Here is a 113,787-nt window from a genome sequence, read left to right as displayed (position 1 = left end):
TATCGTGAGCAGTGTCTGAACCTGGAGGTAGGACGACGCTATCGCGTGACCGAGGTCCGGGACAACGCCAACACCCTCGAATGTGCGGTCCACGATGTCGGCGTCACGGCCGTCGAGGTCGAACCAGCCCCGATCCGGGCCAACGTCGCCGCCCAGAGCGCCTACGCCGGCAGCAAGGTCGAACTCGAAGGCTCCTGTCCCCACGAGGAGTGCCCGAGCCATGCCCTCTGTGAACCCGCGGGAGCAGACTTCGAGACGACCTACCGTATCGACAGCGTCGTCGGCGAACCGCCCCACGACTACTGTATGCTCGAACGGGACCTCACCCAGGTCGAACTCGCCCCGCCCGAGGAGTGAGGCTGAACCGTGCGAATCATCGCTCACGGCGGCGCCGGGTCACCACCCGAGGAGCCGCCCGAACGACGCGAACGGATCGAGGCCGCCGTCGAGGCAGGGCTGGATCGAGAGACGCCGCTCGACGCGGTCTGTGCGACGATCAGTTTCCTCGAAGCCGACCCCTGGTTCAACGCCGGGGTCGGCAGCGCGGTCCAGACCGACGGACAGATCCGGACCGATGCCGGGCTGATGACCGATGACCGGGAGTGTGGGGCCGTCGCCGGCCTCGACGGCGTCGCCAACGCGATCGACGTCGCGCGGGCAGTCCTCGAAGAGACACCCCACGTCATGCTCGCGGGCGAGCCGGCGACAGACTTCGCTGCGGCGAACGGCGTCGAAACTGGCGTCGATTGCTGGGCAGATCGGACGCAAGAGCGATGGGACGAAACCACGCCCCCTGGCGAATCCGTGGCCGAGCAACTCGACTGGCTGGCCGACCAGTTTGGCGGCAGCGACACGGTCGGTGCAGTCGCGACTGACGGCGACCGAATCGTCACCGGGACGTCGACCGGGGGACGGTGGGCAGCGCTTGCCGGACGCGTCGGCGACGTCCCCCAGATCGGTGCCGGCTTTTATGCCACCGACGCTGGCGGCGCAAGCGCAACCGGTGCCGGCGAAGACATCGCGAAAGAAGCAGTGGCCCGCCGGGCCGTCGAGCACCTCGAAGACGGCGATTCCCCCGAGCGAGCGGCGTCACGGGCGATCGAGCGGTTCGACGACCGTGTCGAGGGGACGGCCGGGGTTATCGTCCTCGACCGGGACGGGAGGGCCGGCAGTGCGTACAACAGCGCGGCGATGCAGACGGCCCAGGGCGAGCGCTGACGGACGCCCGATCGTTTGGGACGAGTCCCGGTGATTGTCGGGCTATTCGACTGATTACTCTGAAAGATGAGAGAGTATACCCAAACAATTGTTTTGGTGAATCGCGAATACTACCACGTTCACAACTATCATGACCAGGTGACGTGAGCAATCGAATATGGATCGTGTGCCGAGTGATCGGTTTGTCGCGTGTGGATTGCCATGACTGACCAGCAGATTCTGGATCGAGCGCTGACCCTGGCCGAAATGGCTCCTCACGATTCGGTTTCGATGGCCACGCTCGCCGGCCGTGAAGGGCGATTTACCGATTTGCCCCCAGTCAACGAACCGCCGATAACGCACCTCGAAGGGAGCGAAGCGCCAGCATTCCTGTTGACAAATGCGAAACGCGGCATCGGGCGCGGATCAAAGCGCAATACGGTATCGCCCGACGGTGACTTCCGGACGATCGTTGTCGTGACTGGCCGGCGAACACTCTGTCTGATTGGCCAGCAATCGGGTGACGAAACGATCGAGATTCCACACGAATCAGTCGCCGGTGTCGACTACAGTACTGGATTTCGTGGCCACCGACTCGAACTTCGCACGCCAAGGCAGGCCTACCACTGTTGGGTCCACCGGAAGACCGCTGAATCGACGCTGTCAGAGGCAGCGGCGTTCATCGCGGAGCGTGAACCGGACGAACCCGAGGAGATCGAGAGCGAAGACGCGAATCGAATTATGTATCGTGGTCGCCCAGTGCGAATGGAGTCCGAAACCGAAGATGACGCCCAGGAGCAGGACCGGACGATTACGTACCGTGGCAAAACGGTCGACAATTCGTCCTAAGTACTAGTCGGCCAGTTCGAGGACGTCGTCGAAAAAGGACAGCGAGTCGTGGGGGCCAGGATTGGCCTCGGGGTGGTACTGACGCGTGATGATCTCCAGCTCGTCGTTTTCCAGCCCCTCGGGCGTGTCGTCGTTGACGTTGATCTGCGTAACTTCGAGGTTCTCTCCCGGGTTGGCGACGGTGTAGCCGTGGTTCTGGGTCGTCATCACGACCCGGTCCGTCCGGAGGTCGCGAACGGGCTGGTTGACGCCGCGGTGTCCGAACTCCATTTTCTCGGTCGATCCACCCAGCGCGTTGGCGACGACCTGCTGACCGAGACAAATGCCCGCCAGCGGCACCTCGCCGGCGTATTCGTCGACGAGGTCGCCAGCGGCCTCGAAGTTCTCGGGGTCGCCCGGGCCATTGGAGACGAACAGGAGATCCGGATCGAGTTCCGAGATCTCGGCCGGCGTCGTGTCGTACGGGAGCACGTGGACGACGGCGTCACGCTCGACCAGTGACTGCTGGATCGACCCCTTCGCGCCGCAATCGATCAATGCGACGTCGGGGCCATCACCATCTTCGTTATAGACGACCGGCTCGGTCACGCTGACCTGACTCCCAATATCCGTGTGGTCGCTCATATGCTCACACTGGCGGAGTTCGGCCAGCGCGTCCGCTTCGGTCACGTCTTCACCCGCGGCGATCCCACACTTCATTGCCCCTTCGTTGCGAATTTCCGTGACCAACTCACGCGTGTCGATGTGGTCGACGGCCGGCCGCCCCTCTTCCTGGAGCCACTCGGCGACGTCGTCGGTCATCTCGCGAGCGACGACCCCGCGAGGGTGGACGCGATCGGATTCGAATCGCTCCTCGCGGACGCCGTAGTTACCGATCAACGGATACGAGAAGGTCAGGATCTGCTCCTCGTAGGAGGGGTCGGTGAGACTCTCCTCGTAGCCGGTGTATGCTGTCGTGAAGACCAGTTCCCCGCGGGTCGTGCCTGGCGAGCGAGCGCGCGCCTCGACGACGCGCTCACCTTCTAGGGCCACATAGGCGTCTGTCATTACGAGATCCGTATGGAAGGCCCGGTGATAAGCGTTGCTTTCGAAGCAGAGTTACGAAATTCGTAATCCTCAAGTGGGGACCCGCGGTAGCCACATATCTCGATGGACGATCTGGACCGCGAGATACTGAGTATCCTTCGGCGGGACGCCCGCACACCGTACACGGAGATCGCTGATCACGTCGGGACGTCGGAAGGGACTGTCCGCAACCGCGTCGAGCAACTCGTCGAGGATGGCATCATCGAACGCTTTACCGTTGCCACCCAGACGGGAAACGTCAAGGCGATGATCGATATCGGTGTCGACGTAGATGTCGACCATCACGCTCTCGCCGACGCGTTCGCCGAGTGGGCCGAGGTCGACTTCGTCTGGGAGGTCAGTGGCGAGGAGGACGTCGTGTTGATCGTCGACTGTGCCGATACCAGCGAAGTCAACGAGTTGATCACGCGGGCACGCGAACGCGACGAGGTTGTCGGGACGAAGACGAGGCTGATCCTCGAAGAGCGGGTCGGGTGAAGATGGTGCGTCGGTGATATCGAGGATCCGCCGAGGATGGCTGATCCTCGAAGAGCGAGTGGGGTAGTGGCGTGTGGTGTTGGTGATGTCGAGGATCCGCCGAGGATGGCTGATCCTCGAAGAACGGGTCGGGTGAAGATGGTGTGTCGGTGATATCGAGGATCCAGCGAAGAAGGCTGATCCTCGAAGAGCGGGCGTGGTGGGTGCTGGTTTCGAGGCGGTATCTTCCGTGAGTCGAAGACTGTTTGAACCCGCTCTCCGAGAACTCGTGTATGAGTACGAGCGAGGAGTCGGGAAGCGATTCCGACGCCACTGAGGCAGACGTGCGGCACGAAAACGAACTGCAGGACGTCATCGCCGTCGACGCCGAGGACACCGAACAGGAGCTTGTCAACCGGCTTGACGCCCATACGGGCGAGGGGATTCGCCACCGGGCGTTCACCGCGTTGCTGTTCGATACCGAGGGCAACATCCTGCTCGCACAGCGATCGCCGGGGAAGCGCCTCTGGGCAACACACTGGGATGGAACGGTCGCGTCTCATCCGGTCGATGGCCAGTCCCAAGAGGCGGCCACACGCCAGCGACTCGAAGAGGAACTCGGCGTCACACCCGACCAGTACGACGACCTCCGGGTCACGGACAAGTTCGAGTACAAGCGGTACTTCGAGAACGCCGGCGTCGAGCACGAGGTTTGCTCGGTCCTGCAGGCAACGCTGACCGATCGCTCGCTCGATCCCGATCCGGACGAAGTGGGCGGTCTCATGTGGGTCCCCTACGATCGATTATACGAGCACCCGGAATGGTATCGACAGCTTCGCCTGTGCCCCTGGTTCGAGATTGCGATGCGTCGCGACGTCGAGTAAAGCGGGGTCGAATTGCCGATCCGAAGTCTTGTCCTGCTGTGAGTTTCGATTCTGAGGCGAAATCCGGAAAAAAGCGGCCCCCCTATTTCCTCGCATGACACGCACGATCACTGTCACAGGGATGAGTTGTGGACACTGCGAGCAGAGCGTCGTCGAAGCCCTCGAAGCACTGGATGGCATCACGACGGCAACCGCTGACCACGAGGCAGAAGAAGCGACCGTCGAAGGTGAGGCCGACCCTGACGCGCTGGTTGCTGCCGTCGAAGACGCCGGCTACGAAGCGACCGCCTGATCACCGACGAGATTGGCGTACTCGATCGCTCCTTACGCGTCACTCGGGAGTTGAATCACGACAGTCGTTCCACCCTCGGCGTCGGCAAAGGACATTGTCCCGCCGTAGGTCCGGACGATCCAGGCAACCAGCCAGAGGCCGATCCCACTGCCGTGTTCGAGCGCCGTTTCCTGCCCACGCTCGATGACCGCTCGTTCTTGCCGGTCGATACCCGGGCCGTTGTCGCTGATCCGAACTGTTACGTCTGCAGTTGTCTCGGGGTCGGCCGCGACCGTTACTGTCACCTGTGGCTGGTCGCTATCGTTGTGCTCGACTGCGTTTGTCAGGAGTTCCTCGAAGGCGACACCGAGCGACGCCGCACCTTTGACGCGCTGGTTCGGATCGCCCTCGAGATCGATCGTCGCTGCGGGATACTCGGTAGTGACCGACCCGATCGCGTCACGCAGAATGACTCCAAGGTCGATCGAGGTGGGATCGTCGTCGAACGCCCGCGTGAGCGTCCCGACCTTGTCACTTCGTTCGGTCACGGTATCGACCGTTTCGACGATCCGTTCGACCCGCGATTCCAGGGCGTTCGTCTCGACAGCCTCGCCGAGTAATTCTGCCTGCCCGCGGATGACATTCATCTCGTTGCGGATGTTGTGCCGGAGCAACCGGTTGAGGACGTCCAGTTGTTGTTCTCGCCGGGTCTGTTCAGTCACGTCTCGCAAACTCACGATAGTGCCGGACCGTTCGCCAAATGGACTGTCGAGTGGCGTCGTGCGACAGTCGTAGGTCCGTACGGAGCCGTTGTGCTCGATCGTCACTGCGTGGTGATCCGACGTGTTCTCGGTCGGGAACACCGCGTTGAGGTCCGGAAGGAGATCAACGAGTGATTCCCCGACTGTATTGTCGAAGCTCGTTCCGACGAGATCGGTCCCAGCGGGATTGCAATCGTTGACGACACCGTTGTTGTCGACGATAAACACTGGATCGTAGAGTTGATCGACGAGCTCGTCACGGCCGATTTCGCGGGTGCCGGCCGCGACACTCAACAATTGTCGGCGGAAGATTGCAACCGTGACGACAGCCCCAGAGGCGACGAAGGCAACGCTCGTCACGTCGATACCGGCCGGCGTGATCCCGAACAGCAATGCCGTATTTGCGACGAGCGGGATGACGATCGCCAGCAGTAACGCGGTACTTTGTGCGCGGTAGAGGTCGTTCGCACGGAGGATGACACGGACCAAGAGGAGTGCACCGAGTGCGATCAGGGCATAGGAGTAGACAACGTGGCCCCAGTAGGCGAGCCCGCGTGTGGCTGTAATCGTCGTGTACGGCCCAAGTGAGGCGAGTTGTGGATTCGACCAAACGAGGTCGTGACTCCCGGTCGTCCAGATCAGCCCGCTGAACGCGATCGGTTCGACGAGCAATCCGAGCAAGTGCCGCGACGTGATCGATCGATCGTAGCCGGTGTATTCGACGGCTGTCAGGAACCAGGCCAGTGGGACGACGGCAGTGATGGCGAGTCCAAGCTTGGCCCAAAATAGCGTCCCAGAAGCGCCGAGGTTGGCCATACTCAGCCCGTCCGTAGTCGACCACATCGCGGCTCCGAGCAACATCAGCGCCAGCGGACCAGCACCGGGCGTCTCCCGATGTAAGAGTGTGTACAGCGCAAGCGCAGTGCCAAAGACCGCGGCGAAAAACACCAGCGCGAGATAGATGCGCCACATTGGCAGTCATTTTCGGCGACTAAGTGAAAAAGGGTCGGCAACGCTACGGGTCTCCTGAGCGAATCGCCGTCCAGACCGCGAGTGCTCCGAGACCGAGCGCTGGAATGAGTGGCACGACGAGATATGCGTCCCGGAACGTGAGACCGAACAGCCCCACGACCCCCCGGACACTCGGGAGCAGTATCAGCGCCCACGGGACGGCGATCAGCGCGACCAGCAGCGACCCGATTAGCACCCAGTGTGCCCGATTGGATTGCTCGCTGTCGTCCGCATCACTCTCCATACGTCGCTGATCGAGACGGGCTGACTAAACCGTGCCGCTCCGTCACGGTGGTGGGACATACCATCGGGGATCGTCCTGACAGGCGGTCTATCTCAGGGGAGAGAATCACGGGGGCCATGGTTGACGTTCAAACGGGGGACACCCGCCGGGGGCGGTCAGACGACGAGGCTGATGAATCGACCGAGGGCGAACGTAAAGAGCCATCGCCGGAGTCGTCGCCGGACCCAGCGGTTGAACACGCCGAGCAGCTGGACGAGCGGTCGTGCAGTGTGGGGGCCGGGTGTTCGTGCTCTCGATTGACGATGGGTCCGACGAAACGGATTCAGATCCAGCGGCCGTCGTCATCGACGCGCTCGAAAGCGACGAGCGAACCGTCGCCGGGCAGGATACCGTCGAAGCTGGGAGTGACCCCGTCCAGACCGCGGGCGATCGGGCTGTCTCTCGGCGGGATGTCACTGCCATTGTGACTGTGGGCGGGACGGGTGTGGGCCCCACGGATGTGACTGTCGAAGCCGTCGATCCGCTGCTCGAGACGGAGCTACCGGGATTCGGTGAGCTATTCAGAGTGAGCTATCACGAGCGCGTCGGTCCCGAGGTGATCGGCATGCGGCCAACGGCAGGCATTAGCGACGGTGTTCCCGTGTTCTGTCTGCCAGGCGAGAAAGACGCCGCTCGCTTTACCGTCTCTGAGATCGTCCTCCAGACACTCGATGGACTCCTCGAAGACGTAGCCGAACCAGCCTAAGGACGCGGACACTTTTGCCCGCTGCTGTTGTACGTCTCCGCATGGCCACCGAAATAGCCGACGGGATCTGGTGGTTCGACCTTCGGGGCGTCAACGCCTACCTCGTAGTCGACGACGGCTCGTCGACCGACGAGACACACAGAGGCGAGGATGTGACGTTGATCGATGCCGGCGGCCCTTGGTCGCGGCGAGCCCTGCGTCAAAACCTCGTCGACGTCGGGGTCGATCCGCGTGCCGTCGATCGGATCGCGCTCACCCACTACGATCTCGATCACGTCGGCGGACTCGACTCGATCGGACTCGACTGTCCGATCTACGCGGGCCAACCGGACGCCGCCATCCTCCAGGGCGATCGCTCGCCCGGCTGGACCGACCGGAAAGCGGCCTTCCAGTCACTGACTGCGCCGTTCACCACGTCGCCGGCCAACCCAGTCGAGACGGTCTCGGATGGTGACACCGTCGGCGGTCTCACCGTTTATACCACCCCGGGCCACACTCGCGGACACGTCGCGTACGTCGATGAAGACCGATCGGTCGCCTTCGTCGGCGATCTCGTCAGGGAGTCGGGGGGTCGACTGGAGACGTCACCCTGGGCGTTGAGTTATGATACGTCTGCAGTTGCGGACAGTATCCGTCGGCTGGCCGAACTGGATCTCGATATCGAGATTCTGGCAATGGGCCACGGAACGCCGTTCGTCGAACGGGCCAGTGAGCGGTTGGCCGACCTTGCCCCACAGCTGTGAACAGCCACTCGGCGTCAGTCCAGTTCTTCGGCAACAGCATCGGGATCGAGTAGCCGCGGATCGACGACCAGATCAGTCTGCCGAGTGGCAAATTCCGGCAGGGAACCCTCGGCATAGACGACGACCCGGACGTCTGGATTGTGATCGTTCGCGACGGCGATGGAGGTTGCCTGGGCCATGTCGGTCAGGACGTAGACGTCGGCCCCGACGATTCCGGCCGCTTCGAGTGACTCGCCGTCACCGACTGCGACTGTCGTCACGTCGTGGCCTTCCGCTTCGATAGCACTGGCGATCTCACTGTCGTCCGGTCCGGCAACGATTGCCTTCATCTTACTCGTACTCGATTGTCGCGGGCGGCTTGTGCGTTACGTCGTAGACGACGCGCGCAACCGACTCGTTCTCGCCGGTGATGCGACTCTGGATACGCTGGAGCGTTTCCCAGTCGATCTCCTGAGCACGGGCGGTCATCCCGTCTCGGGACTCGACGGATCGGACGGCCACGACCCAGCCGTGGACGCGGTTGTCGCCCTTGACGCCCGTGGCCTTGCCGATGACGGCCGCCAGCGCCTGCCATGGGTCGTACGCTTCCAGTTCCTCCTCGACGACGTGGTTAGCCTCCCGCGCAACTCCGAGTTTCTCTTCGGTCACTTCGCCGATGATCCGGACCGCCAGGCCCGGTCCCGGGAAGGGCATGCGCTCGCTGATGATTTCCTCTAAGTCGAGTGCACGGGCGACGTCCCGGACCTCGTCTTTGTAGAGATCAGCCATCGGTTCGACGATACCATCGAAGTCGATGCGTTCGGGCAGCCCCCCGACGTTGTGGTGGGACTTGATCGTCCCTTCGCTCTCGATCCGGTCGGGGTAGATCGTCCCCTGGACGAGGTGGTCAGCGTCGACGTCGCGAGCGACCTCTTCGAACTCACGGATGAACTGCTCGCCGATCGCGTGGCGCTTTTCTTCCGGGTCGGTGACGCCGTCAAGTTCGTCGAGGAAGCGATCTTTCGCGTCAACGATCCGCAAACTGTCCATGTACTCGAAGGTCTCGCGGATCTGCTCGGTTTCGCCTTTTCGCATCAGGCCGGTGTCGACGTAGACTGGCGTGAGTTGATCGCCGACGGCATCGTAGGCAAGGGCGGCAGCAGTCGAGGAGTCGACGCCCCCCGAGAGGGCGATCACGGCATTGTCGTCGCCGATCGCTTCGACGATTTCGGCTTTCGCGTCGGGAATGAACGATTCAGCGTCGACCATCAGTGTTCGACCTCCGCGGGCGAGTGTTCAGGCTGGTCTAACACTGCTTCGACGAGCCCGACGAACGGCGGCGAGGCCCGCGTCGGCCGCGACCGGAACTCGGGATGGAACTGGGTCCCGATGAAGTACGGGTGAGTGTCCTGGTCCAATTCCAGAATCTCCATCCGTCGACCCGAGACGCCCGAGAAGGTCATCCCGGCCGCTTCGAGGTCGTCGATGTACTCGGGGTTGACTTCGTAGCGGTGGCGGTGACGTTCCCGACAGGTGGTGTCGTCGTACAGGTCGGCAGCGAGCGTGCCCGAGTCGATGTCCGTGTCTTGGGCACCCAATCGCATCGTCCCGCCCATGTCCTCGACGCCCTCCTGCTCGGGCAAAATGTCGATCACGGGGTGGGGCGTCTGTTCGTCCATCTCTGCGGAGTGTGCGCCGTCAAGTCCGAGGACGTTGCGCGCGTACTCGACGACGGCCATCTGGAAGCCAAGACAGAGTCCGAGGAAGGGGACGTCGTTCTCGCGGGCGTAACGAATCGCCTCGATCTTCCCCTCGGTCCCGCGGGCCCCGAACCCGCCCGGGACGACGATCGCATCCACGTCTGCGAGTTGCCCGTTGTGTTCATCCGCTAACTCCTCGGAGTGAATCCACGTCGTCTCGATGTCGACGTTCGTCTCTAGGCCAGCGTGTTTCAGCGATTCGTGAATCGAGATGTAGGCGTCTTCGAGCCCGTATTTGCCGACCAGCGCAACCTCGATCGTGCCGTCTTTCTCCTGGGTGACCAGTTCGCGCCACCCGTTCTTTCGCTCGTCTTCCGGGAGCGCCTCGTCTGTCAGGTTGAGTTGTTCCATGACGTACTCGTCGAGCCCTTCGTCCTCGACGACCAGCGGGACGCGATAGATATCATCGACGTCGGGATTCGAGAAGACGGCCTCCGTCGGGACGTCACAGAACAGGGCGATCTTCTCTTTGACGTGCGAGTTGAGTTTGTCATCACACCGGCCAACGAGAATGTCCGGCTGGAGACCGATCGAGCGGAGCTCCTTGACGCTGTGCTGGGTTGGCTTCGTTTTCTGCTCGCCGTTCTTCGAATAGGGCACCAGCGTGACGTGGGTAAAGAGAATATCGTCGTCGTCTTCCTCGTGAGCGAACTGCCGGAGTGCTTCCAGGTATGGCATCCCCTCGATGTCGCCGACGGTGCCGCCGACTTCGATGAGACAGACATCACTACCCTCGGCGACCTCGCGGATGCGACGCTTGATGTCGTCGGTAATATGCGGGATGATCTGGACGGTCCGGCCGAGATAATCGCCGGCCCGCTCCTTCTCGATGACCTCCCGGTAGACTTTCCCAGTGGTGACGTTGTGATCGGAGGTCATGTCGATATCGAGGAAGCGCTCGTAGTTCCCCAGATCCAGATCGACTTCACCGCCGTCTTTCAGGACGTACACTTCGCCGTGCTGGTAGGGATTCATCGTCCCGGCGTCGACGTTGAGATACGGGTCGATCTTGACGGCAGTCACGTCGAAGCCAGCATTGGCGAGCAGGCGGCCGGTACTCGCGGCGGTAATGCCTTTCCCCAGGCCAGACATCACGCCGCCGGTGACGAAAATGAACTTCCGCCCCAGCTCCTGGTCGTAGTCGGTTTCGGGCTCGTTCGGCATACCGACGGTGGGCGTGCCCGGACCTAAACCGTTTCGGGAACGGCTGGGTTCGGTGGTCACTGGCACGGACATTCGACGGACGAACGAGTACGAGTTTTAAGACGGCTGATCCCTAACAGATGCCCATGGGAATCCTCTCGCGCGCCTCCTACGTCGTCCGGTCGAAGGTCAACAGTCTGTTAAATCGGGCTGAAAACCCCTCCGAAACCCTGGATTACTCCTACGAGCAGTTACGGGACGAACTGCAAGACGTCAAACAGGGGATTGCAGACCTGACGACCCAGAAGAAACGCTTAGAGATCCAGAAACGCCGGCTCGAAGAAAACGTCGAGAAACACAACGATCAGGCTCGCGAAGCGGTCAAGCAGGATCGAGAAGATCTGGCCAGGCGGGCCTTGGAGAAGAAAAAGCAAAAGATGAACGAGATCGAGGAGTTAGAAAGCCAGATCGCTGACTTACAGACCCAACAGGACCAACTCGTCGAGCAGAAAAGCGAGCTCCAGGCCCAGGTCGAACAGTTCCGGACCAAAAAGGAGACGATGAAAGCTCGCTACGAGGCTGCAGAGGCCTCCGCCCGCGTCTCCGAGGCCATGTCGGGTGCTGGCGACGAATTCGAAGACGTCGGCCGGGCCATCGATCGGGCACAAGAACGGACTGAAGAGATGGAAGCCCGGGCGTCGGCGATGGACGAACTCCGCGATACGGGTGCCTTCCAAGACGCAATCACCGATCAGGATCAGCTCGACCGGGAACTGGCGGACTTGCAGTCCGACAGCGAAGTCGAGTCCGAACTCCAGACCCTCCAGGCAGAGATGGGCGAGGCGGCCGAGGAAGACGACACGACGACGGCCGAGGAATCGACACCGCAGGCAGCCGGAGACGTCGATGTCGAGGCGGAGTCGATCGATGAGGAAGCCATCGACGAGGAATTGGAGACGCTGAAGGACGACGAAACGTAGCGCGGCACTGACCGGAACATCGACGGTTCGGTTGCTCCCTTTGATTCAGGAACGATACGTATCGATGCCCAACACCTGATTGAGGACACACTGCTGGAGTGCGCCCGTCACTACCAGGAGTACCCCGAGAATCGCCAGGATAGCCGAGCCGATCATTGTCGTAATCGGACCGATTTCGTAGGTTAGCAGTTCGGCGAATCCTGCCATAGCCACACCAAGCAACACCACCCCGATCACCAGCCGAACGGTTCGATCCCATCCACCGACGTTCTTTTCCATTGGGTACCCTCCGAATACATCTTTCTCACTGATTGTACTTATAGATTGGTTTGCGATGCCATGGCTCACGATATCGACACACACGGGAAAGAGGCCCCTCGCGGTTGGCTGACACCGCAGCCGACGGATCCGTGTGACTGCATCCGGCACGCTTTTTACCGGCCGTCGGGAGTCTATGCCTATGCGACTACTGTTTATCCACTCGGACCATCTGGAGTTCGAGACGACCGACAAGGCAGGCGGCGGTGATCTCGCTGAAACCGAGGGCGTCCCGATGGAAGGGCGCATGGAAGACTGCGTGACGGTGTTCATCAGCGTCGAAAGCGACGACGAGGCAGACGTCGAGGGTGTCGTCGAGAACGCGCTGACGGAACTGGAAGACGTCACCGACCAGTTGAACACGACTGACGTGGTTCTCTATCCCTACGCACACCTTAGTGAGGACCTCGCCGGGCCGGACGCGGCCAAAGAGGTCATGCAACGGCTCGAAACGGAACTGGAAGCGTCGGGCTATACCATCCTGCGGGCGCCGTTTGGCTGGTACAAATCCTTCGAGGTTTCCTGTAAGGGCCACCCGCTCTCTGAACTCTCCCGCCACGTCGCGGCCCACCGCGACGAAGACGACACCAGCGAGGACGAAAGCGAACCCGACCGGGAACCCAGCGACTGGAAGGTTATGACGCCCGACGGCGACGTACAGGACGCCGTCGCCGCGAAGGACTCGGTTGGCGAGGACCTCACGGCATTCATCGAGGACGAGGTCGAAGGCATCCTCAGCAACGAGGGCCAGGAGCCACCCCACGTTGACCTGATGCAGGAGAAGGGGCTTGTCGGCTACGACGAACTGAGTGACGTGGGGAACCTGCGATGGTATCCCCGTGGCAAACTCGTCCGTGACGCCCTCATGGAGTACGTCAACGATCTGGTCGTCGAGTACGGCGGGATGCCCGTTGAAACGCCGATCATGTACGATCTGGGTGCCCGTTCGATCGACGAACACGCCGGGAAGTTCGGCGAACGCCAGTATCGGTTCGAATCGGGCGACCGCCGGATGATGCTGCGCTTTGCGGCCTGTTTCGGCCAGTTCTCGATCATGCGTGACATGCACATCTCGGTCAACGACCTGCCGATGCGGATCTACGAGATGTCGACGTACTCGTTCCGTCGTGAACAGAAAGGCGAGGTGACTGGCCTCAAGCGCCTGCGCGCGTTCACGATGCCCGACATGCACACTGCCACCGAGAACATGGACCAGGCCCGGGAAGAACTCCGCAAGCAAGCCGAACTCGCCCTCCAGACCTCCGAAGACCTCGGCATCAACTACGAACCCGCGATCCGGATGACCCGTGAGTTCTACGAGGAAAACGAAGCGTGGGTCGAGGACGTCGTCGCCGAACTCGGGAAGCCATCTCTCGTCGAAATCATTCCGGAACGCCACCACTACTGGTCGGCGAAGATCGACTTCGCCGCGATCGACGGCCTCGGGCGGCCGATCGAGAACCCGACGGTCCAGATCGACGTCGAGAGCGCCGATCGGTTCGACATCGAGTACACTGACGGCACCAACACCCACAACCCACCGATCCTCCACTACTCGCCCTCGGGCGGAATCGAGCGCGTCCTGGCCGCCCTCCTAGAGGACACCGCGTCGATGGAGACACCCCAGTTGCCGACGTGGCTCTCGCCAACGCAGGTGCGATTTATCCCAGTCAATCCTGATTCGCACCTGGACTATTGTGAGGGGCTCGTCGACGATCTCGAAGCCGCAGACGTGCGGGCCGACGTCGACGATCGCGACGAGTCGGTCGGCAAACGGATCGCCCGGGCCGAGACTGACTGGGTGCCCTACTACGTCGTCGTCGGTGACCGGGAAATGGAAGGCGACGAACTCGGCGTCAACGTTCGACTCGACGACGACGAGATCGACATGACGCCCGAGGAACTACAGGAGCGCGTCCTCGACGATGTCGAGGGGCTCCCACAGCAACACCGATACCTACCCCGACACGTCAGCGACCACCCGAACTTCACTGGTCGATAAGCCGTCGATTCTCGCGTTTTCGGTCTCGTCGACGCTCAAGTCAGGCGCTCGATAGTTCGCCACCCCAATGTGTGTTACTCTGGCACGTACAACTATTTACCCGGGACGCGAAGGTCTAGGTGGCCATGTACGATACGATTCTCGCGCCGACCGACGGGAGCAGCGGGACCGCCGAAACACTCGAACACGCCATCTCGATCGCATCGGACAACGACGCGACGATCCACGGATTGTACGTCCTCGACCGGCGGATGTACCTCGCAGCCGAGAAAGAAGCACAGGACGAAGTCATTGACTCTCTGCAGGAAGACGGCGAAGCCGCAATCGATCGCTTACGGACGCAAGTAACGGAGGCCGACATCCCCATCGAGACCGAACTCCGAGAGGGAATTCCGCATCGGGACATCCTCCGCTACGGCGAGGAGATCGGTGCAGACTTGATCGTCATGGGGACACACGGTCGCACCGGCCGGGACAGGCTGGCGAATCTGGGCAGTGTGACCGAACGAGTCGTCGAGAACGCGGATATCCCGGTCCTCGTTGTCGATATCGCCGAGGATTGAGCTGATTTGGGAATCCGGCCGGACCGCTGCCGCTGGACGCACGTATTTGTGTGACCCCAGCGAACGGACGAGCAATGACTGGACCGACCGACCTCGTTGCCCGCTCGCTTGAGACCCAGGCGAGAGCACTGTTTCGTGACCACCTGCAGAAACAAGCACGGTTCCTGCGGGACCAACTCGATGCCGGAAAACTGGATACGGCAGACTTTGCGATCGGCCTCGAAATGGAGGTCTACGCGGCTGAGACTGGGGATGCTGGCCACACCCTCGCCACGATCCCAGCCGACTTCTTTGGTGTCGATGAGCGCATCAGCAAGGAACTGGGTCTCCACAATGCCGAGATCAATACCGATCCCGTGGCTCTCCGGCCCGGCGGATTCGAACACCAGTCGACGGCCACGGCGACCGGACTCGATCGTGGACGTGCGGCGATTGGAGACGACAAGACGCTCGTGACGGACGCAATGTGGACGATTCCGCCTGCAAGCGGGAGCGACGCGTACCTTTCGGCCCACGAAACACGCGGCGGACTCACGATCGCCCAGCACATGCGGCCGAATCCACGCTACTACGCCATCGACAACGAGGTCCTTCGATTGACAGACGGCGCGGTGCCGTTGGACGTGCCTGGCGCCTCCCGCGCGTTTCCGAGTATCCTCTTTGAATCTCTTGCCACGTCGATCCAGCCCCACCTCCAGATCCCCAATGTGGCGGCGTTTCCGGCATATTTCAACGCCGCGATCCGGACGCTCGGCCCGGTCCTTGCGTTGGCGACAAACTCGCCGTTTCTGCCCCCGGATCTCTACGACGAAGACGTCGACCCCCGGGACCTGCTCGAACAGACACCGCACGAACTTCGAATCGCCGTCTTCGAACAGTCAGTCAACCACAGCGAACACCCGAAGGTTCGGGTCCCGGAAGATATTGAGACGACGGCGGACGTTATCGACCGGGTCGTTGCCGACGACCTCTATGCCCCCTTCCTCGCTGACTGGGCCAGCGGCGAAGCCGACGATGACGGCTTCACCGATCAGTTCCCCGAATTCGAACACAAGCGAGGGACCTACTGGCGGTGGGTTCGGGCAGTTATCGGCGGCGACCCGGTCTCTGAGGCCGGCGACGAGCGCTCGATTCGCATCGAGTACCGTCCCCTGCCGACCCAACCGACGGTTGCTGACAATATCAGCTTGCAGGCGCTGACGGCTGGGCTGCTTGTCGGCCTCGTGGATGCTGATCATCCGCTGACGGCGCTTCCCTGGCCGGACGCCCGGGAGAGTTTCTATGCCGCTGCCGAGGACGGACTCGAGGCCGACCTGCAGTGGGTGGCCGCTGACGGGACCCAAACGGGAGACCGTGAGACGATCTTCGCGGAAGTCTTCGACTACGCCCGACACGGATTGAGCGTCCAGGGCTTTGCGGACAGCCGGATCGACGAACTGCTCGATCCGATCGAGGCCCGCTGGACCCAACAGATGACACCGAGTCAATGGAAGGTAGCGGCCGTTCAAGACCGCCTTGCCGAGGGCGCGACGCTTGAGGCAGCGATTCGGGACATGCAGCGTGCGTACGTACGACGGAGTCGGGAGACGGATTCGTTCCCCGAGTGGCTAGCCTAGATCGCGTACAGCGTCGTCGTCCAAAAGTCCCAGAAGGCATCCTCGAGGGCGTCTTCCGGGTCGCCCGTCGCGTCGACAGCCGCCGTGGCGTCGGCCTCGCTAGCGACCTGGGACAGGATCGAGCGTTCGCCGACGACGTAGAGGCGGTCGGTCGTCCGTTCGTCGAGTGCGGCCCGACAGCGATCGAGGTGATTGTCGATCTGTTCCTCCCGGAGGCGCTCGAAACGGGCCTGAGAGAAGCCACCCTTGGAGTGGTTGCGCCCGAGATCGCTGTCGAAGCCGTGAAACGCGACCCGTTCACGACCGCGATATTCACCCATCGCAAACAGGTCAGACCGCACCAGGGCCAGGGTAAACTCACCAGTCGGCTCGAACAGTGATCGATCAATATCGAAGTCAGCCCCCCACTCGACGAACGGCATCGGCGTGATCGGCGGATCGAGTGCGACGCTGCAGACACCCGCGTCGTCAGTGAGTACAAAACAGGGACTGTTTTCGGCGACGAGCGCGGATCGCTCACCGAACGCCTCGCGGATCTCCGGCGGGACGGCCCCATTGGCGACGAATGCCGTTAGCGCCCCGTCAGGTCCGGCGTCGATGGATTCAAACCGGTCCAAGACATCGCTGAGTCGGTCTCCGTGGAGCCGTTCGCGACGTCGAACGGAGAGGTCTCGGTCCGTGTCCTGTAAGCGCTCGACGCGGTCTTTTAGTTGTTCGACCTTGTCTTCGAGTTCGTTGACGTCACGCTGGGCCGCTTGGCGCTTCGTGACTGCGTCGGCCCGTCGATCTGATTCGGCCGCCAGTTGGTGTTGTAGATCCTCCTTGTCGGCTTCGAGTTCCTCGATTCGCTCTTTGAGAGCGGCTCTCCCGAGTAGCTCGTCTAGCATTAGTTCGATCCGACAGCTCAAGCGGCTTAAATCCCGGCGGGGTCCTCCTCGATGCCGGCCAACGAAAGGAGTTGATCCGCCCGATCTTCACTCGCCAGCAACACCTCCCGAAGCGTCGGTGGGTTCTCGACGGCCGCATCCGCCAGGACAGCCGGCGGCACTGCCAATGTGTCAGCGGGAACTGATTGGGCCCCAGTCACGGGAAAGTGTCGCGACCCGAGTTTCATCACGAGGGGGAGTTCATCAGCCGCCGGTTCGGTATCTCGGTACAGTTGGCGATGCACGCGCCGGTATTGCTTTCCACACATGGCAGCCGTCGGTGTCTCGCTGGGTTGGACGTACATCCGGCCGAGATAATACGACCGTGAGAACTGTTCGAACATGCGGTACAATAACGTATATCATACCACGTCGAAAAAGGGTTGTGGCCGCGGCAGCGGCCACCAACCGTGGGCACGAAACTACCCCGGTCTCACTGCAGACGCTGTCGAAAGATCTGTGCACGTTTCGAAACGGGTTGAGACAGCGCTATAAACGCTACTGGACGATTAGCGCACGCTACACAGATGAGTGAACAGCGCGAACGAAGCTTCGGGTTTTAGTGGATACCGGTGATACAATTGGGTATGTCCGTCCGAGCCAGCGTGTTCGTCGCAATCGTCGTCGGGTCACTTGTTGTCGCTCCGGCGCTGGCTGTTACGGATGGGGCCGCTCTCGCCCAGGCTCCATCGTCGGCCGATGCTGCGGCGGATCCGACCGTACAGACGGCGACAAACGCGACGGCCGCGAACGATAGCTCCCCGTCCCTGGGAAGTCAGATGAGCGCGTTCATGCAATCGAACGCTGTCGAGACAAACGCGTCCGTCGAAACCGGCATGTGGGCCGCCAGTGTGGGGGCCAACACATCAACGGCAAATCGCTCGGTGGCAAATCGCGTCCGGACACTTGAACGCCGTTTGGACCGGCTCCAAACTCGCCTGGACCGCTTCGAGAACGGCAGTACTGACCTCCCTGGTCCGGCCAGGGCCGCCCAAGTATCGCGACTCGGAGCCCAGATTCGCGCGTTACAATCTGCGATCAACGAGACTGATCGGGTTGCACGGCAGGTCGGCGTCAACGCCACGCGCCTCGAAACGTTACGAACGCAGGCGCAGAATATGACTGGACGAGACGTCGCTTCGATGGCCCGAAACCTTTCGGCTGGTCCGCCCGACATCGTTCCTGGAGGCCCCCCCGATGGCGATCAGCGCGGTCCGCCGAACGGAACGACTGGCCCACCAGATGAAGACCAACAAGGTCCGCCGAACGGAACGACTGGCCCACCAGATGAAGACCAACAAGGTCCGCCGAACGGAACGACTGGCCCAGCCGATAGAGATGGCGAGACTGACCGGCCGGGGAATGATTCTGCCGATTCGCCTGCAAATGGCGAGACTGGGCCACCGGGAAACGAAACTGGTCCGCCGACGGATGATACGGGCGGGACAGACAAACAAGATCCGGATTCTTCGAGCGGTGGACAGCAGTCGAACGGCGATTCGTCGGCCCCTGATGAACGCAAGACGAATCGATCGAAATAACCCTGCCCAGGGACCGCGACGCGTTTCCTGTTGCCTTCGTATCAAGAAGTCCTGACCACTGGGGCCCCTTTAATTGGGCCGTGCAGGAAATACTTATATGTGATAAGAGGTAACGTCACGTAAATGGACTCCGCGAAGTTGCTTGATCTATTGGGGAATGCAAATCGGCGACGCATCTTGCGTCTGCTGGCGCGCAAACCCTGTTTCGTGACGGAGATCAGCGACTATCTCGGTGTGAGTCCGAAGGCCGTCATCGATCATCTCCGACAACTCGAAGAAGCGGGGTTAGTCAAGAGTCGGACCGATGACCGGCGGCGCAAGTACTTCTACATCTCTCGGGGGTTCCGGCTCGAAGTCTCAGCATCGCCCTACAGCTTCGGAACCAAAACAGCGTATCCCGCGAGTTCGGGACTGGACATGACGTCGTGCCGACACCTTTCGATCAATGTCGATCCAGATGGGGCGGAGAATCTTTCGGAACTGGCGATCGAACTCCGGCGGCTCCGTCGCCTCCAGAACGAACTCTCGCTGGCACAGCGATGGGTCCAGGGCCGACTGACCGATGTTATGGAAGGGATCGGCGACCATATCGACGACGACAGTCGAATCGTTGTTGAAGTAATGGCGTCACTGGCCGACCAACCGGATGACGTTGAGGAGATCAGTCGCGATGTCGAGGTTCCACCGTCTGTCGTCGAAGACGTGTTAGAAACGCTGGAGTCACGGGATGTGGTCGAGCAGGATGGCGACGAGTGGCAACTTGATGGGTGACAGCTGTTGTCCCCCACGTCAAATGTCCGTCGTCAGGCCAGCCCGGAGATCCCGCCCGAAGTAGTGACCGAGTAGTGCAGCGATCGCACCGCTCCCGGCCCCGAAAATCGCGAGTAATTCGCCTTGTCCGACCATGGCGACGACCATGAACTTCGAGATCATGCCCAGTGCCGCTGTGGCTGCTCCGGCGAGCGTAAATTCGAGGTACTGCCGACGGGAGCTAATTGTGCCCCCGAGGAATGCGGCGGCGAAGATCCCGCCCAACGCCGCGATCGAATCGAAAAACGGGATCGCAATCCCGAACCCGATCGCACCCAGGACGGTCCCAGCGAGGGCGAGCAGAAACGAGCGGATCGAGAAGATGGTCCCGAAACGCGGCCGGAACGAGACCAGCCCGCCGAGCCGTGAGCGAACGCGGGCGAGGCGACCGTTCGGCGCCGAATGCACCTCTTTCGCCTCAGCATCCCCAGTGTCCAGTAACTCCTCAAGTTCGGCGGTGCCCATGGACTCGTCGTCACGCGAGATCTGATCAGACCGCTCGGCCATACTGTGTCTCAGTCCGTTGCTGACTTGGTCCTTGTCCCTGGGCGAGAAAGATGGTTTCAAGTCGCCTGCCCCGGTAGCCGACCGACATGAACGCAGGAGATCGCGTGCGGGTCGATCGCGACGACCAGACCTTCGAGGGGGTCCTGTTGCCATCGTCGAACGAAGCGCAACTCGTCGTGAAACTAGATAGTGGCTACAACGTTGGCCTGGATCGCGAGGCGGCCACAGCGACAGTGCTCGAAGCCGACGTCTACGATATCGAATCCGGCGATGTCAGCGACCAATCGACGGTCGAGTTCGACGACGACCTTCCGACAATCTCGCTCATCTCGACCGGGGGCACGATCGCCTCGACTGTCGACTATCGGACTGGTGCTGTGACGGCTCAGTTCGACGCCGAGGACGTCCTTCGGGCCGTCCCGGAACTGGCTGGCCTCGCGAACTATCGCGGCCGCGTCGTCGCGAACATTCTCTCGGAGAATATGACGCCTTCCGTCTGGCAGGATCTCGCCGAGGCCATTCACGACGAAATCCAAGCGGGGGCCGACGGCGTCGTCGTCATGCACGGAACGGATACGATGCAGTTCACCGCCAGCGCGATCTCGTTCATGCTCGAAACGCCGGTTCCGATCGTCTTTACCGGCAGCCAGCGCTCGGCCGACCGGCCCTCCTCGGACAACGTGATGAACGCCGTCGCAGCCGTCGAGGCCGCAACGAGCGATGCCGCAGAGGTCATGCTCTGCATGCACGCCGCCGAAAGTGACGACGTCTGTGCCCTCCATCGCGGGACGCGTGCACGAAAGAACCACACGTCCCGCCGGGACGCCTTCGAGACGATCGGTCGCAAGCCGCTTGGCGTCGTGGATTACGACGCCCGTGAGGTCACCTTCCGTCGCGAATACGCCGAACGTGACGAGACAGCGCTTGCCCTGCACGCCGACCTCGAAACTGACGTCGACCTCGTCAAGTTCACGCCGGGAGCGGAACCATCGATGCTCGATCCGGTCGACGGAGCGGCCGGGCTCGTGATCGAAGGGACCGGACTGGGTCACGTCAACACCGACTGGATCGACCGGATCGACGCGCTGGTTGAGGCCGGGACGACGGTCGTGATGACCAGCCAGTGTCTGGACGGCCGGATTTGCGATCGCGTCTACGACACCGGCCGCGACCTACTCGATGCGGGCGTCATCGAAGGCGAAGACATGCTTCCGGGGACTGCGATGGTCAAACTCATGTGGGTGCTGGGCAACCGTGACGATCCTGTGGCTGCGATGGGGAAACCACTGGCCGGCGAAATCACCGACCGATCGGTCCCCTGGGAGTGACGGCGTTTTCATTCGTCTGGATTTGAAGTTACGTTTATACGATCCGGTCGAGAGGGGCGACACGTGGACCGAGAGACGACCGCTCAGGGGCTGGCGGGCGGGTGTGTTGTCGTCGGCAGTATAGCGACCGGATTCCAGGCCGTATTTTTCGGCTTCGCGACACTGGGGATCTACGAGCCGTTGCTGATTCTCTCCGGAATCATGCGAGTGATGCCGGGTTTTCTCTTCATCGGTGTGCTGAATTTCGGACCAGCGCTGCTCGGCTTGGGCGTCGCGGGCGGTGGGGTCAACGCGTTCCCACTGATACCGAACACTGAGCCCGTCAAGCGGACTCGACTGATAGCCCTCGCGGGCAGTGCGGTCTGGCTGGGGGGAATCGGGGTTTCGCTCGTGGCATCCGCGATCGGACTCGAAAGCGTTTTGGTGGGTCTGTTCGGGACGGGAACTGTTCCAATCGGGCCGCTACTCGGCCTGGGCCTGCTGATCGGTAGCCTCTGTCTGGCCGTTCCGACGCCGAAACCGCTAGGGGCCGGAACTGAGCCCCTCGTCTCCATCGGCGTGAAAATCGTGGATGCGATACAGTCCGTGACGGAACGGCGATACGGGACGCTGCCACGGGGCCTGCTCGCGGCCGTCGGTGCCATCGTCGGGGGGCTCGGTGTCCTCGGCTATGTGCAGCTCTCCACCCAGACGTATGCCGGCGATGCGATGGGCGGTATCGTCGCCGTCTTCTATCTGGTGACCGGATCGGTCCTGTTCGCGTTCGGGGCGATCGCGTTCGGATTCGCCACAAGGGGTGCGGAGGACACGTCGTTACGGTCGCTCGATTTGACGCCCGCACAGCGGCTGCTCACAGTCAGTGGTGCAATCGTGGTGATGGTCGGAGCTGCGGTCCCGTTGTCAGCTCTGCTCACGGGATCGTTTTCCCTCGTCGCTGTCCTGGGAATCGTCTGGCAGTTCGGTCTCGGATCCGTCCCGCTGCTGGTCGGCGGCCTCGGTTGGTACGGGTTCGATCGATTGGCATCGCTGGCGGTCGAATGGACGAACTGATCGCCTGACTGAGCCGGCGGATCGATCGGACCAGCCGGGAGCGCCAGTGGTTCCAACGGCCCGTTTACTCACCCACCACTGACAGGCGGGAACAGCGCGAGTTCGTCGCCCGCCGCCACCCCGCGGTCGGAATCGAGTGGGTTTTCGACGTCCTCTCCCTCGTGCAGTGTCCTGACGTGCTCGTAGATCGATCCGTTCTCGGCACGGGCTTCTTCGGCGACAGCCGGGTATTTCTCGAAGAGTGAATCCAGGGCCTTAGCGACTGTCGCATCGTCTGAGACTGTCACGGTAACTTCCGTGTCGCCGGCCGCTTCGCCGAGCGTCGCGAAGAGCTTCCAGGTGACGTCCATGTGTGTCCCTGGCGGACTGGGACGGAAAGAACGTTCCGGGGTTCACTCAGGAATCGCCGTCCAGTCCATCCCCGACGCGTGTCGGAGTTGTTCCGGCATCGACACTCGGAGTCCCATCTGTGGAGTCCCCGGGATCCGCTATCGCATCCGCAGCGGTTTCGAGCCGCCGGATCACGTCCGGTCGAGCGATCACGTACACCGATTCGCCAGCGGCAAGGACCCGATCCTGTCCGGGCAAGGCTTCGATCCGGTCGTCCGGACCGCCGGCGTGGACCGCCACCACCGTCACGTCCAGCGCTGCGACCGGTGTGCCGACGAGCGGACTTCCCTCGGGGAGTTCGACGACACCCAGTGTCTCGTCGGCCGCCCGCAGGAGTTCTGTCAGTTCGCGATCGGCTCGCTGTTCGACAGGCAAGGTCACGAGCTTGTACCGCTCGTTGGGGTCGAGTTTCGAGGCGTCGGCGGCGTCGATCGCCAGCGTGACGACCTCGCCGGCCGTCCCCCTGACCTCGGCGTTGAGTACCCGTTCGCTCGGATCCCGCGACCAGACCTGCACCAGATCGCCAGCATTGGCCGCGTGGGCCGGATCGGCGCGGACGGCCATCGCCGCGCTCTCGGGTGGCAACGTCGGCCCGATGCCGGCAGCCCGACTCCCGACACCCAGATGAGTGACGGTCCCGTCGCCGTCGATCTCGAGGTCGACGTGCCCGACGCGGTAATCCTCCCGCAGGCGGCGGGCGAGTCGATCCCGCAATTCCACGACGGTGAGGCCACGCGGGAAGACGAAGGTCTTGCCCTCAAGGGCGGCTTTCGTGTCCGGGTCGATCGGATCGTATCCAGGTACGTCGGCGATCTCGTCAGGAAGATAGACGGTGATGACGCGACCGACGGACCTGACGACTCGGCCGAGCGAACCGTCGACAGCATGTGTTTTGCCCCTGCCAACGACGGTGCCGGCGAGGCGATCCCCCAGGGCCACCCCGATCATCGCCGCGACTGTGCCCGCAAGCAGCGCGGTCACGTTGAACACCGCCGCGCGGACGCTCAGTGCTCCGGCCCCGCCCAAAACCTGTCCGAGTGCCGTCGTAGCGTTGAGGTAGACCGCGACGGCGGCGATCCCGAGCAGGACGGCCGGCGGGAACGAGACTCGCTCGCGGGCGTACCACCGATAGACGACGGCGACCGCGCCGGCGACCACGGCGGCCAGAACGGTCAACCCGCCGATCCGGGCCGCACCGTCCAAAACTGTCTCGACCGTTCCGGACAGTTGCAGCGGGCCGACCGTCTCACCAGCTCGGACGACCGCAGTCGGGACGGTCATGCTACCGCCTCCATCAGCGAATCGAGCGCGTCGCGGGACCCGACCGCGTACAACTCAGTCCCCGGTTCGAGCGGCCGTGTCCCGCGCGGATTGAACTGCCACCCGCTGCCGTCCCGCGCTGCGAGCACGACCACGCCGTAGGCGTCCCCGGCGGCACTACCCAGCGGTTCTCCGTCGAGGTCACTGCCCGCCCGGACGGTCACGCGACGGAATCGCTTGCCGGCCCGTCGCAACAGCGAGATGAGTGCGTACTCCCGTCGCGTCCCCCTGGCTTCGACGATAATCGTCGCCCGCTCGGACCGAAGGAGCGCTTCGGCGTCCGTCCGACCGACCGCGACCGTGACCTGGCCGTCGCCGCCAGATGCGGTCGGAGCGCGAACTGCGCGAGCCGCTGGGTTCGGTTCCGCGTCCGTATCCGACCCTTCGCTCCGTGGTGACGGCTCCGTAGCCGGCTGCGTTTCCCGGGGTGTCGACCGAGCGCTCACCACCGTCCCCCGGACCTGCGTGTCGGCTGTATCCACCGTCACGACATCGCCGCGGGCGAGACCGGTCGGCACGAGCGCGTCGACGGAGACGGCCCGGTGACCGGCCTCGATGCGTTTCGAGAGTCCGGAGAACGGCGGCGCCGCGGCGACGGTCGCTCGGCCGCGCTCGTCGACGGCGACCGAGACATCCCCAAGGTCGTACTCGGTACGGAGTCGTTCGGCCAGCCGTCGTTCGATCGAGTCGAGATCCAGATCGGCGGGCAACGTCCACTCACCGGCCCTGATCTCCGCGCGGAGATCGTCAGGAAGCGGAGGGTAGCCCTCGATGTCGCCGATTTCCCCCGCCACGCGGACCCGAACTTCGTCGCCACCGCCGACGGCCTCGACGAGATCGATGGACAGCGTCCGTTCCCCTAACCGCCGCAACGACAGCCGCCGGGGCGTACTCGCGCCGAGTTGGTCGCCCTTGCTGTGGGCATACAGTACCATCATCATGATCACCAGTAGCGCAGTCATGACTGTCGGGGCGTTTGCCGACTGCGTGACCGATGGATCAGCCAGCGCGAGCAATCCGCCGTTGACCCCGGCCAGGGCGACGCCGAGGACCACGACCCCGAACCCGGGGAGCGTCACGCCAGTGAAGTACTTGAACACGAATCCGAGGACCCAGGCCACCAGTGCTGGAATGATGCCCGTGAGGATGCCCAGGTAGACTCCAAAAAGAAGTGCGACCGGCAAGGATGGCATGTTGTGAGAGGAGACAGGCCAGTCTCAAATCAGTGTCGGCAATCGCAGGCGATGGGTTTTATTCACTCCCATTCGGACCTCTGTGTATGGACGAGCTACGGGACTGGCTCGGTCCCAGGCCGGCGATCTATCTGACGGCTGCAGTCGCCGTGCTCTCGGTCGCAACTGGGCTGGTCAACGTCGGGGCAGAGTCCATCTCCGGGCCGCTTGCCCAGTTCGTTCCACCGACAATTCAACGGACAGCCGGGTTTACCGGTGCGCTGACGGGCTTTCTGATGCTCGGTTCGGCATTCGCGCTCCGTCGCCGACTCCGGGCGGCGTGGTTCTCGACGATCATCCTCTTGCCAGTGACGGCCCTCCAGGGTCTCGTCCAGACGAACGTCGTCTCCCTCCCGTTGATCGCGCTGTCGATACTCTCGATGCCGACGGTCCTGTTGAGCTACCGCCGGTTCGACCGCAAGATCGATCTCTCGACGGCACAGCTCGCAGCGTTAGCCGCCCTCGTCGGCACACTATTCTACGGCACGATCGGAACCTACACCCTCCGAGATTCCTTCCAGAGCGTGCAAACGCTGACGGACGCCCTCTACTATACGATCGTGACGGCCTCGACAGTGGGGTACGGTGACGCGATCCCCTCCAATGGCGACGGAGTTCGACTGTTCGCCCTGTCGGTCGTCATTCTCGGTACGGCGTCGTTCGCCCTCGCCCTGGGATCGCTCATCGGTCCGCTGATCCAGGCACGACTCGCGGCAGCACTCGGCACTATGACCCGTTCACAACTCGACCAGCTCGAGGACCACGTCCTCGTGCTTGGCTACGGCGACCTCACGGAACCGATCCTCGAAGAACTCCAGACGACGGCCGAGTTTATCGTCGTCACGCCCGACGAGGAAGCGGCGACGAGGCTCGGGAATCGCGATATCAACGCCATCGTCGGCGATCCAAGCGACGAGGAACCGCTCCACCGCGCCGGGATCGATCGCGCCCGTGCCGTGCTGGTGGCGACCAACGACGACGCCCAAGATGCACTCGGTATCTTGACCGCCAGCCAACTCAATCCGGACGCGCGAATCGTCGCGGCCGCCACTGATCGGGAAAACATGGAGAAGCTCCGCCGGGCTGGGGCGGATTCGGTCATCAGCCCCGCCGTCATCGGCGGGCACCTCCTCGTCCAGTCGGCCATGGGTGGGGAAGGAATGGAAGCGATCGCCGATCGCTTACTCGAAGTCGAAGACGAAGACGATATCTGACTGCGCTACTCCACAGAGTATGTGCTCAGGAGCCCTCGAGCGTGCGATCGACAATAGCCACGTCAGCTTCGACGTCGTCCAGTCGCTCGAAGGTCGGTGGAGAGACGATCCGTGAAGGGGTGCTTCGGTCCTGACTCGAACCGATAATCACGAGGTCGTAACCACCTGCGTTGTCTGCGAGAAACCGCTGGATGTCAGCGGTTGCGACGCGAGTCTCGACGCGTCCGGAGACTGTCTCGACTAGATCGGCGAGCATGTCTTCGGCCCGCCGTCGCTGTCGGTCGTCGTCGATACAATGACAGACGCTAACGTGCCCTGTCTCACCGGCAAGCCGCTTTGCAAAGTCGATCATGCTGTGGGCGACACCGCCGGCCTTCCGCACGGGAACCATGATCCGCCGCCAGCGCGTTCGGCCATCGTGCGATCGGTGGACGATCACGTCGACGTCGCCACCGAGCAGATGTCGGATTGTCGGTGACAGGCTCCCGTACTGTTCGGCGTACGGGACAGCGATCAGATCGCAGTTGGCTTCCTCGGCCACCTGGAGAATCGTCCGCGCTGGTGTGTCGCCATCGACCGCCACGACCACGTCCGATGGGACACCGACCTTCGTCTCGATGCGATGGGCCGTTGCTTCGAGCCGGTCGGCGACGGCAGCGACCGTCTCGTTTTGTGGGAACTCTTCCAGTGTCGCCTCGTCGAACTGGCCCGCCTCGCTGCGTGTCTCCCGATTGCGATCGACGTGTGCTGTCTCTGTGGAGGAACTGTCTTGCCCGCTATCGAGCAGGTCACGCTCAGCACGGGCGACGGCCTCGTCGTCGACCAGATCCACCAGGACCACTTTCCCGGCATCGTGGGCACCTGCGAGCCGAGCAGCCAACATCGCTGTCGCTGGGGCGTGATCGCCCAGCATCGGAACGAGGACGTGATCGTCACCGCGAATCGATTCGTAGAGAAATTCCGCCCGCTTCTCGTAGATACCTTCACGCCAGGCGAAAAAGACACCCGCAACCAGCAGCGACGAGAGGAACACGCTCAGGACGTACCCGAACTGGGTCGCGCCCGTCACGTGAACGAGCAGTGCTGTGGAGAACGCAGACGCTTCCTGCAGGTCCAGTGCCCACGTCACTGCGCCGGTCAAAAATAGCCCGAATGCGACCGCGCCAGCGTGAACCTGATACTGTCCAGCCGGAATCCCGTACCAGTACCTGGCAGCGAGTTCGACGGCGAGCCAGCCACACAGTGCGCCGGCACTCAGGCCGCCGACGAACCGCCGCGGCGAGGCTGCGTCACCTTCCGGATCGGCAAACAGCGAATACGATCCCGAGGCAAGCGGGGGAAACAGGAGATACGGGAGGGCATCGATCGTGTTCGACAGCGCCGTCACGATTCCCAGCAACAGCGGAATCCCGATCAGGATGGTCACGTGTAGCAAGTTCTGCGTGTGCTCGATCCAGCGACGAACGCGTACGAACCAGTGATCGAGGCGACGACGGACGCGATCGACCGTCGGACCGACTGACCGTGCCATCGATGTAAGCCGATAAGACGGCCGGAAAGCAATAACAGGTCTGGTTTCTACACTGGTGGGCGATATCCAGCCCGCCCTCGCTCACCCGAGCGTGAAAATGACGAAGTTATTCGCTGCGGGGCCGAGGCCGACCGCCGCAACGAATACCAACAGTAGACTCCCCTGTACGGGATGTTCATCGAGCATATCAGCGACCGCGACGACGACGAGGCCAGCCACCAGAAGTTTCACGACGACGAACAGCCAGCCTGAGCCCAGATATGCCGCCGTCGGCAACGACGCCGCAAAGTCCATGATTGCCTCGGGAAGGGGACTGCGCTCGGTCACACTCAAGACATCTGCGCCGATCGCTGTCGTCACCCCGTCGAAGGCATGTGCGAAGACGACACTCCCACCGGCCAGCCCCGCACGCGCGGCCTGAGTCGTCCACCGAAGGCTGATCAGTGCATACGTGATACCGGACAGCGGCACGGCAATGATGAACCCCACAATGGGCCACAGGGGCGAAAAGTCGAGGGCGTCACCAAGCCCTTGCCAGACGATCGCCCCAAGGAAGACGAGCAACACACCAGTTCCAACGGCACCCAAGTACGTGCCGACACGGTCGATACGGCCGCTCAAAGCCCCAATCATGACCAAGACGAGCCAGACCCCGCCAATGAGGACGTAGACCGTCACGTACACTGCTGGCGCCGAGAACAGTGGAGCGACCCACTCCGGGTACAACCCCGGCGGACTGGTTACCGTCGGTGGCACCGAAAGTTGATACAACGCGTGACTGATACCCCCGACTGCGATCCAAGGCACGAACGCGATCACGTGCCCTTTCGTCACGGGTGGTTCGATCCCCACGAGAAACACCGTTGTCAGCAACCCGCCCAACCCGAGCCCGAGGAGATACGGAAGATCCGGCACGACGAGTCCGCTTGGCAATAGCGGCATATGTCATATCTTTTTGCCTATTTAGAAAACGTTCCGATCTCCTCGATACGTGACCGCCACGGAACCACACTGGCCACGCATTGCTCGTTGTTTTGTATCGGATCGTTCCTGAACGACGGTTTGAGCCAATTTTTGGTGATATGGCGAGGCGAACGTAGCTGTCGACAGCGGCCAGCCAGCCCGGATGGACACTCAGCGTCGCCGGACGTAGACGACTGCGCCGACTGTCAGCACTGCGACACCGGCGCCACCGCCCAGCAACGGCATCGAGAGCCCGCCTGACTCCGTGGCTGTGGCATTGGGCACGTAGGAACGTACTGATTCGGTGTCCATCGTCGGGAACGACGCCGACTCTTGGTCCCATTCGTCCGGTGAGTGAACAGTCGTTTCCTGAGAAACCATCTCCAACTGGCGAACCGTGGACTCGTTTGACGCACTATCGACGGCGTCGGCTATCCGGAGATAGGCTGTCGTCCCGTTGTCTGTCTGTTCGAGGTATGCCTGCTCGATGGTCCCGTTGACTGTTTCCTTCTCGACCTGACTCGTGATCGCCGAGAGGTTCTCGAACGCCATACCGCCTTCGAGAACGGCAGTCGATTGGTTCACCGACGCGTCGAGGCGTGCCCCCTGAAACCCGGCTTCCTCAAGGTCGCTGAGCCACTCGACGGGGGCCATCGGCGACTGTGCCATCGACTGCTGATAGTTGTCGATCGTCCGGTTATAGAGGCCCGCCTGCTGGACCCAGAACGAGCCATTCCCGTCGATCCGGTCGTCAGTCGCCACAATATCGAGCGAAAAGCGCTGGGTACCGATCGGCGGTAGATTACGGTCTGCGCGCTCGGTGACAAACGCCTCCCAGTTGGTCGTTCTCGTCTTGGCGTCGAGGTCGAGATCGAGCGCCCCCTCGTCTGTCGACTGGACAGTACTGTTCCACGAAATGGTCTGCGAGAAGTCCGCGGCTTCCATGGCGTTGAGTTGCGAGCGGAAGTTGTCGATACGGTCAGTTACGTTCCCCTCGGCGGACGCCTCCATGGCCGTGAAATACGCCCGTGCGAGACCGTCGTAGTTGTCGACCGTCAGGTTCCAGCTCGCATTGCCACCGCCCGAGCCTAGTTGGGCGGTGACGACGGCTCGATCGATCGAAACGTTCGCCAGGCTATCGCTAATTTCGTCAGTGGTCGGCCCGAAGGCCTCATCGGCGCTCCCAGTCTGGGAAGCCAATCCTTGTGTGACGGCCCGTTGTAGCATCTCGTTGAGGCCTTCGATCTCGACCGTGTATTCCAGATCCAGGGTTGCCCCATCGTTTGTTCGCTCGAAGGAATAGGTATCGAGGGAGACCGCACTCGATGTCTCGCCCGTCGGCGAAACGCCCTCGAACTGTTGACGAAGTCGGTCGGCAGCCCGCTCGCGGGTCGCCCACCGATCGGCGTTCCGTCCAGAGACGTGACTCTCTCGGGCGACCGCAAGTTCGTGGCCGTCTCCGGTGGCACGTAACCGATATTCGACACTCGTTGACGATATACCGGGGAGCATCATCGACAGGTTTGCTGTCCCCGCAGTCGAGAGTCGCGTCCCACTCGTGTGGATTTCACCACTCGTCTGTGCCTGACTGAAGATGGCGACGAGCATCTTGCTATCGTCCGGGAGGACCACCGTTGCATTCACTGTGGCGTCGCTCTTGGCGACGGTTTCGGTCTGGCGGCTCTGGACGTCGACTTCTAGATGCTCGATGGCATCCGGTCGCGGAGCGGAGACCGTTCCCGACCCGTTTATCCGCGAGCGATTGGCAGCCATCGTCAACGATCCTGTAACGTTTGATTCTACGCCCGCCCTCTCGTAGATTCCATAGGCGAGGCCCTCCGCGACGTTCATACCGACGTGGCCGCTCCCCGGCGCCGAATCACCCTCTTCGAAGACGAGCATCACGTCTCCGTCGTCGGTGACGTACGCTTCTTGGGCACCACTCGTCTCGTTTGCTGTCGGTTCGACATCTCCTGCGTATGCGATCGCCCCAACTGTCGAACTCCCCACCAACCCAAGGAGGACTACAACCAGGACGGCTCGCTGCAATCGTGACATGCAGGTGGATAATTTGGCGACCGATAGTTAACTCTTATGAGAAATGATTGCGGACGCTATTGCCGCAATTCCGGCTATAGACGGGCTGCATTGGCAACTGAGACATCTCCGATGCGTCGCCCTTTTGTTCACGTGCCCGAAGACATGGATAGCGGATGGCCCGATATCACATCGAAACGTACGGCTGTACGTCAAACCGCGGCGAGAGCCAGGCGATCGAACGGTCGCTCCGCGACGGGGGCCATCATCCGGTCGACGATCCAGCTCGCGCGGATGTCGCGATCCTCAACACCTGTACCGTCGTCGAAAAAACGGAACGTAACATGCTCCGGCGGGCCGAAGAACTCGACGGCCAGACGCCCGCGGATCTCGTCATTACGGGCTGTATGGCCCTTGCCCAGGAGACCGTCTTTCGGGATGCCGGCATCGATGCGGAGGTCCTCCACTGGGACGACGTCCCCGAGTACGTCCGCAACGGCGAATGTCCGACAACGACACCCGACACTGACGTGCTCGTAGACGGCGTGACGGGCATTCTCCCGATCGCTCGTGGCTGTCTCTCGGATTGTTCCTATTGCATCACGAAACACGCGACCGGGACGATCGATTCGCCGCCCGTTTCCCACAACGTCGAGAAGGCCAGACACCTCCTCGAGTCGGGTGCGCGGGAACTCCGGATCACAGGTCAGGACACCGGTGTCTACGGATTGGAGGACGGTGAACGGAAACTCCCAGAACTCCTTGCGCGGATCTGTGAATTGCCCGGCGACTTCCGTGTCCGGGTCGGCATGGCGAACCCGAAAGGTGTCTACGGCATGGCCCAAGAACTCGCTTCCGTCTTCGCCGAGTACGACGAGCTGTACAACTTCCTGCACGCGCCCGTTCAATCGGGCAGCGACGAGGTCCTCGAAGATATGCGACGCCGACATCGCCGTCCGCAGTTCGAGGAGATCGTCGCGGCGTTCGACGAACAACTAGACTACTGGACGCTTGCGACTGACTTCATCGTCGGCTTCCCGACCGAGAGCGACGAGGACTTCCAGGCGAGTCTGGATCTCCTCCAGTCGGTCGAGCCTGAGAAACTCAACATCACGCGCTTCTCAAAGCGGCCAGGGACTGATGCCGCCGACCTCGATGGACTTGGTGGCACAATAAAGAAAGAGCGATCGAAGGCCATGACCGAGGTGAAAATGGACGTCGTGGGCGCGGCCCACGAGGCGATGGTCGGCGAGCAACGGGAGGTCCTCCTTGTCGAAGACGGAACTGAGGACTCACTGGTTGGTTACGACGAAGCCCACCGGCAGGTCGCGGTCCCAAAGGCGGAATCAATGGGGCTTTCGCTCGGTGATTTTGTCAACGTCGAAATCACCGGCCACAATACGGTATACGCGCTCGGCGAGGCAGTGTAGACCGCGAGGGCCGCTCAGGACTCGACTGCGACGGCTCCGTATCCGACGACCTCTGCTTTCGAGCCGGCGGTCTCTCCGCTACTCGCGTGAGCGAGGACATCGACACATCCCTCGACGGCATAAAGCATCGCCGCGATCGCACCATACCCACACACAGAGAGGGCTTCGCGTTCAACTGTCTCGATCAGTCCTTCTGGATCGTGATCGCGGATAGGATTCAACGCTAGCTCGTCACGTGCCATCGCGACGTCATGTGGTTCGTAGTGCGTGAAATCGGATGATGCGAGTACGACCGTTCGTTTGGTGATCGACTCGGCCAGTGCACTCCCCAGTTCTCGGGCCGTGGCTCCGTCCTGTTGCCGGAGGCTAATCGGGAGGACTGAGATAGAGTCGTACAACTCCTGAAGGAATGGGAGTTGCACTTCCGCAGCGTGCTCCCGGGCGTGTGCTCGGTCATCGACCGTCGCGTCAGTCGTCTCGACGAGCCGCTCGCGAAGTGCCCCGTCGATCGGGACTGTGCCCAGTGGCGTTTGCCAGGCGTCGTGCCCTGGGATCGCGACGTTTGCGCCGATCCCGGTGTGATTCGGGCCGATGACGACGGCCGTGTCCGGCGTGCCTCCGTTACCAAGGGTGGCGTAGGTATGGGCAGCGACAGGGCCCGAAAAGGGCAGCCCGGCGTGGGGCGTAACAAATCCGTTGACATTCGGTGTCCCCGCTGATACTGATAGACCCGACGCTGGGCCGATTTCGTGGTCGTAGCAGGCGAGTATTTGTTCCTGTACTGCCCCGGCCTGACTGGCATAGAACCGGCCAGCGACTGTCGGCTCTCGTATGTTAGTCATTATACACCCCACCGAACCCGATCTACAGCCGCCTGCAATCCTGACTGTGTGTCCATATCTGGGTGTTAGGATGCCTCCTGTTCAATGGTTGTGGCCGTTCTCATCCCGCCTGGGCGTGGAGGCGGTCACCCCTGTTATCTCGTTGTCCGGGAGTTCGGTGGGACTTGATTGGACCTACATACCATATTTCATGAGACGCTACACGTTGGGGAGGATTAACGTGGCCTGACGAGGAACGTGGGGGCACTGTGGAGTTCGCGTATCACTATTTGAACGAAGACCCCATCGTCTTAGTCGTCGGCACAACTGCTGGGGCGATGTCAGCTGCTCAGGTGCTCTCACCGGATGACAATTTCTATCGAGTTAAACACGTTGAGACCGGCCGCGAGGCACGTCAGGCCGTCGACGAATCCGTCTGCTGTGTCGTAGCGAGCCAAGAGTTACCGGCGTCATGTGGCGTTACTGTTGCTCGTGAACTCGCGGAGAGTGCAGTGGAGCCACCAGTCGTTATCAACGCGGAGACCGTCGAGCCTGAACTGGTAGCAGCGACGGGCGGCCCCGTCACCGCAGTCGTTCCGCCGTCCCACCGGGAGACTCTTCCTGAGGTGGTCCGCAAGCAGGTTGAAGCACAATTACAGTCCCTCGAAGAGACTCTACAGACAGACGCTATCGAGACACTGTTCGAGAACCTCGAATACACGGTCATGGTCAAAGACGAGCAAGCTCGCTTTCTGCAGTTGTTCTCCGGGCTGGCTGGGCCAAGCGACCAGGAGGCACGTGGGAAGACGGACCGTGAACTGCACGACGGGCGATTCAATCTCGGCGAGCAGTGGTATGCCGACGATATGCGGGTCCTTTCGGGTGACCCGATCCATCAAGAGATCAAACAGTACGGCGACGAAACGCCGTTCTGGATCGAATTCACGAAGCTTCCCTGGCGGGACGAAACGGGTGATCTACGCGGACTCGTGGGCTTCTCCCAGCAAGTCACTGACAGGGTTGGGTTAGAACAACAGCTAGCCGCACAATCCAGCCGGCTCGAAGCGTTCTCGGACTATATCGCACACGATCTCAAAGGCCCGTTACAGGTCGCTAGTGGTCACCTCGACCTGGCGCGAGACGGCCACGAAGAGAGTTTCGATGAGATTCGAGGGGCCCTCGACCGCATGGATCGCATGATCGACGACATCAAAATTCTCGCTCGCCGGGAGCGTGAAGACCAGCTGAGGCTCCACGAAGTTCCGATCGTCGAAACCATCCGGACGATCTGGGAGAAACTCGAGACACGTGAGGCCACGATCGAAATCGAACTGGGCGAAAACATGTATATCAATGCGGCCAAAGGAGAGTTTCGTCCACTGCTAGAAAATCTACTCCGAAACGCAATCGCCCACGGTGGCTCTGACGTGACTGTGACAATCGGTCCGCTCAATGCCGGATTTTTTGTCGAAGATGACGGGCCTGGGATACCGCCGGACGATCGGGATACCATCTTCGAACACGGACACACGACGGCCGATGACGGGAGCGGCATCGGTCTCGCGATGGTCCAAGACGTCGTTGATTCCCACGATTGGACCATCGAAGCCTGTGAGGGTCGCGACGGCGGCGCACGATTCGAAATTACGAATGTCCTCTCGGTGAACGAGCCTGGTCGGAGCGTCCAGACTGGTGAACATCTTTCACTTATCGATGCGACTGATGTTGGTAACCCAGTCACCGCGGGTGACGCGATATTCGATCCAAATGCCCAAACATGGTCGATCACGGGCGCAGGGGCGGATATCTGGGGCCCGCAAAACGAGTTTCAGTTCGTCTTTCGGCGGGTTGGTGATGACGTTCGAATCCAAGCCCACGTCGCCGATATCGAGTCTGTCAGCCCGTACAGCAAGTGCGGCGTCATGATCCGTGACTCTCTCGATGAAAACTCGCTGCACGGATTTATCGGCCGGACAGCCGAACACGGAACTGAACTGCTCTGGTGTGATCGACCGGGAACCGCAACGACATCCCAGCACCTCGAAGAGGCCAACGACGACTACGGGTGGTACCGAATCGATCGGGACGGGGACTTGCTCACCTGCTCGGTATCACGGGACGGGACCACTTGGGATCAAATCGATCAGCGGCAAGTCCCACTGCCAGAGGAGGTATTGGTCGGATTGGTAACCTGCAGTACCGTCGCCCGGCGAGCCACCACAGCCACGTTTGAAGATGTTACTGTCCGACGAATCGATAGTGACTCTCCCTTGTAGTTCAGTTTTCCAGTACTTCCAGAGAGCCCCCTCGTTGAGTTGCAAACGACACGAAACGCTCACGATCCCGTCACCCACATGACGTGTGAATCGAATTATTGCGGACTGGTTCCGAGAATAGAATTCGCAGCGTGGGGGCAGTTGTCTCTATGGACCGAGTCGCGAGTCGACGTTCTGTTTCACCCACGCTTTGCTTTGGCAAGATAGGCAGTAGCTCACTCCGTCGCTGCGGGTGCTTCTCGCGGCAAAAATAGGGATGCAAGAGCCGGACTCGCTTCGCTCGTCCGATGAATCGTGCGACCGCCCATACGCAACCATCGTGATCTGCAATCTCACGGAACAATATCCCGAAATAACGTCACTCGGGGGCACCTTACTGAAGAACTCCTCAGCAAACGTCTCGATCAGGTCTTCACCGGAGAAGTCCATCACAGCTTCACCGAACGGATCAACGTACGGTTCGCTGTCACTGCGTCTCGCTACCTCCTCTTTGTCTTCTCTCCCCAACCTACTCCACCAGTTCTTGGCTCCCACCCACAACTTGTGCCATCCTAGTCGATATATCGGTATATGATTTACGTGATCACAATGGAACAACAGTCCTGGTTGCATCCCTCGCTTGTGGAAGCACGGATCGACTCGTGATACCGCGCAGATAACGCGCATGGGAAAGTCAAGCCCACGTCTCGGTAGCTATCTCCAGATGAGACAACATGACGCGGTGCGTGGCAACGCAGTCAGCACTTTTGGGAAGGTCGAGCGTCAATCTTCCCATTTGGCGAAAGTTGGGCGACGGTGAGTTGAGCGGGCCGTGGTCGCGAATGGACTCGCGGCGAGCGGTGGACTCACTGGTCAGCGAAGCCAATGCCATGATCGGTGGCCCATCTAGAATAGAGACGACAGGGCTCGAAGGCTCAAAGCACGCAAAATGTATATCCAGGAGACGGTACGTGGTGTCCCCACAGCGAGGCTGTGAAGGCGCTGGAAGTGTGAAAACAAAGCGACCGCCCCTCGAAAACACGTACGACGAGCCTTTCCGTAGGCAAGACCACGGATGGCTACAGAGTTCGGACCCGACAACGATTGCGTATGTGAACGCTGCCATGAGCTGAAATAGGTTCTCAGTTCGTGTACCGCTGTCAAGCATCGAGTGCACAGGGTCACGAACGGGATGATTTAACTCCCAGGTATGGTGCTGAGACCGTGATCTAGCCTAATCCGGAACAGGTAGCCAGATTCGTTCCACCGAGATACGAACACGTCGACCATGCTGGTAGTGATCCATCAGCGGGTATTCCGCCAAGGGGATGGAACCTATCTCAACGCCAACAGCATCCCAGCACGGCGAGCCATGACAATCAGTCCGGTACGAGTGGCCACGTTCGGCCACTGCAGATAAAGCCGCCGCGAGTCGTCCCACACATTCGTCGTCGCAGTCATCCGTACTGGCAGATTCCAGAACAGCAAATCCTCTTAGGAAATTGACTATAAGCAGCAGCCTTCTCAGCTAAAATAGATTGAATTCACTAAAACAATTCAGTTTGACAGTCCGTCCACGGAGGTTTGTTCTGCATGAATAAGATGGCTGGATCTTGGGCAATCGCGATATTGGAATATCGCCGGGAATTGGCAATCCCGGGGCGCGATCCCAGGGGTTGAGGACCCGAGACTCCACCGTCTCGATCGGGGTGTCTTATTGTCTATGAACGTGAATAGAAGTTGTACTCTACAACCAGCCTATTCTTTATCTGGGAATATAGGTACCAGAGGCAAATATTGGGTCCATATATCCACCTAATGTACACCCACTGGCTGCTATTTTAGAAACAGATTCACGGATAACTCCTCTTATCTGGGATTGTATGGATAGTTTGAAGGGCTCCGCAATTGAACGCCCGACGATGGCCGACAACACGTCTACGTCTCGAAAATCTGTAAAGACGTACGTCCCGGCGTATCAAAAAGAGGTCTGGCAGGACCACGCGGCCGAACTCGACATGAGCCAGAGTGAATTCGTCCGGACCATGGTCCAGGCCGGTCGTCGATACTTTTCGGACGAAGACCCCTCTGAACAATCACTGTCTGAGTCACGTTCGGAACCGTCCAGTAGCAACCAGATTGGGCTAACCGAGCAGATTCGACAATTGCTGGAGGCCCATCAGGTACTGACGTGGGAACAGTTAGTTGCGGAAGTAGTCGGAGACCTCGAAGAAGATATCGAAGAAAGTCTGGACGAACTACAAGAAGCAAACGTCGTTAAGTACAGTGGTCGTGACGGCGGCTATCGCCTCGTCGATGTATGAGTAGTTCAAACATCGATCCAGGGACAGTCGAAGACCCCATCAAGTACTTCCTGACAGATATTTCTTACCAGGGTAAAAGCGACCGGACTCAGGACGCCTATGAGCGTGTCCTTCGGGACTTCGAGCAGTTTCTGACGGAAGATGGGGATTCAAAGACTGGCAGTATCAAAACGGTCTCGCATCGGGACTGCATGGCGTGGATTCACGAGCAACGTGACGACAGCGCCGAGAGTACCGTCGCAACGTACGCATCGTACCTCCACCGATTCTATTCCTACATGACTCAGGTTGGCGTCTTCGATTCGAATCCGATGGCAATCGTCATGGAGGAACTCGATGAGAGCATCGACACTGACCCGGCACGACGTGATCTCTCTATTGCCGATATGAGGGGACTTGTCGATAGCGTGAGCCATCCACTCGAACACGCACTCATCCTCACGCTATTAAAAACAGGAATGCGTGTCGGCGAGCTCTGTAATCTCGATCAGCGGGATTTGCATCTCGCGGACGACCCCCGTACTGACATAGTGATTCGACCGAACCTCGATCAACGGCCGGACTCGCTGTACGTTTCGAGCGAACCCCAGCGCGGTGCCGTCGTCAACAGCGATCGTCGGTCTGCATCCAACAAACGCCGCCGGGATACAGTGATTCCGGTCGATACGGAACTAGCCAGGGCGCTCGAAGACTGGCTCGACATTCGTCCGGACCCGCTCTCAGACGCACAGCCGCTGTTTACCAGTACGGCCGACAACTGGGGAAAGCGCGTGACAACTGACGCGGTCCATCACATCGTGACCAGTCGCGCGAAGGACAGAGGCTGGTACGACAGCGGTAGAAACGCCGAACAAAACGTCACGCCCCACTACTTCCGGCACTTTTTCACCACTCATCTCCGGGATCGAACCGGCGATCGTGGTATCGTGAAGTACCTTCGGGGCGACGTCGCCGAAGATATTATTGACACGTACACCCACGACTGGGGCGATCGGGTCCGAACAGTCTACGAGGCGAATATCTACCAGCTGCGTTGAATTTCTATCAGCAAAATGGATAGTAATTTGATAGTATCTCGGAGGCCCTGTTTGACCACTAACTGGTAAATTATATGCCGCTATATGAATGGTGTGGCAAGCTCGTCTCGACGAGTTCCTATCGATTCTCGTCTAGGGTAGTTGATGTGGTCAAGACCTACGCAAGCAGCTGTTCGACGGCCTCGCGTGTCGGAAGTGGCGCCATCGCGCCGGTTTCCGTCGTCGTGAGTGCTCCAACGGCGTTAGCAAACCGGACAGTTGCTCCGAGTGATTTCCCATCGAGCAGCCCCGTGATCGCTCCAGCGGTGAACGCGTCCCCAGCACCAGTCGTGTCAACGGCTTCGACCTCGACGGCCGGCTCGTCAGCCTCAGCCGGTCCCCACGGGGCGTCCGCAGTCGCCAGCGCGTAGGTACCCGCTTTGCCCTGGGTAAGCAAGACCGTGTGCGGGCCAACCGTTGTCAATTCCTTGGCGACGTCATTGATGGCAGCTTCGGGATCGGATAGCACTGACGCCAGATCCTCACGATCGGTCTTGAGTACGTCCGCGAGTTCGAGTGCTTCTCGCATCGTCGGCCCTATTTTTTCGGGATCCGGCCAGAGATCTGATCGGGTGTTCGGATCGAACGAGACGGTACAACCGGCATCAGTCGCGCGGTCGGCCAGATCAAGCATCGCCGTCCGGGCCGGCTCTTCGCACAGCATGACGCCGCCAAAGTGAACCCACGCCAGATCGGTAAGCACGTCATCCGGTACGGTCTCGGGCTCCATCGCCATCGTCGCCGAATCTTCCTTGTAGAAGACGAACGACTGATCGGCGTCGGGATCGTCCCCGACCAGGGTGTGTGCCGTCTTGCGGGCCGGATCGACGTTCAGGAACCGATCCGGCACTCCCTGCTCAGTCAGGACATCTTCAAGATGGGTGCCAAACGGGTCGTCGCCGAGTTTGGTCCAAAGATACGGTGTGGAATCAAGACGAGTCATCGCGACGGCGAGGTTCGCTGGCGCACCGCCGGCCCGGCGCTTGAACTGTTCGACGTCAGCCAGTCGCTCACTGGTCGTCGGGAACATGTCGATCAACGCTTCGCCGGCCACGAGCGCGTCTGGATCTGCCATAGTTGCGGCCTTGCAGGCCGTCGCTTATCTTTCTATCCACCCGGGTTCGAAGAATGGTTCACAACGAACGAAGCCCCTCGAAGCACGCGCCGATCGGGTGGTACCCGGGTTCGACCGTTGGCCCGTCCTCTGTCGGGTATGGGTCGTTCTCGCGAGTGAGTTTGATGTAGAAGTTCCCATCCGGCGCAGTCAGGTTCGTCTGGGCGTACTCCCACAGCCGGTCGTACCAGTTCAGATACCGTGCTTTCCCGGTCCGTTCGGACAGTGCGGCGGCCGCCCCAATGCCTTCGGCGACCGGCCAGCCGTACTTGTCTTCGACGATGGGCTCGCCGTCAGGATCGAAATTGTAGTAGAAGCCACCGTATTCGTCATCCCAGCCGTCCTCGATCGCAATATCGAACAGTGCTTGGGCCCGATCGATCGCCCAATCGACATCGGCATACCGATCAAGTATTGCCAGCAGTTTCGCCCACTCGATGTGATGGCCGGGCTGGTAGCCCCACGGCCGGAAGAGATCGTCCGGTTTCTCGCGGTTGTAGTCCATGTCGTGGTCCCACTCGTCGGTGTAGTGTTCCCAGAGGTAGCCGTCGTGGTCGGCCGCAAGTTCGACTGTCAACGCGTGGCCGATCTCCCGGGCACGGTCGAGATACCGTTGCTCACCGGTCGCCTCGTGGGCGGCAAGCATCGCTTCGCAGGTGTGCATGTTGGCGTTCTGTCCACGATAGTCTGACGCCGTCTCAAAGTCGCCATCGTACTCGCTCTTACAGAGGGTATGTTCCGGCTCCCAAAAGCGATCGAGCAGGAGGTCATAGGTGGCTTCCAGATCGGATTCGGCACCGTCGACCCCGGCCTCGACGGCACGGGCATAGGCCAGCAAGACAAACGCGTGGCCGTAGCAGACGCGCCTGCGATCCAGCGTCTCCGTTCCTTCGAGGAGCCAGTCGTACCCGCCAGTGTCAGGATCGTAGTGGTCCTTCCTGAGAAACCTCACGCCGTGGTCGGCGGCGTCAAGCCAGTGGTCGGCACCGTCGTAGCGGGCGCCAAGACAGAAGTTCACGACGTATCGGGCAGTTGCGACAAGGTGTTTCGAGTTATCGTCGTAGATCGCGCCAGTCTCCTCGTCGAGTTGGGCGATGTAGCCGCCTCGGTCGTCGATGCCGTCGGGATGGTAAAACTCGAGGATCTCGCGGAGTCGGTCCGCCAGCCAGTCGGGATCTCGGTAATCCGGGGCCATCGTCTACGATTCCATCGGCGCGGGCAAGAACGCTTGGGTGAACGGCCGCTGCGTGCGTTCCGTCGGTGAGTGTCTCCACCCAAACAGGAGCCGGATGCGGGCGTTTATCAGCGCTGGGATCCCATTCACAGACATGAACGTCGTACCGGACACGAGCGTTATTATCGACGGTCGGGTGTCCGATCGCGTGGCCGAGGGGGAGTTCGCCGACGCCACCATATCGGTCCCCGAAGCCGTCGTTGGCGAACTTGAATCCCAGGCCAACGAAGGTCGACAGACCGGCTGGGACGGACTCGAAGAGTTACAGCGACTGGCAGACCTGGCCGACGAAGGATCAGTCAGCGTCGAGTACATCGGTCGCCGGCCCAAGCGCACCGAGAAACACGCGGCTGAGGAAGGTGACGTCGATGCACTCATTCGCGATCTCGCCGATGAACGTGGTTCGACCTTAGTTACTAGCGACGTCGTCCAGAGCGAGGTCGCTCGCGCGAAGGGGCTCGACGTCGTCTTCATCGAACCAGTCGGCCGGGATGTCGAAAACCTGGAAATCGAGTCGTTCTTCGACGAGACGACGATGAGCGTCCACCTCAAAGTCGGCGCGAAACCGATGGCCAAGCGCGGGGAGATCGGCGACATGCACTACGAGGCGATCCGCGAGGAGATTTCGTCCGAAGCCCAACTCAAGGAGTACGCCCACGACATCGAAGAGAGCGCCCGCGCAAGCCCTGACGGGTTTATCGAGATCGACGAGCCAGGCATGACGATCGTCCAGTTCCGGGAGTACCGCATTGCGATCGCTCGACCGCCCTTTGCGGATGGCCTGGAGATCACGGCCGTCCGCCCGATCGTCCAGACCGATCTGGACGATTACGAGTACGCCGACGAGTTGCGCGATCGACTTCTCGAACGCCAGCGCGGCGTCCTGATCTCAGGTGCGCCCGGGGCCGGGAAGTCCACGTTCGCCCAGGCCGTCGGGGGCTTTCTCGCTGACTCGGACTTCTCGGTGAAGACGATGGAGAAGCCCCGAGACCTCCAGGTCGGCCCGGAGATCACCCAGTACACGGAACTGGCAGGATCGATGGAACGCACCGCAGACTCCCTGTTGATGGTCCGGCCCGATTACACCATCTACGACGAGGTGCGCAAGACCGACGACTTCGAGGTGTTCGCGGATATGCGCCTGGCCGGCGTGGGCATGATCGGCGTCGTCCACGCGACGCGAGCGATCGACGCCCTCCAGCGCCTCGTCGGACGGGTCGAACTGGGCATGATCCCCCAGGTCGTCGACACCGTCGTCTACATCGAGGCCGGCCAGATCGAGACCGTCTACGACGTCAACACGGAGGTCAAGGTCCCCGAAGGGCTCATGGAGGAAGACCTCGCCCGGCCGGTGATCGTCATCGAGGACTTCGAGACGGGGGTCCCGGAGTACGAAATCTACACCTTCAACCGACAGGTCGTCACCGTGCCACTCGGCGACGACGAGGGCAGCGAGAGCGGCGTCGACCGGATCGCGCGCCAGGAGGTCGAACGCGAGATCCGAAAGATCGCCGAAGGCCACGTCGAAGTCGAGGTCCGCGGGCGCGACCGAGCGGTCGTCTGGGTCGAACAGCGCGACATCTCCCAGGTCATCGGCAAAGGCGGCGGGCGGATCACAGACGTCGAGAACCGCCTGGGCATCGACATCGACGTCCGGACGCTTGACGAACGGGAAGGGGGCCAATCGGATTCGTCTGGTGGCTCTCCGGACAGTACAGGCGGGCAAGCCGGCCGGACAGTCACGCCCGAAATCACGTCTCGACACGTGGTCGTTCCCGCCGAAGGGCTGGCCGGCGAGACGGTCGAAGTACGGGCTGACAGCGAGTACCTCTTTACGGCGACGGTCAGTCGCGGCGGCGAAGTGCAGGTTTCCCGCGGGAGCGCTATCGCCGAAGAACTGGAACGCGCAATCGATCACGGTCGACAGATTACGGTCGTCCCGTCCTGAAGACGGCGACGGCCGCCAGACGACGAACGCACTCAGTCCGTGGTGATCACTTCTTCATCGTGTTCGTCCCCAATGGCCTCCTGGACGCGATCGTGAAATTCCTTGAGGACGGCGGACTCGTCTTCGGCGAGCACCACGTCGCTTGCCATTAGCGTCGCCAGGCCGAACGCTCTCGGGGTCGGCGAGTCGACGCGATGATGAACGACATCGATCCCGTCGTCACTGACCGCACCGAGAACGGCTTCGATTGCATCGACGTTGAGTTTGTCTTCGAGAATCTCCCGATAGGTCTCTTCGATCACCGCGAACCCATCGAGATCCTGGGCGAACCCGAGCAACATCTCGCTGTTGACCTGCTGTTCGCTGGCCGATTTCTCGTAGCCCTTGTAGCGTTTGAGGATCATCAACGAGCGCGTCGCATTGATCCGGAAATATCGATCGAGCAAGTCTGTCCCATCGAGGCTTTCACGCAAGTCCGCACGCACGTCCGCTGGGTCGATCGATTCGAGAATTCCAGTGACGTCGACCTTTCTGTTGAGCGGCATCGAGAGCGTGAATCCGTGGTCGGCGACGGCAACTTTCACGTTCGCCGTCGCCTCTTGAGCCACGTGATAGGCCAGCAATCGAGAGAGTCCATCGTTGAACCGCCGCCCGTAGTTCGAGTGGACGTAGTAGCGACGTTCGTACGCCTCACGGTCACGTTCCTCCTCGATAACGAGGCGCTCGTCCGTACTGACGCTCTCTGGGCCGGCGTAGCGGACCTGCTGGTCGAACATCTGGACGATCGCCCGGACGCTGTGCTCGTCAACCGGAAACTCCCGGAGCCAGACGCGGGCCCCAGACTGGCCACCACGGTCGAGGCGATCGAGTAACTCGCGCTGGAAGGACAGGATCTCCCGGCCCAGATCGTAACTCAGCGGCAGGCGTTCGGAGTACCACGAGGGAACGGTCGGCCGAGCGCTCGTCGGATCGACGTAGACCTTCGAGCCCCGCCGGTAGCGATACTCGAACCGTTCGCCACCCAGGACGAACACGTCGCCGGCCTCCAGCGTGTCCAGGTACGACTCGTCGAGTTGGCCGACCCAGTCACTGTCAGCGCGGGTAAGCACGTCACAGGTGAACGAATCCGGGATCGTGCCGATGTTCGTCATGTAGATGACCCGCGCCAGGCGGCCCCGCTTGCCGATCAGCGGCTCACCGACCGGGAACTCGTCGTAGTGGTACTCACCATCGGGCGGGTCGTTCTTGTCTCGCCAAATTTTTGCGTAGACGTTTTCGTCTTCCATTCCCGGGTAATCTGCGGTGAGATATCGGACCAACTGTTCCCACTCGTCGTCGCCGTAGTTCCGGTACGGGTAGGCCCGCCGAAGGATGCCCGTCACGTCGGTCTCGGGTCGAACCTCGTTGATCGCCATGCCATAGACCTGCTGGGCGACGACGTCATGGGCATTCTCCGGGACGAACACGCGATCGACGAATCCCTCTTGGGCCTTCTTGAGCATGACGGCACACTCGAGGAGTTCGTCCCGATCGAGGGCAATGACCCGGCCTTCGACGGTCTGGCCGAGTTGATGCCCGGCCCGACCGACGCGCTGGAGGAGTGCGGCAACGGACTTGGGTGAGCCGACCTGGACCACCAGGTCGATGTGGGGCATGTCGATCCCGAGTTCGAGACTGGTTGAAGTCGTCACGACGTCGAGGTCGCCGGATTTCAGATCGGACTCGATGGCCTCACGCTTGTCTTTCGAGAGACTACCGTGGTGACAGCCCGCGTTGTCCTCGCCGTAGGCGTCGAATCGCTCTCTGAGGTTGTGTAAGACGCGCTCGGCTCCCGAACGCGTGTTGGTGAACACCAGGGTATTGGTATGCTCCTGGATCAACTCGTGCAACTGGTCGTAAAATCGGTCGTTGACAGTCGATTGGGGGGTGTGGATCAGGTCGTCCGTCGGCGTCGTGAGTTCGATGTCGAACTCGCGGGCGAAACGGGCGTCGACGAGTTCGTACTCCCGTGGCTCGCCGCCGGGTGCTTCCCGTCCCACGAGGAACTCCGCCATGGTGTCAAGGGGCTCGACCGTCGCCGAACAGCCGATCCGCGTCGGCGAGGATTCGGCCATGGCTTCGAGCCGTTCGAGCGAGACTGATAAGTGCGTGCCGCGTTTGTTCGCCGCGAGGCTGTGAATCTCGTCGACGATGACGTACTCGACGGTCTGTAGTTTCTGCTTGAATTTCGGCGAGTTAAGGAGAATAGCGAGCGTTTCCGGGGTCGTGTTGAGGATGTGTGGCGTCACGTCGAGCATCGCCTGCCGATCGCTATCGGAGGTGTCCCCGTGTCGGATCGCGTGGCGAATCTCGACATCCTCGCCGCGCTCGTCGAGTTTCGCGGTGATTTCGTTGAGTGGAACCGAAAGATTGCGGTGGATGTCGTTGGCGAGGCTCTTCAGCGGGGAGAGATACAGGCAGTACACTGCATTGTCGAGCCCTTCAGTGCGGTCGCGCTGAAACAGTTCGTTGACGATGGCTGCGAAGCTGGCCTGGGTCTTGCCCGAGCCCGTCGGCGCGGCGATCAGCGCGTTCTCACCCTCGTGAATGAGTGGAATCGCTTCTTTCTGTGGTGGGGTAAAATAGCCGCCGTTGTCCGGGACGAATTCGCCGAACGTCTCGACCCACCACTCCTGGACGGCGGGCTCGAACAGTTCCAGCACGGCACTGTCGTCGATTGAGACCGTCTCGGGATCAAATCCGAGCGGCTCCTCGACGGCTGCCAGCAGGTCTCGGCCACCCATGGAGTCGATCGAGACAAGGGACCGGATCGCCTTGTGTACTCGGGTTGGCTGGGATTAAATCACGAGGGTCACATATGCGAGCCCGAATCCGAGCCAGGCGATCGTAATCGTCGACAACGCAGTGAGGACAATCGAGACGGCAGCGTCGCTGATCAGCGGGCGTCGCCAGCCGATGGCTCCGACCACGCCGATGGGGAGGATCGTTGCGACGAACGGCACGGCGTTGTCGACACTGGGCTGGTGTAAGATGAGTGCCATCGGGGCGTAGGCAATGCCGAGTGCAGCGGCGGGATGAACGTGTCGACGCCAATCGACGTCAGCGAGCCACAGCCCAGCAAGGAGCCCGAACCAGATGACGGCCAGTTCCGTGACGAACGCGAGGAGGAGGTTGAGGGTTGGGTCGGCAAATGGTTCGACGCGACTCTCGAGCAGGCCAACGTCCCATGGAGCGAAAAATCCTGGCGGTTCTCCCGTCAACAGATCCGTGAATGGGTGGATTATGAGACCAACCGCCGCCGCGCCGAAGATGGACTGCCCCGCAAGTCCAGTTCGGACGGCGAGGGTTACGACGAGTAGCCCTGCGAGTGCAAAAATCGTCATCACCGCACCACTTACCATTCCACCTGTCAGTACACCGAGTGCGACGACACCGGCAAGGACACACAGTCCAAGCCAGCGGCGAACGGTCCAAAGCGCGAAGCCGGCACTCGCTCCCACTGCGACGACCAGCGAGTGGGTCGTCGTTCGGTGGCGTTCGCTGGTCGCCGCCCAGAAGTGATCGAACGCGGTGGCTCCATCCGGCAGAGTCACGACCTGAAAGGCAGCGTGGATGACATCGACGTCCGGCAGCGAGGCGAACAGGCCAGCAGCGAGGCCGACCGCGATAGTAGACGAAACGGTCACGCCACCAGGGAGCCGAAGTGGCCGCTCGCCGGACCCAAAACGACCAGCGAGCAGCGCGACGACCCCAAAGGCGAGGAACGCGTGACCGACGAACACGGCTGTTCTTGGCGATCAGCGCTTAAAACCGTCACTCCTCGTTGCTGACAACCTCGCTTTCGCCGCCCAGCCCCTCGACGATCTGCGTGACGAAGTCGTTGAGGTACACCGTCCCCCATGCTGCCACGATGATGGCACCGATGGTATTGAAGATCAGATCCTTCATCGTGTCCTCGAGCCCGTACTGCGTCAGGACCGGGGAGCCCCCAATCGCAGTCGCCGCGGCACTGGTCGTGAATTCGATGATCTCCCAGACGACACCGAATGCCAGCACGAACATGAGAATGAACACGAACACGAATCGGTCGGGCAGGTGGACGTCCCGCCAGTGTTCGTCGAGTGCTCGAATCGTAGCGTAGCCGACGCCGGCGACGATCGACGCCGACAGTGCGTGTGTCACGTGGTCGAATCCGGGAATCGTGCTATAAAACCCTTCACCGCCCGGAATACCGACGGTTCCCAGTGAATGGAGGAACACAGCGCTCGTGATCCACAGCGTCAACCGTGGATCCATCGAGACGCTGTAGTCCCGTTCGAGCACCGGAGGGAGTTGCAACACGACCAGTCCGATCGCGGCGTTGATCGAGATGCCGACCGAGCGGCGTTCCAGCCCGATAAACAGCAATCCGACCAGCACAACCTCCATGACCCAGGTGAGTTGTCGCTGGCGACGCTCGTCGAGGTGGAGCCGGGCCAGGACGCTCACGCGAGATCACCACCCGTCCGATCACTCGCATAGCGACGAACGTACAGTTCGAAGACGAGGCCGGCGAGGAGGCCGGCGACCGCCGAGGCGATGAACTCCCACATGAGGTGTTCTTCGACGACGTCTTCACTGAGGGTTGGATCCAGTAGTAGCGTCGTCCCGAGATAGATGTCCGACACCCACCGTGAGACGGCCCACAGCCCGGCGAAGGCAAGCGTGGAAACGACGATGAACAGGAGCGCGAACTGGTAGTTCATCTCGACGGTCGTAAACAGCTGCAACTCGACGGCGACGAGCAGCGCGAGTGCCGCCACCGAGAGATACGTCGTCACCTCTCTGAAGGCGACGTTGACCCCAAACGTGTAGCCAAGTAACGGCAACGCTGCGAGGACAAACACCTCCCAGGGAATCATCGCTTTCGGATCGCGGTGGGCCAGCGGCGGGAGAATTGCCAGTCCGCCCACGATCCCTGCGAACCCGGCCCACAACACATTTCCCAGAACCAGATTTGCGACGGTTGTCAGTCCGATAATGGCTGTCAAGCCCCATCCGAGTGCTGCATTGAGCCGCGACGTGCGCAAAAGCGACGCCAGGTCCGAGGCAGCCGTGTCCATGGGGTGTCTTCGAACTCCTGGTGGGAAAACTATTCGCGTCTGCTGTTCAGGAACGCTGCCCGCTCCCGACTGATACTGTCTGTCCCCGATGGGTCAGTTGGTTCGACCTACTCACGGAGATCGTTCAATCGTCTCGCCAGATCGAGGTCGGCGTCAGTGATCCCGCCGGCGTCGTGGGTCGTCAGCCGGACCTCGACCTCACGCCAGCTGATCGTCATTTCGGGATGGTGAAAGGCCTCCTGGGCGAGGCCACCCGCGGCCGCTGCAAATCCGATACCGTCGAGGTACGCGTCGAACTCGTAGCTGCGAACGATTTCGTCCCCATCCCGCTCCCAGCCACTGGGCAGTCGGTTCTCGATCTCTTGCTCGCTCAACAAGTCTGGCATGTGGGAACACACAGCAGCTCGCCAAAAGAACGTTCGGACGGCGGCAATCGAGCGTCTCCAAACTTCTTCGGTGGTCGTCGCTCAATCGTCGGCGTCGACTAGCGCTGAGAGACGGTCCGGCATGTCATCGTCGGCCATTCCAACAGCGGGTGGATGGTCTCCATCGCCGAAGTTCGGATCGAACAGCCGCAGGGCCGTATCGATCGTCGTCCAGTCGTCGTCTTCGGCGGCGTCCCTGAGCGATTCGGTGGGGGCGGCGAGCAATTGATTGACCAGCGAGTCGGCCATCGACTCGACAACCTCCTGCTGGTCGTCGTCCAGATCCAGTTTCCCGAACGCTTCCGTTAGTTCGCGGGCCTTGACGCGCTCGGCACTCTCGTACATGCTCGAGATCACGTCGTCGGCTCGGTTGCGTTTGAACTGGGTGAGCAAGTTCCGGAACTCAGTGTCGACAATTTCCTCGACGGCGTCGGCGGCCGCGTCCCGACTGGCTCGCGTCGCTGCGGTGACCGTCTCCAGATCGTCGAGATCGAAGACCGAAACGTCCGGGTAATCGGCAGCGCCGAGTGGCACGTCTCGCGGCTGGCCGATGTCGACGACGACAGTGTCACCGGCCGACCCAAAAGTCGTCTCCTCGAAGATAGGGTGCGGACTGGCCGTCGCCGAGACGACGAGATCCGCCGTCTCCGTCGCCGAGGGAAGTGCCTCCAGCCCGACGGCCGAAGCCGACACGTCGACTGTCGAAGCGACGTGTTCGGCGTGGGGAACCGTGCGGTTTGCGACACGCAACTGGTTTACTCCTGCCCGATCCGCGAGTGCCTCGGCTGCAAGCGTCGCGATCTCGCCAGCACCCACGACCAGCGCGGTCGCCGACGAGAGATCGCACTCACGATCGGCAAGTTCGACGGCGGCACTGCCCAACGAGACCACGCCGTCGTTGATCGCGGTCTCGGTCCTGGCGCGTTCGCCCACGTGAATCGCCTTCGTCACGGCGTCGTCCAGGACCGGGCCGAGCCCGCCGACGTGGCGTGCATCCTCGTAGGCGTCTCGAACCTGCCCGAGAATCTGATCTTCACCCGGGACGAGCGATTCGAGTCCCGCCGCAACGGCCAACAGGTGTCGGAGACTCTCCTCGTGGTCCATCGCCACGACGGTGTCCGCCGGGAGAGCGTCGGTCGAGGACGCGAGTACGTCCCGGCCCCGCTGTGGATCCTCGGTCACGACGTATCGCTCTGCGCGATTGCAGGTTTGCAAGACGAGTGCCTCAGCGACGCCGTCACGTGCCAGAAGCTCTTCGACGGCCTCGCGCTGGCTGTCTGCCGAGGCCGCATCGATAGCTTCGACACTGGCGTGCTGATGGGCGACGCTCACGCCCGAAACGATGCCTGGCTCCCGCGTCACGATGTATCACCGATCACGTCCGAGATCACGTCTGCTGCTACTTCTTGACCGTTAGAACCGCTGCTATCTAAAGCCTTCCAAACCCGGTCCCCCTTGACGACATCGCGGATGGCTTGCCGGCGAGTTTCCGGATCCACGCCTGCCTCACGCAACTGCTCACGCAACGCTCCGGTGATTCGGGCCAACTCTTCGGCCTGCTGCACGTAGACCTCATTTTCGAGGCGTTCCCGGAGTATCCGACTCACCGCTGGACTCTGCCCACCTGTCGCGATCGCCAGGACGACCGAATCCTGCCGGACCGTCGCCGGCACGACGACGCTGCCGGCGTCTCGCGGCCCGCTCTGGTCGGCTCGATTGACCAGCACACCGCGATCACGGGCCACCGTCTCGATCGCCTCGTTGAGCGGTTCGTCGTCGGTCGCGGCGACAACCAGCGCCGGAGCGACGCGATCGAACCACATCTCCACGGCGGACTGATCGGGGGCGGCACGGATTCGATCGGCCGCGCCGAACTCGGCGTCCGTGTAGGTTGGACTGACGACGAAAGTCTCGGCCTCCCGGGCGAACCGACGGGCCTTTCGGGCCCCGACACGCCCGCCGCCGAAGATCAACACGCGTTCGCCATCGAAGTCATGGAAGAGTGGGATCATATGTTCGTTGTCTGCGCCTGTGAGGACACTCCGTCCAACCGGTGTCTCCGTCGAAGGTACCTCGTATCGTGTCGACTTGTTCCGATCTCACACCTATCGGGACTGGTTTCACTCTGTTCAGGGGGAATCCACGTCGACGATTTCATGACCCGCTTCACGCAGGGATTCGAGAATCGCGTCCGTCTCGGCGCTGTCCTTGTAGTAGAAGACCACATCGAAGGTCCCCTCTCGGAGGAGTTGCTGGCACTCCCAGACGAACTCGTCACCCTCGATCGTCAATCCCTGATGCTGATTGAGGCCAAATTCGGGGTCGTCAGTCCCGGAGTACACGTACGTATCTGCGTCCGTGGCAGCGTGTTCGGCGATCACGTCACCGACTTCGATTGAAAGCCGGTTCAGCTCAGATTCCTGATCGTTCGTCAGTTCGGTGTGGACGATCAACCCACGAAGGTCGATCTCGCCGGGTTGCAGTAGCTTTTGGGTCTGTTCGTAGAGATCATCGCCGGTCGCGTCCATACAGGGATATCCGGATCAGGCGTAATACGACTCACGGTCCGAGCGCGTACGAGTGCAGCCGCTACGGACCGTGAGAGCGGTAGAAGACGGGTTGAACCCGCCGTACCGTGTTTATAGCCGCGTCAGGTTCGTCGCGCGCGGGCCTTTCTCAGCTTCTTCGATCTCGAACTCGACGTCTTGCCCCTCTTCGAGGTCAGGGCCGCCGATGTCTTCCATGTGGAAGAACACGTCATCGTCGGCTGCGTCGGTCTCGATGAAGCCGTAACCACCCGTATCGTTGAAGAAGTCCACGGTGCCTTCCGCCATGCTTAGAGCCTCGTGAGATTCTTCGCGCGGGGGCCTTTCTCGGCCTGCTCGATGTCGAACTCAACCTCTTGGCCTTCTTCGAGGTCAGGACCGCCGACGTCCTCCATGTGGAAGAACACGTCTTCGTCTGCGTCCTCAGTCTCGATGAAACCGTAACCGCCAGTGTCGTTGAAGAAATCAACCGTACCGTTCGCCATTGCAACTACCACGATGTGGTCGACATATTAAAACCCTGCGGGTCACTCCCCGACGAAGCGAACAGAAGACTCATTCATCCCGCGCGTGACGGGCCTATTAAATGGTGTCCGTGGTGCGTCGGTGGGTGTCGAGGCTCTACGAGCAGTTGCTCGAACGGGAAGTGTCGGGCGCACCGAATCACGTCGCCGTGATTCAGGACGGGAATCGTCGGTACGCACGCGAGCGAGGCGAAGAAACCAGTAACGGCCATCACGCAGGCGCACAGACGACTGAAGCCCTGCTGGAATGGTGTGACGACCTCGGCGTCGAAGAACTCACGCTGTACGCGTTTTCGACTGAGAATTTCAATCGACCGGCCGACCAGCGAGCCGTCCTCTTCGATCTCATCGAAGACAAACTCTACGAGTTTGCCGACCACGACCGCGTCCACGATGCGGAGGTCAGGATCAAGGCGATCGGGGAACTGGATCGACTGCCTGAACGGGTTCGCGAGGCAGTCGCCTACGCCGATCAGCAAACGCGTGGCTACGATCAGTTTCATCTCAATATCGCGTTGGCGTATGGCGGCCGGGCTGAATTGCTCGGGGCAGCGCAATCGATCGCCGCAAACGTCGAAACCGGCCGTCTCGATCCGGACGATATCGACGCTGATACGATCGAAAATCGACTGTACGACGGACCGACCAGAGATGTCGACCTCATCGTGCGAACTGGCGGTGACGAGCGCACGTCGAACTTCCTCCCATGGCACGCGAACGGCAACGAGGCAGCAGTGTACTTCTGTGCGCCGTACTGGCCGGAGTTCCGAAAGATAGACTTCCTACGGGCGATCCGAACCTACGAGCACCGCGCGGAGTCCTGGCGACGAACACGCGCACGACGGGCCCTCGCGCTGCTCCAGGCTGTCGGCAGTGCGGAATTAAGCGACGCAAAGGGTATTGTTCGTCGCTTCCGGGACACGCTTCCCACCCGTGAATTGGAAGACGTCGACCTGTCCAGTGACACCGATCCGGACCCGCGAGCGGATTGAGCGCGGAGTGATTTTCGCCGGGTCGATCGTTCAGGCGCGGGCGGCGTCCAGTTGGGTGTGGGTTTCTTCGAGCAACGAGATGATCTCGAGGTTCTGTGGACAGGCCGGCTCACATTCCCCACAGGCGACGCACGCATCCGCGCGCGCTTGCTCGTCCATGTCGTCATACTCACCCAGGACGGCTTCCGGATCGTCGCCCATTTCCAGGCGATTGTACAGGTCGAAGTTACGCGGGATCTCGACACCGGTCGGACACGGCGTGCAGTAATCACAGCCTGTGCAGTCGACACCCATTAGCTCCTCGAAACGCTCACGAGCACGCTCGACAGTCCGTTGGTCGTCATCAGAGAACTGCTCGACGCCGGACTGTGCTGCGAGGGCGGCGTTCTCACGCACCTGATCGAGAGCGGACATTCCGCTGAGTACGGTCGACACTTCGGGCTGGTCCCAGAGCCACTGGAGCGCCCATTCGACGGGTGACCGATCAGACGACGCTTGCTCGAACGCCTCGCGAACAGGCTCGGGAAGATCAGTCGCAAGTGTCCCGCCGCGGAGGGGTTCCATGACGATGACACCCAATCCACGCTCGGCAGCATACTCGAGGCCTGCCCGTCCAGCCTGGAATTCCTGATCGAGGTAGTTATACTGGATCTGACAGAAGTCCCAGTCGTAGGCGTCGACGATCTCCTCGAAAAGATCGGGATCGTCGTGAAACGAAAACCCAACGTGGCCAATTTTCCCCTCGGCTTGCTTCTGTTGCAGCCACTCGAACGTATCGAGGCCCTGGTACGTATCCCAGAAATCGCGATTGAGTGCGTGCAGGAGGTAACAATCGACGTGATCGGTGTCCAGGCGGTCAAGTTGCCGCTGGAAGTACTCTTCGAGGTCGTCGTTCGTCTCGAGTTTCCAGGACGGCATCTTCGTCGCAAGGGATACCTCTTCACGATACCCGTCGGTAAGTGCCTCGCCGACGACACGTTCGCTTTCGCCACCATGGTATGGCCACGCGGTGTCGACGTAATTCACGCCTTCGTCGATCGCCGTCCGGATCATTTCGATCGCGCGCTGACGATCGATCGTATCGTCGTCACCCTCGGTTGGCAATCGCATTGCGCCAAAGCCCAACGCGGACGGTTCGAAGTCGATGACCGTCCCGAAGTCTCTGTATTCCATCCCACTTTGCACTGACGGGAGTTCCGTATTTATTGTTCGGTTGCGTATTTCTTCATAGACGAGTCAACCAGACTATATTGCCTATTTTTGGGACGGAATCCCGCCGCTGTGCATCAATCTGTGCAGCCAGGAAGAGGGACACTTGATGCCGCTACAGTCAGATGTCGCGGCCGGTGTTTTGTCGGACCCTATCGTACATGTCGTCAGGGGGGTCGACGTCAGTGGTGACGTCGGTACCGTCGAAATCGGAAACCCGGAGCAGTACTGGCCCGTCGGCACCGATTTGCCAGTAAAACGTGTACCGTTTGGTCTGGGTTTTCATCGCGACGTCTGCAGTTTCCTCAGTCGTGATTTCCTGGGCAGTAAACGACGTGCGTGTATCGGGAGACGCGTCACATTGGCAACTCATAATCCTATGATACACTATACAACTCCAACCTTATAAGTACCGAGATTCGAACAGTATTTTCATATTGTACCATGGTACCACGGTAACACGTGTGACGGAGGTTTCAGGTGAGTATTCCCCACATTTCAAAAGTTGGCTGGGAAATTGAAGGACCACTGTCTGAATAACATAATATTTCAATCATAATGGGAAGACAGTTATAGACAATATTCAAACTATTTTTCTAATGAAAAGTATCCGTGTTTGGGCAAGTCCAGCGTTGTCTGTGACGTGTCTCTACAGACACGAAACCTACGCTGGGCTCGACAACTGGACGGGTCGAATCGACAGTCATTTTAATCCCCCTCCGGAACAATGAAACGCGGGATAATCGCAGGAAGCGCGTGGGTAGCCAAGCCAGGCCAACGGCGCAGCGTTGAGGGCGCTGTCCTGTAGAGGTCCGCCGGTTCAAATCCGGTCCCACGCATTTTTGTCACGAGGAAACCGCGATTGACAAAATCGAATGCGGATTTGAACTAGAGGGGACGCGCGCAGCGTCGCGAGCACGTCTCCGCGTGGTTCAAATCCGATCCCACGCACTTTTCTAATCGAGCAACGCGAGATTTGATAGTTGTATGGCCGGTTTGAACGTCGTCACGAGCGTAGCGAAGTGACGGAAGTTCAAATCCGGTCCCACGCATCTTCTGAGTGAACGGACGTGAACGAAGAGATGTGTCACGACCGATTTGAACCCTAGAAGTCGCAGTGCGCGCAGCCGAGCGAAGCGAAGCGAGCACAAGCGTCTTCATCCGGTTCAAATCCGGTCCCCGAATTGTATCACGAGCTAATCCACGAGTGACACACTAATCCAGAAGGGTTCAGTGGCCTCCGGCAGAGCCCAGAGCTTCAAGGCATTCGCGGGTGAAGCGGGTCGTATGCGATTTGGTATTATTAGTACGGCTGGGATCGCACAGAAAGCGCTCATCCCCGCGGTCAAGCGGAGTGAACACGAGGTCACGGCGATCGCGTCTCGGGGCGGCGATCAAGCCACGGCGGTTGCTGAAGAGTTAGCGATTCCCAATGCGTACGGGAGTTACGAGGCACTGTTGGACAAAGCCCCGATCGATGCGGTGTACAACCCGCTCCCGAACAGCCTCCACGCGGAGTGGACAAAACGGGCTGCCGACGCTGGACTGGATATCCTGTGTGAGAAGCCGGTCGGGGTCGACGCCGACGAAGCCGCGGAGATGTTCGAATACTGTGATCAACAGGACGTGACGCTGATGGAGGCGTTCATGTATCGATTCCATCCGCGAACTGAGCGTGCTGCCGAGGTCGTCCGCGACGAGCTCGGTGAACTCAGAGCCGGAACAGCGTCGTTCACGTTCTCGCTTCGCGGTCGACCTGACGATATTCGACTAGACCCTGATCTCGCGGGTGGCTCACTCATGGACGTCGGTTGTTATGCCGTCAGTGCAATGCGATTATTCTTCGGTGAACCGGAGCGTGTCTACGCGAACCAGGCCGATACGCGAGCCAGCGGTGTGGACACACAGTTGACCGGCATCCTGGAATTTGAATCCGGTGTCACGGCACGTATCCATTCCGGGTTCGACACACAACTCACCGAGTCCTATCGCGTTGACGCCGTCGACGGGTGGCTCCGTGCAACTGACGTCTTCGGGGCCGAACCGGATCAACGCGTCTCGATCGAGTACGAGAGTGACGGCCGGCGAGTCACTGAAGCGTTCGAGCCAGTTGATCCCTACCAGCGCGAGGTCGAACACTTTGCTGAGGCGATCGAACGCGGCGAAACACCACGTATCGACGCTGAGGAATCGGTCCGGAACATGCGGGTTATCGACGCACTGGCTGAAAGTGCCGACAGTGGCAAGCCCGTGTCAATACAAAAATAAATAACGGTGGTGAATCGACACAATCGAAGCGCCGTGGTGTGGTCGCCCACACGTTGCAGAATGTGATGATTTATACTAACCTTTTTACGCGATAGGCACGTAATTACAAAATCGATGTCGCCTTCGCAACCGTCAGCGGGCAACTGTGGGCCGCCGCGACGGAAGTCAGTGTTGTTCTGTGCGAATTGTGGCCACGATAGCCACGTCGACGGAGACTGGATTCTCCACGAACGGAGTGGGTCTCAATCGGTCTGGTACCAGTGTCCGGAGTGCGGTCGCGCCGTGTCGGTCCGGCCTTCACAGTCACTTGAAGAGTCGCGTCTCCCCTCGCCTATCTCGGCGCGCGTGACGCGAGGAACCTATGGTACGCCACCCGAAGGCACGCCCGAGGATAGACTCTGGCAAGACTTCTGGGAGACGTACCGCGACGTGACCACTGCCTGGCTGCGGCCCTGGAGCCCCTCGTCTGTCCGTGCCGAGTAGCCTCACGAGAGTCCACGGGCCGATTCGACCAGCGTGAGCGGTTGAACGCCACCCACACCGGGACGCTGTCCCAATTGGCCAATCACTGTCTGCTGTCGGTTTGGAAGTCATTCGAACCGGCTAGCGGCTGCGAGAAACGGTTTCGTCCACGAGATTGCTCGCGCAAACGGAATCCCGGGCGTCTTCGTGAATGGAGTGACCAAGGGCTGGGAAAAGCTTGCTCTTCCGGCGGATTCGAACGCGGTCACTCCACTTACATTACTCGCGGCTACATCGCTCGAGTAGCTCGTTTCGTTTTCTGGGTCAAATTTCGCCGGACAGTGAGTAAATGCGGTCTGCATACGGCGGCCCCAAGCCACCGTTTACTTCGACCGAGAGGAGCGATATCGACGACTTTGTGGTCCTGATTTCCAACTTCTGTGGATCGTACAAAGCGCGACCCTGACGAAGAAGGTGGCAGCATAGTCCCGGGCGGATTCGAACCGCCGTCAAGGGCTCTCTTCCGAAACCTGGCGTATCAGATCTCGTCCAAAGGCCCTTATGATTGGCCACTACACCACGGGACTGCACTAGGGACGTATCGATCAGTGTTTAATAGCGTTATCCTTGCGCATCATCATCGGCTAGCTTCGGAACGTGAAGTAACTCGTCCTCCCTTCTTTTGATGCCACTGACAACAGCGCGCAACCAAATCGTCGGTTGAATCTCTTCGGACGTGAGTACCACGATCCGGATCAACAATCCTTTCCTGACTTGTCTCGAACGTGGTATCGATGGAAGAGCGAACCCGTGCCTATTTGCGGGGTCGGTTCGGCGATCACTACCGGCGCGTCGATCTCTCCCTGCCCCCCGACGCCCACGAACGTGAGTGGGGCTACATCCCTTGGACAGAGGGGCCGAGCGAGACGATGGTTCGTCACAAGTCGTTGCTCGGTCTGGGCGATCTCGAGTCGTTTCTTGCACGGGAGCGACCACGCCACATCTACTTCTCTGCGGGCCGCTACGCCGACCCGAGTGCATCCTCGATGGGCAAAAAAGACTGGCGCGGGTCGGACGTCGTCTTCGACTTGGACGCAGATCACCTCCCCGCCGTCGATCCTGACGAGGACACCTATGCGGAGATGCTCGCCACGTGTAAAGACGCCCTCCTGCGGTTGCTCGACTTCCTCGAAACCGACTTTGGGTTTTCTGAGCTGACGATCGTGTTCTCGGGCGGACGGGGCTATCACGTCCACGTCCGGGACGAAGGAATCCAGCACCTGGATCGGGAAGGGCGACGCGAGATTGTCGATTACGTCCGGGGAATCGGGCTCGACCTCGACGGTCTTGTAACGACGGAGATGCGGGGCAACGTTACGGCTCGACGGCTCCGAACGGACGGTGGCTGGGGCAAGCGCGTCCACGAAGCGCTCCTTGCGTTCGTCTCCGAGATCGAATCACTCCCGGAAGCGGACGGAAAAGAGCGCTTACAGGCACTCGATGGGATCGGCGAGGGTCGGGCAAAGACGGTCTATGGCGCGATCGATGCAAACCGTGACGCGATCGAGAACGGTAATCTCGAAGCTGGGGGCCCGGGCATCCGCAAACTCGTCGATGCACTCACCCACAAGGTCATCGAAGACCAGAACGCGCCGATCGACGAGCCGGTCACGACGGACACGAACCGACTGATCCGCCTCCCCGGAAGCCTTCACGGCGGAAGTGGGCTGGCGGTCCGTACCCTCGAACGAGGCGAGATTAGTGGATTCAACCCGCTTGTCGACGCTGTCCCGGAGACATTCCGAGGCCACGAGATTACTGTCGAAGTGACAGATCCAGAGAGGGTAGAACTCGACGGCGATACCTTTACACTCTCGGAGGGAGTCAGTACCGTCCCGGAGTATCTGGGAGTGTTCCTCATGTCGAGAGGGCGCGCACAGAAGGGACCTGAGTAACGTGGGAAAGACATGGACTTAGACGAGATCCAATCAGTACAGAGCCGTGAGCGCCAAACCGACAGCCTCCAACAGCTACGCGATTCGTTCTACGAGGAGGCTGGCGAGTTCGTGCGCGCGCTTCGCGAAGAGCGCGAGCGAGTGGCCGCCAACGCGGACGACCCCTTCGATGCGCCAGAAGTCAACCGGTTGAGCGACGACATCGCCACCGCCGAGCAGACGCTGGAAGCCATCTACGAACGGCGAGTCGGAAAGCTCGTCAAGATGGCCTCGATGGCGGCCGCGGACATGCCCACTGAAGATGGCGGGCTGACAGCCGAAGAGCAAGACCTCTTTGAGACGCTTGTCGAAGCGATCAAGAACAATCGAATGCGTGTATTCGATGTGCTCGAGGGAGAAACGGCTGACATCGGGCTCGACGCGACGGCCGGGATCGAAGCCTCGTCAGCCCCTGCCGGTGGCGAGCACCCGAATCAGGAATCCGACCCCTCACAGGCAACGACTGCAGACGCCACCAGTCAGCAGGAAACACAGGCCGATGTCTCTGCCGCTGCTCTCATGGGGAGCTCCGAATCCGTTGAGCAGGACGAGCCTGACGAAATCAGTGACGCCCCTTCCGACACGCCGCCGGCCGCGAAAGCCACGCCCGGTGGGTCCACAGTTGACGAGGCGACACGAGGCGACGGCGGCACAACTGGGCACGACGAGACGAGTGTCGGTGCTGACCCAGGAGCTGTACCTGCAGACAGGATGGCCGACAGTATCGACCGAGCCACGGTCAAAATTACTGACGATGTCGGCGAAATTCTGGGAGTCGACGATCGGTCTTACGATCTCGCAACCGACGACATCGTGGCACTCCCCGAAACCAACGCGATGCCACTGCTCGAACAGGGTGTCGCCAAACGGCTGGAATAGCCGAATTGTTGTATATTCGAGCTTAAAACCGCCGTTCAGGGCGGGAAATGTCAATTCGGACGAACGCCGACATCTATCTCGACAGTCTGTTCCACTCCGTCTCGCCAGATGCGTAACTCGGTTTGCTCGTCAGGCTGAGTGCTAAGTGCCAAGACGCTCGCGAGCGCGTTAGATGTCGGCACTGGCTCGCCCGCAACGTGAAGAATGACGTCGCCACCGACAGGCACGGATTGGCCGTAGACGTATTCGCGGTCCGTTGAGCCACGGAGAACGCCGTCGGCTGGGCCGTCTTCGACGACACGATCGACGTAGATGCCGGTTGCCTCGGGCATATCGTTCGCTGCAGCGAGTTCCGGGGTGACGCTTTGCAACCCGATGCCAAGGTACGGGTGATCGTAGGAGCCAGTGGCTACCAAATCAGGAACGACCCGTCGGGTCAGTGGTGCAGAGATTGCGAGTCCGATATTGTCTCCGCCACCGGCACTGATGACGCCGACAACTCGCCCCCGCAAATCGACCAGCGGACCGCCACTGTTGCCCGGATTGACCGGGGCATCAGTTTGTATCGTGTCGGGAATATTGAAGTTATTCGGAGCCGAAAGCGTTCGATCGACACCGCTGACGATTCCGCTCGAAACTGTCCCAGAGAGGCCAAACGGATTGCCGATCGCGACGACTTCGGTACCGACTGCTGGGTCTGTCTCGACCAGTGGAAGGGGCTGGGCCGCATCCGGGTGATCGTCGACGCGGAGGACGGCAAGGTCGCTGTAGACGTCAGTACCCACCACTTCGGCGTCACGCCAGCCAGTCGTCCGGTAGCGAACGAAGATGTCCTGCGCATCGGCGACGACGTGTTCGTTCGTGACGAGATGGGAATCGTCGTACACGAGCCCCGATCCAGCACTCTGTCCGCTCGCTGTCAGCACTCTGACCTGCACGACAGAGTTCCGGACTGCCTGGTAGACGTCGCTGAATCGGGATCCATCGTCGTTTTCGAGTTGGTCGATCGACTCCCCGTCGATGAGATCGCCATCCTGAAGGTCGATCGGTGTCTGCGTGGATCGATCTGGGTTGTCCGTCTGCGTCGGTGTCCCACGCGACGGGGAGTCGGCACAGCCAGCCACGCTGATGGCTGTCGCCACGCCGAGCGTCCGCAGGAACCCGCGCCGCGAGACCCCTTCGTCAGTCATACCCAAACCAAGGTAGCTGTTTGGATAAACGCTTGGTCCGCCAGTGCCCTGCAGTGTTAAGTGAGAGACACTCATACGATCGATTGACGTATGCAACTCACCTGGCACGGCCATTCGACCTGGAGTGTCGTTGTCGGCGAGACGCGACTGCTCGTCGATCCATTCTTCGACAATCCAAAGACCTCACTCGCGCCTGCCGAGGTCGAACAACCGGACAACGTGTTGCTCACACACGGCCACGCCGATCACATCGGAGACGTGGGGGCGTTCGACGCGGCTGTCGTGGCGACGCCGGAACTAGCTGCCTACGTCGAGGACACCCACGGCAACGAGACAATCGGCATGAACCTCGGGGGCACCGTCGAGATCGGTGACGCCTACGTGACAATGCACCGGGCCGACCACACGAATGGGATCAACACCACCTACGAGGTAGGCTCTGGGGGGATGCCCGCTGGGTTCGTCATTTCCGACGCGGAACCGACGCGGAAACACGACGTGGAGACGACGGCGTTCTATCACGCCGGCGACACCAGTTTGATGTCCGAGATGCGAGACGTGATCGGTCCGTTCCTCGAACCCGATGCCGCCGCCGTCCCGATCGGCGATCACTTCACGATGGGGCCCGAACAGGCCGCGGTCGCGGTCGACTGGCTCGACGTGGATCACGCTTTCCCGATGCACTACGACACGTTCCCGCCGATCGAACAGGATACTGATCAGTTTGCTCGCGAGGTGAAAGCGGTCGGCAGCGAGGCCGACGTACACGTCCTCGACGGTGACGAGACGTTCGAACTGTGACCGCGGCCCGGCGTTAGGTCGACGACAGTGTCGCTTCTGTATCGATTCCGTAAACGGAAGCCGGCGTCTCGATGTGTGCGGCCCGGACAGCGGTCTCGTACCCGTTTTCGAGTAGCCACTCGGTTCGACGTGGGACTGTTTTCGGGCCGAGGACCGCACCCGGTCGGTCCGGATCGTCGATGAAGTCCGTCTCCATGAAGAACGGCTCGTCGGTTCCGGCGGCGATTTCGAGTTCGTCTTTGTCCGCCAGGACACTCTTGGTCGGACCGTCGAGACGACCTTCCGAATAGTGTTTGACGACCCGCTTTGCGGGCAATCCGCGTTCTTCGGCCCATTGGGCTACCGTTGTGAAATCCTCGCCGCCTTCCGTGTGCAGCTGAACCGCACAGCCAGTTTCAGCCCCGAGTTCGAAGGCGCATTTCATCACGTCGTTCGAGGCGTCCCAGACCGGATCACCGACGTCGTAGTGTGGCCGCCCGGATTTTATGCCGAGTGCCGGCCCGTCGGCGACGTACTCGGCGGCGATCTCGAGTCCAGCTTGCATGATATCTCGCGCTTGTTCGGGCGTATAGCCACGCCCAGTCAACTTCGAGATCAGCGCCGGGTGGACGCCAAGAATCGGCCAGGCGCGGCCTGGAAGAACGTCGCTTGCTGCCTGGACAGCCTCGATCGTCGTCTCGAAAACCGACTGAAAGACGGCCTCGTCTTCGGGAATCTCGGCGATCATCCAGGAGGGTTTGTTGACGACGAGCATGTGCGTGCCACCGGCCCGGGCGAAGTCCTCGACGGCACTGATCCCTTGTCCGTGCTCGGGATCGAGGTGCAGATGGTTGTCGAGGATTGGCCCGTCATACGTGTCGGTCATGTGCTGAAAGCCAGGCGCGCGCGTCAAAAAGACGTTCGTCTCTCAGTGACAGCCTGTCCAGGGATGGGGGGTAGGATATTCCCGATCAGTCCCCGAGCGTGTGACTCTCGTGGGCGGTCGCGACCAGCGCGTCCGAGCGGCCGTACTCGCCAGGGGCAACGGCGACGGTCTGACAGCCAGCTTCCGCCGCGGCTTCGAGTACCGGTTTGAAATCGATATCTCGTGAAGCAATTACTACCGTTTCGATGTGGCTCTCGTTGACCGCCCGCGTCGCGTCGACAGCGAGCTTGACATCGACATCGCCACTCGTAGTCACGACTTCGAACCCGTGTGCCTCCCCAGCCTGGATGAGCCCCGGCGTCGCGTGTTCGTCGAGGTACAGTCTGGCAGTCCGAACGTTGCCGTATTCGGTAGCGATCGAACGCAGATCGTCGAGGTCGACGTCGAACTCCGAGCGAAAGACGTTCGGCCCGTCGACGAACAGGCCAATGCCGGCACGTTCGTGGCCCAAGAGCTGTCCAACCAGTCCCATGCCACTAGCGTGGGCCAGCCTCACCTTGGAGGTTCCGTCTCGGGCATCGACACTGGGGCACCATAACACGCCCCAGAGCAGCGACGATTGACGGCATTTATTAGGTAGCAGTCCCTCGATTCGATTGCAGTTGATCGCTCGGTTGGTGTAGTCCGGCCAATCATTTCGGCCTTTCGAGCCGATGACCTGGGTTCAAATCCCGGACCGAGCACTTTTTGGCGTGCAAATCCGCGAGCCGTGACTGCGAACAGAGGAATTTGAACCACGCGAGTCGCAGCGCCCGCAGCGACCGTCTCGCCATCGGGTTCAAATCCCGATCGGTTCTGTCGATCGACGTTCGCAGATTTCTGAATTCGCTCACACCTGGCCTGGGCAGCCATTTTCGTGCTATGGGCTCGGGGGCGTAGGCAGGGGCCACTGCGTTGAGTGTCGAGTGATTTTGGAGAAATATCGCTGTCGAGCGGTAAGTCTATCAGTCCCACATTGATAGACCACGTTCATGCAGGCAGTCATCCTCGCCGCCGGTGAGGGGACGCGGATGCGTCCGCTGACGGCCACAATGCCAAAGCCAATGTTGCCGGTCGTCGACCGGCCGGTCCTGGCACACGTTGCCGACGTTGCCGTCGACGCAGGCGCATCTGAGCTGATTGTCGTCGTCGGCTACCAAGCCGAGACCATCAAGTCACACTTTGGCGACGTGTACCGTACAGTCCCCGTCACGTACGTCGACCAACCCGACCCGGATGGCACAGCCGACGCCGTCCGTGCAGCCGAGCCCAAGCTCGAGGGGCCATTTGTCGTCCTCAACGGTGACAATCTCTACGACACTTCGAGCGTGCAGGCCCTCTTCGAGAACGGGGCGGCCCTGGGAACGTACGAGGTTTCGGCCCCCGCAAAGTACGGTGTCGTGTCAGTGGCAAACGGAACGGTCACGGATATCGTCGAGAAGCCGGCCGATCCGCCGACGGATCTCGCTAATGCCGGGGCGTACGCTTTCCCGGCGGAGGCTATGGAATGGCTCGATGTCCCCCGGAGCGAACGGGGAGAACACGAGATTACGGATGTCGTCACGAAAGTTATCGACGCCTACGACGTTAGTGCCGTCGAACTCGACCGGTGGCTCGACGTGGGTCGGCCCTGGGAGTTACTCGAAGCGAACGAGACTGTCCTCGAGGACATCGAACGTGACGTTCGGGGCAGCATTAGCGATGACGCGGATCTCCGCGGCCAGGTCGTCATCGAAGAGGGGGCGACGGTTGACCCGGGTGTCGTCATCGAAGGGCCGGTCTACATCCGGTCCGGTGCGGAGGTTGGACCGAACGCCTACGTTCGGGGCGCAAGCATGATCGGCGCTGGTGTCCACATCGGCAATGCCGTCGAGATCAAGAATAGTGTCATCCGCGCGGATACGAACGTGGCTCACCTCTCGTACGTTGGCGATAGCGTACTCGGCCAGTCTGTCAATTTCGGGGCGGGGACGAAGGTCGCGAACCTTCGTCACGACGGAGAGCCAATCTACGCGACAGTCAACGGGGACCGTGTTTCGACCGATCGGCGGAAGTTCGGTGTCGTCGTCGGCGACGACGTCAAAACCGGAATCAACACTAGTCTCGATCCAGGTGTGATACTTTCGAGTGGGACGTCGACGAAGCCAGCCGAACACATTTCACGCGATCGATAACGGCCGCAGAGAGTAATCGGCAGTGGGCGAGTTTATCACTCGTCTTCGATCCAAAGTCGGCAAAGCCGTTCGAATTCGGCCTCCGAGAGGCGTCCGTCGGCGAAATGTGCGGTCGCCAGACGGAGCTCGCTGGCGGAAATCTGTCCTTCCGAACGGACCAGATCGAACAGATCGTCGACGACAGTGACTGCGTCGTCTCCCTCGAGGGCAATATCTGGCCCGCCCGTCAGGACGACGCCATCGAATTGGAGCGTCGATCCGTCGGTCGCGTCACCGACAATCGTGGCGTCGTACTCGACATCGATCGGCGTCGCCGGATCGTCCCAGACGAGGAACGCTGTCGAGTCGCTGATAGCGAATTCCTCGGGCGGGGGACTGGCGGTACGGAGGTCGAGCCCGGCACCGTCGAACTGTTCCCGCAACGCGACGCGCCCGGATACACCGCCGATCCGTACCTGCACGGCGACTGCATCGCCTGGGGTGGCGCGAGTCGGCTGGACCGAGCGCTCGGCGGTAATCGGGACGGTTTCTTCCTGGTGATCGACGGCACGGGATTCGGGCGTTCTCATGTCCGTCTCAGTGGACTCGGCATCCGTGTTCTCGTCCGCGTCGCTCTCGCTGAACGTCCAGTCCGGGCCGAACAACCGCGTCCAGACCACCAAGAGACTGGGCAAGACGAGGACCGCTGCCAGGAACGCATAGATAATTGTCAGCCCGGTTATCAGGCCGAATTGCTGGAGCGGGGGCAGGATAGCGAACACGAGCACGCCGAACCCGCCGACGGTGGTCGCAGCACTGCCGAGCAGTGCGCCCCCTGTACCCGTCACCGACCGATCGAGGGCTTCCCAGACGGTGTCGGACCGTTCGAGTTCCTGATTGTAGCGCTCACTGAGGTGGATGCTGTAGGCAACCCCGAGCCCGACGGTCAGGCTCGTGATCATCCCTGTCATCACGTTGAACGAGATGTCCATCAGGTACATCGTGCCCAGGATCCAGGCGACGCTGAACACGACGGGCAACAGCGTCACGAACCCGAGTGTCGCGCTCCCGTCACTGATTCGGTAAACGACCATCAGGAACGCGAAGACGGCCACGAGCGTGATCAGCAGGCTCTGGATGACCGTCTCCAGCAACTGATTTTGCACAATCTCGAAGAGGATCGTCTGGCCTGTCGCTGTCGCTTCAATACCATCCCCTGACACTGAATCGGCAACGGAACGCATCTGTTCGGTCACGTCGGAGCTCGACGTGCTACCCTGGATCGAGACGACGATCCTGGCGGCCTCGTACTGATCGCCGTTCTGATAGAGGACAGCCCCGGCTTGGTCCGGTGCGACCTCGAACAGTGTGTCGTAGACGGCAGTGACATTCGTTTCCGGCACTCCATCACCATCTGGGTCTTCGGCTCGAAGTGTCGCATTGAACGTCTCGTTTTGAGCAGCGACTGTCTGCATCACCGAGAGTGGTGACTGGACGTCTGGTTCGCCGCTTGAGAGTTTCTGCGTGACCTCTTTCTCGGCCATCGTCTCGCTGGCCTGATCGAGTCGCTCTATCGCGTCAGCTGTGGCGAGATCCCCCTCCAAGAGTAGTTGGGCCTGAGAGTCTTCCCGGATGAACCGCTCGTTGACGTAGTTGAGGTTCTTCTTTGCGGTATATTCGCCGGGCTTGAAGGGCTCGGGGAGTTCCTCCATCCACCCGGGCGGGTCCTCGGCGAGGAAGTCTTCCTGTGCGAAGGTCGTATCGACCTGCGAGCCGCCGTATGCGCCCGCAGCCGACACCAACAGTGCCAGCACGATCACGGCATAGGGGGCCTTCCGGGCTGCGATCGAGCCGATCTTGAGTACCTGACTCAGGCGGCCACCACCGGTCCCGATCGCCCGTTTGTGCCGATCGAAGCCGTAGCCTTCGAAGAACTCGTCGAGTTCGACCTTGAGTGCTGGGATGAGCACGCCGAAGATCAGCAGTGCGGCCACAATCCCGACTGAACTGACGATGCCGAATTCCCGGATCGGGGGTACCGGACTGGTGACGTTCGAAAGGAATCCGATCACGGTCGTCGCCGTGACCAGCGTCAGCGCGACACCGACACCGGCGAGGGCGGTCCGCATCGATCCCCGCGGCCCGAGTTCGTCGCCGGCGGTCCGTTCCTCCCGGTGACGCATGAAGATGTGAATCGCGTAGTCGATAGAGAGCCCGATCAACAGGACCGGGACGGCGATGAAGATCTGGTTGAAATCGATGCCTGTCCACCCCATGAAGCCGAACGTCCAGACGAGGACAGCACCGATTCCGAACAGTCCCAGAATAATATCGAGGATGTCACGGTAGCCGACCGCCAGTGCCAGTAGGACAAAAATCAGCGCGAGCGGGCCGACGATGAGCATGCTGTCGGTCATCGATCGGTTGATCTCGTCGGTGATGATGCCGCTCCCGAACACCAGATACTCCTGCTGGAAGTCCGGGCCGAGATCCTGCATCGCCAATTGAGCGTCTGTAATCGTCTCGGGAGCCGTCCCGCCCGGTGCCAGCGCCGTGTCCGTTTGCTGGGTGACCAGCAACATCGTCGCATTGGCAGTTGTCGAGCCCGGGTCGTAATCCGTCGACATGAACGTCAACGCACTCATGCCCCCGTTGTTGCCGTTTCCGAGAACCAGCCCGAGCGTCTCATCGATCGCCGAGCTATTCATCGAGTCGAGCTGGTCGATCTGCTGGGTCAGGTTCGCCGAGGTGGCGTTCTCGAAGGTCGCCTGCTGTTGCTGTAGCTCCGTCCCGAGGTCACGAAGCTGTTCGCCCTGCTGTTTGAGTTGTGCAGCCTGTTCTTGCAACTCAGTTCCACGCTGTTGTAGCTGCTGGCCCCAGGTTTCGAGACGATTCTTTTCCTCGGCCAGTGTGGCGTACTCCTCGGCGAGGACGCCCTGCGTGCCAAGTTGGTAGGCCTCCTCGATCGCCGTCGGGTCAGTGGTACTTCGGAGCTGCTGGGCGGCCGTCTCGAAAGTCGCGTAGTCCGTTTCGTTCAGGTCGACTGGTCCGCTCGCCGCCACGGCATCGAACTGGGCACGAATACTGGCGGTCGGATCTTGCTGGATCGTCTGGAGTGCCCCTTTGAGTGCACCTGCAGTCGCATTCACTTCAGCCGCTCGGGCGGCGACAGCTTCTCGCGTTTCGTTGAATTCAGTCCGGTTTTGTGCGAGTCGAGTCCGCGCTGCTTCGAGGCTAGCTCGTTGCTCTTGGACCGTTTCGTTGAGTTGCTGAAACTCCTGGGCGGTCGCCTGCAGTGCTTGGCCACGCTCCTGCTTGATCGCTGCCGTGGCAATGGCGTTGGCGACGCCGATAGTCGGTCGCTCCTCGGCCAGAGTCTTCCCGATCGCTGGATCGCTACGCACCCGTTGCTGGTAGCGGAGCGTTTCAAGCAGCGCGGACTTATTCAAGACATTGTCGCCACGGACGATGACCTGTGCTGTCGTGGTATTGTCCGACCCAGTCGAGAAGTGCGTCTCGATGTAATCGAGATCTTCGGCCTCCGGCGTCTCCGACTGGAACTGGTCGAGCGACGAGGTCTGTGAAACCTGTGCGGCTCCAGCCCCGATAAGTATCGTCAACACTACCATTACGGCGATTGCGATCCTACTGTAGTCTGTAATGGCGTCGACGACGGTGTCAGACAGGCTCATTTGACCACTCCCCGTTTCGAGGCGAAGAGAGACATCTGTAGTCGTGGCGTTGGCCCGAGCGGGTAATAGGCTTGTTGGAATTTACTGAATGTTCGGTCAATATTGCCGCTGGACGGGCAAGCGTCTGAGATCCCAAACTTTGATGCTGACTTACCGTTCAGTTACTACCATGCACCGAGAGACAGACACGGCTGAATCGACGGCGCCGGCTCGGAGGACCGAGATCCGTCTGGCGGTCACGAGAGGGAGGAACGATGACAGCCTCGATTGAGTCCGCCGAGGAGGATATTGTACGTGCGATCGACCGGCAGATCCAGACGTGGGTGAGAGAAGCGCCAGCACAGTTGGCGACGGACGCCATTGGACCGGTCGAAGACGCGACTGATTGGCTTAGTGGCCGATATCTGGTTCTTGCCGCACGGGCGCTTCCGGGCGAGACCGATCGCGAGCAGGTGCTCTCCGCAGCCGCGAGCGTAGTGTGTCTCTCGGCAGAGATGCGACTCAAGGTGAGCGTGGCTCTCGACGCTGACAGCGACGACACGACACGAACGTTACTCGCCAGTGATTTTCTGCACTCGCTTGCATACGCCGGCGTCCCAAAGGATGGATCGCCGGCCCGGACGGACCACGCTGACGATTCGATCGGCCAGGCCTGCTATCGCTCACTCGCAACGGCGAGTCAGCGACTCACGAGTTGCTGGCTTCGACCGGCGGGAAGTGACTCACCCAAGGACGCACCGATCGAGCCGATCGTTACCGCGGCGGCAGGCGAACTGGCGGGCCTTCTCGAAGAAACGAACGACAAACGCCTCGACGCACTGCGATCACTCGGACTGACCCTCGGAGTGAAACAATGGCGAGAGCGAACGGACCATCCACAGTCACTTCGAACGGACGCTGACGACGGCCCACAGGCAGTACAAGCACTGCCGGATACACTCACCCGCACAGAAGTACAGGAGGTACTATCGATGCTGCCAGAATCGTCGGATCGGTCCGTTCTCGAACGATTCGTCGACAGCGTTTGTACCACCTCCCACAGAGAAGTCTCAAACGCATGAGTGGTACACATCAGTGGCCGAGACGTGACCGCGTCAACCAGAGGTCGCTAGAGCCTTCGGTCAGACAGCACTGGATTGGTGGTGACAGTGCCTGAACTACCGGATTCCGACCATGAACGGACCACTGAGGAAGCGATCATGGCCGCAACCTACCGGGCACTCTGTGCCCACGGGTACGCTGGGACCAGCATCTCCCGCATCGCCGAGGAGTTTCCAAAGAGCAAGTCACTCCTGTACTATCACTACGAAGACAAGGACGAACTGCTAGCTGACTTCCTCGGATTTCTGCTCGACCAACTCGAAGCCGAACTGGAGGCAGACGCGCCAGACAGTCCGGCAGAGCGCTTCGACGACTTCCTCGACAAGCTCGTCCCGGCGGGGATGGACGACGATCATCTCCAGTTTTTCCAGGCGTTGATCGAAATGCGGGCCCAGGCCCCCCACAACGAGACATTCCGCCAGCAGTTCGACCGAACTGACGATGTGATTGTCACAACGCTCACCGAAACGATCGAAGCGGGGGTCGAACAAGGGGTCTTCCGGAACGTCGATGCGGCCCAAACGGCCGAGTTTATCCACGCGACGGTCTATGGCATGCTAGTCAGGAGTGTGCCCCTGGACAACGAAGCGGTCCTCGTGGCGACCAGGGACGAACTCGACAGCTACGTCGACCGGCACCTCCGGATCGAGACATAAGCGGATTCGAATCGCCCACTCAATCGATGTGAATTGCAGGCTTCCCAGGCTCAGCTCTGCTGGCCAAATCTTCGTCATCGGCCCCATCTGCGGTGGTGATCCGAACCATCGCGTCGAATTCCGATTCGAACAGCCAGCGAGCGCGATCGAGGAGCACTCGTTCCGTCTCGGGCGTGAGGACCGGTTCGAGCGAGCGGCGACGCGTTTCGAGGTCGGCAAGGTATGGACCCGTTTTGTCCCGATGGTCAGCGACGAGATCGGCTTCCAGCGCCTGGCTGACGACTGCAGCCTCCGGATCTGCGGTCCTGATGGACTCGTAGGCCTGGTACTTCCACGCCGGCGCGACGACGAACGTGATCTGATCGGGATCGTCGATCCCCGCTACGTCACAGATGTCACGGACGTCCTCGCGAGTGCTCTCGATCAACGCTCGCTCGATTTGGTACTGCTCGACGTCACTCCCTGGTTCGGGCCACTCCGCCTCGACGACCAGGCCCTCACACCGAAGTGTATTCCAGAGTTCCTCGGCCAGATACGGTGCGATCGGGCCGATCAACAGCGCGAGCGTCTCCAGCCCGCGCCGATAGACGCTTTCCTGGGGGACCCCCGCATCGAGGTACTGGCCGAGGAGTCCAGCCAGTCCCCGGATCTCGGCGATCGCCTGGTGGAACCGGAAGGCGTCGAACTCCTCGGTCGCGGCGGCGATCGTGCGGTCGATCGCCCGGTCGAGGTACTCGTCTCTGGGCGCACGATCGCTCCGGAACTGCTCGCGCTCGTCGAAGGCCCGCCCCATCTCGTGGAGGCGCTGCTGGAACTCGTAGGCCGAACTGACGTCTTTGGCAGTCCACTCGAAGTCCTGTCGCGGGTGGGCGGCACTCAGGACGAACAGTCGCGTCGTCTCCGGGCCGTACTCGTGGGGCGTAATGACGTTGCCTTTCGTCGTGGACATTTTCTCCCCGCCGTGCAGGACCGTTCCCTGGTTGACCAGTCGCTCGACGGGTTCCTTGACGGAAAGCAATCCGAGATCGGATAGCACCCGGGCGAAAAAGCGGATGTACAGCAGGTGCAACACGGCGTGTTCCTCGCCGCCGACGTACACGTCGACGGGGAGCCACTCTTCGGCGAGGTCGGTATCGAAGGGCGCGTCGTCGTTCGCTGGCGAAAGAAAGCGCAGGAAGTACCACGAGGAGTCGACGAAGGTATCCATCGTGTCCGTCTCCCGGCGAGCGGGTGCCCCACACTCCGGACACGTTGTTTCGATAAACGCCTCGTTCTCCGCAAGGGGATTAGCACGCGAATGCTCGTAATCGGGCAGTTCGACCGGTAATTCATCCTCGGGAACGAGCACCGGTCCGCAATCGTCACAGTGAACGATCGGGATCGGCGTCCCCCAGTAGCGCTGTCGCGAGATGAGCCAGTCCCGGAGGCGGTACGTGACGGCCGAGTCCGCACAGTCCAGTTGCGAGCGCAGTTGCTCGCGGGCCCGTTCCGTTTCCAGTCCGTCGAATTCGCCGCTGTGCTGGAGGGTCCCCTCGCCGGTATAGGCGCTCGATTCCAGGTCGACGGTGCTGTCCGACGGGTCGATCACTTGGTCAATTTCGAGGTCCTGTGCCGTCGCGAAGGCGTGATCGCGTTCGTTGTGGGCTGGCACGCCCATCACTGCGCCGGTCCCGACATCGTCGAGGACGTACTCGGCCACGTAGACGGGCACGTCCTCGCCAGTCAGTGGATGGACGGCGTGAACACCGGTGAAAACGCCGGCGTCGACACTAGCGGGTCGACCGCTGTCACTTGCCCGGACCGAATCGAGATACGCGGCGACGTGCTCGTTGTCTGCAGCCAGCGTCCGGGAAAGCTCGTGGCCGGGCGCGATCGCGAGGAAGGTTGTCCCGTAGATCGTATCGAGTCGCGTCGTAAACGCTGAAATATCGTCGTACTCGGGGACATCGAAGGTGACGCGAGCGCCGTCCTGTTTGCCGATCCAGTTACGCTGGATCTCTCTGACGCTCTCGGGCCAGCCCTCGAGGTCGTCGAGTCCGTCGAGCAGTTCCTCGGCGTAGTCGGTGATCGTGAAGAACCACTGATCGAGTTCGCGTGTCACGACTGGTGTTTCACATCGCCAGCAGACGCCATGTGTCCGGGCCGGACCGGAAGCATCCGGGCCATTTCCGTCGTCTCCAGGCGGCCGCTCGACTTGCGCGTCCGCCAGAACCGTCTCACAGTCCGGACACCAGTTGACAGCGGCCGCGTCGTACTCCACCAGATCCGCCTCGTAGAACTGTCTGAACAGCCACTGATTCCAGCGATAATACGATGGATCGCTGGTCGTGAACTCCCGGGACCAGTCGTAACCAAACCCCATCGCATCCATCTCTTCGCGCATGCTCTCGATGCACGATTCCGTCCAGGAGCGCGGGTCGGTGAAATGCTGTTCGGCGGCGTTCTCGGCGGGGAGGCCGAATGCGTCCCACCCCATCGGCTGGAGGACGTCGTCGCCACACATCCGCCGGTAGCGCGCGTACGCGTCGGTGATAGCGTAGTTCCGGACGTGGCCCATGTGGAGATTGCCCGACGTATAGGGAAACATTCCGAGGACGTACGTCGGATCAGTCGCGTCGTCCGGACACGCATAGACGTCGCGGCGATCCCACTCATACTGCCAATACTCCTGCACTCGAGCGTGATTGTAGTGGCTTCGATCCATGGCGACTCCGTGACTGAATGTGGCCCACTCCGGCGGCGGGCGGCTTAAACCTGACCGACGGACCGCTCGACTGTTCAACAACGCAGTCCGCGAATCGACGTCAGAGCTTTGTCGTCGGCCACCCAGATTCGGCTATGCGCCTGACGTTTCTGGGGACTGGCAGCGCGATGCCGACGGGCGAGCGGAATCAGACCGGACTTCTGTTCGAAACAGCCGAGAACCGCGTTCTCGTTGATTGTGGGAGCGGGGTTCTCGACACGCTTGCAGCGACCGACGGTGGATACACCGACCTCGACGCCGTCCTGCTGACTCACCATCATCTCGATCACGTCGCCGACTTACTGCCGCTATTGAAGGCCCGGTGGCTCGCGGACGCACCACCGCTCACGATCGCCGGTCCACGAGGCACAGCCACCTTGCTCGATGAACTGCTTGCAGTCCATACCTATCTCGACGAGCACGTCGATCCAACAGTCACCGATCTCGACCCGGGGGCACACACCGTCGGCGGATTCGATGTCCGTGCCCGGGGCGGTCGTCACTCGATGCCGGGGTTCGGCTATCGAGTGACGCCCGCAAATAGCGACGGCCCCACGGCCGTCTTCAGCGGCGATACCGTGGCGTTTCCCGCGTTTCTCTCCGTGGCCGATGGGGCCGACGTGCTCGTCCACGACTGCTCGTTTCCCGACGACGTCGAGACCGACAATCATCCCACGCCGGCGTCATTCGGCGAGGCACTGGCCGCGGCCGACATCCACGTGGAAACGGTCTATCTCACGCATCTCTACCCACATACCGACGGTCGCCACGGGGAGATGCTCGACTCAATCGCCGACCACTACGAGGGAGACGTCCGGATTGCCGAAGACGCCCTCGAAGTAACGCTCTGACAGCGCGCCCGCTGTCTCTTACCGACACCGTCGGATTCGGGGCGACGTTGCTCTCCTTGCGCCGGCCGCGTTCGGTGTTGATCAGCAGTCGGTTGTCTGCGTCATGATCAACCCAGACCGATGTCGTGTGGGGCATGCCTTCTGAGGTCATAGTCGTGACGTGGCGAACGTGGCCTTCTCGAAGAAGTCCTGGAACGCGGCTGGAATCGTCGCCATGCGTAGTCAGCCATCAGCCGCCAGATCACCAGTACGGACTGCCGAACACAGACTGACTGTGTGGCATCGAGGTGGCCGACCCCATCGAACTGTCAGGCCCGGTCGAGTCTAACGCGGAAGTCCGCCCCGCCGGCCGCACTATCCCGGACATCGACAGTCCCACCGTAGGACTCGGTGAGTGCCCTGACGAACCCGAGTCCGAGCCCGGTCCCGGTACTCTCTGGCCCTTTCCGCCCCATCTCGAAGATTTCGTCGCGAATTGCTTCGGGGACACCCGCCCCGTCGTCGGCAAATCCGATGACGACCGTCTCGGGAGGCAACTCCTCGGCGTAGATCGAGACGGTCACGGGGTCATCGTTGTGGATGGCCGCGTTCGAGAGGATGTTCGTAAAGACGGAATCGAGTAAATCGCCAGCATAGACCTGGTATTCAAACGCTTCGGGATCGAACTCGACAGTCAGTTCGTCGTACTGGGAGTCGATGTCTCGGACAGTCTCTTCGAGTTCGGCCCTGAGAGATTTGGGTTCGGGCTCCTGGGCTTTTTCAAGTGTCGAGACCAGGTTGCCGACCCGATCAACTAGGTCAGAGGCACTCTCGGCAGAGCGCTCGATTCGCTCGACGTATTCCCGCGTTTCACCGTCTACCTGTTCGGCAACCGCGTCCGCGAACCCGGTGATGACCTGCAAGTCGTTCCCCAGGTCGTGTCTGAGCAGTCGATCGTACATTTCGACCATTTCTTTGCGCGTCTCGAGATCGTTGCGCGCCCGTTCGAGTTCCTCTCTGGAGCGAATATTGCTGATGGCCGTCGCCGCGTGGGACGCCAAAATTTCGAGCGGATCGGCGTGTTCGTCTCCAATGTTCTCGACCGACGTCGCTCGCATCACGAGAACGACGATCACTTCGTCAACGATGCTCGCCGGGACGGCGAGTGTTGCTGTAACTGGTGAGTTATCCGTCAGTCCGGCTTCTTTGCCCGATCGCCGGACAGTCTGGCCGGTCTCGATGGCTTCGGCCACGACCGCAGAAGCATCGTCACCTGCCTCGAAATGCGGGTTCATGCTCTCGCTGACTTCCGGGTGCCCGTTGCGGACCTCGACGAACGTCGAGTAGGGAGATTCGAACAACAGCGCCATTGCTTCAAGCGTCAGCGAAACCACTTCGTCGACGGACTCACAGCTGTTCAGCGCTTGTCCGTACCGGTTCAGGTCGGCGACTTGCTCGGCAAAGTCACTCTGATCCTCGAAACCCATCTCCAATCTGGTCTCCGTCGATGTATCGTTGTGCCCCCATCAAAAAACCATTTCGACAAGTGGTTGAGGTTTCATTGGAGTCGATACCGCAACAACGCCGCGATCCCACCGAGATTGGCGAGTTGCTGGCCGGGATCGAACTCACCCGAGAAAACCGTCACGTCCCCGCCTTGCTGTTCGGTCTGTTCGACAATGTGATCGATGTCGACGTCCCAATCGCCCTCGCCAGCACGGGCGGTTCGCAGTCGGTCGTCCAGCACGAGCAGTTGCTCGATCGCGCCGTATGCTGCGGCCTCTGCTACTTCCTCGGGACCGTATGCGACTTCGACTCCCTCGGCGATCCGTTCCATCAGCTCGTCGATCAACCCAGCTTCCTCGGCGATCCGGGTCTCTTCCTGGACATCTTCGACGGCCCCGCGCTTGAGCACCTCGTGAACACCGCGATCACCGACGGCGCTGGTGTCGACTGTCGTGATCGCCTCGGCGACGTCGGGGGCTTCATCATCGATGTACTCCAGTGCGTCCTGTTTGGTGAATCCGGGACCGGCGAGGATGATCGCGTCGGCGTCGGTTCGTGTGAGTACTTCGGTCAACTCCGCGAACAACGCCGCACGCGGGCGGGCATACTCCCCTTTCCCGGTCGGCCCGCTGATGCTCGCTCGCTCTTCGGTTCCATACTGGGCGACCGTATGCACGTAGGCCTGGCCCTCCTCGACGGTGGCGACTGCCACGTCCGGCGCGTCCGTGGCCTCGACCGCGTCTTCGACGCGTTCGATCTGGTCAGGTTTCCACTCTTTCTCGACGTCGATCTCGTCGTGCTGTTCGACGTTGAGCGTGTGATGGGCACCGAGTTGGTCCTCTCGGGAACAGTCCGTGATGACGCCGCTGACTCGCAGTCTATTGGCGAAGCGGGCAAATTCGACGTCCTCGACGTCGATTGCGACCCAGATGTGCTCGCGTTCCCCGCCGGTATCCCGGAGCTGGTCGTCGTTGCGCTGGATGCGTCGGGTCGTGTCACCGGACACCCGGTCGTCCGGCTCGATTACGTAATTGAGATGCCAGAGATCGTCGAGACTCTCGGGGACGAGCGTGAGACGCTCGCAGCCACCCTCGACGCGTTCTCGCTCGTCGATTCGCATACGGGGATTCAGTCCGGGGTCGACAAGTGCCTGCTGTTTCGATCGAGTCGGCTCCCATTACCGTTGATTGCACTCGGTGCTGTCTTCGACACGGCCCGCAGGATTACGTTCCCGGGAGTCAAAGGGAACGTATGGCAATCCTCGTTCCTATCGCGGCCAACAGTGGACTCGGCGACGAAGTTCTCGACGTCGCGGTTACACTTGCGAACGGGCTCGACGAAGAATTGTACGTCGTTCACATCGTGACAGACGAGGCACGCATGGAAGACAAGCGCATCCGGGATGCCCTTCGAGAGACCGTAGTTGATGCAGAGGTTCCGGCCACTGTTTCGCTCGAACAGGTTGGTCACTGGGCACCCCGGCCGCGTGCCCGAATCGGCCAAGACATTCTCGAACTTGCCGAAGACGTCGACGTCAGCCACATCGTCATGGGCCACACCGCCAAAGGGGTACTCGAAGAACTGACGCAGGGGAGTGCTGTCGAAGCCGTCGTCGACAATGCCCCGGTCCCGGTGACTGTCGTCTCCGAACGCGTCCTCGAAGACTGAATAGACCCGAACGGCTCAAGTCTCGCCGTACGGATTTCGCAACCCGATCGAAAATCCGACGACACGGACTGATCCCCGCACTCGACATCACTCCTCGACCATGCGGCTGCCGCCCGGCGGCAGGAACTCCTGGATGAGATCCGGGCTAGCGACTTTCCGAACGAACGTTTCGTCGGCGAACCGGCCTTTGAATTCCCGGTAGAGCTTCTTGCCGATGTCATTCTGGGCGAACCGGCCGGGTTCGACGGTGATGACCGTCTCCGCCTGCCCGCGGATTGCACTCGGTGGCCCACCAACCACGCGTGTCTCTGGTTCGCAGGTGATCCCGACCGCGACGCCGACTGGCGTGTCGTCGTAGTACGTCCGATCACCGCGGATGGCGAAGCTCCCTTTCTCCAAGTATTCGCCGCTCTCTGGGGTTTTAGTCACCTGGTCGCTGTCGACACAATAGACGTCACCAGCGTACTTCCCCTCTTTCCAGAGGGTCGAATAGGAGACGGCAAACTGGGCGGCTTCCTCGCGGCTCGATTCGGGAATCGTCAGATCGTCTGGCGCCGCCTCACTCGGGCCAGTGGCTTTCAGGATCGTCGCCGGCGCACCGTGGGCCTGCGTGTGGAAGAACAGGTCGCCGCGATCGAGGTACTTCTTGACGAGTTCCTCGTTCTGGTCGGCGTTTCGTCCCCCGATGACCAGGAAGTCGTCGCTTGTGTGAAATGAGCGGAAGCGATCGTACCAGGTCTCTGACTGCCGGACTGGGATCGAGTCCCGGGATAGCCAGTCGACGTCCTCGTCGGCTTGTGTGTCGTCTTCGTCCTCACTATCCTCGGCTTTCCAGGCGTCGCGGCGCTGCTTGACGGCTTCCAGTTGGTCCCGGGTTTCCGCGATCGCATCTTCCGCCCCGGCTTTCTTTGCCTCGATGCGCTTTGCTTCCTGATAGAGGCGATCGGCGTTCTTCTCGACGCCCGTGTCGGCTTCGAGTTCGATTCGGTGGTCGTCGAGTTCGATGGTGACCGTCCCGTTACTCCCGTCGACGTCCCGGACAGCCTCTGCGGCTGGAATCCCCTGTTCTTTGCCGGCCGCAAGCGTCGACTCGATCTCGTCCCAGGGCGTTTCGGCCGCTCGGGCGTCCTGGATCGTCGACAGTACCTCGTCGACGAGGTCGTAGTTGGCATACAGGAGTTCTGCCTTTTCGCGTTCGCGCTCGGCGTCGGCCTCGAAGTCCTCGATGGCCTGTTCTTGCTGTTGGATGATCCGCTGTTGTTTTTCGATCTCAGCCTGGAAATCAGGTCGATCACTGCCCCCAGTTTGTTCGTCTTCGGCACGCTCGAGTTCACGGAAATACGCCTCCAGTGCCGCAGTGAACGAGTCGTACCGTTCACTGTCGAGGTGATCGTACTCGCGGAGCGGGACCGGCGTGGCATCGACCGGTTCGTCGTCCTCGGTGTAGAGTCGCGGATCGAGGTCGCCGGCCTGGAGCCGCCGGGAGAGGTCCGTGATCGTCTCGTAGAGGGCTTCGAACTCGTCGTCGGTCGTCTCTTCGATCGGCTGGTTGTACTCGACGCCGGCCCGCGAACAGAGTTCCTCCCCGTAGAGGCCACCGAAGTTGAGCTGGGTAGCGAGCGTTCGCACCACGTCGGCGTCGGACTGACGCATTCGGGCCAGAAAGTCCTCGTACTCGACCGTGAGGGGGTTGAAACGAGCTTCGGGGAACTCGTATTGTCCGCCCGGCGCGACCGTCCGGGACTGCAACCGGACCGTCTCGAAACTGTCGATGACAGTGTCGGTTTCGTCGAGAATCACGACGTTCCCGTCGCCAAACAGTTCGGCGACGATGGTGGTGTGATCGTCGGTCCGCTCGAACCGGAACTGGAGGATGCGGTCGAACTCGAACTGTTCGACAGCAGCGAGTTTCGACCCGTCCAGCCGGTTGCGCAACATCATCGCGAAGTTGGGCGGCCGCTCGGGGGCATCGGGGACCCGTTCGGGAGCCATCGTGTGTACCCGCTTCGGGTCGTCGACTTGGAGCAACAACTCGATCCGACCGAAGTTGGGGCCGCTCAGCTTCAATCGCAGGAGATCGTCGTCGTAAAGATAGGATTTGTCGTGGTGTGCGCCGGTGTACTGGCTCAATTCGCCAGCGAGTGCGGCACAGTCCACGCTCGTTAGTTCCCGCTTGCGATCCATGCCTGGACTGGTCGGGCGCGCGTGGTAAGCGTGTCGCTCGGTCGTCGTGAATGGTCTGTGGCACCGCCACTGCTACGCACGGCCGGTCTGTCTGACGAAGGTTTTTGCCTTGCTAACTGGTATCACGAGCCGTGACCGATTCATCACGCCTCCCAGGGATGTACGCGAATGTCGAGGCGTATCTGCAGCGCCATCTCCTCGTCCAGTGGCTTGTACTCTTTCTCGTCACCGGAATCCCGTGGACGCTAATCCAGCTCGCCGTTAGTGATTCGTCAGCGGTGGCGATGCTGAGCGGTGGGGTATTCGGCGCTGTGTTCGCGACTGTCTTCGTCCTCGTCCGACGAGAAAGTGAGTGACCGTTGTCACCTGCCCCTTAGAACCGCTTGCTCACGTACGGGCCGTCCTGGTGGTAGCCCAGGTGATCACGGTAGTACTCCCGGGCACCGATCCCACTCAAGACGGCGAGTTTTTCGTACCCCGCCTCGGTGGCCAGTGTCTCGGCGCGTTCGATCAGCCGTCGCCCGTACCCCTGGTGTTGCCAGTCGTCGCTTCCGGACTCCCCAATAGCGACTTCGCTGCCATAGACGTGTAGCTCCCGCACGACCGCGGCGTCTTCGAGTTCCGAGCGGACGACCTCGCTGGGGAAGCGCAGCCGACAGAAGCCCACGAGCAGGTCGCGCTCTCGGTCCTCGAAACTAATGAAGTGTTCAGTGCCGCCAGCGACCTCGTAGCTTTCGACGGAAAGCGTCACGTCTTCGGGTTCGTCGTCGCTGTGGCCGACTTCACGACACCGGATGCACGAACACGACTCGCCCCGGGATTCCATCCGCTGTCGGGCGAGTTGGCGGAGATTGGACTTCTTCACCCCGGACTCGATCAACGGTGCGGGGATGTCCCGCTGGACGCGCTGCAGACGTGTATAGTCGGGGATCAGAGGCTTCACGTCGGCGACGAGTTCCGCGGCTTCCTCGCTGGTCAGCGGGTCGAACTCGCCCCGACGGTGCATGTCGTAGGTGACGGTCCCACCGACAACCAGCGTCGGGTAGATCTTGAGGTAGTCCGGCCGCCACTCGGGCTGGTCGAAGAGCCGGCGGAAGTCCTCTCGAACCATTTCCTCGGACATCCCGGGCTGGCCGGGCATCATGTGAAAGCCGACCTTGAATCCGGCATCGCGGAGGCGTCGGTTGGCCTCGATCGAGGCGTCGACGCCGTGGCCGCGGTGCATCTCACGGTTGATCGCCTCGAAGGTAGTCTGGACACCCACCTCGACTTTCGTGCCCCCGAGGCGGAGCATCCGATCGACCTGTTCGGGCCCACACCAGTCGGGCTTGGTCTCGAAGGTGGTCGCAATGTTGCGTATGTCACCGGTCTCGTTCTCGGCGATGACATCCTCGAGGTACCGGAAGTCGTACTCTGTTGGGTCCTGGGCGAAACTTTCGGTCTCGGACGGTTGGGGATCGCAGTCGACGTCGTAGTCGTTCATCGCCTCCAGGGCACGCTTGAGGAACCACTCCTGGTAGTCGTGGCTGCGGGCGGTCATCGTCCCACCCATCAGGATGAGTTCGACCTTTTCGATCGGATGCCCGATCTTTCGCAGTTGGTGCAGGCGCAGTGTCACCTGGCCATACGGGTCGTAATTGTTCTGGACGCCCCTGGCTGCGGCCGGTTCCTGGCCGGTATAGCTCTGGGAGCTCTCGAATTCCGAATCCGGGCCGCCCGGACAGTAGAGGCATTGCCCGTGTGGGCAGTTCTCTGGCGAGGTCATCACTGCCACGGGCGAGACGCCCGAGGCAGTCCGCATCGGTTTGCGACGCACCACGGCGGCCAGTTCCTCGCGCCGCCCGTCTGGTGCGCGATCGAGTAACGCGGAGTTCTTTGGGACTTTCTGTGCACTGTACGTCGAACAGACCTCCCGTTTTGCAGCTTCGAGGTCGTCACGGTCGAGGTCTCCGTCCAGAATCCGCTCGATCAACTCGGCACAGGCAGCCTCGAACGGGTCGCGTTCGCTCGTAGCCTCGGAACTCATTCAGTTGTCTATGATCGCCGTTTCGTGCGAATAAGCGTGTCGTTCGGGGTGACGCCGGCCGGCTCACTGAACGGCCATCCTGCCAACCGCGCCAAAAACAAGCGCCTCCGTCCCGGTCTAGAAGAACTCGGCCAGTGCCTCGACGACGCTCTCCTCGACGGCCGACCGCTGGCCGGCGAGGAACTCGATGCGGTGGCTGCGCGTACTCAGCGGCTGGAGATCCGCCCCGTCGACAGTCGCTTCGGCAGCGGACGCCAGTTCGCCCACGTCGACAGCACGATCGCTCCGGACGTGGAGTTCGTCCTCGTCGATGCCGACGATCGCCGCGAGGTCGTCACCGAGACGACGATACAGCGCGTCGAGCAGCAACATTGTCGTCGGGAAGTCATAGCCGTGCGTGAACTGCTCGATGTCGAGGACACCGACGGTCTCGCCGTCGACGTCACGGCGCTGCAAGTTGGCTTCGGCTGTCTCGACAGCCACATCGAGTTTCTCGCGGAACTGCTCGCTGACGTGACTCGCCAGGCCGCGAACAGCTTCCCCACTCTCGCCTTCGTCGTCGAACAGCAAGTCCGTGACGAGTTCGCGCTTGTCCTCGTAGGACTGATAGAACGCCTCGAGTGCGACCGCTTCGCGAATTTCTTGGACGGCCGTTTCGTCGTAGCCGGCCGTTGCTGCCGCCTCGGCGTAGGCTTCGGGTACCTCGCCCCAGTAGCTCACTGCCGGGAGGTGCGTGAGGTCCTCACGGACATCCGCCGTGACGTGGGCTGCCACCGTCGCGGCCAGCGTCGTCGCCGTCGGCCCGCGAGTCCGTCCGTCCGCGGTAGCGACAGTGGCCTCGTCGGTTCGGGGTGTAAGCGTGGTCTCGACGGCGTCGGCAATCGCCGGTTCGACCACCGTGTCGACGACGACTCGCTGTGCATCGTAAATATCGAGCAGTTCGAAGCCGTCGAGTGAGGCCTCCGTCCCGCCAGCACCGACGAACACCAGCAACGGGAGATTCTCGTCGTGGCGATCCCGGTTCGAGAGCATCCGCGTCACGTCGGTAGTGGCGTCTGAGAGGTCATAGACGTCACCTTCCAGCGGACGGCGATCAATGTAATGATACGCCGCGTCTTGCCGGCTGTGTCGATCACGAACACGGGGTAACACGGCGCGTTCGATCGCCGCCGCACCGACGTAACCGTCGGCCGTCGCGCTGTGACGGACGATCACTGGGCGATCCGACATGATCGCCCGGCGAATCTCTTCGACGATGTCCGCGATCGTATCGCTTGCTGTGGCGATCGCATCGTCGTCGACGAGTGGGTCGATCTCATCGGGTCGTGCCCGCTCGCGCAACGCGGTCTCGATTTCGTCGAGGACATCGTCGCGTTCCTCGCCGTCCAGCACGGTGAGATCCTCGGTCTCGACTTGAAGAGCACCACGTCGCTCGCGGACTTCACCGTCGATCCGGACGACGGCACCTTCCTCGACGCTCGGATAGGCCCGAACGCCTGCCTCGACGAAGGCCGCACAGTCGACTGTTCCGGTCCCATCTCGCAGCTCGAACACCGTCGGCCCGCTGGTCTGTCGGGCGACGACGATCTCGCCAGTCACGCGGACTGTTTCGCCAACCCAATCGTCGAGTTCGCCGACAGTAACTGCCGGCGCCTCCGGCGGTTCCCGCTCGACCGGTTCTGCGGGGCCGTCGTCGCGATCAGCGGTTTCCTCCTCGCCGGCCGTCGAGTCACTCGCTTGCTCGGCGTCGCCAACCGATCCGACAGTCGCGCTATCTTCGTCGCTCGTCCGGACGGCACCGGCCGTCGGCCGATCTGCCTCCGCTTCGCCGTCGTCTGCCGCCGGCTCGTCACTGTCGTTGCCGTGATCGTCTGGCTGCTCCGTCGCTTGGTTGTCTGCCGGCTCTGTCTCCGCCGAGTCAATCTCCTCTGGCAGCAACTCGTGGTCAGCGTCCGGGTCATCGATCAAGACGCCGCGGAACTCATTGTCCGCTTGCCGGATCGACCAGCTGAGATCGACGTTGTCGTTGTCTCGAACGTTCGTAACGCGAACGTAGACTCGCTCTCCTGGTTGCCAGTCGAGTGTCTCTAAGCGTTGATCCAGCTCACTCTCGTGGAGCAAGCCAGTTACCGATTCACCAATGTCGACGAACACACCGAACTCCGCGAAGCCATCGACCGAGCCGCGGTAATATCGCCCTGCCGTGAGTTGGTCGGGCGTACTCCCACGAAACTCGAAGACAGCATCTTCTTCGTGGACGTCACAAATGTGGCCGTCGACAGACGTACCGCAAATGATACACGAACCCATTGCATCAAGCAAGCATGTCGCGCCTAAAACGGTTGTCGAATCGTTGCTGGCAACGGTGGGTCGGTCTGGCCCATCACACGAGCAGGGAAATCGCGTCAAATCCACCGAATACAACGCCGTAGACGAGTGCTATTGGGATCGCCCCCGCAACCAGTGCTTGATGATATTCGACATCGTGTACTGTGGCAAGACCGATACCGAGTACGATGGCCCCGTAGCCAGCAGCGGCGATCGTGACCGCCGGGATCGGAACGCCCGCGAACACACACGGCGCGGTCGCGTACGCGAGGACTTGCACTGTCTCGCTGATGCCAGCCCGATCCGCGGTGATCGGCCACAGCAAGATGGTCTGGAGTGCCGCCAGTAGATGCAGTCCGAGTGGAGCGACGAGCAACACGGTCACGAGGAGGACAACCACCGTTGTCGCCATCGGCTGACTGTCGACGACTGGACGAGCTGCCGGGACCAGCAGGTATCGGCTCCCTTCTTCGATCGCGACGACGACGAGCAGAAAGACGAGGCCGGGGGCTTGATCCCCGGGTGCAACGGCTCGACTAAAAAAGCGCCTGGGGGCGACCATCACGGCGATCCAGGACTGTACGAGCCCGATCGGCCCCTTCTCTCGCCCGCGCGTTCCTGGGTCGACCCACTGTGTCACAGCGGGCGGTAGGCCCGCTACCCGTTTGTCGATTGGGGTTCCGGACAACAGCCGGTCAGGGGAATGCGAGCCACTGATTCAGTCGTCCGCACCGACGTTCTCGCCACTCTCGAAGGATTCCGGATCGGGATCGATATGTGCGTACTGGACGGCCTCGCGACCGAGGATGTCGATGAGCTCCTGAAGTTCGTCATCGACGAGTCGGTCCTCATCGAACGCCGAGGACGCTCGTGGAATCGCGACCTGGTGGGGAATGACCCACGCGTCCAGTGAGCGACTCACTGTCCGTAACTGTTCGAGGGCGGTGATCGGGAACCGTCCGCCGGCAACCGCAAGCAGGCCGATCGTCGTGTGTTCGAACTCGTCGAACCCACAGTAATCGAGGGCGTTCTTCAATGGCGCGCTGAACGAGCCATGATAGACCGGTGTGCCCAGAAGCACCGCATCAGCCCTGCGAACGCGCTGTCGGAACGCGTCGGCATCGCCCGCGCCACCATTGTCGGCGTCGAAGATTGGCAGGTCCCACTCCCGAAGATCGAGCAACTCTGTGTTTGCGCCGGCATCCACGGCGGCCTGCAGGGCGATCCGGAGGGCTTTCCGCGTATGGCTGTCGTCTCGAAGACTCCCGCAAATGGCGACGACGTGGGGTTCGGTCATATTGTAGTGCATAGGAGGCGGCGTCAAAATCACACCGATCGGCTCGCGATTCGATTGCTCGTGCCCCCAGTACTGCTTGGCGTGTCGGTCGAGGACCTCAACAGTCGTTTGGAGAACAATCTCAACGGCATCGAAGTTATCAAATCGACTAACACCGAAGAATACGAGCACGAGCGCGTTCGCGAACACTCCTATACGTACTTCCGGCTCGACTGGCTGGCCCTGCGGCTGAACTGCATCTATCGGCCCGGGATCCCGGCGCTGACGCCCCTGGCGTTCATTGCGACGTTCATCGTCGCGGGGTCTGAATTCTCGATGGCCCACCGGGGCCACTGACCGGCGACCTCAGCGAGGGGACGCTCGTGATCTTTCTCCTCCTGACCCAGCGTCTTATCGACCCGCTAGCCCAGATGAGTAACATCATCGACAGCTACGAGGATGCCCGCGCTTCGACCAAGCGGATTCTCGGGATCATGAACCTGCCCGTCCGCATTCAGAACGCCGACGACGCGACACCCCTCGAAGCTGCCGAGGGCCACGTCGCCTTCGACGATGTGACCTTCGGCTACGGGGACGAAATCGGTCTCGAAGACCTCGACGTCGACGTCGATCCGGGCGAGACCGTCGGGCTCGTCGGGCCGACCGGGGCGGGCAAGACGACGTTCGTCAAGCTCCTCTTGCGGCTCTCGACGGTCCGGGACGCCGATACGATCCTCGGCGTCGAGGACGGACGGATCGTCGAGGCCGGCACGCACGACGAACTACTCTCAGCGGACGGCTTGTATGCCAACCTCTGGCGGGTGCAAGCTGGTGAGATTGGATCGTTACCGGCGGAATATATCGAGGAAGCCAGCCAGCGGGTCACCCAGCAGGGCTTAGATTCCCAGTAACGTATCAGCGTTGCAGGCTGACGATAACGTCGCCGTCCCGCCTCTCGGTCGCGACGAGCCCATCCTCGACGAGGTCGCCAACTAACTCCTGAAGCCACTCGCGTGACCCTTCGCCGTCACCCTCCGGCGAGTAATCGACCCGCACTTTCGGGCCGAGGTCGTCGAGTTCGAACCCGTCGCCGTCCTTCAGCGCGCCGATCACACGCCCGCGCATCTGCCGACGACTTCCCTCAAAGCTCGGCTGGGTGGGAACGTCGGGCGCAGTGAAGTCACCGGTCTGGTACGCGTCACACCACTCTCGCCAGGGACAACCTTCCTCGTCACACTGTGGAGTCTTCTCACAGGCCACGCCGCCGAGTTCCATGATGGCGTTGTTCCAGACTCGCGATTTGCCCGCGGGCATGAGTTCCGCTGCGCTGTCCTCGAAGGCTGCGTCCTCGTCGGGAATCGAAAACGCCCGGTACAGCACGCGCTTGACGTTGGTGTCCACGACCGCGTCGCCGTTGTTGAATGCAAAGCTGGCGACCGCGTTAGCAGTGTATGGCCCGACGCCCATGAGTTCAGCCAGTCCGTCTGGCGACTGCGGGAACTCGCCGTCGTACTCTTCGACGATCTGGGTCGCCGCCTCGTGGAGGTACTTCGCGCGATTGTTGTACCCGAGACTGTGTCCCGACCAGAAGGCGACCACGTCCCCACGGTCGGCTGCCGCCAGGTCCGCGACGGTCGGCCACCGATTCAGGAAGTCTTCCCAGGCGTCGACGACGCGATCGAGCTGGGTTTGCTGGCTCATGATTTCCGAGACTAAAATCGGATAGGGCTCGTCCGTCTCGCGCCAGGGGTATTCGCGGTGGTCCGTCTCGTACCAGTCTATCAGAGCCGTCCGAACGGCCCCAACGTCTGCAGGCAGGTCGCCCCGATTCATCGGAACGCTGTAGATGACTGGGTCGTTTACGTCTGGCGCTGTCGGCAGCGACAGGGAGCCACTCAATTGCGCCCTCACAGGAGTCGTAAGGCGTTTCCTGGCGGGTCACCAGGAGTTCAGTATGGGACTCGATTCGCTTTCAGACGACATCAGCGAAGAATACAGTGCACTCGGCGAGGAACAGTCAGTCTCCCTCGATCGTGAGACTCGCAACGAACTTGCGATGCTTGAAACAGCGATGGAACCCGACTCGACCGACGAACTCGTCCGGCGCGCGGTCCACATGCTGTTCCAGACGACCGTCGAAACCGGGACGCTCGATTTCCACCTGCGCAGCGGCTACGACGTAACGTACGACGAGTATCTCTCTGGAATGACGTTCGACGAAATGACGGGTACCACACAGTTTCCCCAGACAGGTGACCCAGACGACCGACGCTACCAGTTCTGACGGAGAAAATTCCCACACCTGCGGCCACAAAAGTAGTTCGTTGTAGCGACTCGATCGCGGTCACTGGTTCACTGAGAGCAAAAAGAAAATCGAATGGCGAGACGCACCGACGGCACGGCAAGCCCGAGCACTTACAGATCGACGTACTGCTGTTCCCAATCGTAGCGCGCTTCGATTTCCCGACGGCCACGTCGCGTGAGGCTGTAATAATTCGTCCGTCGGTCGCGTTGTCCCTTTTCGACGAGACCCTTATCGACGAGCGTATCGAGGTTAGGATACAACCGGCCGTGGTGGATCTCCTTCTCGTAGTAGTCTTCGAGTTCTTCTTTGATCGCCAAACCATGCGGTTCCTCCTTCCCAGCGATGACATATAGGAGGTCCCGCTGAAATCCTGTCAGGTCGTACATTGGTAATGTCCAAGTCAAGGTTATTATCGAATTACCTTAAATATGTTGCCTCTTGGTGGAGAAACAACCGACCAAGTGGGGCATGAGGGAGTCTCGCACAAGATGAAACAGATAACAGGAATGAGGTGACTGGGATCCTTGTCTACCAAGTGGTACGTCAAAATCGTGTTCCTCAATCGCGGTTGGTAGTTATCTTTCGAGAGAATCCCCGGGAAACCTTGAGTGTACTCAAGCGGTACCGTGGCTGCGTGAAGCAGACACAGAAATAGCGACGTATCTGACGAGTATTGTTCGAAAGAGTGGAAAGCGTTCGCGCGGAAAAACCGCACGAACGCTTGCCGCCCTGAATTGGTCCCCGCTGACGCTTCGGCCCTCCAGACGAAGCGTCATCAGATTGTGGACGACGGATTTACTTAAACTTACCGACCTCCATTCTACCCCCTGTCGAGTTGACGGTTCGGGTGGGGGAACGGACGAACACAACTGATGCTTGGCGATCACGAACGCACCGATTAAGCCAGTTCGGCCCCACAGTACACACATGAAGATCCGCGGAAAGCGAGAGTGCCAGCACTGTGGGGTGCAGTGGTCGTATTACGAGACAGGGAGCGTTGCCTGTCCGGATTGTGGCAGTCAGCGAAGTGTTGGCCTCGATGACCGCCGTGAACACACCGCTGGCGCCGAGTCACTAGATCTACAGCCAGCCCGAGAAGCCCTCGAATCGGAACCACTGACAGCGATAGCCAGCCTGGGGGCCGAGGCTGCGGCCGAATTCGTCCACCAGTATGGGTTCATCCATGCCGGGGAACTCCAGCCGTTGGATTCGGTATTTCTCGCCGCCACAGAACTGCGCCACGTCGGCGCGGAACTTGCACGATCGATCCGTATCGACGAGCAAGCAGAGGCATACGTCCTCGCGCTGCTTGCGGGGGCCGAGGACGGTGGTCGCCCATCGCCAGACGAGGTTCCGGACTCGCTTCGTCCTGCACGGGGTCTGGCCGCCGCATCGGCCGTCGAGGACTACCGTCGAGACGCGATCCGATACCTGGAGGGTCACCCAGACGAGCAGGCTCGGCGTGTCCTCGGGGTGATCGATGACCATCGGACACGGATCGACGCCCTGGACGGGAACGTTCCACCGGGTGACGCTGAGGCGCTCATCGAAGCAACACAGGCAGTCGGGGCGTACTTGCGGGACGAAGTACCATCGATCGACGACGCGAACGACTGGCTCGACAAACTCGATCCGGACGACGCCCGCTCAGGGGAGTGAAACCGACACGTCGTTGTGGCGGCCTGCGGCTTTGACCGTGTTGTACAACAACATCGCTCGGGTCATCGGTCCAACCCCGCCGGGGACCGGTGTGATGGCGGCTGCTTTCTGTTTTGCACTCTCGAAGTCGACGTCACCGACGAGTTCGTAGCCCTTCTCGGTCTCAGCATCGACCCGGTTGATACCGACGTCGATTACGACAACTCCCTCGCTCAGCATCGAGCCATCGATCATCTCCGGCACGCCCGCCGCGGCGACAACGATGTCTGCCGCCCGGGTTTTGGTCGCCAGATCGTCAGTCCGGGAATGACAGACCGTTACCGTGGCGTTGCCACCCACCGCTTTCTGCATGAGAAGATTCGCCATCGGCTTGCCGACGATGTCCGACCGGCCGACGATAACGGCGTCTTCCCCTTCGGGATCGACATCGACGGCTTCGAGGAGTTTCTGGATGCCGTGGGGCGTACAGGGTTTGTACCTGGCGTCGCCGGCGACCAACCGGCCCACGTTCTCGGGGTGGAACCCGTCGACATCCTTCTCGGGGTCGATCCGTCGAAGCACCGGCTGCTTGTCGACGTGGTCGGGGACGGGCATCTGGACGAGAATCCCGTCGACGTTGTCGTCTGCGTTGAGGCGATCGATTTCGTCGTACAGCTCTTGGGCCGGTGCGTCGGGGTCGATCTCGACGTCGATGGCCTCGATGCCGACCTCCGCACAGTCGTCCTGCTTCATCGAGACGTAGGTCTCGCTTGCCGGGTCATCGCTCATCAGCACCGTCGCAAGCGTCGGTGTGACGGCTTCGGCCTCGAGCGTAGTGATGGCATCGCCGAGGTCGTCCCGGATTCGCTGGGCGACCGCGTTCCCGTCGATGATTTCGGTCATCAGGTAGATGGGTGGGCGGACACCTCTTGAACGTCCCGGAACGTCACGCAGCGAAAGGCTCTCGTCGAGAACAGGGGGATGAAATCACCCGAACAGCTACTCGCCAGTCAGCTACTCGTAGACAGGATACGCGTCGGTCAGTTCGGCGACGCGTGCGGCCACCTCGTCGATCACGTCCTCGTCGTCGGGCGCGTCAACGACCTCGTAGATCAGATCCGCGACGTCCCGGCAGTCGTCCTCGTCGAATCCACGGGTCGTCAGACCGGGCGTGCCCGCACGGATACCCGAGGGGTTGAACGCCGAGCGCGTCTCGCCGGGGACGGTGTTGGCGTTGAGCACGATCCCGGCGTCTTCGAGCGCTTCTTCGACGTCTTTCCCGGGCGTGTCGGGATGTGACGGGCGCAAGTCGATCAACACGAGATGGTTGTCGGTCCCGCCCGAGACAAGTTCGAGGCCGTGTTCCTGGAGGCGTTCGGCCAGGGCATCCGCGTTCGCGACTGTCTGTTCGGCGTATGTCTCGAAGTCGGGGTCGAGGGCCTCCTTGAAGCCGACGGCCTTGCCGGCGATGTTGTGCATCAGCGGGCCGCCCTGCATGCCGGGGAAGACCGCCGAATCGATGTCGTCGGCGAACGCCTCGTCGCTCATGATGATTCCGCCTCGGCCGGCCCGGATCGTCTTGTGGGTCGAACCGGTCACGAAGTCGGCGATGCCGACCGGCGATGAATGAACGCCCGCGGCGACAAGTCCGGTGATGTGAGCGATGTCCGCCAGGTGGTAGGCATCGACGTCGTCGGCGACGTCCTGAATCGTCTCCCACTCGACTTCGCGGGGATAGGCCGAGTACCCGGAGACAATGATGTCCGGGTCGAACTCCGCGGCCGTCTCGGCGAGACCCTCGTAGTCGATGTAGCCAGTTTCGGCGTCGACCTCGTACTGCTCGACGTTGTAGACCTGGCCGGCGAAGTTGGCCGGGTGGCCGTGGCTGAGGTGGCCGCCGTGAGTCAGGTCCAACGAGAGGATCTTGTCACCGGGATCGAGGACGGCCAGGTAGACGCCCATGTTTGCCTGGCTACCCGAGTGGGGCTGGACGTTGACATGATCGGCGCCCCACAGTTCTTTGGCCCGGTCGATCGCCAGTTGTTCGACTTCGTCGGCGTACTCACAGCCCGCATAGTAGCGCTTGCCGGGATAGCCTTCGGCGTAGATGTTCGTCAGTGCCGATCCCTGCGCTTCGAGGACGGCCTCACTGACGTGATTCTCACTGGCGATCATCGCCAGGGTGTCTTCCTGTCGGTCGCGCTCGCCCCCGAGCGCGGCTGCCAGTTCCGGATCGACCTCGCGAACGGTCTCGTGGGTCATATCTATCCCTGACGGTCCCCTCCTAAAAGGTCTACCTGTCCGCGTTTGTGACCGGCCAGTCCACTGCTCGAGATTACAACCGGCCGGATGTCTCTTCCGACAGATGAATGTGGGCTAAATCGGCCGACATCTCTGTTGAAATAATTCAAATTATCTTATATAGGATTGCCTGAAAAAGAAGATTAAACTATCTCGACTGCTCTATATAAGTATATCATGGACACTCAAAATATGGTAAGCCGACCACTACACGCGATTATCGCGGATACGGTAGAGGCGGCCCAGGACGTCATCGTCGTCAACCCGGCACGAGAGATGATTCGAGAACTCGTCACAACACTCGACGAGCTTGACGCTCCGCCTGCGGTCAAGGTCCTCGCTAACGAGCGCGCACTCAAAGACGAGATGGACGACTTTCTGATCGGGAGTCTCGCCGCCGATTTGATCGATGCGGATATCCTCGCTATCCGGTTGCTCGACGAGCTGGCAGTGAACTCGTTGCTCGTGACCAGCGAGGACGTGGTCTCGGTCGTCGACGCCGGCCCGACAGCGGCAGGCCTCGGGACCGACGACGTATCCTTCGTCGAGGCAACACGTGACTTCTACGACGACCAATGGGACGAGGCCGAACCATTCACGCTTCGGACACCGCCGCTCACGGCCGTCAGGTCGACCTTAGAGAGCGAACTGGGCACGGAGACACTCGCGGACTTCGACGCCGTCCTCGATTCGCTCTCTGTGGCCCGTGGTGACGGCGAGGGCATCGACGAGGTGACGATCAGTCTGCTCGTGGCCGCCCGCAACGAGCAACTTCTCTACGACATCAGCAAGTGGGGCGAAGATGTCGGGCTGGCGAGCAAAGCTACGTTCTCCCGGACGAAGACCCAACTGGAAGACCAGGGACTGCTCGATACCGAGAAGGTACCGATCGATGTCGGTCGGCCGCGCTTGCGGTTGTTACTCGGCACGGACGCCCTTCGGGCAGCCGACGCCAGCGAACTGGCCGACAAAGCGATGGCCCACCGCCGGTAACGCGGCCTTTTTGCCGTTCGCGCGAGCATCCAAAGGCATGGCTGTAGGTATCGTCGGATCTGGGCCGGCCATCGAGGCGATCGAGGCCGCACTCGAAGACGTCGACGTAGAGACAGAACGGCGGCAAGCCCTCGATGCTGGGGCCGACGAGATGGGAATCGTGGTCGACGTCGCCGGAGCGGCGGCCTTCGAACGCGCCAACGAGATAGCCCTGGACTCAGAGACGCCCTGGATTGCGGTCGAACTCGGTGGGGTCGGCGGCGTCCCGGTCGTCGACGCGGCGGTCACTGGCTTTGCAACCGATAGCGCCTGTTATGACTGTCTCGCGACACGGGTCCGCGCCAACGTCGATCCGAGTGAGGAACCTACCAAAGCCCAACCCCCGGCGACCGCCCGGTTCGCGGGCGCACTAGCCGGTCGTGCCGTCGCCAGCGTTCTCGATCCCGGAACTGACGGCCCGGATCCCTTTGGGGCCGTCATCGAGGTCCCACACGCGCGACGACGGGTTCTGTCTGTGCCACACTGTGCGTGTGGCACTGACCCAAATCGAGCGATCGACCGGGAACGCATCGATCGCGAGGTCGACCAGTCTCTTGCCCGGGCCGAGCGTGGTCTGGACGAGCGGGTGGGAATCGTCCGCGAAGTGGGGGAAGTATCGTCCTATCCACTGCCGTACTACCTGGCCCAGACCGCTGACACCAGTGGGTTTAGCGACGCCAGCGCAGCCAATCAGGCGGCGGGCGTGGCCCTGGACTGGAACGAATCGCTGATGAAAGGATTCGGTGAAGCATACGAGCGATACGCAGCCGGAGTATACCGGCACGCGAACTTCCGGGAGGGCACATCAGCGGCGGTCGAGACGCCGGTCCCGCCGTCGGCGTTCGTCGGCCCTTCGGAACCGGACGACGAGGCCACTTGGGCGTGGCTCGACGGGGAAAACCTCTCAACGGGCCACACGGTCCAATTACCGGCTTCTCTCGGGGTCTATCCGCCACCTAACGAGCAGATTCGACCGGCAACGACCACCGGACTAGGGTTTGGAAACGACGCGATCGAAGCCATGCTCGCGGGCCTGTACGAGGTTGTCGAACGCGATGCAGCAATGCTGTCGTGGTACTCGACGTTCGAACCCCTTGCACTGTCCGTCGACGACGATAGTTTCCAGACAGTGGTTGCGCGATTGGAGGCTGCGGAGTTGTCGGTGACGACGCTACTACTTACCCAGGATGTCGACATCCCGGTCGTCGCCTGTGCCGTCCACCGAGCAGAGCAGTGGCCCCGGTTTGCACTTGGATCGAGTGCACAACTTGACCCAGCCAGTGCCGCCCAGTCGGCGCTGGCGGAAGCAACCCAAAACTGGCTCGAACTGTCCCGGATGGGGCCAGAGCAAGCTGCAAGCGCTGGCGGGGCGATCGGCGAGTACGCGTCGTTCCCCGAGCGCGTCAAGCAGTTCATCGACGCGCCCAGTACGGTTCCGGCGACGGATGTCGGGCAGTCCGACCCGCCAGCAGGGCAAGCTGAACTGGAAACAGTGGTCGAGCGCATCGCAAACGCAGGGATGACCCCGTATGCGACACGACTAACGCCGCGTGATATCGACGAACTGGGGTTCGAGGTAACCCGTGTCCTCGTCCCGAAGGCCCAACCGTTGTTCCTCGGGGAGCCGTACTTCGGCGATCGACTCGAATCGGTGCCGGAGGAACTCGGCTTCGAACCGCGTCCGGACAACGCCTTCCACCCGTTCCCGTGAGTGGGATCAGATTCCGAGCGCCGCACGCACCATATCACGGGTGCCAGGACCGAGTCCGACGGCCGTGACTGCCACGAGCAAGAGATACGAAAACCGCGGACTCTCTTCTAAGAACTCTTCGGTGAACAGCCAGACGAACCCAAGTGGGACGGCGAGTTTCACCAGCAGGAACGGCCACGACGTGCCCATGAAGTCGATGACGCCTGGCGGTAACACGGTCGTGGTCACGTCGATGATTATCGCGTTGGCGGGGTGTTTCGCCGAGTAAGTGAGTGTCTCGGGTAGTCCAATAGCGTGGATCCAGTCAGCCATCAGCACGTTCGCAACCCCGTCGATGGCCTGGCCCCACAGGACAACCAACCCGGCGTAGCCAGTTCCACGATTGATCTCGGGTGCGAACCGCTCAGCGAGGACATAGAGTCCGTAGGCAAACAACGATGCCAGCCCGACCGTTAGGACGACGACTTGCGGATAGAAGCCAACATATTCGACAGTCAGGCCAAGCATCCCGAGATAGCCGATCGTGACCGCGAGGAGACCGAGCCCCATCGCTGCGAGGGGTTTGTGTGTCGTCTCGACGATGTCGCGGTCGGCGAGTTCGACGCTCACGATGAGCGCTGTCAAGGCAATCACAAAGACAGTGAAGTAGATAACTGGACTGATGAAAAGCGAGTTCATCGGATACGACAGGAACGAATCGACGCCTGCTGGCACTTCGTCGGTTGCGTCCTCGACGACACGCAGGGCCCCACCGAACAGCATGAACGGCACCAGCGCGTACAGCAGGGTTCGGTCGAGCGAGAGGTCGAGTCGTCGCAAGAGCAGAAAGACGCCGATCACGAAGAAAAAGGCAATGACCATGTAGCCGACCTCGGAAACGATTGTGTAGCCCGGTTCGGCGACGACTGCATCCCCCTGGATAGCACACTGGGCCTGATTCGACCAACTGACGAGTATGGTCTCGCCCTGGGCCTTGATGGCACAGGCGGCGTTGTGTGCATCAGCGTAGACTGGACCCCAGAAATACTGCCAGATGAAGCGATCCCAGACTGCTTTCGTGAACGCGATCGAAGCCCCGACAAGGGCGAGTACAGCGACCGCGAATGTCGCTAGCCACGCCCGGCCGGGATTGTCGTCGACGAAATCGTTCATGAGCGGGTACGCGAGAGCCGGGGAGTTGAGGGTTCCGGTCCCGAACGGACACCGCCTCGACGAACGGCCACGAACCCACTCCTTTTGCCCGGTGGCACCGATCGGGTGGGTATGGATCCAGAGGTACTCGGCGATCTCGTCGCCCCCGAACGCCGTGGCGAGACAATAGCCTATCGACGGGCCGACGATCCAGCGCGTTCACACACCTACGAGAGTTTCTGTGCGACGGCCTGGAAGACGGCAAATCTCCTGCGTCTGTACGGCGTTCATGCAGACACAACAGTCGGTGTTGTCGACGCCCCGAAACGGCCGGAGAGACAGCCGCCGACGGGACCGACACGCCAGGCGACAACCCCCATTCCGGAAGTGCTTTTGGCGTTCATCGGGGCTGGGACCCTCGGAGCGAGCGTCCAATTCGATCCAGCGTCGTCGTTCGACGGGGGGGCACTGCTCTGTCCGGCGGCCTGGACCGAATCCTACGAGACGAGTGCGGGCTGTACGACGCTCGCGTACGGTGGGCCACCGGCCGAACCCGAAGTCGTCCACTTCGAGAGTGAAGTCTGGAGCGAGACGCCGATTGCCCCACCCGAATCGGTGTCGTCGGACGCGACTGCCCTCGTCACGACAGCAGGAAACCATACACACGACGAATTGCTCGAGTCCGCGCAAGCCTTTATCGAGGACAGCGGACTCGAAGCCGGGGATGCGATCAGTATCGACGCCGAGTTAAGCCACCCAGGTACGCTCGCTGGCGGAGTCGTCGCGCCCCTGTTGGTCGGTGGGACAATGCACGTTGGCGGCGATAACGTCGACGTCCGGATCGGGGACAACGGCGTCGATCCCAACCGGATTATTCAGGACCACTCGGACGAACGAAATTCGCCAACGTAACGACAAAGCCAACGAGCCAGCCGATCGGCACCGAAATACCGACCCACATCCCGACGTGGGCGACCCCGCGGAGGTCGTATTTTTGGCGCAACCGTTCGTTGATGTCAAAGACGTCGAGGAGGTGGGTGTTGACCCACCGCGCGACGGCCTCACTCCGGGCGAAGACGACATCGGCGATCGTTGGCGAGTACAGCGCCGCGACAATCGATGGCAAGAACAATGCTGTCACGCCGAGTGGATAGGCCACAAACACCGTCGTGAAACGCCCGCCGACGCGGCTAAACAGGTGCGCGAGCAAGCCAGCGACGACGGCAACGAGACTCGCGGCGAGCACAGCGATGAATCCGGCCCTGGTAAACTGATCCCAGGCGACGATCGACAGCCCACCCCAGAGCAGTGTGAGGGCACCGACGACACCGATCGCTCCGATGCGAGCCGCGACACCGTCCAGGCGGTCGGCCTGGGCACGGAGCGCGTACCCCAGCAGGACGAATGGGTACAGCAAGCCAATGACCGGCACTCCAGCGACACCCCAGAGGCGATAGGTGATCCACCCGCGCTGGGAGCTTGGCGTCCACTTCCCGAGGACGGTCTCGTCGGCGTCAACCTGGCGCGGATAGACAATCGCCATCCACGTCTCGTGGAGCCGTTTGAGGTCGATGCTGATACCGGCAACGAGTCCCGACGCGTTCCCGCCCGACATTTCCTGGAAGTTTGGTACGGGCGCGTATAATTGCTACGAGGGCGACATCGATCGTGTCTCAATACTTCGGTTCAGCGTCGAACTCGGCGAAAAAGCGCTCCATGAACGCGTCGCGGCGCTCCTGCCATGCGTCGAAGTTCTCGGGCAGTTTCGGGTAATCGTCGTAGATGGCTTTGAGCTCACTCGCCCGTTTGTTGACCTTGTAAGCGTCGTACAGCGTTTGCCAGTGGCCGAAGGTATCTTTCAACGTCTTGAGCTTCATGCCGAGGCTCATCGAGGCCGTTCCCGACCGACCCAAAATGTCGATGAGTTGCTGGGCGGGCAACGCAGAGAGAACCTCCGTGAGTTCCTCGATCGTGTGCGTGCCGCCGAAGATATTGTACAGATCCATGGCGGCAAAGCGCTTCCCGAAGTCCGTCTGGACACGACGGTTGTACTCCCACAGCGCGTCTTCGCTAACGTCGCCCTCGGCGATGGCATCCCCAGCAACGTCGGCCGCCCAGTGGCCGGCTTTGGCCGCGCCGGGAATACCGCCTCCGGTCGTCGGATTTACATGTGCCGCAGCGTCGCCGACGGCGATCAGTCCCGGCGCCGTCGCGGAGTCGTACGGTCGTCGGGTCGGCAATGCGGCTCCACGCTTGTCCTTGACGGTGGCGTTCTCGAACTCGGGGCGGTTTCGGAGGTCCTCCCGGAGTACTTCGACAAGCTTCATCGGGTCCCGATCCATCTGGAAACCAAGACCGACATTGATCTCCGTGGGCGTTCGCGGGAAATACCAGAGATAGCCCAGTTCCTCGGTCGGCTTGAAGACGATCGCGTCCTCGAAGTCGACGGGTTCCTCGACCTCGATCACCTCCCGATAGGCGGAGCAGAACTGCTGGTAATTGACGTTCGTGTCGAAAGTGGCCGCATCGAGATCAGCTTTGTCCTGGAGAATCGATAGCGCACCGGCGGCGTCGATCACCACGTCGGCCTCGTAGCGGCAGTGATCACCTTCACGGGTCGCTTCGACGCCCTCGACGCGGCCGTGTTGGATGACGTCGCGGACGACGGTATTGTAGTGAACCTCCGCCCCGACGCGATCGGCCTCTTCGAGCAACACGTCGCCATACCGTTTGCGGTCGACGATGGCACCGGAGCCAGTATCGAACGGATAGTCGATCGTGTCGCCGTCCGGAATCTCAAACAATGCGTGATTGATATTCTCGTTGGTGAATGATTCGTCACGGAGATAGTCGAGGTCGATAACGTCGGGGAACGTGCTCTTGCCTTTGATCGCGTCGCCACAGGCGATATGGCCGGCCTCATCTTCGGGTTTGCGCTCGAGCAGAACAACCTCAAGCCCCTGCTGGGCCGCGGTCGCCGCGGCGAAAGTCCCTGCAGTCCCGCCCCCGACGACGACCACGTCATAGGCCTCTGTAGACATTGGCTGTGGGTTGTTTTGGGGGTCACAAAAACCTGCCGTGAAGCGATAACGAGGGGCGGGTCGTGACGAAAGTGTCATGGTCGGGCCGAACGCAGGCTGGAGCAAGCGATGGCTATTATCGGCCGTCGCGGTGATCCAATGGCTATGCGCAGACGACTCGCTGGCTGGCTGGCAAATCGAGATATCGTTCCAACCGCCGGACAAGCTGTCTTCGGGTATTACGCCGATACGGGCGTGTTCGACCGGGAAAGTATCCAGCTCAAGCGACTGGTCGATGCTCGGACTGAAGCGATGATTCGTGACGCTTTCGATCCCGTCGAGGACGAACTAGCGGCGGCCTTCGACGTTGAGGACGTCACCTTCGAGTACGATACCAAGCTCACGCTCCCGGCCGAGTTGACCCTGGGGCAGCTATACCGGGCCGCTCGCGAGCGGGCCGGCGACGGTACCGATCCGGTCGCGTTGAGCGTCTGGGCGGACAACTCGACAACGGGCACAGCCGACGAATCCGATGCTGTTGGGCCGATCCGCTATCGACGGCCGATCACCGAGACGGCATGGGAGGTCGGCCCGACCGGTGCCCAGGAAATCGTCGATCGTGGAGAGTATCTGACGCGGTTGGTGATCGCCGCGTTGATCGACGGCGACATGCGTGACGCGATTAACGACGAAGAATTCGAGGACTTTGACGTCTCGTTTAGGCTCGAACCCGGCGAACGCAAACGCGTCGCAGAGATCGTCCAGTCGACGCTACAGTCTGAATTAGACGCAGCGTTCGACCGACTGCCCGACGAAATTCAGGAGATCTACGGCTGGGCGGTCGACGTCTCCGAGCGACACCAGGACCGAGACCCGATGTTCCGGGAGTTGCTGGCAGACGCCCAGAACGGAGACCAGCAGGCCCGCGACCGCATTCGCGAAACGTATCGTGACGCCCCAGTCACAGAACTCGACGTCGATGTCGACCGCTTTGCCGGAATAGAGGATCTGCCCTATTTGAAGACCCAATATGCGCGGGTCGGCGTCATCTACGACGGGATGATCGAGATGTACCGTCGAGCGGGCCTCCCGGTCGACGACGCCTTCAAGCGCTCGATCGTCCTGGCGATCATCGGGGCACAGATCTGGCTGGACGACGTCGATGATTTCGTCGCGGACCGTGTCGACGGCCAGTTGACGCCCGCCACTGCCGAGTACGTCCTCGCTGCGGACGATCGGGAAGCCTACGAGGCAATCGTCCAGATAAGCGAACGATATATCGATCTCGCTGCCGAGTACGCAACCGAAACCGACTCGCCCCTGACCGGAATCGCCGCCGAATACATCTATCGTTCGGGCGATCCGAGTGTGTTGCCCGGTCACGAATAACCGTGCCCGAGCGGGCCGATCCGACTCGATGTTCGGTCTGGACTGTCGGCGTCACCGTTGTGACACGCTTTTATAGCGGTGGCTTACACAGTTAGGGTAATGACGACGCTCGTCGAGATCGCGAAACGGCTCGAATCGGCCGCCGCCGCGGCGACGATCGCGAGTCGGGACCTCCTGTCGCTAGATACCAACCCGGTCCCGGCAGACTGGACGCACATCACGAAGATCGATCCCGAGGACGAGAAACAACTCCCCCTGCTCTATCCGTTGTATCTTCAACACACGAGCGCCCTGGAAGTCGGTGGCTCGAAGGACGTCACCGGGAACAACACCCAGCAGACGCTCGAACTGGTGGCCGATCGGCCCGCCCCAGCCTTCCAGGAACCGTCTGGACCGGCCCAGGTAACCGACGAAACCCGGAAACAGGCCGAATTTCTGGCCATTCCGGAAGTGCTCAACGGTGATTCGGAGTCGCTGGTCGGGCAACTCGGCCGTGGCGTCGAGCATATCGAAGAGGAAATCGCTCCGACGATGCTCGCGGAGAAACTGCCGATTCCACTCGGCGACAGCATCGAAAATCGCCTGAGTCGGGCCGCCACGACCTGGATGCTCGAGGAGTCGATCTTCGAGGCGTACATCATCCAGAATCCGGACAGTGCGGCCGCGCGGGAGGCCAACGTGGAGCCCGAGGACCTCCTCGATCCGACGGCAGCCAAACAGCGGGCGATGGCGGCCGAACGGTATCACGAGGCCGAGATCATCTATCTGGAGTACTCGGGGACGTTCGGTGGCGATGAAGCTGCGGAGATCCTCGACGCTGTTGCTGACGGGATCGAGTGGTCGCGCGTCTGGTATGGCGGCGGCCTCGACGATCGGGAGAACGCACAGGCGATGCGGGACGCCGGTGCGGACGCCGTGGTCGTTGGGAATATCTTCCACGAGATTGCCACCGAGGAAGCCGACATCTGTGCCGACGCCGCGGAGGCACTCGATCCCAGCGCGGGTCGTCCAGCCATCGAGTCCTGGGTCGATGACGAAATCGACCTGGCTGAAACCAGTGCCGCAGACTATCTTTCGACGATTACCTCGCTGTCGAATCCGGTCTCTCGTGCCCGAGAGTACCTAGTCGCGACGATCGAGGCGTCCCTCGGACTGGCGTCGCTCGCTGAGGAACTCGCTGACGAGGTTTCGGATGAAGCGTCACTCTCGTCGGCACTTGCCGAGCGTGAGGAACTACCCGGCGAGATCGAACTTTCCAAAGTTCTGCCCGACGACGAGCAATCGTTCTCGCGGGAACTCGTCACTGGATTGCTTGCCGACCACTTCGATATCGAGGCGGACGTACCGCCGGTTTCGCACATCCGCATCGCGGTATAACGAACACGTCGAATAGGAGGTTGACTGGCTCGTAGAAACGGCACAGCTATCGCCGACAATTCAGGCTTGGGATCGATGAGATTCTGGAGTCCCCAATCGACCGTCATTGAGACGAGTTGACCGGGCAGTCCATCAAACAGCACGCCTGCCGTGCGAATATTTAACCCTATCTCCATTATAAACGCACCTGTGAGCATGTGAGTGCAGTAGGGTAATATTCTCACAACTGCCAACGGTAGCCTGCACGTCGGATGCACCCGTGAAAATATGAGCGATACAATCATATAAATAAGTATCAAGCAATAATGGTATATTTTATAGGCACAGCCATGTAGAATTATTTGGCGCGTATATCGATCCCCCGCCGGCCAACTACACGCCAAGTCTAGACTCCTACACAAAAAATTATATGTGGGTTGGGGCCCCGTCCTTATATTGTAATGGACTTAAAAAGAAGTAGTCCAGAGTCGGACGGAAGACGCACAGCTACAGTAGCGCTCGGTGGGGCGGCAGTCCTGGCGGCGCTGGTTGTTCTGACAACATTGTCGGGAGCGGTCGTCGGCGCAGATCTGTCGGCAGACGCTACTCCGGCTGAGCTTAACGAATCTGTCGAGCCCAGTGACGGAACGAATCTAACTATCCTCCAGTATAACGACGTCCAGACAGCGATGGCCAACCCCGAGGCGATTGGAACGCTCCAGGGCGCGATCACTGACCGACAGGCTGCCCTCGATAATCCAACACTCGTTGTGGGTGGCGGTGACGAGGTTAGCCCGAGTTCCCTGTCGGCCGTCTCCCAATGGCGTGTCCCAACTGACGCTTTGAATGTCATTGATCCGGCTGCCGAGGTCATCGGGAATCACGACCTCGACTACGGGTTCAAACCAGTCGCAGATTTCAGCGAGGAATCCGAATTCCCGTGGCTTGTTGCCAACATTCGTAACGAGGACGGCGAAAACATCCCCGGGACCAAAAACTACACAACTGTCACGCGCGATGGCGTCAAGATCGGCCTCCTCGGTCTAGTTGATGACGCCGTCAAGTCGAAAACGGCAATCGACTTCGAAGAAAATGGCTACACAGTCACGGACTTCTCGAAAGCCGGCAATCAGGTCGCCGAAACACTGCGAGAAGAGGAAAATGTCGACGTGGTCGTTGCCCTCACTCACACCGGCATCCCCGAATCCAAAGAGCTCGCCAACAATACGGACAACATCGATGTGATTGTGTCCGGTGACGACGAGATTACCTACGGACCGAAAGTCACATCCGGGTCAGTCGTCGTTGAAGCGGGGGGCAACGCCGAATACCTGGGCGAGGTCAACGTCACTGTCAGTGACAACGGTGTCGGATTCAATGATGGAAAGCTCTACAATCTCGGTGAGGGCAACTGGTCGATGAACGAATCGGCCAAAAACGTCGTCGAATCGGGACTGAGCGAGGACCTTTCGCAGATCGCCGGCGAAACCACGGAAGCACTTGATTCGACGGGGCAGAACTATGCCGATGACACTAACTGGGGGCGCATCGTCGGTGATGCGTTCGTCGAACAAACCGGTGCTGACGTGGCCGTCACCAACGCGGGCGGTATTCGTGGAAACTTTATGATCGATGAGGGGGATGTCACGTACGACGACGTCTATACGTCGCTGCCGTTCGGCAATACCCTCGTTACCAAGAAGATGACTGGCGAACAGCTCGAGAGTCTGCTCGCGAGTCAAGTCACCGCACCGACTGACAACTACGGAGCACAAGCACAGCTACAGGTGGGTGGCGTAACGTACGAGTTCGTCGATCAGCCAAACGCCTCGACGATGATCAGCGACATCTACGTCAATGGCGAAGCGCTCGATCCGGACGCAACCTACAATGTGACGGTCAACTCCTACATGGCTGGATGGGATGACCTCAGCACCTTGCCGACAGTCAGCGAGGATTACACGCTGTATGGCACTGCTGTCGTGAACTACATCGAAGAACGCGAAACGATCACCCCACCGGCGGAAGATCGCATCCGACGAGCGACGCGCATGCTCGAAGCCCCGTCAGTGTCGACTGACGGAGACATGACGACGTTGACCTACGATGTTCCGGCTGCCGTCAGCGACATCAAGGCTTCGACGTTCACCGTGATGAACGAAACGTCACAGACCGTCCCCGTCCAAGACGTATCACTCGACGATGGAAGCCTCACGGTCACGGTCGAGACGGAAGCACTTGAAGAGCTCTCGACAACGAGTGAAGCTGTCGACATCTACGGCCACTACGCGGACAGCGAGATCGACGAACTCCGCAATGGCCGGGAAGATTCGGTTCTCAACGCAGATGCGATGATCGAAGTCGATGAGGAAGAGCCCGAATCGACGGCGACAGAAACGGAAACCGAAACGGAGACGGCGACCGCGACATCAACGGAAACGACCGAGCAGTCGGACACCACTGGAAAAACGACGACAACCAGCGGCCCAGGATTTACGGCGGTGTTGACAGTAACGGCCCTGTTCGCACTGTCGCTGGGTGTCATCGGTCGACAGCGTCGCGACTAGTCGCCTGTCGAATCGATTTTCAATCAAGTAGCGGTCCGGTCGATATGAGATGAGCCACCAGTCTCAGTTGTCACTCTCGGTTTCCGTTGACAGCTCGCTCGACCCTGCTTGTTCCGAGTGTGGGTAATCGATCGGAGGAGTCGTCTCTTCTTCGGTGGAATCGATACTGCTGTTGCCATCGAACGAGTCAATCTTCTCCTGTCGGCTGTCGGCCATCTCCTCTAACGGGTCAAACAGGACGATTCCCCGGCCGCTGGTGTACTCGTAGGCGCTCCACTCGGGATACGTGAGGACGCCACTCATTTTTCTGACGCGGATCTGCTTGATAAGTGCGCCATCGACGATCTCCTCGTTGAGGCGCATCTCGACGATTCCGTCGGCCATGTAGCCCATATCGTGGGGGAATCCCTGTCCGTCACCGGACATGGTCGCGCCGGCGAAAATGGGGACAAAGCGACCCTTACAGACGTCCGCCCGGACGTCTTTGACGAAGTTGTACGCACGAATCGGCTGGATGAGTGAGCCGAGTTCGGTCAGTGAGTCGATCACGACGATACCCGACTCGTGCATCCCCAGGCGTTCGAGGGCGTTGTCGAGGCGACTTTCGAGTTCGTGCACCTCGGTCGCATCTCTGACTGTCGTCGTCGCGTCTGTAACGATCGATCGAAGGTGTCGGTTCCAGTCGCTCATGCGATCGTGCATCCGATCAGGATCGTCCAGACGATAGGTGAAGCAATCGACAACGTGCAACTGATCGCGTTCGAGATACGGGAGGACGTTCCACTCTAAGGAGACGAACGACTGAATGACCGAGATCGGGGGTTCGAGGAAGGCGACGATCACGGCCGGTTCGCCACGCTGGAGCGCGCGCCAGATCAGTTCTGCCTGGACTGACTCGGTTCGCGTCCCGGCGAGGTCGCTGAGCATAACGAAGGAATTGCGGGGCATTCCCTCGGGCAGGGCGGCTTGCAACGCAGTCACGCCGGGGTCGAACCGTCGAGCCCCGTGAAACTGGGTGAACACGCGGTCGCTGTCTTTGATCGCGTCACGACAGGCTGCCGAGCAGAACTTGTACGTCTCTCCGTCGTGATCGAGACACGTCGGATCGTGCGGGATCGGGAGCCGGCAGTAATCACACCGCTGGACCCCATCTGGTGGTTCAGTTTCGGCTGTCGTTGAGTCCGCTTCGTCGGACGAGTCATCGTCCGAATTCGTCATGCGTTCACATATCGGCTAGATCGGTTTAATGGTCAGGGTGGACCTGCGACGGACACCGCAGAGGCTTAGTTATATAATTCGTGTCAGGAATCGCGTGGAAGATGTAGGGCGCGCACTCATCGCTCACGAAGCCCTTCCAGAAAGAGCGAGAGTATCCAGTAACCTGCCCCGAGTGCAAGAACCACACCCACAGTACCAAGAAGGTAGTGACCCTTCAGGAGTTCTTCCCTCGCCAGCTCGACACCGAGCAAGCCGACCATTCCGAGGAACAACCCCAAAATACCACGATGAAGCGATGACGCCAATTTTTCTGTATTGGATTCAGAGGATGGCATATCGAGTTAAGGTGCAGCGAGCTGGAAAGTTTTTCGATGGGACACTTACACTCGCAGTGAGCGACTGATTCAGTATCACCAATCAAAACAAACAGAGACCAATGCTGACTGCATCCGCTATATCTTGCAGTGCCTTCTGAAATCAGATCCATTTCAACAGTTCATCACCCGAATCACAGCACGGAAAAGTATTGTACCTGATCCAATTGCACGCCAGATCTGGATCCCCACACCCCCGAAGTCAAAAGACCACGATCGGACCTACGTCGTCGGATCGAGTATCGACACGAACCGGTCGGCGAACGGTCGAAACCCAACCACCGCGAGCATGGTTGCGTGCCGTGGTTCCCACCCGTAGACGTGATTGAGCAAGACGTAGGTGACGACGCCAAGCGCCAGACTCAACGACCAGGCGGCGACGGCGATCCGTCCCACTCGGGCGTGGTGGGTGTCTCGGAGTTCGGCCGGCGTGTGAGAGAGTCCAAGCACGACTGCATAGAGGACGACTGGCACGGCGACGACGGACAGGAAAATGTGGATCGCGAGCATTACGAGATAGGCGATTTTGGGCACCCCACTCGCGGTGATGGACTTCTCGAATCCACCGCCGACTTTCCAGAGGTACAGAACGAGAAAGACCAGGATGAGGGCAAAGGCCACGAGCATCGCAGCGCGGTGTTTGGCGACCTCGTCGCGTTTGATGAACCTGACCCCGAGCAGGATCGTCCCGAGGGCCGCCGTGTTGACGGCCGCGATGAGATGGCCAAACAGCAACACGGTGTCACGGCTGAGATCGGGGAACAGGGGGATCGCGCCGGTGAACGCGCCGGCGACGAGCGCATACCCGATCGCCGAAACGACGGCTGTAATGGCGACGGGGCGCTCGCGACCCAACCTTCTGAGACGGGAAGTGAGGTGCATATCTGTCCCATCGAGTGCCGGAAATATGTGCGTTGGCCCTTCGGCCCCAGCAGACGCCCGTCCACGTCGGTGTATCCCCCGACGATGGTCTCGATTTTCGGGTCGTCGTTCAACTGTACACGAACAGTGCCAGAAGAATCTGGGCGACGCCTGCCACCACGAGCACGACGCCAGCCAGCTGCGCCGCCCGTTCGGCAGCACCCGGAAGGCGAGCGCGGCCAGCGTCGACACCGACCGCGATCGCGACTGTCGCCGCGACCATCATCACAGCCATCCCGGTCGCATACGCGGCGAGCACGGCGACCATCCCGGGCACGGAGAAAGTAAGGGCCTGGGAGACGATTCCCAGAAAAATCGGTGCGACACAGCCCGTAGCGGCAATCGCGTACAATCCACCGAAGGCGGCAAAGCCAGCAATCGTCGCCTGACGTTTCGGGAGCCTGACTCGCCACCCAGGCGACCATCCAGTTAGCGTCATGATGCCGAGGACAACTAACGCCAGCCCGACACCAACCTCTAGCGTCGAGACGTGCTTGGTCAGCGCCTCGCCGATTGTTACTGTCAATGCGCCCACCACAGCGAACGTCGCTACGATCCCACCGCTTGCGGCTACTCCACCCAGGAGTGCGCCGGTGACCGGTGATTGCCCTTTAGCCGGGCGCTCCCGCAGGTAATAGCCGACGTATCCCGGCAAAAGAGGATACGCACACGGCGCAAAGAACGTGGTAACCCCGGCCCCGAACGCGAACGAAACTGTGGCGCCAAACGCGATCGCACCCATCAGCGAACCTGCTCGATGGCCTCGTGGATTCGGTTAGCATCCGGGACACCGGTATGGGACCACGCGACGTTGCCCCGGGAATCGATCACTGCCGTGTGAGGGAGCGACCCAACGTCGAGTTGTCGCATAAGTCGGCCTTCTTTGTCGTACCCGACCGGCCAGTGCCCGCCGTGTTCGGCCCACCAATCAGTAACGTTTGTGCGTGTCCGGCCGCCCCCGAGATATTCACTAGTTACCGAGAGGAATTGGACGTCACCGGCGTCGGCCCGTGCGTTGCTCAACGCGTCGAGCGCTGGCACACAGGGTGGGCAGGTCGTCGCAAAGAGGTCGAGTACAGTCAGCTCACCGGGAGTCGGAGCTTGCATCGTCTTCCCGGAGCTCTCGGCGGTGTCGAACAGATCGACAGTAACCGGATCGACGTCACCACTGGCCCCGGATAGAGCGACGTAGCTACCGGTAGCGACGACAGCCGCCCCGCCGAGTCCGGCAAGCAGATCCCGGCGCCGCATGGTCAGCCCTCCCGATTGCGTAGCGTCTGGAGATCCTTATAGATCGGTTGCCACTGCGGGGTTTGCCCGGTATAGGCTCGCTCGACGTAATCGTCGGCGTTAACCAGCAGGACCAGCGCGAAGTGTGTGAACATGTACCGATCCATGTCTTCGGGATGAGTCCGCTCGAAGCCGACGCCGAATGTATCTTCGACGACTGAGTTGGCATCGGCAGGCGAGTCCGGTCGAAGGAACCGCCAATTTTCCGAGAGCGATACGTCCATACGCTCGGCGTATTGTCGGAGCCGTTCGGCGTCGTCGCGGTCCGGATCGAACGTGACTGCCCGGAAACGCATATTGTCGGTCCAACCCATTTCGATGGCTTTCGCCTGGACGCCCCGGACTGCCGAAATCAGCCGCGGACAGACCGTCTGACAGTGGCTGTAAAAGAACGTTAGCAACTGATCGCCGTCACCACCAGTCGTCTGGATCGCCTCGCCAGCGATCGGATCCTCGATCGTAACCTCGGGTAGTTGCTGTCCGTACGCAGGATATTGGACAGCAGACGAGTCGTACTCACGATCCGGCGCAGCGAGATACGTGTCCGCAGTTCCACTGGTGCCAAGACACCCTGCTGTCAGCGCGGCGACCCCGCCACTCAGCGAGCCCAGATACGCGCGTCGATGCACGATTTCACCTCAAAGCCGAGCGTATTAAACCGTTCGCTATTGGGCGGGTCTTGCATGATAATCCACTGCCTGAAGCCTCCATTCGGCCAATGTGACCATGATCGACGACGTATCTCGTGTGGGCCATGTTCGATGATCGAATCACTGCCTCTTTAGTGCTGGCGGGGAAGCTATCGACAATGACTGACCCCAAATCTGCGATCGACTGGGGGCGGGATCTAGTCTCGGACCTTCGCCACACGAATCTGTACGCGCCCGCCGAGTGCAATATCACCACCCAGGCAGGGAAGCGTCGCTCGTCGCTAACGCGGCGGCGCGTGATTACACTCACAGGAGCGGGGACAGCAATGGGGCTTGCCGGCTGTTTGAGCGCGGATACGCCAGCTGCAGTCGCGTTGACTGACGAGGATGCCTGTGACGTCTGTGGAATGGTCATCCCGCATCATCCGGGTCCGAGCGCCGAAGTGTTCTACCGGAACAAGGAGCCATCTGGACACGCGAACCCGGCCCGCTTCGATAGCACCTGGGAGGCCTTCGAGTACGACTTCGAGCGCCTCGATCGTGGCTGGACACGGGCGGCGTTCTACGTCACGGACTACTCCGCAGTCGAGTACGATTTGGTCACCGAAGGCGGCCGGACGCTTATCTCGACGCACACGGAATCAGATACGTTCGCGTTTGCTGCAGACGTCACGTTTGTCGTCGACTCGAGTGTCGAGGGCGCAATGGGGCGAGACCTGATTGGATTCAGCAAGCAGAGCGATGCGACGGCGTTCCAGGACGAACACGGAGGGTCAATAGCGACCTTCGACGACGTCACTCGGTCGATGATCGCCGGACTGGCCCAGCGTTGACATGCGCGTGGTCGTCGTCCTCGCCGGGCTGGCGCTGATTCTTGCGGGCGCGAGTCTGGCTTTTGCCGTCCAACCCACCACGGATGTCACGGTCGAACCAGTCGCATTCTCCGAAACCCTCACTACTGGCCTGACGGGGGTCGATGTCCGGCAAGCCGAGGAAACCGGCTACGAGATCCCCCGCGTCGAAGTCTTCTTCTCTGAGTATCAGTACGTCCTTGGGTACTACGGCGTCGAATCGGCGCTCAGCGAGTTGGCATCCGACCACACGACTCGACAGTTCGGCCGCCCCGTTGGCGTGTTCGTCACGGATTTCGCCGGCGCTGGCCCAGCCGTGACCGACGAGGGGTATCTGACAGTGGCTTCTGATCCAGCCGTGGGGTGGACGAGTGCTTCGGCAGCGTCTTTTGTCGTCGATAGCGAAGCACGAACGCCGGCTGGGCCGGCCATTGTCCCGTTCGGCGACCGTGAGGCGGCCCGTTCGTTCGTCGCTGCATACGGCGGGGAGATCCTCCAGTGGTCCGAGCTATCGGATCGAGACGTCACCGAACCAGCAGTCGAGGTCGAGGACCAGGTAGCAGATCGAGGCCAGTGGGCCAATTGGACCGTCAATCGTCGTGGGGCCTTGCTCGATCGGGAGACGTCGATCGTCGTCGGCGAGGACACACCGACGCTTTCGGCCGCGATCGAGGCGGCACCACCGAATACAACTGTCCGACTTCCGTCCGGTGCGTTTCGAGTGAACGTGACCGTTACCAAGCCCCTCACCATCCGCGGCGCGGGGCCGGAGACGCGAATCCGTGGTAACGGATCGGGCACTATCCTGCGCTTGCAGTCCCCGCGAACGGCCCTGGCGAACCTCTCAATCGCCGGGATTGGGAGCGAAAACACTGGCTCACCGCCCGGCTCAGAGCCAAACGGCTCCTGGGACGAGACGATCCGGAACACGTACGGGTACGGCGATGCTGGTGTCGTTTTCGACGAAGCCAACCGCTCGCTGGTCGCTGGTGTCGACATCGAGACGTCCGCCAACGGCATCATCGCCCGGGATAGCGACGGGGTCGTCGTGCGGAATGTCTCAGTCGACGGGACCGAGACGTGGCGCGAGGGCTTCATGAGCGTGCTGGCGATCGAGTCCCGAATGGTCGTCCAGGACAGCACCTTCCAGGGCGGGCGTGACGCCGTGTACACCCACCATGCCGACGGGATCGTCGTGCGAGACAACCGAATGACTGGACTGCGTTTTGGCGTCCACGAGATGTTTACATCCCGATCGCTGGTTGCCAACAATACCGTCGACGAGACGAATATCGGCATCGTCGTGATGACTCGTCCCCGATCAAATGCCGTCCTCGACAACCACGTCACCGACAGCGGCATCGGCGTCTCGATGTCGGGAAGTGCGTCGCTCACCACCGGGAACGTCCTTATCGACAATCAGTACGGACTGGATATGGGTACCCAGCGATCGCTGTACGCCCGGAACGTTCTCGTCGGTAACGAGGCCGGTTTGCGAACCGGGACGATTGTGCCGACCAATCGCGTCACTGAAAACGATATCGTCGACAACGACCACTACGTCTCGACGGGGCGCGGCCCCGTTCGTGTCTGGTCGGGGAACTACTGGGGCCCGATTCCGGGTCAGGACCGAGATGGTGACGGGACGATAGCACGCCCCTTCCGCCCGAGTGGAGTGGTCGATCGAACCGTCGGATCGAGCGACGGCGGCGGGACACTCGCTCGTTCGCCGGCCGTGGCCGTCCTCCGGCAATTCCAGGCGTCGGTCCGCGGGTTGCGAAGTGCCAACGTCGTCGACGACGCGCCTCGCGGCCAGCCAGTCCAGCCCGAGCGGCTGACAGCCGCCAGCAATGCGACGACCGGACAAGAGGGACACCCATGAGCCAAGACACCAACCCGGCACTCGAATTGCGCGAAATCACACACGCCTACGGCGACGTCTCCGTCCTGGAGGGCGTTTCGGTGACGGTCGAGCGCGGGTCAGTGGTCGCCTTGCTCGGGCCGAACGGATCGGGGAAGACGACACTGTTGTCGATCGCTGCCGGGCTGCTCGATCCCGATAGCGGGGCCGTTTCCCGCCAGCAACCTGGTGGACGGACGGTCGGGTACGTCCCTCAGCGACCGGCGTTCCGGCCACAGTTCACTGTCGCCGAGACGATCGAATTCTACAGTACGCTCGTCCCAGGGGCCGTCGATGTCGAGGAGACACTGGATCGCGTCGGACTGACAGCCGTCGCGGACCGCCGCGTCGCAGCCCTCTCGGGCGGGATGACCCGCTTGCTCGGCCTCGCCCAGGCGACGATCGGTTCCCCGCCGATCCTGACACTCGACGAACCCGCGAGCGGGCTCGACCCACAACTCCGCCATCACATCGCGGATGCGATCGTCGATATCGCTGCTGATGGCACGGCAGTGCTGCTAGCGACACACGACCTGGCTGCGGCCGAGCGCATCGCCGACGAGATCCTCGTCCTCGACGGCGGTTCGATCGTCGCGCGCGCCAGTCCGGCACAATTGTGCGAGCAAGCCGACGCGGACTCCCTGGATGGGGCCTTCGACGAAATCCTCGGTCGAGACGGACTGGTTGGCGTTCACGCGAGTGCAGGAGGTGACGTAGATGACTGATCAGCGTCGGCGGATCCTCTCGGTCGCCCAGCGCGCCTTCGAGTCAGTCTGTCGGAATCGAACCGTATTGGCCGTCGCCGCGGGGTACGCCATCGCGATACTCGGGTTCGCCTGGGTAAGTAGCGGCGGGGGGTACCTCGCGCTCTCGCTGAATCTGCTGACACCCCTGGAGGTACTGGTCCCGCTGGTTGCCTTCGCCGTCGGCTACCACGCGATTCTGGGCGATCGAACCCGCGGGGAACTCGCCGTCTTGCGGACGTATCCACTCTCGGGCCGGTCGTACGTCCTCGGCGTGTATCTCGGTCGCCTGGCCGCGCTGCTGGTCGCTGTGTTGGTTCCACTCGTGCTTGCCTCGGGGATCGTCGTGTTCTTTCGAGAGGAGTCAGTGTCGGTCATTGCCGCCCACGACACCGTCGACACGCCGATCGTCTACGTCCGCTTGTTTGTGCTGACGGCCGTCTTCGCCTCGACGGCCCTGGCGATCACCATCGGCGTCTCTGCGCTGGCTGGGACGCGCGCCAGTGGCATCGCACTGTCAATCGTGAGCTTGCTTGCAATCCTGATCGGCCTCGACCTCGCCATCGTCGCTGGACTCGCCACTGATCTGATCGGCGGCGGGTCTCTCGACGCACTCCTCGCAGTCAGTCCCCTCTCGGCCTTCCGGGGACTCGTTTTGGAACTCGTCGCTGCGCCGATCGCTGCGGCGCCCATCGCCGGCGGTATCCACCCGGGATGGGCGACGCTCGGATTGGCTCTCTGGACGGTCAGTATGCTGGCGATCGGTAGTCGATTCGTCTTCCGATAGCGGATCGGCATCACCTATAAGCCGGTCACGCACGTCAACTCGGATATGAACCTTCGAAGGGCCCTGGGGGCCGCCGTCGGGACCGTTGGTATAGCAACGGGGATCAACCGATTGCTCAGCCACGAAGCAGGCGAACTCGAACCGCCGTTCCCAGGCGTCTCCGGGACGTACCACTGGCGCGGCTTCGAGGTTGGCTACACGGAAGCCGGCGACCCCGATGATCCGGATCTTCTCGCTGTGCACGGCGTTTCGGCCGCCTCCTCGAGTCGTGAGTTTGCCGAGGTAATCGAAGCCCTCTCGAAAGACCATCACGTCGTTGCACCCGATCTTCCCGGGTTCGGTCGCTCGGATCGACCGCCACTGTTGTACTCGGCGTCGCTATACGAGACGTTTATCGCTGACGTGATCGAAGATCTCGTCGACGAGCCGACGGTCGTCGCCTCCTCGCTCTCGGGTGCCTACGCGGCCGCCGGAGCGAGCGACGCGGCGGTCGAGTCGGTGGTGTTGATCAGTCCGACCGACGAAACGATGGGCGAGGGACGGCGGCCCTGGGTTCGGGCCCTGTTGCGATCGCCGGTCGTTGGCACTGGGCTGTTCAACCTGCTGGTCAGCAAACCCAGTTTGCGTCACTTCCACGAAGATCACGGGTACGCAGACGTGGACAATCTCACGGATGAAACGCTCGCCTACGAGTGGCGAAGTGCCCATCAGTCGGGCAGTCGCTACGCACCAGCCTCCTTCCTCGGCGGGTATCTCGATCCCGAGGACGATCTCGGCGAGCATCTCGCCGCGCTCGACGTGCCGATCACGCTCGTCTGGGGCCGGGAGACCGACACGACGCCGGTCGAGACCGGACAGGAACTGGCCGAGCGGGCGGACGCGCGCCTGATCGTCTTCGACGACGCAAAACTGCTCCCCCACGTCGAACACCCCGACAAGTTCGTCGACGTGGTGACGGGCGAATTCGACGCGTGAGTTGCGTCACGAACGCCACGATGGCCGCTGATTACATTCCCATGTCTTGGGCGGGGTCCGGGATCGGGAGCGCCGACGGCTCGACCCCAAGCAGTTCCGCGGCGTGATCCAGTGCCATGTCGAACCCATAGTACCGTTCGAGTTCGTCGCCGTCAGGAGACGGACGCACTTTCACCATTGCGTACCCGTCGAGGTTTTGGGCGATTGCTGCGCTTCCGTCATTGCCCTGGAAGGAGAGAATTCGTTCAGCGTCAGTCTCGAAATACCGTGCGGTGATCGCACCGTCGGTGAGCGTCTCCTCAGCCATGGGTGACACATTGGGCCCAATCGTGTCGTAGTTGTCGGTTGCTGGGGGTGGCCCGCGGACACTCCTTCCCGAAAACCTTCCTGAAAAACTGGTCTCAGCGACCAGCAATCCAGCCACCGAGGCCGCCAAAGACGACCGGGAAGACGATGCCCGTCGTCGCGACAATGACGACAGTCACGAGTGGATCGGCGAGGAGCGAGCCC

General features: G+C 61.2%; 106 protein-coding genes, 3 tRNA genes and 1 pseudogene (2 of these 110 cut by a window edge). 50 read left to right on the top strand and 60 right to left on the bottom strand.

All coding sequences use genetic code 11. From position 1 onward, the window contains the following. The 3 genes from HZR20_RS09145 to HZR20_RS09135 all read left to right on the top strand — a co-directional run. A protein-coding gene (locus HZR20_RS09145; RefSeq protein WP_181686279.1) for a UPF0179 family protein crosses the window boundary here: on the top strand, positions 1-357 show its 3' portion. The gene continues 93 nt to the left of window position 1, outside the view; only the last 357 of its 450 coding nucleotides appear in the window; the start codon falls outside the window, past its left edge; its stop codon occupies positions 355-357. A gap of 9 nt (positions 358-366) precedes the next feature. Continuing rightward, the gene (locus HZR20_RS09140) at positions 367-1,218 is read left to right on the top strand and encodes an isoaspartyl peptidase/L-asparaginase (protein WP_181686278.1); all 852 of its coding nucleotides are present in this window, start codon (positions 367-369) and stop codon (positions 1,216-1,218) included. 201 nt (positions 1,219-1,419) lie between these two features. Next, positions 1,420-2,046 (top strand): hypothetical protein, encoded by a 627-nt coding sequence (locus HZR20_RS09135; protein WP_181686277.1) that lies wholly within the window; start codon positions 1,420-1,422, stop codon positions 2,044-2,046. Between the two features lie 3 nt (positions 2,047-2,049). Here HZR20_RS09135 and carA read toward each other — a convergent pair whose 3' ends face one another. Then, positions 2,050-3,093, bottom strand: a complete 1,044-nt coding sequence (gene carA / locus HZR20_RS09130) for a glutamine-hydrolyzing carbamoyl-phosphate synthase small subunit (RefSeq protein ID WP_181686276.1) — start codon at positions 3,091-3,093, stop codon at positions 2,050-2,052. A 102-nt stretch (positions 3,094-3,195) separates the two neighbouring features. Here carA and HZR20_RS09125 point away from each other — a divergent pair, with 102 nt between their 5' ends. The 3 genes from HZR20_RS09125 (at position 3,196) to HZR20_RS09115 (ending at position 4,764) form a co-directional block, all read left to right on the top strand. Next, entirely contained in the window at positions 3,196-3,609 is a 414-nt protein-coding gene (locus HZR20_RS09125; RefSeq protein ID WP_181686275.1) for an Lrp/AsnC family transcriptional regulator, read from the top strand. A 272-nt stretch (positions 3,610-3,881) separates the two neighbouring features. Further along, on the top strand, positions 3,882-4,472 hold the full coding sequence (locus HZR20_RS09120) for an NUDIX hydrolase (RefSeq protein ID WP_181686274.1): 591 nt from the start codon (positions 3,882-3,884) through the stop codon (positions 4,470-4,472). A gap of 94 nt (positions 4,473-4,566) precedes the next feature. After that, positions 4,567-4,764, top strand: a complete 198-nt coding sequence (locus tag HZR20_RS09115; RefSeq protein WP_181686273.1) for a heavy-metal-associated domain-containing protein — start codon at positions 4,567-4,569, stop codon at positions 4,762-4,764. A gap of 32 nt (positions 4,765-4,796) precedes the next feature. Here the strand turns inward: HZR20_RS09115 and HZR20_RS09110 are convergent, their stop codons facing one another. Together HZR20_RS09110 and HZR20_RS09105 are read right to left on the bottom strand one after the other, a co-directional pair. Continuing rightward, positions 4,797-6,476, bottom strand: a complete 1,680-nt coding sequence (locus tag HZR20_RS09110) for a histidine kinase N-terminal 7TM domain-containing protein (protein ID WP_181686272.1) — start codon at positions 6,474-6,476, stop codon at positions 4,797-4,799. A gap of 43 nt (positions 6,477-6,519) precedes the next feature. Beyond that, on the bottom strand, positions 6,520-6,759 hold the full coding sequence (locus HZR20_RS09105) for a hypothetical protein (protein ID WP_181686271.1): 240 nt from the start codon (positions 6,757-6,759) through the stop codon (positions 6,520-6,522). A 262-nt stretch (positions 6,760-7,021) separates the two neighbouring features. Between HZR20_RS09105 and HZR20_RS14355 the strand changes: the two genes are divergently transcribed. Together HZR20_RS14355 and HZR20_RS09095 are read left to right on the top strand one after the other, a co-directional pair. Beyond that, the gene (locus tag HZR20_RS14355) at positions 7,022-7,504 is read left to right on the top strand and encodes a MogA/MoaB family molybdenum cofactor biosynthesis protein (RefSeq protein WP_181686270.1); all 483 of its coding nucleotides are present in this window, start codon (positions 7,022-7,024) and stop codon (positions 7,502-7,504) included. 41 nt (positions 7,505-7,545) lie between these two features. Continuing rightward, complete coding sequence (locus tag HZR20_RS09095) at positions 7,546-8,247, top strand: MBL fold metallo-hydrolase (protein ID WP_181686269.1); 702 nt, start codon at positions 7,546-7,548, stop codon at positions 8,245-8,247. Between the two features lie 14 nt (positions 8,248-8,261). Here the strand turns inward: HZR20_RS09095 and HZR20_RS09090 are convergent, their stop codons facing one another. From HZR20_RS09090 to HZR20_RS09080, 3 genes are read right to left on the bottom strand one after another with little or no spacing between them, the layout of a single operon-like run. Then, positions 8,262-8,576: a DUF7126 family protein gene (locus tag HZR20_RS09090; protein WP_181686268.1), complete on the bottom strand. Its 315-nt coding sequence runs from the start codon at positions 8,574-8,576 to the stop codon at positions 8,262-8,264. Position 8,577: 1 nt separating this feature from the next. After that, a complete protein-coding gene (guaA, locus tag HZR20_RS09085; protein WP_181686267.1) occupies positions 8,578-9,495 on the bottom strand; it encodes a glutamine-hydrolyzing GMP synthase in 918 nt (305 codons plus the stop codon). Further along, positions 9,495-11,150 (bottom strand): CTP synthase, encoded by a 1,656-nt coding sequence (locus HZR20_RS09080; RefSeq protein WP_181686266.1) that lies wholly within the window; start codon positions 11,148-11,150, stop codon positions 9,495-9,497. Before HZR20_RS09080 ends, guaA begins: the two co-directional genes overlap by 1 nt. 125 nt (positions 11,151-11,275) lie before the next feature. On the opposite strand from HZR20_RS09080, the gene HZR20_RS09075 reads away from it, so the two are divergent. Then, positions 11,276-12,109: a PspA/IM30 family protein gene (locus HZR20_RS09075; RefSeq protein ID WP_181686265.1), complete on the top strand. Its 834-nt coding sequence runs from the start codon at positions 11,276-11,278 to the stop codon at positions 12,107-12,109. Positions 12,110-12,154: 45 nt separating this feature from the next. Here HZR20_RS09075 and HZR20_RS09070 read toward each other — a convergent pair whose 3' ends face one another. Continuing rightward, positions 12,155-12,388, bottom strand: a complete 234-nt coding sequence (locus HZR20_RS09070; protein WP_181686264.1) for a YgaP family membrane protein — start codon at positions 12,386-12,388, stop codon at positions 12,155-12,157. Between the two features lie 181 nt (positions 12,389-12,569). Here HZR20_RS09070 and HZR20_RS09065 point away from each other — a divergent pair, with 181 nt between their 5' ends. From HZR20_RS09065 to HZR20_RS09055, 3 genes are all read left to right on the top strand, one after another. Next, the gene (locus HZR20_RS09065; protein WP_181686263.1) at positions 12,570-14,429 is read left to right on the top strand and encodes a threonine--tRNA ligase; all 1,860 of its coding nucleotides are present in this window, start codon (positions 12,570-12,572) and stop codon (positions 14,427-14,429) included. Positions 14,430-14,554: 125 nt separating this feature from the next. After that, positions 14,555-14,992, top strand: a complete 438-nt coding sequence (locus HZR20_RS09060) for a universal stress protein (RefSeq protein WP_181686262.1) — start codon at positions 14,555-14,557, stop codon at positions 14,990-14,992. 74 nt (positions 14,993-15,066) lie between these two features. Next, positions 15,067-16,608: a hypothetical protein gene (locus HZR20_RS09055; RefSeq protein ID WP_181686261.1), complete on the top strand. Its 1,542-nt coding sequence runs from the start codon at positions 15,067-15,069 to the stop codon at positions 16,606-16,608. Here HZR20_RS09055 and HZR20_RS09050 read toward each other — a convergent pair. Next, entirely contained in the window at positions 16,605-17,495 is an 891-nt protein-coding gene (locus HZR20_RS09050; protein WP_181686260.1) for a Vms1/Ankzf1 family peptidyl-tRNA hydrolase, read from the bottom strand. The genes HZR20_RS09055 and HZR20_RS09050 overlap by 4 nt on opposite strands. A 26-nt stretch (positions 17,496-17,521) precedes the next feature. Next, the gene (locus tag HZR20_RS09045) at positions 17,522-17,878 is read right to left on the bottom strand and encodes a DUF5802 family protein (protein WP_181686259.1); all 357 of its coding nucleotides are present in this window, start codon (positions 17,876-17,878) and stop codon (positions 17,522-17,524) included. Between the two features lie 243 nt (positions 17,879-18,121). On the opposite strand from HZR20_RS09045, the gene HZR20_RS09040 reads away from it, so the two are divergent. Further along, positions 18,122-19,075, top strand: a complete 954-nt coding sequence (locus HZR20_RS09040) for a hypothetical protein (protein WP_181686258.1) — start codon at positions 18,122-18,124, stop codon at positions 19,073-19,075. Positions 19,076-19,198: 123 nt separating this feature from the next. Next, positions 19,199-19,846 carry an ArsR/SmtB family transcription factor gene (locus tag HZR20_RS09035; protein WP_181686257.1) on the top strand — a complete coding sequence of 216 codons (648 nt, stop codon included), beginning with the start codon at positions 19,199-19,201 and terminating at the stop codon, positions 19,844-19,846. A gap of 18 nt (positions 19,847-19,864) precedes the next feature. On the opposite strand, the gene HZR20_RS09030 is transcribed toward HZR20_RS09035, so the two are convergent. Further along, complete coding sequence (locus tag HZR20_RS09030; RefSeq protein ID WP_181686256.1) at positions 19,865-20,392, bottom strand: hypothetical protein; 528 nt, start codon at positions 20,390-20,392, stop codon at positions 19,865-19,867. An 86-nt stretch (positions 20,393-20,478) separates the two neighbouring features. On the opposite strand from HZR20_RS09030, the gene gatD reads away from it, so the two are divergent. Further along, complete coding sequence (gene gatD / locus HZR20_RS09025) at positions 20,479-21,720, top strand: Glu-tRNA(Gln) amidotransferase subunit GatD (protein WP_181686255.1); 1,242 nt, start codon at positions 20,479-20,481, stop codon at positions 21,718-21,720. 63 nt (positions 21,721-21,783) lie between these two features. Beyond that, positions 21,784-22,770, top strand: a complete 987-nt coding sequence (locus tag HZR20_RS09020) for a hypothetical protein (protein ID WP_181686254.1) — start codon at positions 21,784-21,786, stop codon at positions 22,768-22,770. Positions 22,771-22,838: 68 nt separating this feature from the next. Here HZR20_RS09020 and HZR20_RS09015 read toward each other — a convergent pair whose 3' ends face one another. From HZR20_RS09015 to HZR20_RS09005, 3 genes are read right to left on the bottom strand one after another with little or no spacing between them, the layout of a single operon-like run. Further along, positions 22,839-23,120, bottom strand: a complete 282-nt coding sequence (locus HZR20_RS09015) for a ubiquitin-like small modifier protein 1 (protein WP_181686253.1) — start codon at positions 23,118-23,120, stop codon at positions 22,839-22,841. A gap of 46 nt (positions 23,121-23,166) precedes the next feature. After that, positions 23,167-24,441, bottom strand: coding sequence for a TrkA C-terminal domain-containing protein (locus tag HZR20_RS09010; protein WP_258560406.1), 1,275 nt, complete (start codon positions 24,439-24,441; stop codon positions 23,167-23,169). Continuing rightward, positions 24,438-25,673: a potassium channel family protein gene (locus HZR20_RS09005; protein ID WP_181686252.1), complete on the bottom strand. Its 1,236-nt coding sequence runs from the start codon at positions 25,671-25,673 to the stop codon at positions 24,438-24,440. Before HZR20_RS09005 ends, HZR20_RS09010 begins: the two co-directional genes overlap by 4 nt. An 86-nt stretch (positions 25,674-25,759) precedes the next feature. Between HZR20_RS09005 and HZR20_RS09000 the strand changes: the two genes are divergently transcribed. Further along, positions 25,760-26,926 (top strand): NAD-binding protein, encoded by a 1,167-nt coding sequence (locus HZR20_RS09000; protein ID WP_181686251.1) that lies wholly within the window; start codon positions 25,760-25,762, stop codon positions 26,924-26,926. Between the two features lie 25 nt (positions 26,927-26,951). On the opposite strand, the gene HZR20_RS08995 is transcribed toward HZR20_RS09000, so the two are convergent. The 3 genes from HZR20_RS08995 to HZR20_RS08985 all read right to left on the bottom strand — a co-directional run bounded on the left by HZR20_RS08995 (position 26,952) and on the right by HZR20_RS08985 (position 31,478). Then, positions 26,952-28,457 (bottom strand): HPP family protein, encoded by a 1,506-nt coding sequence (locus HZR20_RS08995; RefSeq protein ID WP_181686250.1) that lies wholly within the window; start codon positions 28,455-28,457, stop codon positions 26,952-26,954. An 81-nt stretch (positions 28,458-28,538) separates the two neighbouring features. Further along, positions 28,539-29,399, bottom strand: coding sequence for a DUF63 family protein (locus tag HZR20_RS08990; RefSeq protein WP_181686249.1), 861 nt, complete (start codon positions 29,397-29,399; stop codon positions 28,539-28,541). 192 nt (positions 29,400-29,591) lie between these two features. Beyond that, positions 29,592-31,478: a hypothetical protein gene (locus tag HZR20_RS08985; RefSeq protein WP_181686248.1), complete on the bottom strand. Its 1,887-nt coding sequence runs from the start codon at positions 31,476-31,478 to the stop codon at positions 29,592-29,594. A gap of 155 nt (positions 31,479-31,633) precedes the next feature. On the opposite strand from HZR20_RS08985, the gene HZR20_RS08980 reads away from it, so the two are divergent. Then, entirely contained in the window at positions 31,634-32,887 is a 1,254-nt protein-coding gene (locus HZR20_RS08980; RefSeq protein ID WP_181686247.1) for a tRNA (N(6)-L-threonylcarbamoyladenosine(37)-C(2))-methylthiotransferase, read from the top strand. Positions 32,888-32,901: 14 nt separating this feature from the next. Here the strand turns inward: HZR20_RS08980 and amrB are convergent, their stop codons facing one another. Further along, positions 32,902-33,729 (bottom strand): AmmeMemoRadiSam system protein B, encoded by an 828-nt coding sequence (amrB, locus tag HZR20_RS08975; RefSeq protein ID WP_181686246.1) that lies wholly within the window; start codon positions 33,727-33,729, stop codon positions 32,902-32,904. Positions 33,730-34,046: 317 nt separating this feature from the next. Here amrB and HZR20_RS08970 point away from each other — a divergent pair, with 317 nt between their 5' ends. From HZR20_RS08970 to HZR20_RS08960, 3 genes are all read left to right on the top strand, one after another. Further along, positions 34,047-35,984 carry an ATP-binding protein gene (locus HZR20_RS08970; protein WP_181686245.1) on the top strand — a complete coding sequence of 646 codons (1,938 nt, stop codon included), beginning with the start codon at positions 34,047-34,049 and terminating at the stop codon, positions 35,982-35,984. Positions 35,985-37,885: 1,901 nt separating this feature from the next. Beyond that, entirely contained in the window at positions 37,886-38,287 is a 402-nt protein-coding gene (locus HZR20_RS08965) for a DUF5805 domain-containing protein (protein WP_181686244.1), read from the top strand. Then, on the top strand, positions 38,284-39,324 hold the full coding sequence (locus HZR20_RS08960; protein ID WP_181686243.1) for a tyrosine-type recombinase/integrase: 1,041 nt from the start codon (positions 38,284-38,286) through the stop codon (positions 39,322-39,324). Before HZR20_RS08965 ends, HZR20_RS08960 begins: the two co-directional genes overlap by 4 nt. Before the next feature lie 157 nt (positions 39,325-39,481). On the opposite strand, the gene HZR20_RS08955 is transcribed toward HZR20_RS08960, so the two are convergent. Further along, positions 39,482-40,438 (bottom strand): carbohydrate kinase family protein, encoded by a 957-nt coding sequence (locus HZR20_RS08955; RefSeq protein ID WP_181686242.1) that lies wholly within the window; start codon positions 40,436-40,438, stop codon positions 39,482-39,484. Between the two features lie 58 nt (positions 40,439-40,496). Then, positions 40,497-41,672, bottom strand: a complete 1,176-nt coding sequence (locus tag HZR20_RS08950) for an AGE family epimerase/isomerase (RefSeq protein ID WP_181686241.1) — start codon at positions 41,670-41,672, stop codon at positions 40,497-40,499. Positions 41,673-41,805: 133 nt separating this feature from the next. On the opposite strand from HZR20_RS08950, the gene HZR20_RS08945 reads away from it, so the two are divergent. Continuing rightward, positions 41,806-43,659 (top strand): PINc/VapC family ATPase, encoded by a 1,854-nt coding sequence (locus HZR20_RS08945; protein WP_181686240.1) that lies wholly within the window; start codon positions 41,806-41,808, stop codon positions 43,657-43,659. A 32-nt stretch (positions 43,660-43,691) separates the two neighbouring features. On the opposite strand, the gene HZR20_RS08940 is transcribed toward HZR20_RS08945, so the two are convergent. The 10 genes from HZR20_RS08940 to HZR20_RS08895 form a co-directional block, all read right to left on the bottom strand. After that, complete coding sequence (locus tag HZR20_RS08940) at positions 43,692-46,442, bottom strand: ATP-dependent helicase (protein WP_181686239.1); 2,751 nt, start codon at positions 46,440-46,442, stop codon at positions 43,692-43,694. Positions 46,443-46,496: 54 nt separating this feature from the next. Beyond that, entirely contained in the window at positions 46,497-47,441 is a 945-nt protein-coding gene (locus tag HZR20_RS08935; RefSeq protein WP_181686238.1) for a metal-dependent hydrolase, read from the bottom strand. A 31-nt stretch (positions 47,442-47,472) separates the two neighbouring features. Further along, positions 47,473-48,147, bottom strand: coding sequence for a hypothetical protein (locus tag HZR20_RS08930; RefSeq protein ID WP_309484918.1), 675 nt, complete (start codon positions 48,145-48,147; stop codon positions 47,473-47,475). Continuing rightward, positions 48,144-48,761 (bottom strand): hypothetical protein, encoded by a 618-nt coding sequence (locus HZR20_RS08925; protein ID WP_181686237.1) that lies wholly within the window; start codon positions 48,759-48,761, stop codon positions 48,144-48,146. The genes HZR20_RS08930 and HZR20_RS08925 overlap by 4 nt, the downstream gene beginning before the upstream one ends. A gap of 107 nt (positions 48,762-48,868) precedes the next feature. Next, entirely contained in the window at positions 48,869-49,147 is a 279-nt protein-coding gene (locus tag HZR20_RS08920) for a 4a-hydroxytetrahydrobiopterin dehydratase (RefSeq protein ID WP_181686236.1), read from the bottom strand. Between the two features lie 81 nt (positions 49,148-49,228). Then, a complete protein-coding gene (gene hemA / locus HZR20_RS08915) occupies positions 49,229-50,548 on the bottom strand; it encodes a glutamyl-tRNA reductase (protein WP_181686235.1) in 1,320 nt (439 codons plus the stop codon). Then, the gene (locus HZR20_RS08910) at positions 50,545-51,198 is read right to left on the bottom strand and encodes a precorrin-2 dehydrogenase/sirohydrochlorin ferrochelatase family protein (protein ID WP_181686234.1); all 654 of its coding nucleotides are present in this window, start codon (positions 51,196-51,198) and stop codon (positions 50,545-50,547) included. Before HZR20_RS08910 ends, hemA begins: the two co-directional genes overlap by 4 nt. 117 nt (positions 51,199-51,315) lie before the next feature. Then, complete coding sequence (locus HZR20_RS08905) at positions 51,316-51,714, bottom strand: DUF5778 family protein (protein ID WP_181686233.1); 399 nt, start codon at positions 51,712-51,714, stop codon at positions 51,316-51,318. Between the two features lie 111 nt (positions 51,715-51,825). After that, entirely contained in the window at positions 51,826-52,020 is a 195-nt protein-coding gene (locus HZR20_RS08900) for a cold-shock protein (protein WP_181686232.1), read from the bottom strand. A gap of 2 nt (positions 52,021-52,022) precedes the next feature. Beyond that, positions 52,023-52,217 (bottom strand): cold-shock protein, encoded by a 195-nt coding sequence (locus HZR20_RS08895; protein ID WP_181686231.1) that lies wholly within the window; start codon positions 52,215-52,217, stop codon positions 52,023-52,025. A 101-nt stretch (positions 52,218-52,318) separates the two neighbouring features. Between HZR20_RS08895 and uppS the strand changes: the two genes are divergently transcribed. Further along, positions 52,319-53,248 carry a polyprenyl diphosphate synthase gene (gene uppS, locus HZR20_RS08890; protein ID WP_181686230.1) on the top strand — a complete coding sequence of 310 codons (930 nt, stop codon included), beginning with the start codon at positions 52,319-52,321 and terminating at the stop codon, positions 53,246-53,248. 30 nt (positions 53,249-53,278) lie between these two features. Here the strand turns inward: uppS and HZR20_RS08885 are convergent, their stop codons facing one another. Continuing rightward, positions 53,279-54,421, bottom strand: a complete 1,143-nt coding sequence (locus HZR20_RS08885) for an aldo/keto reductase (RefSeq protein WP_181686229.1) — start codon at positions 54,419-54,421, stop codon at positions 53,279-53,281. A gap of 157 nt (positions 54,422-54,578) precedes the next feature. Then, positions 54,579-54,830, bottom strand: a complete 252-nt coding sequence (locus HZR20_RS08880) for a hypothetical protein (protein ID WP_181686228.1) — start codon at positions 54,828-54,830, stop codon at positions 54,579-54,581. Positions 54,831-55,211: 381 nt separating this feature from the next. Here HZR20_RS08880 and HZR20_RS08875 point away from each other — a divergent pair. Both HZR20_RS08875 and HZR20_RS08870 read left to right on the top strand, forming a co-directional pair. After that, positions 55,212-55,296, top strand: a tRNA-Leu gene (locus tag HZR20_RS08875). Positions 55,297-55,744: 448 nt separating this feature from the next. After that, positions 55,745-56,725, top strand: a complete 981-nt coding sequence (locus tag HZR20_RS08870) for a Gfo/Idh/MocA family protein (RefSeq protein WP_181686227.1) — start codon at positions 55,745-55,747, stop codon at positions 56,723-56,725. Positions 56,726-57,670: 945 nt separating this feature from the next. Here the strand turns inward: HZR20_RS08870 and HZR20_RS08865 are convergent. Next, a tRNA-Gln gene (locus tag HZR20_RS08865) sits at positions 57,671-57,774 on the bottom strand. A gap of 207 nt (positions 57,775-57,981) precedes the next feature. On the opposite strand from HZR20_RS08865, the gene priS reads away from it, so the two are divergent. Continuing rightward, positions 57,982-59,142: a DNA primase small subunit PriS gene (gene priS, locus HZR20_RS08860; RefSeq protein WP_181686226.1), complete on the top strand. Its 1,161-nt coding sequence runs from the start codon at positions 57,982-57,984 to the stop codon at positions 59,140-59,142. A gap of 12 nt (positions 59,143-59,154) precedes the next feature. After that, positions 59,155-60,060, top strand: coding sequence for a hypothetical protein (locus HZR20_RS08855; RefSeq protein WP_181686225.1), 906 nt, complete (start codon positions 59,155-59,157; stop codon positions 60,058-60,060). Between the two features lie 50 nt (positions 60,061-60,110). Here HZR20_RS08855 and HZR20_RS08850 read toward each other — a convergent pair whose 3' ends face one another. Next, on the bottom strand, positions 60,111-61,250 hold the full coding sequence (locus HZR20_RS08850; RefSeq protein WP_181686224.1) for a S1C family serine protease: 1,140 nt from the start codon (positions 61,248-61,250) through the stop codon (positions 60,111-60,113). A 90-nt stretch (positions 61,251-61,340) separates the two neighbouring features. On the opposite strand from HZR20_RS08850, the gene HZR20_RS08845 reads away from it, so the two are divergent. Then, a complete protein-coding gene (locus HZR20_RS08845; RefSeq protein WP_181686223.1) occupies positions 61,341-62,051 on the top strand; it encodes a metal-dependent hydrolase in 711 nt (236 codons plus the stop codon). Positions 62,052-62,064: 13 nt separating this feature from the next. Here the strand turns inward: HZR20_RS08845 and HZR20_RS08840 are convergent, their stop codons facing one another. Beyond that, a complete protein-coding gene (locus HZR20_RS08840) occupies positions 62,065-62,916 on the bottom strand; it encodes a TatD family hydrolase (RefSeq protein ID WP_181686222.1) in 852 nt (283 codons plus the stop codon). Positions 62,917-63,001: 85 nt separating this feature from the next. Continuing rightward, a complete protein-coding gene (locus HZR20_RS08835) occupies positions 63,002-63,448 on the bottom strand; it encodes an NYN domain-containing protein (RefSeq protein ID WP_181686221.1) in 447 nt (148 codons plus the stop codon). Positions 63,449-63,584: 136 nt separating this feature from the next. Between HZR20_RS08835 and HZR20_RS08830 the strand changes: the two genes are divergently transcribed. Both HZR20_RS08830 and glmU read left to right on the top strand, forming a co-directional pair. Further along, a tRNA-Glu gene (locus HZR20_RS08830) sits at positions 63,585-63,659 on the top strand. A gap of 288 nt (positions 63,660-63,947) precedes the next feature. Then, positions 63,948-65,129: a bifunctional sugar-1-phosphate nucleotidylyltransferase/acetyltransferase gene (glmU, locus tag HZR20_RS08825; RefSeq protein WP_181686220.1), complete on the top strand. Its 1,182-nt coding sequence runs from the start codon at positions 63,948-63,950 to the stop codon at positions 65,127-65,129. 35 nt (positions 65,130-65,164) lie between these two features. On the opposite strand, the gene HZR20_RS08820 is transcribed toward glmU, so the two are convergent. Then, positions 65,165-68,800 carry an MMPL family transporter gene (locus tag HZR20_RS08820; protein WP_181686219.1) on the bottom strand — a complete coding sequence of 1,212 codons (3,636 nt, stop codon included), beginning with the start codon at positions 68,798-68,800 and terminating at the stop codon, positions 65,165-65,167. 254 nt (positions 68,801-69,054) lie between these two features. On the opposite strand from HZR20_RS08820, the gene HZR20_RS08815 reads away from it, so the two are divergent. Beyond that, positions 69,055-69,861 (top strand): hypothetical protein, encoded by an 807-nt coding sequence (locus tag HZR20_RS08815; RefSeq protein WP_181686218.1) that lies wholly within the window; start codon positions 69,055-69,057, stop codon positions 69,859-69,861. 87 nt (positions 69,862-69,948) lie between these two features. Continuing rightward, a complete protein-coding gene (locus tag HZR20_RS08810; protein WP_309484917.1) occupies positions 69,949-70,557 on the top strand; it encodes a TetR/AcrR family transcriptional regulator in 609 nt (202 codons plus the stop codon). A gap of 19 nt (positions 70,558-70,576) precedes the next feature. Here the strand turns inward: HZR20_RS08810 and leuS are convergent, their stop codons facing one another. Next, the gene (leuS, locus tag HZR20_RS08805) at positions 70,577-73,261 is read right to left on the bottom strand and encodes a leucine--tRNA ligase (RefSeq protein WP_181686217.1); all 2,685 of its coding nucleotides are present in this window, start codon (positions 73,259-73,261) and stop codon (positions 70,577-70,579) included. Between the two features lie 134 nt (positions 73,262-73,395). Between leuS and HZR20_RS08800 the strand changes: the two genes are divergently transcribed. Then, a complete protein-coding gene (locus HZR20_RS08800) occupies positions 73,396-74,151 on the top strand; it encodes an MBL fold metallo-hydrolase (protein ID WP_181686216.1) in 756 nt (251 codons plus the stop codon). Between the two features lie 19 nt (positions 74,152-74,170). Here the strand turns inward: HZR20_RS08800 and HZR20_RS14800 are convergent. The 3 genes and pseudogenes from HZR20_RS14800 to HZR20_RS08785 all read right to left on the bottom strand — a co-directional run. Then, positions 74,171-74,367 (bottom strand): annotated as a pseudogene (locus HZR20_RS14800) (pyridoxamine 5'-phosphate oxidase family protein); the annotation flags it as partial. 92 nt (positions 74,368-74,459) lie between these two features. Then, complete coding sequence (locus HZR20_RS08790) at positions 74,460-75,617, bottom strand: sensor histidine kinase (protein ID WP_181686215.1); 1,158 nt, start codon at positions 75,615-75,617, stop codon at positions 74,460-74,462. Positions 75,618-75,688: 71 nt separating this feature from the next. After that, a complete protein-coding gene (locus HZR20_RS08785; RefSeq protein ID WP_181686214.1) occupies positions 75,689-76,756 on the bottom strand; it encodes an mRNA surveillance protein pelota in 1,068 nt (355 codons plus the stop codon). Positions 76,757-76,887: 131 nt separating this feature from the next. Here HZR20_RS08785 and HZR20_RS08780 point away from each other — a divergent pair, with 131 nt between their 5' ends. Beyond that, positions 76,888-77,304 carry a universal stress protein gene (locus tag HZR20_RS08780; protein ID WP_181686213.1) on the top strand — a complete coding sequence of 139 codons (417 nt, stop codon included), beginning with the start codon at positions 76,888-76,890 and terminating at the stop codon, positions 77,302-77,304. An 87-nt stretch (positions 77,305-77,391) separates the two neighbouring features. Here the strand turns inward: HZR20_RS08780 and rqcH are convergent, their stop codons facing one another. Then, positions 77,392-79,488, bottom strand: a complete 2,097-nt coding sequence (gene rqcH, locus HZR20_RS08775; protein WP_181686212.1) for a ribosome rescue protein RqcH — start codon at positions 79,486-79,488, stop codon at positions 77,392-77,394. 131 nt (positions 79,489-79,619) lie between these two features. Between rqcH and HZR20_RS08770 the strand changes: the two genes are divergently transcribed. Next, positions 79,620-79,844 (top strand): hypothetical protein, encoded by a 225-nt coding sequence (locus HZR20_RS08770; RefSeq protein WP_181686211.1) that lies wholly within the window; start codon positions 79,620-79,622, stop codon positions 79,842-79,844. A 17-nt stretch (positions 79,845-79,861) separates the two neighbouring features. Here HZR20_RS08770 and HZR20_RS08765 read toward each other — a convergent pair whose 3' ends face one another. From HZR20_RS08765 to HZR20_RS08750, 4 genes are all read right to left on the bottom strand, one after another. Continuing rightward, entirely contained in the window at positions 79,862-81,514 is a 1,653-nt protein-coding gene (locus tag HZR20_RS08765) for a tRNA uridine(34) 5-carboxymethylaminomethyl modification radical SAM/GNAT enzyme Elp3 (RefSeq protein WP_181686210.1), read from the bottom strand. Positions 81,515-81,631: 117 nt separating this feature from the next. Continuing rightward, on the bottom strand, positions 81,632-83,824 hold the full coding sequence (locus tag HZR20_RS08760; protein ID WP_181686209.1) for an OB-fold nucleic acid binding domain-containing protein: 2,193 nt from the start codon (positions 83,822-83,824) through the stop codon (positions 81,632-81,634). Positions 83,825-83,897: 73 nt separating this feature from the next. Then, entirely contained in the window at positions 83,898-84,482 is a 585-nt protein-coding gene (locus HZR20_RS08755; RefSeq protein WP_181686208.1) for a YIP1 family protein, read from the bottom strand. Between the two features lie 78 nt (positions 84,483-84,560). Then, positions 84,561-85,139, bottom strand: coding sequence for an NADPH-dependent FMN reductase (locus tag HZR20_RS08750; protein WP_181686207.1), 579 nt, complete (start codon positions 85,137-85,139; stop codon positions 84,561-84,563). 6 nt (positions 85,140-85,145) lie between these two features. Here HZR20_RS08750 and HZR20_RS14555 point away from each other — a divergent pair, with 6 nt between their 5' ends. Together HZR20_RS14555 and HZR20_RS14550 are read left to right on the top strand one after the other, a co-directional pair. Next, positions 85,146-85,475 carry a hypothetical protein gene (locus tag HZR20_RS14555; protein WP_258560405.1) on the top strand — a complete coding sequence of 110 codons (330 nt, stop codon included), beginning with the start codon at positions 85,146-85,148 and terminating at the stop codon, positions 85,473-85,475. 26 nt (positions 85,476-85,501) lie between these two features. Further along, positions 85,502-86,029: an ABC transporter ATP-binding protein/permease gene (locus HZR20_RS14550; RefSeq protein WP_309484916.1), complete on the top strand. Its 528-nt coding sequence runs from the start codon at positions 85,502-85,504 to the stop codon at positions 86,027-86,029. A 4-nt stretch (positions 86,030-86,033) separates the two neighbouring features. Here HZR20_RS14550 and HZR20_RS08740 read toward each other — a convergent pair whose 3' ends face one another. Then, positions 86,034-86,951, bottom strand: coding sequence for an A/G-specific adenine glycosylase (locus HZR20_RS08740; protein ID WP_181686206.1), 918 nt, complete (start codon positions 86,949-86,951; stop codon positions 86,034-86,036). A 121-nt stretch (positions 86,952-87,072) separates the two neighbouring features. On the opposite strand from HZR20_RS08740, the gene HZR20_RS08735 reads away from it, so the two are divergent. Beyond that, positions 87,073-87,402: a hypothetical protein gene (locus HZR20_RS08735; protein ID WP_181686205.1), complete on the top strand. Its 330-nt coding sequence runs from the start codon at positions 87,073-87,075 to the stop codon at positions 87,400-87,402. A 131-nt stretch (positions 87,403-87,533) separates the two neighbouring features. Here the strand turns inward: HZR20_RS08735 and HZR20_RS08730 are convergent, their stop codons facing one another. After that, the gene (locus tag HZR20_RS08730) at positions 87,534-87,809 is read right to left on the bottom strand and encodes a PadR family transcriptional regulator (RefSeq protein WP_181686204.1); all 276 of its coding nucleotides are present in this window, start codon (positions 87,807-87,809) and stop codon (positions 87,534-87,536) included. Positions 87,810-88,350: 541 nt separating this feature from the next. Between HZR20_RS08730 and HZR20_RS08725 the strand changes: the two genes are divergently transcribed. Further along, positions 88,351-89,082 (top strand): DUF7117 family protein, encoded by a 732-nt coding sequence (locus tag HZR20_RS08725; RefSeq protein ID WP_181686203.1) that lies wholly within the window; start codon positions 88,351-88,353, stop codon positions 89,080-89,082. Here the strand turns inward: HZR20_RS08725 and HZR20_RS08720 are convergent. Then, a complete protein-coding gene (locus tag HZR20_RS08720) occupies positions 89,071-89,964 on the bottom strand; it encodes a bifunctional methylenetetrahydrofolate dehydrogenase/methenyltetrahydrofolate cyclohydrolase (RefSeq protein WP_181686202.1) in 894 nt (297 codons plus the stop codon). The two genes, HZR20_RS08725 and HZR20_RS08720, sit on opposite strands and share 12 nt — an antisense overlap. Before the next feature lie 111 nt (positions 89,965-90,075). Further along, on the bottom strand, positions 90,076-91,323 hold the full coding sequence (glyA, locus tag HZR20_RS08715; RefSeq protein WP_181686201.1) for a serine hydroxymethyltransferase: 1,248 nt from the start codon (positions 91,321-91,323) through the stop codon (positions 90,076-90,078). Between the two features lie 216 nt (positions 91,324-91,539). On the opposite strand from glyA, the gene tbsP reads away from it, so the two are divergent. Both tbsP and HZR20_RS08705 read left to right on the top strand, forming a co-directional pair. Beyond that, positions 91,540-92,355, top strand: coding sequence for a transcriptional regulator TbsP (gene tbsP, locus HZR20_RS08710; RefSeq protein WP_181686200.1), 816 nt, complete (start codon positions 91,540-91,542; stop codon positions 92,353-92,355). Positions 92,356-92,392: 37 nt separating this feature from the next. After that, a complete protein-coding gene (locus HZR20_RS08705) occupies positions 92,393-94,105 on the top strand; it encodes a YcaO-like family protein (protein WP_181686199.1) in 1,713 nt (570 codons plus the stop codon). A gap of 6 nt (positions 94,106-94,111) precedes the next feature. Here the strand turns inward: HZR20_RS08705 and HZR20_RS08700 are convergent, their stop codons facing one another. Further along, positions 94,112-95,257: a DUF63 family protein gene (locus HZR20_RS08700; RefSeq protein WP_181686198.1), complete on the bottom strand. Its 1,146-nt coding sequence runs from the start codon at positions 95,255-95,257 to the stop codon at positions 94,112-94,114. 111 nt (positions 95,258-95,368) lie between these two features. Between HZR20_RS08700 and HZR20_RS08695 the strand changes: the two genes are divergently transcribed. After that, positions 95,369-96,148 (top strand): hypothetical protein, encoded by a 780-nt coding sequence (locus HZR20_RS08695; RefSeq protein ID WP_181686197.1) that lies wholly within the window; start codon positions 95,369-95,371, stop codon positions 96,146-96,148. Here the strand turns inward: HZR20_RS08695 and HZR20_RS08690 are convergent. Both HZR20_RS08690 and HZR20_RS08685 read right to left on the bottom strand, forming a co-directional pair. After that, positions 96,108-96,851: a hypothetical protein gene (locus HZR20_RS08690; protein ID WP_181686196.1), complete on the bottom strand. Its 744-nt coding sequence runs from the start codon at positions 96,849-96,851 to the stop codon at positions 96,108-96,110. The genes HZR20_RS08695 and HZR20_RS08690 overlap by 41 nt on opposite strands. Before the next feature lie 58 nt (positions 96,852-96,909). Beyond that, positions 96,910-98,277: a geranylgeranyl reductase family protein gene (locus HZR20_RS08685; protein ID WP_181686195.1), complete on the bottom strand. Its 1,368-nt coding sequence runs from the start codon at positions 98,275-98,277 to the stop codon at positions 96,910-96,912. A 144-nt stretch (positions 98,278-98,421) separates the two neighbouring features. On the opposite strand from HZR20_RS08685, the gene HZR20_RS08680 reads away from it, so the two are divergent. The 3 genes from HZR20_RS08680 (at position 98,422) to HZR20_RS08670 (ending at position 103,568) form a co-directional block, all read left to right on the top strand. Then, positions 98,422-99,645 (top strand): hypothetical protein, encoded by a 1,224-nt coding sequence (locus HZR20_RS08680; protein WP_181686194.1) that lies wholly within the window; start codon positions 98,422-98,424, stop codon positions 99,643-99,645. Between the two features lie 99 nt (positions 99,646-99,744). Beyond that, complete coding sequence (locus HZR20_RS08675) at positions 99,745-101,022, top strand: heptaprenylglyceryl phosphate synthase (RefSeq protein WP_181686193.1); 1,278 nt, start codon at positions 99,745-99,747, stop codon at positions 101,020-101,022. Between the two features lie 440 nt (positions 101,023-101,462). Then, positions 101,463-103,568, top strand: coding sequence for a bifunctional metallophosphatase/5'-nucleotidase (locus tag HZR20_RS08670; RefSeq protein ID WP_181686192.1), 2,106 nt, complete (start codon positions 101,463-101,465; stop codon positions 103,566-103,568). A gap of 63 nt (positions 103,569-103,631) precedes the next feature. On the opposite strand, the gene HZR20_RS08665 is transcribed toward HZR20_RS08670, so the two are convergent. The 6 genes from HZR20_RS08665 to HZR20_RS08640 all read right to left on the bottom strand — a co-directional run bounded on the left by HZR20_RS08665 (position 103,632) and on the right by HZR20_RS08640 (position 108,000). Continuing rightward, positions 103,632-104,786 carry an ATPase domain-containing protein gene (locus tag HZR20_RS08665; protein ID WP_181686191.1) on the bottom strand — a complete coding sequence of 385 codons (1,155 nt, stop codon included), beginning with the start codon at positions 104,784-104,786 and terminating at the stop codon, positions 103,632-103,634. Between the two features lie 116 nt (positions 104,787-104,902). Continuing rightward, a complete protein-coding gene (locus HZR20_RS08660; protein ID WP_181686190.1) occupies positions 104,903-105,121 on the bottom strand; it encodes a hypothetical protein in 219 nt (72 codons plus the stop codon). A gap of 261 nt (positions 105,122-105,382) precedes the next feature. Then, the gene (locus HZR20_RS08655; protein WP_181686189.1) at positions 105,383-106,042 is read right to left on the bottom strand and encodes a DUF420 domain-containing protein; all 660 of its coding nucleotides are present in this window, start codon (positions 106,040-106,042) and stop codon (positions 105,383-105,385) included. 109 nt (positions 106,043-106,151) lie between these two features. After that, positions 106,152-106,823 carry a cytochrome c biogenesis CcdA family protein gene (locus HZR20_RS08650; protein WP_181686188.1) on the bottom strand — a complete coding sequence of 224 codons (672 nt, stop codon included), beginning with the start codon at positions 106,821-106,823 and terminating at the stop codon, positions 106,152-106,154. Beyond that, a complete protein-coding gene (locus HZR20_RS08645; RefSeq protein WP_181686187.1) occupies positions 106,823-107,332 on the bottom strand; it encodes a TlpA family protein disulfide reductase in 510 nt (169 codons plus the stop codon). Before HZR20_RS08645 ends, HZR20_RS08650 begins: the two co-directional genes overlap by 1 nt. A gap of 2 nt (positions 107,333-107,334) precedes the next feature. Next, complete coding sequence (locus HZR20_RS08640) at positions 107,335-108,000, bottom strand: SCO family protein (RefSeq protein ID WP_181686186.1); 666 nt, start codon at positions 107,998-108,000, stop codon at positions 107,335-107,337. A 179-nt stretch (positions 108,001-108,179) separates the two neighbouring features. On the opposite strand from HZR20_RS08640, the gene HZR20_RS08635 reads away from it, so the two are divergent. Genes HZR20_RS08635 through HZR20_RS08615 form a run of 5 tightly spaced genes read left to right on the top strand, consistent with a single transcriptional unit; the run spans position 108,180 to position 113,277 of the window. Next, positions 108,180-108,854 carry a nitrous oxide reductase accessory protein NosL gene (locus HZR20_RS08635; RefSeq protein ID WP_258560403.1) on the top strand — a complete coding sequence of 225 codons (675 nt, stop codon included), beginning with the start codon at positions 108,180-108,182 and terminating at the stop codon, positions 108,852-108,854. A 1-nt stretch (position 108,855) separates the two neighbouring features. Next, on the top strand, positions 108,856-110,754 hold the full coding sequence (locus HZR20_RS08630) for a NosD domain-containing protein (RefSeq protein ID WP_181686185.1): 1,899 nt from the start codon (positions 108,856-108,858) through the stop codon (positions 110,752-110,754). Then, a complete protein-coding gene (locus HZR20_RS08625; RefSeq protein WP_181686184.1) occupies positions 110,751-111,497 on the top strand; it encodes an ABC transporter ATP-binding protein in 747 nt (248 codons plus the stop codon). The genes HZR20_RS08630 and HZR20_RS08625 overlap by 4 nt, the downstream gene beginning before the upstream one ends. Beyond that, a complete protein-coding gene (locus HZR20_RS08620) occupies positions 111,490-112,302 on the top strand; it encodes an ABC transporter permease (protein WP_181686183.1) in 813 nt (270 codons plus the stop codon). Before HZR20_RS08625 ends, HZR20_RS08620 begins: the two co-directional genes overlap by 8 nt. Before the next feature lie 45 nt (positions 112,303-112,347). Continuing rightward, entirely contained in the window at positions 112,348-113,277 is a 930-nt protein-coding gene (locus HZR20_RS08615; RefSeq protein ID WP_181686182.1) for an alpha/beta fold hydrolase, read from the top strand. 31 nt (positions 113,278-113,308) lie between these two features. On the opposite strand, the gene HZR20_RS08610 is transcribed toward HZR20_RS08615, so the two are convergent. Beyond that, complete coding sequence (locus HZR20_RS08610; RefSeq protein WP_181686181.1) at positions 113,309-113,584, bottom strand: DUF7111 family protein; 276 nt, start codon at positions 113,582-113,584, stop codon at positions 113,309-113,311. Between the two features lie 94 nt (positions 113,585-113,678). Continuing rightward, positions 113,679-113,787, bottom strand: partial view of a hypothetical protein gene (locus HZR20_RS08605; protein WP_181686180.1) — the end only. The gene runs 389 nt beyond the window's last position; only the last 109 of its 498 coding nucleotides appear in the window; the start codon falls outside the window, past its right edge — the gene reads right to left on this strand; its stop codon occupies positions 113,679-113,681.

It is taken from the genome of Halorhabdus salina (assembly GCF_013839425.1).
GTDB classification, from domain to species: domain Archaea; phylum Halobacteriota; class Halobacteria; order Halobacteriales; family Haloarculaceae; genus Halorhabdus; species Halorhabdus salina.
Note: the sequence above shows the minus strand (reverse complement) of the source record. Positions and strands in the feature narration are given on the sequence as shown.

Excerpts from the sequence above, each read along its gene's own strand:
- HZR20_RS08690 (WP_181686196.1), bottom strand. The coding sequence starts at position 96,851 with ATGTCGGGCGGGAACGCGTCGGGACTCGTTGCCGGTATCAGCATCGAC.
- HZR20_RS08785 (WP_181686214.1), bottom strand. The coding sequence starts at position 76,756 with ATGCGAATCGACGAGCGAGAACGCGTCGAGGGTGGCTGCGAGCGTCTC.
- HZR20_RS08970 (WP_181686245.1), top strand. The coding sequence starts at position 34,047 with ATGTCAGCTGCTCAGGTGCTCTCACCGGATGACAATTTCTATCGAGTT.
- amrB (WP_181686246.1), bottom strand. The coding sequence starts at position 33,729 with ATGACTAACATACGAGAGCCGACAGTCGCTGGCCGGTTCTATGCCAGT.
- HZR20_RS08675 (WP_181686193.1), top strand. The coding sequence starts at position 99,745 with ATGACGACGCTCGTCGAGATCGCGAAACGGCTCGAATCGGCCGCCGCC.
- HZR20_RS08965 (WP_181686244.1), top strand. The coding sequence starts at position 37,886 with ATGGCCGACAACACGTCTACGTCTCGAAAATCTGTAAAGACGTACGTC.
- HZR20_RS09135 (WP_181686277.1), top strand. The coding sequence starts at position 1,420 with ATGACTGACCAGCAGATTCTGGATCGAGCGCTGACCCTGGCCGAAATG.
- HZR20_RS08645 (WP_181686187.1), bottom strand. The coding sequence starts at position 107,332 with ATGCGGCGCCGGGATCTGCTTGCCGGACTCGGCGGGGCGGCTGTCGTC.
- HZR20_RS08820 (WP_181686219.1), bottom strand. The coding sequence starts at position 68,800 with ATGAGCCTGTCTGACACCGTCGTCGACGCCATTACAGACTACAGTAGG.
- HZR20_RS08790 (WP_181686215.1), bottom strand. The coding sequence starts at position 75,617 with ATGGGTTTCGAGGATCAGAGTGACTTTGCCGAGCAAGTCGCCGACCTG.
- HZR20_RS08630 (WP_181686185.1), top strand. The coding sequence starts at position 108,856 with ATGCGCGTGGTCGTCGTCCTCGCCGGGCTGGCGCTGATTCTTGCGGGC.
- HZR20_RS08895 (WP_181686231.1), bottom strand. The coding sequence starts at position 52,217 with ATGGCGAACGGTACGGTTGATTTCTTCAACGACACTGGCGGTTACGGT.
- HZR20_RS08885 (WP_181686229.1), bottom strand. The coding sequence starts at position 54,421 with ATGGAATACAGAGACTTCGGGACGGTCATCGACTTCGAACCGTCCGCG.
- tbsP (WP_181686200.1), top strand. The coding sequence starts at position 91,540 with ATGGACACTCAAAATATGGTAAGCCGACCACTACACGCGATTATCGCG.
- HZR20_RS08800 (WP_181686216.1), top strand. The coding sequence starts at position 73,396 with ATGCGCCTGACGTTTCTGGGGACTGGCAGCGCGATGCCGACGGGCGAG.
- HZR20_RS09115 (WP_181686273.1), top strand. The coding sequence starts at position 4,567 with ATGACACGCACGATCACTGTCACAGGGATGAGTTGTGGACACTGCGAG.
- HZR20_RS08610 (WP_181686181.1), bottom strand. The coding sequence starts at position 113,584 with ATGGCTGAGGAGACGCTCACCGACGGTGCGATCACCGCACGGTATTTC.
- HZR20_RS08985 (WP_181686248.1), bottom strand. The coding sequence starts at position 31,478 with ATGTCACGATTGCAGCGAGCCGTCCTGGTTGTAGTCCTCCTTGGGTTG.
- HZR20_RS08925 (WP_181686237.1), bottom strand. The coding sequence starts at position 48,761 with ATGGACACGGCTGCCTCGGACCTGGCGTCGCTTTTGCGCACGTCGCGG.
- HZR20_RS08905 (WP_181686233.1), bottom strand. The coding sequence starts at position 51,714 with ATGGACGCGACCGGCGATGATCTCTACGAACAGACCCAAAAGCTACTG.
- rqcH (WP_181686212.1), bottom strand. The coding sequence starts at position 79,488 with ATGGATCGCAAGCGGGAACTAACGAGCGTGGACTGTGCCGCACTCGCT.
- HZR20_RS08845 (WP_181686223.1), top strand. The coding sequence starts at position 61,341 with ATGCAACTCACCTGGCACGGCCATTCGACCTGGAGTGTCGTTGTCGGC.
- HZR20_RS08920 (WP_181686236.1), bottom strand. The coding sequence starts at position 49,147 with ATGCCAGACTTGTTGAGCGAGCAAGAGATCGAGAACCGACTGCCCAGT.
- HZR20_RS08815 (WP_181686218.1), top strand. The coding sequence starts at position 69,055 with ATGACAGCCTCGATTGAGTCCGCCGAGGAGGATATTGTACGTGCGATC.
- HZR20_RS08680 (WP_181686194.1), top strand. The coding sequence starts at position 98,422 with ATGCGCAGACGACTCGCTGGCTGGCTGGCAAATCGAGATATCGTTCCA.
- HZR20_RS08720 (WP_181686202.1), bottom strand. The coding sequence starts at position 89,964 with ATGACCGAAATCATCGACGGGAACGCGGTCGCCCAGCGAATCCGGGAC.
- HZR20_RS08870 (WP_181686227.1), top strand. The coding sequence starts at position 55,745 with ATGCGATTTGGTATTATTAGTACGGCTGGGATCGCACAGAAAGCGCTC.
- HZR20_RS08945 (WP_181686240.1), top strand. The coding sequence starts at position 41,806 with ATGAACGTCGTACCGGACACGAGCGTTATTATCGACGGTCGGGTGTCC.
- HZR20_RS08620 (WP_181686183.1), top strand. The coding sequence starts at position 111,490 with ATGACTGATCAGCGTCGGCGGATCCTCTCGGTCGCCCAGCGCGCCTTC.
- HZR20_RS08950 (WP_181686241.1), bottom strand. The coding sequence starts at position 41,672 with ATGGCCCCGGATTACCGAGATCCCGACTGGCTGGCGGACCGACTCCGC.
- HZR20_RS09060 (WP_181686262.1), top strand. The coding sequence starts at position 14,555 with ATGTACGATACGATTCTCGCGCCGACCGACGGGAGCAGCGGGACCGCC.
- HZR20_RS08725 (WP_181686203.1), top strand. The coding sequence starts at position 88,351 with ATGAAGATCCGCGGAAAGCGAGAGTGCCAGCACTGTGGGGTGCAGTGG.
- HZR20_RS08980 (WP_181686247.1), top strand. The coding sequence starts at position 31,634 with ATGGCCCGATATCACATCGAAACGTACGGCTGTACGTCAAACCGCGGC.
- HZR20_RS08685 (WP_181686195.1), bottom strand. The coding sequence starts at position 98,277 with ATGTCTACAGAGGCCTATGACGTGGTCGTCGTCGGGGGCGGGACTGCA.
- leuS (WP_181686217.1), bottom strand. The coding sequence starts at position 73,261 with ATGGATCGAAGCCACTACAATCACGCTCGAGTGCAGGAGTATTGGCAG.
- HZR20_RS09045 (WP_181686259.1), bottom strand. The coding sequence starts at position 17,878 with ATGTTCGAACAGTTCTCACGGTCGTATTATCTCGGCCGGATGTACGTC.
- HZR20_RS09035 (WP_181686257.1), top strand. The coding sequence starts at position 19,199 with ATGGACTCCGCGAAGTTGCTTGATCTATTGGGGAATGCAAATCGGCGA.
- HZR20_RS08650 (WP_181686188.1), bottom strand. The coding sequence starts at position 106,823 with ATGGGTGCGATCGCGTTTGGCGCCACAGTTTCGTTCGCGTTCGGGGCC.
- HZR20_RS08955 (WP_181686242.1), bottom strand. The coding sequence starts at position 40,438 with ATGGCAGATCCAGACGCGCTCGTGGCCGGCGAAGCGTTGATCGACATG.
- HZR20_RS08765 (WP_181686210.1), bottom strand. The coding sequence starts at position 81,514 with ATGAGTTCCGAGGCTACGAGCGAACGCGACCCGTTCGAGGCTGCCTGT.
- HZR20_RS08750 (WP_181686207.1), bottom strand. The coding sequence starts at position 85,139 with ATGACCGAACCCCACGTCGTCGCCATTTGCGGGAGTCTTCGAGACGAC.
- HZR20_RS08695 (WP_181686197.1), top strand. The coding sequence starts at position 95,369 with ATGGATCCAGAGGTACTCGGCGATCTCGTCGCCCCCGAACGCCGTGGC.
- HZR20_RS08705 (WP_181686199.1), top strand. The coding sequence starts at position 92,393 with ATGGCTGTAGGTATCGTCGGATCTGGGCCGGCCATCGAGGCGATCGAG.
- HZR20_RS09075 (WP_181686265.1), top strand. The coding sequence starts at position 11,276 with ATGGGAATCCTCTCGCGCGCCTCCTACGTCGTCCGGTCGAAGGTCAAC.
- carA (WP_181686276.1), bottom strand. The coding sequence starts at position 3,093 with ATGACAGACGCCTATGTGGCCCTAGAAGGTGAGCGCGTCGTCGAGGCG.
- HZR20_RS09095 (WP_181686269.1), top strand. The coding sequence starts at position 7,546 with ATGGCCACCGAAATAGCCGACGGGATCTGGTGGTTCGACCTTCGGGGC.
- HZR20_RS09070 (WP_181686264.1), bottom strand. The coding sequence starts at position 12,388 with ATGGAAAAGAACGTCGGTGGATGGGATCGAACCGTTCGGCTGGTGATC.
- HZR20_RS09080 (WP_181686266.1), bottom strand. The coding sequence starts at position 11,150 with ATGCCGAACGAGCCCGAAACCGACTACGACCAGGAGCTGGGGCGGAAG.
- HZR20_RS09120 (WP_181686274.1), top strand. The coding sequence starts at position 3,882 with ATGAGTACGAGCGAGGAGTCGGGAAGCGATTCCGACGCCACTGAGGCA.
- HZR20_RS08735 (WP_181686205.1), top strand. The coding sequence starts at position 87,073 with ATGGGACTCGATTCGCTTTCAGACGACATCAGCGAAGAATACAGTGCA.
- HZR20_RS08840 (WP_181686222.1), bottom strand. The coding sequence starts at position 62,916 with ATGACCGACACGTATGACGGGCCAATCCTCGACAACCATCTGCACCTC.
- HZR20_RS08960 (WP_181686243.1), top strand. The coding sequence starts at position 38,284 with ATGAGTAGTTCAAACATCGATCCAGGGACAGTCGAAGACCCCATCAAG.
- HZR20_RS08665 (WP_181686191.1), bottom strand. The coding sequence starts at position 104,786 with ATGACGAATTCGGACGATGACTCGTCCGACGAAGCGGACTCAACGACA.
- HZR20_RS09000 (WP_181686251.1), top strand. The coding sequence starts at position 25,760 with ATGGACGAGCTACGGGACTGGCTCGGTCCCAGGCCGGCGATCTATCTG.
- HZR20_RS09050 (WP_181686260.1), bottom strand. The coding sequence starts at position 17,495 with ATGCTAGACGAGCTACTCGGGAGAGCCGCTCTCAAAGAGCGAATCGAG.
- HZR20_RS08995 (WP_181686250.1), bottom strand. The coding sequence starts at position 28,457 with ATGGCACGGTCAGTCGGTCCGACGGTCGATCGCGTCCGTCGTCGCCTC.
- glmU (WP_181686220.1), top strand. The coding sequence starts at position 63,948 with ATGCAGGCAGTCATCCTCGCCGCCGGTGAGGGGACGCGGATGCGTCCG.
- HZR20_RS09105 (WP_181686271.1), bottom strand. The coding sequence starts at position 6,759 with ATGGAGAGTGATGCGGACGACAGCGAGCAATCCAATCGGGCACACTGG.
- HZR20_RS08900 (WP_181686232.1), bottom strand. The coding sequence starts at position 52,020 with ATGGCGGAAGGCACCGTGGACTTCTTCAACGATACGGGTGGTTACGGC.
- HZR20_RS08660 (WP_181686190.1), bottom strand. The coding sequence starts at position 105,121 with ATGCCATCCTCTGAATCCAATACAGAAAAATTGGCGTCATCGCTTCAT.
- HZR20_RS08635 (WP_258560403.1), top strand. The coding sequence starts at position 108,180 with ATGACTGACCCCAAATCTGCGATCGACTGGGGGCGGGATCTAGTCTCG.
- HZR20_RS08990 (WP_181686249.1), bottom strand. The coding sequence starts at position 29,399 with ATGCCGCTATTGCCAAGCGGACTCGTCGTGCCGGATCTTCCGTATCTC.
- HZR20_RS09005 (WP_181686252.1), bottom strand. The coding sequence starts at position 25,673 with ATGCCATCCTTGCCGGTCGCACTTCTTTTTGGAGTCTACCTGGGCATC.
- HZR20_RS08760 (WP_181686209.1), bottom strand. The coding sequence starts at position 83,824 with ATGGGTTCGTGTATCATTTGCGGTACGTCTGTCGACGGCCACATTTGT.
- HZR20_RS08855 (WP_181686225.1), top strand. The coding sequence starts at position 59,155 with ATGGACTTAGACGAGATCCAATCAGTACAGAGCCGTGAGCGCCAAACC.
- HZR20_RS09030 (WP_181686256.1), bottom strand. The coding sequence starts at position 20,392 with ATGGCCGAGCGGTCTGATCAGATCTCGCGTGACGACGAGTCCATGGGC.
- HZR20_RS08615 (WP_181686182.1), top strand. The coding sequence starts at position 112,348 with ATGAACCTTCGAAGGGCCCTGGGGGCCGCCGTCGGGACCGTTGGTATA.
- HZR20_RS08880 (WP_181686228.1), bottom strand. The coding sequence starts at position 54,830 with ATGAGTTGCCAATGTGACGCGTCTCCCGATACACGCACGTCGTTTACT.
- HZR20_RS08740 (WP_181686206.1), bottom strand. The coding sequence starts at position 86,951 with ATGAATCGGGGCGACCTGCCTGCAGACGTTGGGGCCGTTCGGACGGCT.
- HZR20_RS09125 (WP_181686275.1), top strand. The coding sequence starts at position 3,196 with ATGGACGATCTGGACCGCGAGATACTGAGTATCCTTCGGCGGGACGCC.
- priS (WP_181686226.1), top strand. The coding sequence starts at position 57,982 with ATGGAAGAGCGAACCCGTGCCTATTTGCGGGGTCGGTTCGGCGATCAC.
- HZR20_RS08655 (WP_181686189.1), bottom strand. The coding sequence starts at position 106,042 with ATGCACCTCACTTCCCGTCTCAGAAGGTTGGGTCGCGAGCGCCCCGTC.
- HZR20_RS09090 (WP_181686268.1), bottom strand. The coding sequence starts at position 8,576 with ATGAAGGCAATCGTTGCCGGACCGGACGACAGTGAGATCGCCAGTGCT.
- HZR20_RS09110 (WP_181686272.1), bottom strand. The coding sequence starts at position 6,476 with ATGTGGCGCATCTATCTCGCGCTGGTGTTTTTCGCCGCGGTCTTTGGC.
- HZR20_RS09010 (WP_258560406.1), bottom strand. The coding sequence starts at position 24,441 with ATGACCGTCCCGACTGCGGTCGTCCGAGCTGGTGAGACGGTCGGCCCG.
- HZR20_RS08670 (WP_181686192.1), top strand. The coding sequence starts at position 101,463 with ATGGACTTAAAAAGAAGTAGTCCAGAGTCGGACGGAAGACGCACAGCT.
- gatD (WP_181686255.1), top strand. The coding sequence starts at position 20,479 with ATGAACGCAGGAGATCGCGTGCGGGTCGATCGCGACGACCAGACCTTC.
- HZR20_RS09065 (WP_181686263.1), top strand. The coding sequence starts at position 12,570 with ATGCGACTACTGTTTATCCACTCGGACCATCTGGAGTTCGAGACGACC.
- HZR20_RS09015 (WP_181686253.1), bottom strand. The coding sequence starts at position 23,120 with ATGGACGTCACCTGGAAGCTCTTCGCGACGCTCGGCGAAGCGGCCGGC.
- HZR20_RS08910 (WP_181686234.1), bottom strand. The coding sequence starts at position 51,198 with ATGATCCCACTCTTCCATGACTTCGATGGCGAACGCGTGTTGATCTTC.
- HZR20_RS09040 (WP_181686258.1), top strand. The coding sequence starts at position 18,122 with ATGTCCGTCCGAGCCAGCGTGTTCGTCGCAATCGTCGTCGGGTCACTT.
- glyA (WP_181686201.1), bottom strand. The coding sequence starts at position 91,323 with ATGACCCACGAGACCGTTCGCGAGGTCGATCCGGAACTGGCAGCCGCG.
- HZR20_RS08835 (WP_181686221.1), bottom strand. The coding sequence starts at position 63,448 with ATGGGACTGGTTGGACAGCTCTTGGGCCACGAACGTGCCGGCATTGGC.
- guaA (WP_181686267.1), bottom strand. The coding sequence starts at position 9,495 with ATGGTCGACGCTGAATCGTTCATTCCCGACGCGAAAGCCGAAATCGTC.
- HZR20_RS08780 (WP_181686213.1), top strand. The coding sequence starts at position 76,888 with ATGGCAATCCTCGTTCCTATCGCGGCCAACAGTGGACTCGGCGACGAA.
- uppS (WP_181686230.1), top strand. The coding sequence starts at position 52,319 with ATGGTGTCCGTGGTGCGTCGGTGGGTGTCGAGGCTCTACGAGCAGTTG.
- HZR20_RS08700 (WP_181686198.1), bottom strand. The coding sequence starts at position 95,257 with ATGAACGATTTCGTCGACGACAATCCCGGCCGGGCGTGGCTAGCGACA.
- HZR20_RS08940 (WP_181686239.1), bottom strand. The coding sequence starts at position 46,442 with ATGGGTGGCCGAGACCTGCTGGCAGCCGTCGAGGAGCCGCTCGGATTT.
- HZR20_RS08730 (WP_181686204.1), bottom strand. The coding sequence starts at position 87,809 with ATGTACGACCTGACAGGATTTCAGCGGGACCTCCTATATGTCATCGCT.
- HZR20_RS09055 (WP_181686261.1), top strand. The coding sequence starts at position 15,067 with ATGACTGGACCGACCGACCTCGTTGCCCGCTCGCTTGAGACCCAGGCG.
- HZR20_RS08850 (WP_181686224.1), bottom strand. The coding sequence starts at position 61,250 with ATGACTGACGAAGGGGTCTCGCGGCGCGGGTTCCTGCGGACGCTCGGC.
- HZR20_RS08625 (WP_181686184.1), top strand. The coding sequence starts at position 110,751 with ATGAGCCAAGACACCAACCCGGCACTCGAATTGCGCGAAATCACACAC.